The organism is Oceanobacillus kimchii X50, from assembly GCF_000340475.1.
Lineage (GTDB): Bacteria > Bacillota > Bacilli > Bacillales > Amphibacillaceae > Oceanobacillus > Oceanobacillus kimchii.
Genome location: NZ_CM001792.1, coordinates 1,830,714 through 1,946,056 on the forward strand (window position 1 = coordinate 1,830,714; position 115,343 = coordinate 1,946,056).

At 34.0% G+C, this 115,343-nt stretch carries 126 protein-coding genes, 6 tRNA genes and 1 riboswitch (2 of these 133 cut by a window edge); of the genes, 27 read left to right on the forward strand and 105 right to left on the reverse strand.

Going from position 1 to position 115,343, the window contains the following annotated elements:
- The 13 genes from C794_RS09650 to C794_RS09710 all read right to left on the reverse strand — a co-directional run.
- On the reverse strand, positions 1-364 hold the 5' portion of the coding sequence (locus C794_RS09650) for an ECF transporter S component (RefSeq protein ID WP_017796932.1). It extends 146 nt beyond the left edge of the window; only the first 364 of its 510 coding nucleotides appear in the window; its start codon is at positions 362-364; its stop codon lies beyond the left edge, outside the window.
- A 3-nt stretch (positions 365-367) separates the two neighbouring features.
- Positions 368-793 (reverse strand): DUF4430 domain-containing protein, encoded by a 426-nt coding sequence (locus C794_RS09655; RefSeq protein WP_017796933.1) that lies wholly within the window; start codon positions 791-793, stop codon positions 368-370.
- A gap of 155 nt (positions 794-948) precedes the next feature.
- On the reverse strand, positions 949-2,703 hold the full coding sequence (locus tag C794_RS09660; RefSeq protein ID WP_017796934.1) for an ATP-binding protein: 1,755 nt from the start codon (positions 2,701-2,703) through the stop codon (positions 949-951).
- Positions 2,703-3,419 carry a response regulator transcription factor gene (locus C794_RS09665; RefSeq protein WP_017796935.1) on the reverse strand — a complete coding sequence of 239 codons (717 nt, stop codon included), beginning with the start codon at positions 3,417-3,419 and terminating at the stop codon, positions 2,703-2,705. The genes C794_RS09660 and C794_RS09665 overlap by 1 nt, the downstream gene beginning before the upstream one ends.
- A 478-nt stretch (positions 3,420-3,897) precedes the next feature.
- Positions 3,898-5,088 carry a c-type cytochrome biogenesis protein CcsB gene (gene ccsB, locus C794_RS09670; protein ID WP_017796936.1) on the reverse strand — a complete coding sequence of 397 codons (1,191 nt, stop codon included), beginning with the start codon at positions 5,086-5,088 and terminating at the stop codon, positions 3,898-3,900.
- 42 nt (positions 5,089-5,130) lie between these two features.
- The gene (resB, locus tag C794_RS09675; protein WP_017796937.1) at positions 5,131-6,771 is read right to left on the reverse strand and encodes a cytochrome c biogenesis protein ResB; all 1,641 of its coding nucleotides are present in this window, start codon (positions 6,769-6,771) and stop codon (positions 5,131-5,133) included.
- A gap of 26 nt (positions 6,772-6,797) precedes the next feature.
- Positions 6,798-7,376, reverse strand: a complete 579-nt coding sequence (gene resA / locus C794_RS09680; protein ID WP_017796938.1) for a thiol-disulfide oxidoreductase ResA — start codon at positions 7,374-7,376, stop codon at positions 6,798-6,800.
- Between the two features lie 61 nt (positions 7,377-7,437).
- The gene (locus C794_RS09685; protein ID WP_017796939.1) at positions 7,438-8,172 is read right to left on the reverse strand and encodes a pseudouridine synthase; all 735 of its coding nucleotides are present in this window, start codon (positions 8,170-8,172) and stop codon (positions 7,438-7,440) included.
- A gap of 70 nt (positions 8,173-8,242) precedes the next feature.
- Entirely contained in the window at positions 8,243-8,773 is a 531-nt protein-coding gene (locus C794_RS09690) for a spore maturation protein (RefSeq protein WP_017796940.1), read from the reverse strand.
- A complete protein-coding gene (locus C794_RS09695; protein WP_017796941.1) occupies positions 8,773-9,363 on the reverse strand; it encodes a nucleoside recognition domain-containing protein in 591 nt (196 codons plus the stop codon). Before C794_RS09695 ends, C794_RS09690 begins: the two co-directional genes overlap by 1 nt.
- Positions 9,360-10,463, reverse strand: coding sequence for a D-alanyl-D-alanine carboxypeptidase family protein (locus C794_RS09700; protein WP_017796942.1), 1,104 nt, complete (start codon positions 10,461-10,463; stop codon positions 9,360-9,362). The genes C794_RS09695 and C794_RS09700 overlap by 4 nt, the downstream gene beginning before the upstream one ends.
- Before the next feature lie 329 nt (positions 10,464-10,792).
- Positions 10,793-11,371, reverse strand: coding sequence for an SMC-Scp complex subunit ScpB (gene scpB, locus C794_RS09705; RefSeq protein WP_017796943.1), 579 nt, complete (start codon positions 11,369-11,371; stop codon positions 10,793-10,795).
- Entirely contained in the window at positions 11,368-12,117 is a 750-nt protein-coding gene (locus tag C794_RS09710; RefSeq protein WP_017796944.1) for a segregation/condensation protein A, read from the reverse strand. The genes scpB and C794_RS09710 overlap by 4 nt, the downstream gene beginning before the upstream one ends.
- A gap of 138 nt (positions 12,118-12,255) precedes the next feature.
- On the opposite strand from C794_RS09710, the gene C794_RS19810 reads away from it, so the two are divergent.
- Entirely contained in the window at positions 12,256-12,345 is a 90-nt protein-coding gene (locus tag C794_RS19810; protein WP_011066227.1) for a YjcZ family sporulation protein, read from the forward strand.
- Positions 12,346-12,443: 98 nt separating this feature from the next.
- Here the strand turns inward: C794_RS19810 and C794_RS09720 are convergent, their stop codons facing one another.
- From C794_RS09720 to C794_RS09770, 11 genes are all read right to left on the reverse strand, one after another.
- Positions 12,444-12,821: a GNAT family N-acetyltransferase gene (locus C794_RS09720; protein WP_017796945.1), complete on the reverse strand. Its 378-nt coding sequence runs from the start codon at positions 12,819-12,821 to the stop codon at positions 12,444-12,446.
- Between the two features lie 95 nt (positions 12,822-12,916).
- Positions 12,917-13,402 carry a zinc metalloprotease gene (locus C794_RS09725; protein WP_017796946.1) on the reverse strand — a complete coding sequence of 162 codons (486 nt, stop codon included), beginning with the start codon at positions 13,400-13,402 and terminating at the stop codon, positions 12,917-12,919.
- Positions 13,403-13,414: 12 nt separating this feature from the next.
- The gene (locus tag C794_RS09730) at positions 13,415-13,846 is read right to left on the reverse strand and encodes a peptidylprolyl isomerase (protein WP_017796947.1); all 432 of its coding nucleotides are present in this window, start codon (positions 13,844-13,846) and stop codon (positions 13,415-13,417) included.
- A gap of 75 nt (positions 13,847-13,921) precedes the next feature.
- Positions 13,922-15,229, reverse strand: coding sequence for a diaminopimelate decarboxylase (lysA, locus tag C794_RS09735; protein WP_017796948.1), 1,308 nt, complete (start codon positions 15,227-15,229; stop codon positions 13,922-13,924).
- Between the two features lie 146 nt (positions 15,230-15,375).
- The gene (locus C794_RS09740; RefSeq protein WP_017796949.1) at positions 15,376-16,851 is read right to left on the reverse strand and encodes a spore germination protein; all 1,476 of its coding nucleotides are present in this window, start codon (positions 16,849-16,851) and stop codon (positions 15,376-15,378) included.
- Positions 16,852-16,875: 24 nt separating this feature from the next.
- The gene (locus C794_RS09745; RefSeq protein ID WP_017796950.1) at positions 16,876-17,304 is read right to left on the reverse strand and encodes a stage V sporulation protein AB; all 429 of its coding nucleotides are present in this window, start codon (positions 17,302-17,304) and stop codon (positions 16,876-16,878) included.
- Complete coding sequence (locus C794_RS09750) at positions 17,282-17,899, reverse strand: stage V sporulation protein AA (RefSeq protein ID WP_017796951.1); 618 nt, start codon at positions 17,897-17,899, stop codon at positions 17,282-17,284. Before C794_RS09750 ends, C794_RS09745 begins: the two co-directional genes overlap by 23 nt.
- A gap of 179 nt (positions 17,900-18,078) precedes the next feature.
- Positions 18,079-18,831 carry an RNA polymerase sporulation sigma factor SigF gene (sigF, locus tag C794_RS09755; protein WP_017796952.1) on the reverse strand — a complete coding sequence of 251 codons (753 nt, stop codon included), beginning with the start codon at positions 18,829-18,831 and terminating at the stop codon, positions 18,079-18,081.
- Between the two features lie 9 nt (positions 18,832-18,840).
- Positions 18,841-19,281: an anti-sigma F factor gene (spoIIAB, locus tag C794_RS09760; RefSeq protein WP_017796953.1), complete on the reverse strand. Its 441-nt coding sequence runs from the start codon at positions 19,279-19,281 to the stop codon at positions 18,841-18,843.
- Positions 19,278-19,631 (reverse strand): anti-sigma F factor antagonist, encoded by a 354-nt coding sequence (spoIIAA, locus tag C794_RS09765; RefSeq protein ID WP_017796954.1) that lies wholly within the window; start codon positions 19,629-19,631, stop codon positions 19,278-19,280. The genes spoIIAB and spoIIAA overlap by 4 nt, the downstream gene beginning before the upstream one ends.
- 105 nt (positions 19,632-19,736) lie before the next feature.
- Positions 19,737-20,903 carry a D-alanyl-D-alanine carboxypeptidase family protein gene (locus C794_RS09770; RefSeq protein ID WP_017796955.1) on the reverse strand — a complete coding sequence of 389 codons (1,167 nt, stop codon included), beginning with the start codon at positions 20,901-20,903 and terminating at the stop codon, positions 19,737-19,739.
- Between the two features lie 169 nt (positions 20,904-21,072).
- On the opposite strand from C794_RS09770, the gene C794_RS09775 reads away from it, so the two are divergent.
- On the forward strand, positions 21,073-21,795 hold the full coding sequence (locus C794_RS09775; protein WP_017796956.1) for a 3-ketoacyl-ACP reductase: 723 nt from the start codon (positions 21,073-21,075) through the stop codon (positions 21,793-21,795).
- Between the two features lie 155 nt (positions 21,796-21,950).
- Here the strand turns inward: C794_RS09775 and C794_RS09780 are convergent, their stop codons facing one another.
- The 8 genes from C794_RS09780 to C794_RS09815 all read right to left on the reverse strand — a co-directional run bounded on the left by C794_RS09780 (position 21,951) and on the right by C794_RS09815 (position 28,439).
- Positions 21,951-23,243 (reverse strand): pyrimidine-nucleoside phosphorylase, encoded by a 1,293-nt coding sequence (locus C794_RS09780; RefSeq protein WP_017796957.1) that lies wholly within the window; start codon positions 23,241-23,243, stop codon positions 21,951-21,953.
- Between the two features lie 32 nt (positions 23,244-23,275).
- On the reverse strand, positions 23,276-24,091 hold the full coding sequence (locus C794_RS09785) for a purine-nucleoside phosphorylase (RefSeq protein ID WP_017796958.1): 816 nt from the start codon (positions 24,089-24,091) through the stop codon (positions 23,276-23,278).
- A gap of 13 nt (positions 24,092-24,104) precedes the next feature.
- The gene (deoB, locus tag C794_RS09790; protein ID WP_017796959.1) at positions 24,105-25,283 is read right to left on the reverse strand and encodes a phosphopentomutase; all 1,179 of its coding nucleotides are present in this window, start codon (positions 25,281-25,283) and stop codon (positions 24,105-24,107) included.
- Positions 25,284-25,381: 98 nt separating this feature from the next.
- Positions 25,382-26,275, reverse strand: coding sequence for a site-specific tyrosine recombinase XerD (gene xerD, locus C794_RS09795; protein WP_017796960.1), 894 nt, complete (start codon positions 26,273-26,275; stop codon positions 25,382-25,384).
- 4 nt (positions 26,276-26,279) lie between these two features.
- Entirely contained in the window at positions 26,280-26,486 is a 207-nt protein-coding gene (locus tag C794_RS09800) for a DUF4227 family protein (RefSeq protein WP_017796961.1), read from the reverse strand.
- A gap of 113 nt (positions 26,487-26,599) precedes the next feature.
- Positions 26,600-27,055 (reverse strand): ferric iron uptake transcriptional regulator, encoded by a 456-nt coding sequence (gene fur / locus C794_RS09805; RefSeq protein ID WP_017796962.1) that lies wholly within the window; start codon positions 27,053-27,055, stop codon positions 26,600-26,602.
- A 105-nt stretch (positions 27,056-27,160) separates the two neighbouring features.
- Complete coding sequence (gene spoIIM / locus C794_RS09810) at positions 27,161-27,799, reverse strand: stage II sporulation protein M (protein ID WP_017796963.1); 639 nt, start codon at positions 27,797-27,799, stop codon at positions 27,161-27,163.
- Between the two features lie 94 nt (positions 27,800-27,893).
- Positions 27,894-28,439: an NUDIX hydrolase gene (locus C794_RS09815; RefSeq protein WP_017796964.1), complete on the reverse strand. Its 546-nt coding sequence runs from the start codon at positions 28,437-28,439 to the stop codon at positions 27,894-27,896.
- A 101-nt stretch (positions 28,440-28,540) separates the two neighbouring features.
- Between C794_RS09815 and C794_RS09820 the strand changes: the two genes are divergently transcribed.
- Positions 28,541-29,461 carry an aldo/keto reductase gene (locus tag C794_RS09820; RefSeq protein WP_017796965.1) on the forward strand — a complete coding sequence of 307 codons (921 nt, stop codon included), beginning with the start codon at positions 28,541-28,543 and terminating at the stop codon, positions 29,459-29,461.
- A 153-nt stretch (positions 29,462-29,614) separates the two neighbouring features.
- Here the strand turns inward: C794_RS09820 and C794_RS09825 are convergent, their stop codons facing one another.
- Together C794_RS09825 and C794_RS09830 are read right to left on the reverse strand one after the other, a co-directional pair.
- Positions 29,615-29,926, reverse strand: coding sequence for an iron-sulfur cluster biosynthesis family protein (locus C794_RS09825; RefSeq protein ID WP_017796966.1), 312 nt, complete (start codon positions 29,924-29,926; stop codon positions 29,615-29,617).
- A 14-nt stretch (positions 29,927-29,940) separates the two neighbouring features.
- Complete coding sequence (locus tag C794_RS09830) at positions 29,941-30,744, reverse strand: SDR family NAD(P)-dependent oxidoreductase (protein ID WP_017796967.1); 804 nt, start codon at positions 30,742-30,744, stop codon at positions 29,941-29,943.
- 125 nt (positions 30,745-30,869) lie between these two features.
- Between C794_RS09830 and C794_RS09835 the strand changes: the two genes are divergently transcribed.
- Genes C794_RS09835 through C794_RS09845 form a run of 3 tightly spaced genes read left to right on the forward strand, consistent with a single transcriptional unit; the run spans position 30,870 to position 33,948 of the window.
- Positions 30,870-31,598 (forward strand): glycerophosphodiester phosphodiesterase, encoded by a 729-nt coding sequence (locus C794_RS09835; RefSeq protein ID WP_017796968.1) that lies wholly within the window; start codon positions 30,870-30,872, stop codon positions 31,596-31,598.
- A gap of 19 nt (positions 31,599-31,617) precedes the next feature.
- Complete coding sequence (rnz, locus tag C794_RS09840) at positions 31,618-32,538, forward strand: ribonuclease Z (protein WP_017796969.1); 921 nt, start codon at positions 31,618-31,620, stop codon at positions 32,536-32,538.
- A 30-nt stretch (positions 32,539-32,568) separates the two neighbouring features.
- Complete coding sequence (locus tag C794_RS09845) at positions 32,569-33,948, forward strand: aldehyde dehydrogenase (protein ID WP_017796970.1); 1,380 nt, start codon at positions 32,569-32,571, stop codon at positions 33,946-33,948.
- Positions 33,949-34,034: 86 nt separating this feature from the next.
- Here C794_RS09845 and C794_RS09850 read toward each other — a convergent pair whose 3' ends face one another.
- From C794_RS09850 to C794_RS09865, 4 genes are all read right to left on the reverse strand, one after another.
- A complete protein-coding gene (locus C794_RS09850) occupies positions 34,035-35,294 on the reverse strand; it encodes a DNA polymerase IV (RefSeq protein WP_017796971.1) in 1,260 nt (419 codons plus the stop codon).
- Positions 35,295-35,363: 69 nt separating this feature from the next.
- A complete protein-coding gene (locus C794_RS09855; RefSeq protein ID WP_017796972.1) occupies positions 35,364-36,488 on the reverse strand; it encodes a M20/M25/M40 family metallo-hydrolase in 1,125 nt (374 codons plus the stop codon).
- A 45-nt stretch (positions 36,489-36,533) separates the two neighbouring features.
- Positions 36,534-38,009, reverse strand: a complete 1,476-nt coding sequence (locus C794_RS09860) for an acyl-CoA carboxylase subunit beta (protein ID WP_026133777.1) — start codon at positions 38,007-38,009, stop codon at positions 36,534-36,536.
- An 11-nt stretch (positions 38,010-38,020) separates the two neighbouring features.
- On the reverse strand, positions 38,021-38,413 hold the full coding sequence (locus tag C794_RS09865) for a VOC family protein (protein WP_017796974.1): 393 nt from the start codon (positions 38,411-38,413) through the stop codon (positions 38,021-38,023).
- Between the two features lie 187 nt (positions 38,414-38,600).
- On the opposite strand from C794_RS09865, the gene prli42 reads away from it, so the two are divergent.
- A complete protein-coding gene (gene prli42, locus C794_RS20700) occupies positions 38,601-38,735 on the forward strand; it encodes a stressosome-associated protein Prli42 (RefSeq protein ID WP_017796975.1) in 135 nt (44 codons plus the stop codon).
- A 21-nt stretch (positions 38,736-38,756) separates the two neighbouring features.
- Here prli42 and C794_RS09875 read toward each other — a convergent pair whose 3' ends face one another.
- The 9 genes from C794_RS09875 to C794_RS09915 form a co-directional block, all read right to left on the reverse strand.
- Positions 38,757-39,755, reverse strand: coding sequence for an aromatic acid exporter family protein (locus tag C794_RS09875; RefSeq protein ID WP_017796976.1), 999 nt, complete (start codon positions 39,753-39,755; stop codon positions 38,757-38,759).
- Positions 39,756-39,968: 213 nt separating this feature from the next.
- Positions 39,969-40,400: a BrxA/BrxB family bacilliredoxin gene (locus C794_RS09880; RefSeq protein WP_017796977.1), complete on the reverse strand. Its 432-nt coding sequence runs from the start codon at positions 40,398-40,400 to the stop codon at positions 39,969-39,971.
- Positions 40,401-40,479: 79 nt separating this feature from the next.
- Positions 40,480-41,745, reverse strand: a complete 1,266-nt coding sequence (locus C794_RS09885; RefSeq protein WP_017796978.1) for a dihydrolipoamide acetyltransferase family protein — start codon at positions 41,743-41,745, stop codon at positions 40,480-40,482.
- A gap of 14 nt (positions 41,746-41,759) precedes the next feature.
- Entirely contained in the window at positions 41,760-42,743 is a 984-nt protein-coding gene (locus C794_RS09890) for an alpha-ketoacid dehydrogenase subunit beta (RefSeq protein WP_017796979.1), read from the reverse strand.
- A gap of 15 nt (positions 42,744-42,758) precedes the next feature.
- Positions 42,759-43,745 carry a thiamine pyrophosphate-dependent dehydrogenase E1 component subunit alpha gene (locus C794_RS09895; RefSeq protein ID WP_017796980.1) on the reverse strand — a complete coding sequence of 329 codons (987 nt, stop codon included), beginning with the start codon at positions 43,743-43,745 and terminating at the stop codon, positions 42,759-42,761.
- 18 nt (positions 43,746-43,763) lie between these two features.
- Positions 43,764-45,185 (reverse strand): dihydrolipoyl dehydrogenase, encoded by a 1,422-nt coding sequence (lpdA, locus tag C794_RS09900; RefSeq protein ID WP_017796981.1) that lies wholly within the window; start codon positions 45,183-45,185, stop codon positions 43,764-43,766.
- A 15-nt stretch (positions 45,186-45,200) separates the two neighbouring features.
- Entirely contained in the window at positions 45,201-46,277 is a 1,077-nt protein-coding gene (gene buk / locus C794_RS09905; protein WP_017796982.1) for a butyrate kinase, read from the reverse strand.
- A 27-nt stretch (positions 46,278-46,304) separates the two neighbouring features.
- Positions 46,305-47,399 carry a Leu/Phe/Val dehydrogenase gene (locus tag C794_RS09910; RefSeq protein WP_017796983.1) on the reverse strand — a complete coding sequence of 365 codons (1,095 nt, stop codon included), beginning with the start codon at positions 47,397-47,399 and terminating at the stop codon, positions 46,305-46,307.
- Positions 47,400-47,575: 176 nt separating this feature from the next.
- Positions 47,576-49,627: a sigma-54 interaction domain-containing protein gene (locus tag C794_RS09915; RefSeq protein ID WP_017796984.1), complete on the reverse strand. Its 2,052-nt coding sequence runs from the start codon at positions 49,625-49,627 to the stop codon at positions 47,576-47,578.
- 138 nt (positions 49,628-49,765) lie between these two features.
- Here C794_RS09915 and C794_RS09920 point away from each other — a divergent pair, with 138 nt between their 5' ends.
- Both C794_RS09920 and C794_RS09925 read left to right on the forward strand, forming a co-directional pair.
- Entirely contained in the window at positions 49,766-50,014 is a 249-nt protein-coding gene (locus C794_RS09920; protein WP_017796985.1) for a DUF2627 family protein, read from the forward strand.
- A gap of 89 nt (positions 50,015-50,103) precedes the next feature.
- Positions 50,104-51,486: an aspartate kinase gene (locus C794_RS09925; RefSeq protein ID WP_017796986.1), complete on the forward strand. Its 1,383-nt coding sequence runs from the start codon at positions 50,104-50,106 to the stop codon at positions 51,484-51,486.
- 466 nt (positions 51,487-51,952) lie between these two features.
- Here the strand turns inward: C794_RS09925 and spo0A are convergent, their stop codons facing one another.
- The 26 genes from spo0A to C794_RS10055 form a co-directional block, all read right to left on the reverse strand.
- On the reverse strand, positions 51,953-52,735 hold the full coding sequence (spo0A, locus tag C794_RS09930; protein ID WP_017796987.1) for a sporulation transcription factor Spo0A: 783 nt from the start codon (positions 52,733-52,735) through the stop codon (positions 51,953-51,955).
- A gap of 252 nt (positions 52,736-52,987) precedes the next feature.
- Positions 52,988-54,193: a SpoIVB peptidase gene (gene spoIVB, locus C794_RS09935; RefSeq protein WP_017796988.1), complete on the reverse strand. Its 1,206-nt coding sequence runs from the start codon at positions 54,191-54,193 to the stop codon at positions 52,988-52,990.
- 254 nt (positions 54,194-54,447) lie between these two features.
- Positions 54,448-56,142: a DNA repair protein RecN gene (gene recN / locus C794_RS09940; RefSeq protein WP_017796989.1), complete on the reverse strand. Its 1,695-nt coding sequence runs from the start codon at positions 56,140-56,142 to the stop codon at positions 54,448-54,450.
- 27 nt (positions 56,143-56,169) lie between these two features.
- Positions 56,170-56,619, reverse strand: a complete 450-nt coding sequence (gene ahrC, locus C794_RS09945; protein ID WP_011066272.1) for a transcriptional regulator AhrC/ArgR — start codon at positions 56,617-56,619, stop codon at positions 56,170-56,172.
- 20 nt (positions 56,620-56,639) lie between these two features.
- A complete protein-coding gene (locus tag C794_RS09950; protein ID WP_017796990.1) occupies positions 56,640-57,449 on the reverse strand; it encodes a TlyA family RNA methyltransferase in 810 nt (269 codons plus the stop codon).
- A 1-nt stretch (position 57,450) separates the two neighbouring features.
- Positions 57,451-58,335: a polyprenyl synthetase family protein gene (locus tag C794_RS09955; RefSeq protein WP_017796991.1), complete on the reverse strand. Its 885-nt coding sequence runs from the start codon at positions 58,333-58,335 to the stop codon at positions 57,451-57,453.
- The gene (locus C794_RS09960; protein ID WP_017796992.1) at positions 58,332-58,568 is read right to left on the reverse strand and encodes an exodeoxyribonuclease VII small subunit; all 237 of its coding nucleotides are present in this window, start codon (positions 58,566-58,568) and stop codon (positions 58,332-58,334) included. The genes C794_RS09955 and C794_RS09960 overlap by 4 nt, the downstream gene beginning before the upstream one ends.
- On the reverse strand, positions 58,543-59,910 hold the full coding sequence (gene xseA, locus C794_RS09965) for an exodeoxyribonuclease VII large subunit (RefSeq protein ID WP_017796993.1): 1,368 nt from the start codon (positions 59,908-59,910) through the stop codon (positions 58,543-58,545). The genes C794_RS09960 and xseA overlap by 26 nt, the downstream gene beginning before the upstream one ends.
- Positions 59,900-60,757, reverse strand: a complete 858-nt coding sequence (gene folD, locus C794_RS09970) for a bifunctional methylenetetrahydrofolate dehydrogenase/methenyltetrahydrofolate cyclohydrolase FolD (protein WP_017796994.1) — start codon at positions 60,755-60,757, stop codon at positions 59,900-59,902. The genes xseA and folD overlap by 11 nt, the downstream gene beginning before the upstream one ends.
- Positions 60,758-60,772: 15 nt before the next feature.
- Positions 60,773-61,153: a transcription antitermination factor NusB gene (gene nusB, locus C794_RS09975; protein ID WP_017796995.1), complete on the reverse strand. Its 381-nt coding sequence runs from the start codon at positions 61,151-61,153 to the stop codon at positions 60,773-60,775.
- A 169-nt stretch (positions 61,154-61,322) separates the two neighbouring features.
- Positions 61,323-63,350 carry a glucose-specific PTS transporter subunit IIBC gene (ptsG, locus tag C794_RS09980; RefSeq protein WP_017796996.1) on the reverse strand — a complete coding sequence of 676 codons (2,028 nt, stop codon included), beginning with the start codon at positions 63,348-63,350 and terminating at the stop codon, positions 61,323-61,325.
- Positions 63,351-63,487: 137 nt separating this feature from the next.
- Complete coding sequence (glcT, locus tag C794_RS09985) at positions 63,488-64,330, reverse strand: glucose PTS transporter transcription antiterminator GlcT (protein ID WP_017796997.1); 843 nt, start codon at positions 64,328-64,330, stop codon at positions 63,488-63,490.
- A 130-nt stretch (positions 64,331-64,460) separates the two neighbouring features.
- Positions 64,461-64,850, reverse strand: coding sequence for an Asp23/Gls24 family envelope stress response protein (locus C794_RS09990; RefSeq protein WP_017796998.1), 390 nt, complete (start codon positions 64,848-64,850; stop codon positions 64,461-64,463).
- Between the two features lie 12 nt (positions 64,851-64,862).
- The gene (accC, locus tag C794_RS09995; RefSeq protein WP_017796999.1) at positions 64,863-66,230 is read right to left on the reverse strand and encodes an acetyl-CoA carboxylase biotin carboxylase subunit; all 1,368 of its coding nucleotides are present in this window, start codon (positions 66,228-66,230) and stop codon (positions 64,863-64,865) included.
- A gap of 13 nt (positions 66,231-66,243) precedes the next feature.
- Entirely contained in the window at positions 66,244-66,729 is a 486-nt protein-coding gene (gene accB, locus C794_RS10000; RefSeq protein WP_017797000.1) for an acetyl-CoA carboxylase biotin carboxyl carrier protein, read from the reverse strand.
- 274 nt (positions 66,730-67,003) lie between these two features.
- Complete coding sequence (locus C794_RS10005) at positions 67,004-67,558, reverse strand: SpoIIIAH-like family protein (protein ID WP_017797001.1); 555 nt, start codon at positions 67,556-67,558, stop codon at positions 67,004-67,006.
- Positions 67,559-67,570: 12 nt separating this feature from the next.
- The gene (spoIIIAG, locus tag C794_RS10010; RefSeq protein ID WP_017797002.1) at positions 67,571-68,206 is read right to left on the reverse strand and encodes a stage III sporulation protein AG; all 636 of its coding nucleotides are present in this window, start codon (positions 68,204-68,206) and stop codon (positions 67,571-67,573) included.
- Complete coding sequence (gene spoIIIAF, locus C794_RS10015) at positions 68,203-68,820, reverse strand: stage III sporulation protein AF (RefSeq protein WP_017797003.1); 618 nt, start codon at positions 68,818-68,820, stop codon at positions 68,203-68,205. Before spoIIIAF ends, spoIIIAG begins: the two co-directional genes overlap by 4 nt.
- A 13-nt stretch (positions 68,821-68,833) precedes the next feature.
- Positions 68,834-70,012, reverse strand: a complete 1,179-nt coding sequence (spoIIIAE, locus tag C794_RS10020; protein ID WP_017797004.1) for a stage III sporulation protein AE — start codon at positions 70,010-70,012, stop codon at positions 68,834-68,836.
- Positions 70,013-70,045: 33 nt separating this feature from the next.
- Entirely contained in the window at positions 70,046-70,438 is a 393-nt protein-coding gene (spoIIIAD, locus tag C794_RS10025; RefSeq protein ID WP_017797005.1) for a stage III sporulation protein AD, read from the reverse strand.
- Positions 70,439-70,449: 11 nt separating this feature from the next.
- Positions 70,450-70,650: a stage III sporulation protein AC gene (gene spoIIIAC / locus C794_RS10030; protein WP_017797006.1), complete on the reverse strand. Its 201-nt coding sequence runs from the start codon at positions 70,648-70,650 to the stop codon at positions 70,450-70,452.
- Positions 70,651-70,693: 43 nt separating this feature from the next.
- A complete protein-coding gene (gene spoIIIAB, locus C794_RS10035) occupies positions 70,694-71,206 on the reverse strand; it encodes a stage III sporulation protein SpoIIIAB (protein WP_017797007.1) in 513 nt (170 codons plus the stop codon).
- Positions 71,151-72,134 (reverse strand): stage III sporulation protein AA, encoded by a 984-nt coding sequence (gene spoIIIAA / locus C794_RS10040; protein ID WP_017797008.1) that lies wholly within the window; start codon positions 72,132-72,134, stop codon positions 71,151-71,153. The genes spoIIIAB and spoIIIAA overlap by 56 nt, the downstream gene beginning before the upstream one ends.
- Before the next feature lie 148 nt (positions 72,135-72,282).
- A complete protein-coding gene (gene efp, locus C794_RS10045) occupies positions 72,283-72,840 on the reverse strand; it encodes an elongation factor P (RefSeq protein WP_017797009.1) in 558 nt (185 codons plus the stop codon).
- A gap of 25 nt (positions 72,841-72,865) precedes the next feature.
- Positions 72,866-73,927 (reverse strand): M24 family metallopeptidase, encoded by a 1,062-nt coding sequence (locus C794_RS10050; RefSeq protein WP_017797010.1) that lies wholly within the window; start codon positions 73,925-73,927, stop codon positions 72,866-72,868.
- A 78-nt stretch (positions 73,928-74,005) separates the two neighbouring features.
- Positions 74,006-74,521: a YqhR family membrane protein gene (locus C794_RS10055; RefSeq protein WP_017797011.1), complete on the reverse strand. Its 516-nt coding sequence runs from the start codon at positions 74,519-74,521 to the stop codon at positions 74,006-74,008.
- Between the two features lie 314 nt (positions 74,522-74,835).
- On the opposite strand from C794_RS10055, the gene C794_RS10060 reads away from it, so the two are divergent.
- Positions 74,836-75,198 (forward strand): SA1362 family protein, encoded by a 363-nt coding sequence (locus C794_RS10060; RefSeq protein ID WP_017797012.1) that lies wholly within the window; start codon positions 74,836-74,838, stop codon positions 75,196-75,198.
- A gap of 22 nt (positions 75,199-75,220) precedes the next feature.
- On the opposite strand, the gene C794_RS10065 is transcribed toward C794_RS10060, so the two are convergent.
- Together C794_RS10065 and mntR are read right to left on the reverse strand one after the other, a co-directional pair.
- Positions 75,221-76,111: a patatin-like phospholipase family protein gene (locus tag C794_RS10065; protein WP_017797013.1), complete on the reverse strand. Its 891-nt coding sequence runs from the start codon at positions 76,109-76,111 to the stop codon at positions 75,221-75,223.
- 162 nt (positions 76,112-76,273) lie between these two features.
- On the reverse strand, positions 76,274-76,717 hold the full coding sequence (gene mntR / locus C794_RS10070; protein ID WP_017797014.1) for a transcriptional regulator MntR: 444 nt from the start codon (positions 76,715-76,717) through the stop codon (positions 76,274-76,276).
- 378 nt (positions 76,718-77,095) lie between these two features.
- Here mntR and C794_RS10075 point away from each other — a divergent pair, with 378 nt between their 5' ends.
- Positions 77,096-77,470, forward strand: coding sequence for a rhodanese-like domain-containing protein (locus C794_RS10075; RefSeq protein ID WP_017797015.1), 375 nt, complete (start codon positions 77,096-77,098; stop codon positions 77,468-77,470).
- 407 nt (positions 77,471-77,877) lie between these two features.
- On the opposite strand, the gene gcvPB is transcribed toward C794_RS10075, so the two are convergent.
- Genes gcvPB through gcvT form a run of 3 tightly spaced genes read right to left on the reverse strand, consistent with a single transcriptional unit; the run spans position 77,878 to position 81,809 of the window.
- Entirely contained in the window at positions 77,878-79,335 is a 1,458-nt protein-coding gene (gene gcvPB, locus C794_RS10080) for an aminomethyl-transferring glycine dehydrogenase subunit GcvPB (protein WP_017797016.1), read from the reverse strand.
- Positions 79,328-80,677, reverse strand: coding sequence for an aminomethyl-transferring glycine dehydrogenase subunit GcvPA (gene gcvPA, locus C794_RS10085; RefSeq protein ID WP_017797017.1), 1,350 nt, complete (start codon positions 80,675-80,677; stop codon positions 79,328-79,330). The genes gcvPB and gcvPA overlap by 8 nt, the downstream gene beginning before the upstream one ends.
- 16 nt (positions 80,678-80,693) lie before the next feature.
- On the reverse strand, positions 80,694-81,809 hold the full coding sequence (gcvT, locus tag C794_RS10090; RefSeq protein WP_026133778.1) for a glycine cleavage system aminomethyltransferase GcvT: 1,116 nt from the start codon (positions 81,807-81,809) through the stop codon (positions 80,694-80,696).
- Between the two features lie 171 nt (positions 81,810-81,980).
- Positions 81,981-82,072: riboswitch (glycine riboswitch) on the reverse strand.
- A gap of 138 nt (positions 82,073-82,210) precedes the next feature.
- Here gcvT and C794_RS10095 point away from each other — a divergent pair.
- Positions 82,211-83,881 carry a DEAD/DEAH box helicase gene (locus C794_RS10095; RefSeq protein WP_017797019.1) on the forward strand — a complete coding sequence of 557 codons (1,671 nt, stop codon included), beginning with the start codon at positions 82,211-82,213 and terminating at the stop codon, positions 83,879-83,881.
- Positions 83,868-84,650, forward strand: coding sequence for a YqhG family protein (locus C794_RS10100; protein ID WP_017797020.1), 783 nt, complete (start codon positions 83,868-83,870; stop codon positions 84,648-84,650). Before C794_RS10095 ends, C794_RS10100 begins: the two co-directional genes overlap by 14 nt.
- Before the next feature lie 12 nt (positions 84,651-84,662).
- Here C794_RS10100 and C794_RS10105 read toward each other — a convergent pair whose 3' ends face one another.
- Complete coding sequence (locus tag C794_RS10105) at positions 84,663-84,848, reverse strand: YqzE family protein (protein WP_017797021.1); 186 nt, start codon at positions 84,846-84,848, stop codon at positions 84,663-84,665.
- A gap of 140 nt (positions 84,849-84,988) precedes the next feature.
- On the opposite strand from C794_RS10105, the gene comGA reads away from it, so the two are divergent.
- The 8 genes from comGA to C794_RS10145 all read left to right on the forward strand — a co-directional run bounded on the left by comGA (position 84,989) and on the right by C794_RS10145 (position 89,176).
- Positions 84,989-85,996 (forward strand): competence type IV pilus ATPase ComGA, encoded by a 1,008-nt coding sequence (comGA, locus tag C794_RS10110; protein WP_017797022.1) that lies wholly within the window; start codon positions 84,989-84,991, stop codon positions 85,994-85,996.
- The gene (gene comGB / locus C794_RS10115; protein WP_017797023.1) at positions 85,959-86,999 is read left to right on the forward strand and encodes a competence type IV pilus assembly protein ComGB; all 1,041 of its coding nucleotides are present in this window, start codon (positions 85,959-85,961) and stop codon (positions 86,997-86,999) included. The genes comGA and comGB overlap by 38 nt, the downstream gene beginning before the upstream one ends.
- Positions 87,000-87,011: 12 nt before the next feature.
- Positions 87,012-87,314 carry a competence type IV pilus major pilin ComGC gene (comGC, locus tag C794_RS10120; protein ID WP_017797024.1) on the forward strand — a complete coding sequence of 101 codons (303 nt, stop codon included), beginning with the start codon at positions 87,012-87,014 and terminating at the stop codon, positions 87,312-87,314.
- On the forward strand, positions 87,304-87,732 hold the full coding sequence (gene comGD / locus C794_RS10125; protein ID WP_017797025.1) for a competence type IV pilus minor pilin ComGD: 429 nt from the start codon (positions 87,304-87,306) through the stop codon (positions 87,730-87,732). Before comGC ends, comGD begins: the two co-directional genes overlap by 11 nt.
- Positions 87,719-88,060 (forward strand): type IV pilus modification PilV family protein, encoded by a 342-nt coding sequence (locus C794_RS10130; RefSeq protein WP_017797026.1) that lies wholly within the window; start codon positions 87,719-87,721, stop codon positions 88,058-88,060. Before comGD ends, C794_RS10130 begins: the two co-directional genes overlap by 14 nt.
- Positions 88,041-88,463: a ComGF family competence protein gene (locus C794_RS10135; protein WP_017797027.1), complete on the forward strand. Its 423-nt coding sequence runs from the start codon at positions 88,041-88,043 to the stop codon at positions 88,461-88,463. Before C794_RS10130 ends, C794_RS10135 begins: the two co-directional genes overlap by 20 nt.
- On the forward strand, positions 88,438-88,809 hold the full coding sequence (locus C794_RS10140) for a competence type IV pilus minor pilin ComGG (protein ID WP_017797028.1): 372 nt from the start codon (positions 88,438-88,440) through the stop codon (positions 88,807-88,809). The genes C794_RS10135 and C794_RS10140 overlap by 26 nt, the downstream gene beginning before the upstream one ends.
- A gap of 124 nt (positions 88,810-88,933) precedes the next feature.
- The gene (locus C794_RS10145) at positions 88,934-89,176 is read left to right on the forward strand and encodes a DUF2626 domain-containing protein (RefSeq protein ID WP_011066312.1); all 243 of its coding nucleotides are present in this window, start codon (positions 88,934-88,936) and stop codon (positions 89,174-89,176) included.
- 45 nt (positions 89,177-89,221) lie between these two features.
- On the opposite strand, the gene C794_RS10150 is transcribed toward C794_RS10145, so the two are convergent.
- Positions 89,222-89,845: an MBL fold metallo-hydrolase gene (locus C794_RS10150; RefSeq protein WP_017797029.1), complete on the reverse strand. Its 624-nt coding sequence runs from the start codon at positions 89,843-89,845 to the stop codon at positions 89,222-89,224.
- Positions 89,846-89,990: 145 nt separating this feature from the next.
- Here C794_RS10150 and C794_RS10155 point away from each other — a divergent pair, with 145 nt between their 5' ends.
- Entirely contained in the window at positions 89,991-90,173 is a 183-nt protein-coding gene (locus tag C794_RS10155; protein ID WP_017797030.1) for a DUF2759 family protein, read from the forward strand.
- A gap of 253 nt (positions 90,174-90,426) precedes the next feature.
- Here C794_RS10155 and C794_RS10160 read toward each other — a convergent pair whose 3' ends face one another.
- The 4 genes from C794_RS10160 to C794_RS10175 all read right to left on the reverse strand — a co-directional run bounded on the left by C794_RS10160 (position 90,427) and on the right by C794_RS10175 (position 95,297).
- Positions 90,427-92,376, reverse strand: a complete 1,950-nt coding sequence (locus C794_RS10160; protein WP_017797031.1) for an LTA synthase family protein — start codon at positions 92,374-92,376, stop codon at positions 90,427-90,429.
- Positions 92,377-92,587: 211 nt separating this feature from the next.
- Complete coding sequence (locus C794_RS10165; RefSeq protein ID WP_017797032.1) at positions 92,588-93,565, reverse strand: ROK family glucokinase; 978 nt, start codon at positions 93,563-93,565, stop codon at positions 92,588-92,590.
- Positions 93,565-93,768 carry a YqgQ family protein gene (locus C794_RS10170; RefSeq protein ID WP_017797033.1) on the reverse strand — a complete coding sequence of 68 codons (204 nt, stop codon included), beginning with the start codon at positions 93,766-93,768 and terminating at the stop codon, positions 93,565-93,567. Before C794_RS10170 ends, C794_RS10165 begins: the two co-directional genes overlap by 1 nt.
- 71 nt (positions 93,769-93,839) lie before the next feature.
- Positions 93,840-95,297, reverse strand: coding sequence for a spore germination protein (locus C794_RS10175; protein ID WP_017797034.1), 1,458 nt, complete (start codon positions 95,295-95,297; stop codon positions 93,840-93,842).
- Positions 95,298-95,426: 129 nt separating this feature from the next.
- Here C794_RS10175 and C794_RS10180 point away from each other — a divergent pair, with 129 nt between their 5' ends.
- Complete coding sequence (locus C794_RS10180; RefSeq protein WP_017797035.1) at positions 95,427-96,290, forward strand: hypothetical protein; 864 nt, start codon at positions 95,427-95,429, stop codon at positions 96,288-96,290.
- Here the strand turns inward: C794_RS10180 and C794_RS10185 are convergent, their stop codons facing one another.
- The 3 genes from C794_RS10185 to rpmG all read right to left on the reverse strand — a co-directional run bounded on the left by C794_RS10185 (position 96,291) and on the right by rpmG (position 98,995).
- Positions 96,291-97,847, reverse strand: coding sequence for a rhomboid family protein (locus tag C794_RS10185; protein ID WP_017797036.1), 1,557 nt, complete (start codon positions 97,845-97,847; stop codon positions 96,291-96,293).
- Between the two features lie 360 nt (positions 97,848-98,207).
- Positions 98,208-98,783, reverse strand: coding sequence for a 5-formyltetrahydrofolate cyclo-ligase (locus C794_RS10195; RefSeq protein ID WP_017797038.1), 576 nt, complete (start codon positions 98,781-98,783; stop codon positions 98,208-98,210).
- Between the two features lie 62 nt (positions 98,784-98,845).
- Complete coding sequence (rpmG, locus tag C794_RS10200) at positions 98,846-98,995, reverse strand: 50S ribosomal protein L33 (protein WP_017797039.1); 150 nt, start codon at positions 98,993-98,995, stop codon at positions 98,846-98,848.
- Positions 98,996-99,225: 230 nt separating this feature from the next.
- Between rpmG and C794_RS10205 the strand changes: the two genes are divergently transcribed.
- Positions 99,226-99,456 carry a hypothetical protein gene (locus C794_RS10205; RefSeq protein ID WP_017797040.1) on the forward strand — a complete coding sequence of 77 codons (231 nt, stop codon included), beginning with the start codon at positions 99,226-99,228 and terminating at the stop codon, positions 99,454-99,456.
- A 12-nt stretch (positions 99,457-99,468) separates the two neighbouring features.
- Positions 99,469-100,026, forward strand: coding sequence for an MltG/YceG/YrrL family protein (locus C794_RS21025; protein WP_017797041.1), 558 nt, complete (start codon positions 99,469-99,471; stop codon positions 100,024-100,026).
- 23 nt (positions 100,027-100,049) lie between these two features.
- Here the strand turns inward: C794_RS21025 and phoU are convergent, their stop codons facing one another.
- The 13 genes from phoU to C794_RS10280 form a co-directional block, all read right to left on the reverse strand.
- On the reverse strand, positions 100,050-100,706 hold the full coding sequence (gene phoU / locus C794_RS10215) for a phosphate signaling complex protein PhoU (RefSeq protein WP_017797042.1): 657 nt from the start codon (positions 100,704-100,706) through the stop codon (positions 100,050-100,052).
- A gap of 129 nt (positions 100,707-100,835) precedes the next feature.
- Complete coding sequence (locus C794_RS10220) at positions 100,836-102,917, reverse strand: peptidoglycan D,D-transpeptidase FtsI family protein (protein WP_017797043.1); 2,082 nt, start codon at positions 102,915-102,917, stop codon at positions 100,836-100,838.
- A gap of 58 nt (positions 102,918-102,975) precedes the next feature.
- Positions 102,976-104,250 (reverse strand): MFS transporter, encoded by a 1,275-nt coding sequence (locus tag C794_RS10225; RefSeq protein ID WP_017797044.1) that lies wholly within the window; start codon positions 104,248-104,250, stop codon positions 102,976-102,978.
- Between the two features lie 107 nt (positions 104,251-104,357).
- On the reverse strand, positions 104,358-104,885 hold the full coding sequence (locus C794_RS10230) for a superoxide dismutase (protein ID WP_017797045.1): 528 nt from the start codon (positions 104,883-104,885) through the stop codon (positions 104,358-104,360).
- A gap of 167 nt (positions 104,886-105,052) precedes the next feature.
- Positions 105,053-105,125: transfer RNA gene (locus tag C794_RS10240), tRNA-Phe, on the reverse strand.
- A gap of 223 nt (positions 105,126-105,348) precedes the next feature.
- A tRNA-Ser gene (locus tag C794_RS10245) sits at positions 105,349-105,441 on the reverse strand.
- Positions 105,442-105,453: 12 nt separating this feature from the next.
- Positions 105,454-105,530 (reverse strand) — tRNA-Ile (locus C794_RS10250).
- Positions 105,531-105,549: 19 nt separating this feature from the next.
- Positions 105,550-105,625 (reverse strand) — tRNA-His (locus tag C794_RS10255).
- Between the two features lie 11 nt (positions 105,626-105,636).
- Positions 105,637-105,713: transfer RNA gene (locus tag C794_RS10260), tRNA-Met, on the reverse strand.
- Position 105,714: 1 nt separating this feature from the next.
- Positions 105,715-105,789, reverse strand: a tRNA-Asn gene (locus C794_RS10265).
- 588 nt (positions 105,790-106,377) lie between these two features.
- The gene (locus C794_RS10270; RefSeq protein ID WP_017797046.1) at positions 106,378-106,713 is read right to left on the reverse strand and encodes an SCP2 sterol-binding domain-containing protein; all 336 of its coding nucleotides are present in this window, start codon (positions 106,711-106,713) and stop codon (positions 106,378-106,380) included.
- 593 nt (positions 106,714-107,306) lie between these two features.
- Positions 107,307-108,932, reverse strand: coding sequence for a Na/Pi cotransporter family protein (locus tag C794_RS10275; protein WP_017797047.1), 1,626 nt, complete (start codon positions 108,930-108,932; stop codon positions 107,307-107,309).
- Positions 108,933-109,260: 328 nt separating this feature from the next.
- Positions 109,261-109,899 (reverse strand): NfeD family protein, encoded by a 639-nt coding sequence (locus C794_RS10280; protein WP_017797048.1) that lies wholly within the window; start codon positions 109,897-109,899, stop codon positions 109,261-109,263.
- An 80-nt stretch (positions 109,900-109,979) separates the two neighbouring features.
- On the opposite strand from C794_RS10280, the gene C794_RS10285 reads away from it, so the two are divergent.
- Entirely contained in the window at positions 109,980-110,303 is a 324-nt protein-coding gene (locus C794_RS10285) for a hypothetical protein (RefSeq protein ID WP_017797049.1), read from the forward strand.
- A 148-nt stretch (positions 110,304-110,451) separates the two neighbouring features.
- On the opposite strand, the gene C794_RS10290 is transcribed toward C794_RS10285, so the two are convergent.
- Positions 110,452-110,820, reverse strand: a complete 369-nt coding sequence (locus C794_RS10290; protein WP_017797050.1) for a hypothetical protein — start codon at positions 110,818-110,820, stop codon at positions 110,452-110,454.
- Positions 110,821-110,980: 160 nt separating this feature from the next.
- Here C794_RS10290 and C794_RS10295 point away from each other — a divergent pair, with 160 nt between their 5' ends.
- On the forward strand, positions 110,981-111,265 hold the full coding sequence (locus C794_RS10295; RefSeq protein WP_017797051.1) for a DUF2624 domain-containing protein: 285 nt from the start codon (positions 110,981-110,983) through the stop codon (positions 111,263-111,265).
- Between the two features lie 41 nt (positions 111,266-111,306).
- Here C794_RS10295 and C794_RS10300 read toward each other — a convergent pair whose 3' ends face one another.
- The 4 genes in view from C794_RS10300 to C794_RS10315 are tightly spaced (at most 27 nt apart) and all read right to left on the reverse strand, a layout consistent with a single transcriptional unit that may run on beyond the window.
- Positions 111,307-112,200, reverse strand: coding sequence for a deoxyribonuclease IV (locus tag C794_RS10300; RefSeq protein WP_017797052.1), 894 nt, complete (start codon positions 112,198-112,200; stop codon positions 111,307-111,309).
- A gap of 24 nt (positions 112,201-112,224) precedes the next feature.
- Positions 112,225-113,523 (reverse strand): DEAD/DEAH box helicase, encoded by a 1,299-nt coding sequence (locus C794_RS10305; protein WP_026133783.1) that lies wholly within the window; start codon positions 113,521-113,523, stop codon positions 112,225-112,227.
- A 27-nt stretch (positions 113,524-113,550) separates the two neighbouring features.
- Positions 113,551-114,669, reverse strand: a complete 1,119-nt coding sequence (locus tag C794_RS10310) for a Nif3-like dinuclear metal center hexameric protein (protein WP_017797054.1) — start codon at positions 114,667-114,669, stop codon at positions 113,551-113,553.
- On the reverse strand, positions 114,641-115,343 hold the 3' portion of the coding sequence (locus tag C794_RS10315; RefSeq protein WP_017797055.1) for a tRNA (adenine(22)-N(1))-methyltransferase. It continues 35 nt past the right edge of the window; the window shows 703 of its 738 coding nt (coding positions 36-738); its start codon lies off the right edge, out of view; its stop codon occupies positions 114,641-114,643. Before C794_RS10315 ends, C794_RS10310 begins: the two co-directional genes overlap by 29 nt.

Genomic DNA, 115,343 nt, shown 5'->3' on the forward strand with positions numbered 1-115,343 from the left:
CAGTTACTTGATAGGTTGTTAATGAGATAACAAATCCATATAAATAACCAGAAAAGATACCAAATGTTACAATAAACCACAGTGGGATTTTCGTTACATATTTACCAATTAAACCACTTATTAAACCTATCATACACCAGGAAATCATTTGCCATATTGTCCATATACCCATGCCTAATAACATATTGGACAAAAAAGTAGTTAGTAATCCAACGATGATAGAAGACAATGGACCTAATAGAACTCCACAAACAATTATAATAGCTGTAACTGGCTGTACATTGGGAAGAAATTGAAATGCGTACCTGCCACCAACTGCTAACGCGCTTAGAATTGCCAGAAGTGTTAGTTTATACGTATTCATAACCTATTCCCAAGACTGCAAATCAAAAACAACCTCATCTCCTGGTGATAATTCATAATCACCAGCACCTACGGTAGCCATTTCACCATTCACTGTATATATCCAAGCTGTCTTTTCTTCATCACTAGCTTCCACACGTTCAATGGATGTAATAAATCCACTGTCATCTGATTCTATATAAAAGTTTTCTTCTAATACGTCTAATAGAATATCTCCTTCTTCAATGGAGATTGATTCCTCATTTATATGTTCACTTCCATGATCAATTGATATTGTTATACGAACTTCATCTTCAGCCAATTCTTGAGAAGATTCATTTGTGCTAACTCTCGTATTACTATTGTTTTCCTCGGCAGTATCATTTGCACAACCTAAAAGTAATCCTATCGATAGTAACAATACCCCTACATATGAAAACCATTTTTTCAAAAATACCATCTCCTTTTCTACTTTGAAAGCGTAAAGCCGAAGTTTACAGAAAGAGACCGTCTGCATTGGAAATCAATCAGAGTAACATTCGGTATTTCATATTGCGTAAAACTTTTGTTCCAGTCTTTTCAATATATTACCATAATTTTTCAATGTTATTTCTGCTTTATTGGAATTTCAAAACTAAACGTTGTACCAACATCTAGTTTACTTTTTACATAGATTGATCCATGATGAGCGTCAATAATATTTTTAGCAATGGCTAAACCTAAACCAGTTCCTTGTTTTTCTTTTTTCACTCGTGATTTGTCCGCTTTGTAGAAGCGTTCAAATATAAACGGTAAGTCTTCTTCTGGAATCCCACTACCACTATCTTTCACTTCTACATATAATTTATCTTGATTACTAGTAGCAAAAACTTTTACAAATCCATTATTTGAGGTATGTCGAATTGCATTATCGATTAAATTAGTTAAAACTTGTTCTATACGATCCGGATCCATTTCCCCAATTTGATGTTCGATATTTGTTGTTAGTTCCAAATCGACCATTTCATCACGAGAAATCCCTTGAAACTTATGAACGATTCTTTCAATAAATGGTTGGATAGCTACAGAATCCAAACGTAACTGAATTTGACCTGCCTCCATCCTTGCTAAATCAAGCAATTCATTGACTAACCTTCCCATTCTTAGTGATTCTTCATAAATAATCTGTGCTAATTCATTTTTCTCTTCTTTTGAACTAGCGACATCATCTACGATTGCCTCACTATATCCCTGTAGCATCGAAATAGGAGTACGAAGTTCATGAGAAACATTTGCAATAAAATCTTTTCTCAACTTATCTAGTCTTCTTTCCTCCGTCATATCTCGGATTACTGCAACACATCCACGTACATGGGAGTCATCATATAATGGTGTAACGAGCATTACATAACTGCGACCTTGTACTGCAGACTCTTTCAGGACGGCATGTTCTTTTGTAATGACTTCTAGCAAGGCTTCCTTCACTTCTGTTGGTAAATGATTCAGTTTCTTCGTTTCTTCGGGATTTTGATAAAACCATTCATCCATATATTTCTTTGCTGGTGGATTAATAACCAAAACTTCGCCTTCACGGCTTAATGTAAATACACCATCTGCCATAGAACTGACAATACTGGAAAGTTGTTCTTTTTCCTGGCGTAACGCATTAATATGATAATTTAATTGTCGTCCCATGCGGTTAAATTCAATTGCTAGTTCACCAATTTCATCACGTGTAAGTACAGGAACTTTTGTATTAAATTCCCCTCTTGTTAAGTTATGTGCTGCTTCTTTCATCTTTATCAATGGCGAAGTGATACGCGTGGATAAAAAGACAGCAAAAAATGTAGTTAAAAGTATGGCAATCCCTGCACTCAATAAAATAAGTTTCGTCGTTTGATCTTTAGTCTGATTAATCATATCTAGTGATTTATAAACAAATACTGCTCCGCCATCATCAATTGGTGCCCCTACAAGAATTACTTCTGTATTATTAGTTGTATAAAATTGATTACTAATTTGTTGTTTTTCCTCAATGACAGTGAAAATTTCTTCTTGTCCTTCTAACCAGTCTACATTAAATTCTTGAAGATTCTCATCATTGCTATCTGATATCCAGTTATCTAGTTCAGAATACATAATAGCAACTCGACTAGAAGGGTCTTTCAACATCTCTGTCACTTCCTCAATAAAAGGCTGTTCATAATCGGTTTCTACTAGGGAAGATATTTTTGTTGCCATTTGTTTCATTTCATTTTCAGCTTCTTGTATATGGTAGTTATCAAAGAACTGCATAAGGAAAAAGGTGAGCACACATAGAACAAAAGATACTAATAATAAAATGGTTAAAGACAGTTTACCTACAACACTTTTCCAAAACATCAGCTATCCTCTACCTCAAATTTGTATCCTACACCCCAAACTGTCACGATCATTAGTGCCGCTTCTTTAGATACTGTATTTAATTTTTCTCTGAGTCTCTTTACGTGTGTATCTACAGTTCGTAAATCACCAAAAAACTCATATTGCCATACTTCTTTTAACAGCTGTTCTCTATTAAATACTTTATCTGGAGCGTTTGCTAAAAAGCACAATAGCTCATATTCTTTTGGAGTTAAGCTTACTTCTTGATTATCGGCTGCTACTCGATGTGCATCATGATCAATTGTCAGATGTGGAAATACAAGCATATTTTTAGATGATGTATCTACTTCTTGATAAGCTTTCGCTGATACTCTTCGAAGTAGTGCTTTTACTCGAAGCACAGCTTCTCTTGGACTGAATGGCTTTACAATATAATCATCAGCTCCAACCTCAAACCCTTGTACACGGTTCGATTCCTCACCTTTAGCAGTTAACATGATCACAGGTGTATCCTTTTCCTTACGTAATTCTTTACATACTTCAATACCGTCTTTTTCAGGCATCATAATATCTAATATAATCACATCATAATCATTAGCTAACGCTTTTTCTAAAGCAACATTTCCATCAGCTGCTTCATCTACTTCAAAATCTTCTTTTTCTAAGTACATTTTAATTAATCGACGTATTCTATCTTCATCGTCAACTACTAGTATTCTGTGTGTTATATCCATCATCGAACCTCCTCAGGTCAATTTTATATAAATTATAAACGAATCTATAATAAAAGTTAAGAATTCTAGTGTTCATAATATGTTCACATAATTATGTGATGAGAATTTTTTTATTTGAATTAATTTCATAATAAGATATTTTAAGTAACATCCACATGTTCGCTATTTTATTTTCATTGAAGACGGACGTTTTCCGCAGACACGACTTCAGCTCTTGAAGAGAAGAAAACGTATAAAGTGAATCTTCAGCTCGTGCTGTTTCTGCTGGAGTCGCCGTCTTCCATTCAATCAAAGTCAAGTAGTAGCTATAATATGAACATTAAATATAATTTTTACTAAAATGTTCGTTTTTAAATAAAATTAGCAATTATGAACCTAGCTCAATTAATAATACCTATAAAAAATCCGAACTATCAAACGCATACAACAATCTATGCGATGTATAGTTCGGATAGTATTTAAAAACTTATTTTGTCAATTAAGCATAAGAATGTAGACCTGCTAGTACTAAGTTGACAACAATTAAGTTAAACATGATAATTGCAAAGCCTACTACTGCTAGCCATGCAGATTTTTCACCATGCCAGCCTCTTGATAATCTTAAATGTAAGAAAGCAGCATAGAAGAACCACGTTATGAGTGCCCAAACTTCTTTTGGATCCCAACCCCAAAATCTGCCCCAGGCAATTTGTGCCCAGATTGCAGCAAAGATTAGTCCACCCAGTGTGAATACTGGAAATCCAATTGCCACAGAACGATACATGATCTCATCAAGCATATCTGGTTTTACACCTTTTAATACTGGTTGTAGTTTTTCTCCAATTCGTTTTCTTGTAAATAACAACGTTAATAAATAAATGGCTGATCCTGTAATGAATGACCAAACAACTGTATTAAATTTTCTGCCAGCATCAGCACCTTGCATCCATTGAGGAGCATCAATTATAGGTGACATTGCATTTTCCGTTAATAATTCAGCATTATTAGGTCCTGCAATTGCCGGAAGATGATATTCTGTCGTCGTTGTTGCGCCATTTTCCGTATATTCAAAAGTGGCTTGATAGGATGCCATATTAAATGCAGATGTGATAACAATAAAACCAATAAATAAAAATAGACAATATAAAACGATTTCTAGTGAAATATTACGTAACGAAACTTTTGATTGATCAATTTGACGGATTAAATACATTAGTCCAGCGACAAAACTGATAAACAGAATCCCTTGTCCAAGCGCTACAGTCGTTACATGAATACTTAACCAGTAACTTTGTAATGATGGAACTAAAGGTGATACTTCTGTCGAAAACATACTAGCATAAGCAATAATTATCATTGTAATTGGTAATGCAAATAATCCTAGAAATGCAGTTTTGTAATAAATATATATAATGATAAATGCTAGTATCATTGACATACCTAAGAATGTTGTAAACTCGAACAAGTTACTTACAGGTGCATGTCCTGTCACGGTCCAACGTGTAAAGAAATAAACAAGTTGTGAGACAAAACCCGCAATGGTAATATATAAGCCAATTGAGCCTGAAAGCGATTTTTGATGTCGTTCTTTCTTATTTTGACGAATGGCGCCACCAAAAAAGAATGTCGCAATCAAGTATAAAATAAACGCTATAAATAACGATCCATTACTAATACTTAATAAATCCATTGTTTATCCTCCTAATACTGGAGTAGTTGCTTTTTTAAGCAACTATTCCTCCAGTTCTTGTTGATCATTAACCATTTTAATTGAAGTACCTTCTAGTGATTTTTCAATATCCTTCTTAACCCCAAACCAATTTTTATTGGTATGTCCAGCTAAGAATACACCATTTTCCGTCGGATGAATCCATACACGTCGATGTTGCCAATACATGCCTTGAATGACTCCAATCATAAAGATAGCGGCACCTACGATAAAGAAAGGTAACGTCCGGTCAGCATTCAATGTTAAACCACTTGCATCTCTTAGTTCAAAATCTTCCATGCTAATCTTATAATCATTCTCTCCAGTAGCGTCGATATTTTTACCTATTCCTAAAAAGCTTACTTCGCCCGTTTCGGACTCTGGCGGGAATAAGGTTAATACAAACGCAGGATTCCTCGGATGATTTGTTTGTGAAACGGGATTTCCCTCTTCTGTCATCACATAATCAGGAAAATAATTTGTTACCTCTACTCTAAACCCATTATCTAATTCATAGGTAGATTGCGGTTCTGATAGGTCTATTGAAAATGTTGTTAAAGCTGATTCATTTTCATCGTCTGTCTCATGAATCTTAAATGTAAATGATTCAAATTCATTTACTTGATAACCTGATTGGTAAAGAGTGTAACCATCAAATTTTGCTGGTTCATTCATTCGTATCGATTGCCTAGATTGTTCCTCTAATTCTGGTTCTGCACCTGGAATATCTGTACTTTTTGCTTCGTAAATGATTACATCTGACTGGAAATTACTCGGTATTTCTCCCTCTTTTAAAATTGCTTCTTGAAACCTTTCGTCTTCAGGATCATGAGTTTCCATGACAAACTGTTCATTCTTTATGTAATATTGACCATCTGTTCCTGGGATTACCATCTGCTCCCCTTCTCTAATCCAAATGTACTCCTCTGAAAACATAAGGGGGGTTGTTCGCAATAGCGCTGCCAAAAGTATAATAATTAAACCAATATGATTTACGTAAGGACCCCAGCGGGAGAATCTACCCTTTTCAGCTAGAATATGGCCATTATCATAGGTAAGCTTGTATCTTGATTTTTTTAAGTTCGATGCTAATTGATCAATTTCTTCTTTGCTTACTTGATCAGTTTCACTATATAACCGTTGTCTTGATAAAAACTTAACATGCTTTTTAGCGCTTTGATTTCGTAACGCTCGAAATAATGGTACAAATCGATCTAAACTACAAATCACTAACGAAATACCAATTAATGCAATAAGTACCATATACCACCATGAGCTATATAAATTATGAAAACCAAGCTGGTAATATATTAAACCTAAGATACCATAACGATCTTCATAAAAGATAGCTGGATCACGAGATACTGCATTTTGCGGAATAAATTCTTCCTGTGGAAAAATAGTTCCAAAAATAGATGCGACTAAAGCGATAACAATCAACCAAACTCCTACTTTTACAGATGAAAAGAAACTCCAGATTTTATCTACAATTGACTTTTTATATGTTTGTGAACGACGAGCTGATCCATCATATCTCATATTTAACAGTTTGGAATCTTGGTTTCCATCAATATGTTGGTTCCCTTCAACGGGTTTTCCACAAGATTCACATAATACTGTTCCTTCGGGATTAACATGACCACACTCACATTTTATCTTATTCATACTATCCCTCCATCCCAAGGCCATTCTTAATTCTTTTGCGGAGTAATATCATTTAAATATCCTTCTAACCTATCTAGGGTTAGTGCCCCCTGGACAATCTCTTCTATTTCCCCATCAGGATTAATAAAATAGGTAGTAGGCATTGGACCAATTTTATAAAGATCCTTTACCTCTCCATTCTTATCATGAGGAACTGGAAATGTTAAGTCGTATTCATCAATAAATTGATCTACAACTAATTCTGTCCCATCTAGACTTACTGCAACAATCTCAACGCCTTTTTCTTTATATTCCGGATATAAATCTTGCATGTAAGGCATTTCTGCTTTACATGGTTCGCACCATGTTGCCCAAAAGTTCAGCATGACACCTTTTCCCTCTAAGTCGCTTAACTGGACCGTTGATTGATCTACTTCACCGCTAATCTGTTTCAGTTGAAAATCGGGAGCAGCATCACCAACACGGTATATTTTGTTATCATCTTTCATATTTGAAACAATAGCGAATACTACTGCTGCTACTAAAATTAGTAATATGGATGACCTAAAAATGAAGCGATTTCTTTTTTTCTTCTGTTTGTTTGTCTTATTTTGTTGAATATCCAATGTAACACTCCCTCCCAGGTCATTATATCATTTAAGACTATTTGTAAATTTGACCATTATCTTACAATTTTTGAGCATGGGCACGTAACTGATTAACTTCTTTAGGAGTTAAGGCTCGATATTCTCCTGCATTTAAGCCTTCTAATCCAATAAAGTCATAACGTTCACGTTTTAATTTTATGACTGGGTAGCCCAGTTCTTCTAACATACGACGGACTTGACGATTTTTCCCTTCATGTAATGTTATTTCTATAATGGACGTCTTCTTTTGATGGTCTGTAGATAGTAAATTTACTTGAACTGCTTTTAGTACATCTTTATCTGAACGTATTCCTTTTTGTAATAAAGCTAATTCCTTTTTATTTGGTATACCTTTCACCTTCGCAATATATACCTTGTCCATTTCATGACGAGGATGCATAAGTAGGTTAGCAAAATCTCCATCGTTCGTTAATAGTAAAACTCCAGAAGTATCATAATCCAATCTTCCTATTGGAAAGATCCGTTGTTCTACGGTATTAAAATAATCGATAACTACTTTCCTGCCTTTATCATCTTTCACACTTGAAATAACCCCTCTTGGCTTGTATAAAAGAAAATAAACAGGAGTTTCTTTTTCAAGTGGGACACCGTCTACAACAATTTCATCATTCGCTGTAACTTTAATTCCCATCTCTTGAACGGTTTCTCCATTCACTTTAACTTTTCCATCAAGAATCAGTTGTTCTGCTTTTCTACGTGAAGTAACCCCACTCTGTGCGATTACTTTTTGAAGTCTTTCACCATTGTTCGTCATTCTAATCACCATTCTTTTTGTATTTAACCATAATAATAGCGTTAATATTATATTAACGCTATCAAGTGTATTATCCAAACATTATTTTAACAAGAACTATTGTAGAAAGTATAGCAATTAGATCTGCAAGTAATCCAACCTTTAAAGCATATCGAATCTTTTTAATTCCTACAGCTCCAAAATAGACAGTAATAATGTATAATGTCGTATCAGTGCTTCCTTGCATAACAGAAGCAATTCTTCCTATAAAAGAATCGGGGCCATAAGTAGAAATCAGTTCCGTAGTCATTCCTAATGCTGCGGTTCCAGATATTGGCCTTATTAATGCAAGTGGCAAAACTTCAGATGGAATCCCAAAGATAGATAAGATTGGTGAGATTAATTGAACAAAAGCTTCCATTGCACCAGAACTCCTGAGAATAGAAATTGCAACAATCATACCAACTAAAAAAGGAAGCAAAGAAAATGCCGTTTTGACACCCTCTTTCCCTCCTTCCACAAATAAATCATAGGCAGGTATTTTTCGTACCGCTGCCATTAGTAGAATAACCAATATAAAACAAGGAATAATCCAAATACTAATAGATGTTATAATCTCCATTAATTTTTCCCCCAAGTACTTTTATAATGATAAAAGCGATCTATCATCAGACCTGCAGTTGTGGCAATGATAGTGGCCATTATGGTTGCAGAGACAATTTCTGTTGGAGATGCAGAATCATATTGCATTCGAATCCCAATTACTGTTGTAGGCACTATGGTAAGTCCTGTCGTATTCAATGTGAGAAAAGTAATCATCGATCGAGAAGCGGTATCATTATCTTTATTTAGTTTTTTCATCTCTTCCATTGCTTTAATACCAATCGGTGTTGCTGCATTTCCTAACCCAAACATATTTGCTGTCATATTTGAAAGGATATAGCCAATTGCAGGATGATCTTTCGGTATATCAGGGAATATTCGAACGACAATGGGACGAAATACTTTTGCTAATAAATCTAGTAATCCTGCCTCTTTAGCAATTCTCATCATACCTAACCAAAAAACTAATATACTAATAAGTCCAATGGATAATGTAACAGCATCACCAGCACTTTCAAAGATTGCTTGATTTACTTCCTCCATATTTCCGCTAAACATAGCATAGACGATGCCAATAACTGCCATAGAGATCCAAATCCAATTGATCATATAGCTTCTCTTCCAATTATCGATTCAAATACTGTTTTTAAGTTATCAAAGATAGAGTCTTTTTTTTGTTGTTCTCCCGGATAAATATACGATTCATACACTTCTTGATTGTTTATATAATAAACCGATTTCCCAATCGCTTGCTTCAATTCACTTTTCTCCTCTGATAAAAAATAATTTTTCACATCGACTTTTTCATTACCATCTTTTAGTAAGGGGAGGTTCACAGCATTTTTATAGTTACCATATACGGTACTTGTTTTAGGTTCAATATGATAAAGTGCTGTTCCTTCCTCTTGTACTGTTTTCATTTCAAATTGATCAAAGCCCCACTCAAACATGCTAATATGATCTTGCCAATCATCAGGAGCATCTAAAGTAACTGCAATTAAATCCATGCCATTTTTATGAGCTGAAGTGACTAATGTTCGTCCGGTAGCCTTTGTATAACCAGTTTTTCCGCCTGTACAATAATTATATAATCGAGTCAGTAGTTTATTTTTATTTTGCCAATGATAGGTTCTGTTTTCCGAAAGATACGAATCGGACCCACTAACTTCTCGAAACATCGGATCATCCATGGCATATTTCATTAGAATTGCCATATCATATGCACTTGAATAATGTGTGTCTGAATCTAAACCATGAGGATTATCAAAATGCGTGTTTTCCATTCCTAACCACTTGGCTTTTTCGTTCATCAAGTAAACAAATCCTTCTTCACTACCTCCTACATGTTCAGCTATTGCTACCGCTGCATCATTTCCGGATCGAAGCATTAATCCATAAACTAAATCTTTTAAAGGAATTTCTTCACCCTGTTCCAGATAGATAGAGGACCCTTCTGTATAAATCGCTTTTCTTGAAGTAGTTACTTGTTCATCTAACATTCCAGATTCTATAGCGATAATTGCTGTCATAATTTTTGTAATGCTGGCTATGGAAGCTTCTTCATTAGCATTTTTCTCAAATAACACTCTACCAGTAGATTGTTCTATTAATACTGCGTTATTTGCAGATACAGACGGCAATGCTTGTCCATACGAAGGAAAACTCATGATTAATATTAAAAATGTTAATGATCCAATGAATACACGCATTAGTTCTTGTCCTCCTAGATATCTTTTCTATAATTATCTTATGCAAGTCAAAAATGGTTATGAATACAAGCGATAATTATTTATTTATCTAAAAGAATCAACTTTATGATATCCGAATGTTGCTTTGTTTGTTTTCCATAGTCCAAGCACCGAGCATTATATTTAAATATCACTAATAAATAATTCGTTTGCTAAATAATACTTGGCAATTGTGTCAATATCATAATAAGATATTTTGCGTGAAAATCGTATGTTAGCTGAAAATTGCTTCATAAAGATTTTTAAAAATAAAAAAATCCCGTAAAGGGATTTGGGTGATTCAATATCATTTATACTTCATCTTGAAATCGTTCGAAAAATAAATCTGCTTCTCGTTCTTCTTTATCTGGGTCAATATTTTCAGGTAGAGGTGGTAATTCATCCAACGATGCCAAACCAAAAAAAGTAAGAAATTCTTTGCTTGTTTGAAACAGCACTGGCCTACCAACCGTGTCTTTTCTACCTGATTCTTCAATCAAACTTCGTGTAATTAGAGTTTGGAGAGGTCGTTCACTCCGAACTCCTCTAATCTCATCAATCTCCGCTCTTGTTATCGGCTGACGATAAGCTATTATAGCAAGTGTTTCCAAAGCTGCTTGTGACATTTTACTTGTACGAGGAGAATCAATTAAACGTTTAAAATAAGAGCTATGTTCTGGTTTTGTAGTTAAATGAAGAATATCATTTGATTGAATTATCATTAAACCACGGTCTTCTCGCTCATATTCAAATCTTAATTCCTCTAATAAGTGTTCCACCGTGTCTACTCCGATATCTAGTATTTTGCTTAATTGTTTTAACGTAACACCTTCATCTCCACTGGCAAATAGTAATCCTTCTGTAACTCCTTTTAATTCATTCATATTCACGTAAATTCCTCCATGCTAAATAGATACAGGTCTTCAAAATGTCGTTTTTGTACAGCGAATATTTGTTTGTCCTTCATTAATTCTAAAACTGCTACAAAAGTAACAACAATATAACTTTTCGTCGGCGAAGGAAATAACTTATCAAACACCAATCCATTTGTCGAGGATTGCACCTGTCGAAGCACATCTTTCATTCTTGTCTCAATGGGAATATCCATTCGCTGTACTGTCGTGTCATGTGGTTCAGTCCATTCTTTTCTTTTTAACATTTTATTTAATGCACCAATCATATCAAATATAGAAATATCGGTTTGATTTGTTGTAACCTTCTCTGGTACATCTTTGAATTCAAAGACAGCTGGTGGACGAGTGTATAATTGAATTTCCTCGTTTTCTTTTTCTTTTAGCCGTTCTGCTATTTCTTTATACTTTCGGTACTCGATCAATCGTTGCATTAATTCTTCTCTCGGATCTTCCATATACTCTTCATCAAGATTTTCTTCTAATTCTTGTTTAGGCAAAAGCATTTGACTTTTTATTGCTAATAATGTAGAAGCCATTACTAAATACTCACTAGCTATGTTTAATTCTAAGTGCTGCATAGTATGTATATACTCCATGTATTGTTGTGTAATTTGAGCGACAGGAATATCATATATATCGATTTCATATTGGTTAATTAAATGTAATAATAAATCCAACGGACCTTCAAATGTATCAAGTTTTACTTTATATCCTTCGTGCATAATATAATTTCCTTTCAAAAAAAAATTAGATATGTGAGTTGCGCCCATACACAGTATACATATCTTACATAAGCTGTAGCGTAGTATAAATGTTATCACAAAACATTTATGTAATGAACACAAAGGAGGCAGTTAAACATGAGTGGTGGATATGGTTATGCAGGAGGATTCGCGTTAATCGTTGTATTGTTTATCTTGTTAGTTATTGTCGGTGCTGCTTGGTTCTAAGAGGCAGAGCTTAAATAAAAGCGTTAAAGTTTTTCAAGCAGTTGCTGCAGCTGACGAAAAAACCCAGCCCATTAGTCAATGGGCTGGGTTTTTACCATTTATTCCTTGCTATCGACCTCTGAACTATCTATACACTTTTTAAAGAAATTTTGAATTTCCTCAGTCGGTGTAATTTCATACTTATTACCATAGATACGTTGAATTTCACGAATCATCTTTTGACCAATTCCACTGTTGCGATGAGATGGATTCACGGAAATATGTTGAATTACTAATGATGTTTCGTCTAAAATCTGAACACCAATTGCGCCTAATACATCATCTTCTTCTTTCCACAAATGTAGATGCCAATGATCAATTTGTTCATAATCTTTAATTGTTTGCTGTAATTTTTTTACGTCTTTCTTTACTTCAGGCATAAAAGACAATAAGCCCATTGCAATCTTTTCATGATTTTTTTTATAACGAATTAACATAATTACCCCTCATTAAATTGCTGTAATGGTAATTCTTATAGGTAGACAATAGTACAATACCAACTGACTATATATTATTTATGTCATGCTATAAATTATTTGTCAACTTTGTTCATTTTATAATTAGTATAAATATCTTTGATAGCATCCCATATTACTAAACCGTCAGAGGCTTTATTTTTCCTTTGAAAAGGAATCATATTAACAATTGCTAACCAAAGATTAAACCATATAGCTAAGCTAATCAACAGATAATCGCTATGTATTCCAAACAGAAATAATAGCATTAAAAATACGATGAAATTAAATAAAGGTCCTAAAAAAGCAATTAATGCTCGCTGGTATGGTAGCAAGTCGTGATTAAAATGATAATTACTTCCCCCACCTAACATGTAAAGGGAATTTATGTTGAATTGAAGATACCCTAAATTCTTTTTTATTATAGGTGCTCCCCGGCCAATATGTATAAAAATATGTGTTGCTTTATAAACAAACGACCCTGAAACATGACCAAATTCATGTATCAGGGTAATAATCGGAGCAATAATAAACAAAAATAAAACTATATCTATTAAGCTCATTATTATAACCGATTAAGAATTAATACGAATCTCTTGCATCGTATCACCATTACGCATTGCTTTTGCATGTTCAATCCCTGATGTTACTTTACCAAATACAGTATGGACTCCATCAAGATGAGGTTGAGGCTCATGAACAATGAAAAATTGACTGCTTCCAGTATCTTTACCAGCATGTGCCATTGATAAAGAACCTTCTTCATGTTTATGCGGATTACCTTCCGTTTCACACTTTATTGTGTATCCAGCTGAACCAGTACCATTTCCTACAGGACATCCTCCTTGGCTTACAAATCCTGGAATCACTCGATGAAAAGTAAGTCCATCATAAAACTGATCAGAAGCAAGTTTTTCAAAATTCGCAACGGTATTTGGTGCTTCTTCTGGATAAAGTTCAAATTCAATTTTATTTCCATTTTCCATTAAAATATATCCTGTTTTCATAGTAATTATCTCCTTATATCATAAGATTCTTTCTTATTTTATCACTTCTTGTCAAATATATAAATGAATAACTCCTTATTCGTAGGATAAATCATTACGAACTACATCTTGATACGTTTCTCTTCTAACGACCAATTGATCTCTTCCATTTTCTACAAATACTACAGCAGCATTGGGAAGTCGATTATAATGACTGGCCATAGAGTAACTATAAGCACCTGTTGAGAAGACGGCTAATACATCACCACTATTAATTTCTGGAACTGGTAAATCCCAGATAAGCATGTCACCAGATTCACAACATTTACCAGCAATAGAGACTTCTTTTACAATAGGTTTTTTGGGATGATTCGCAATAACAGCCTCATATCCAGCATTGTATAAAGCGGGCCTTATATTATCTGCCATTCCACCATCAATAGAATAGTATTCTCTTATACCTGGGATCTGTTTGTTTGATCCAATCGTATATAAGGTGATACCAGCATTTCCCACAATAGATCTACCTGGCTCAATCCAAATCTCTGGCATCTTCATCGAAAGCTTTTGGACATGCGCTTGTACAGCGTCTGCCATACTTTTAATATAATTATCTAATGGTAATGGTTGGTCATCTTTTGTATAACGAATTCCAAATCCTCCACCTAAGTTGAGAACATTAGGTTGATACTGATATTTATTATTCCATTTCTCCAGTTCTGAAAATAATAAATCCGTAGCCACTTGAAATCCACTGGTTTCAAATATTTGTGAGCCTATATGGCAGTGCAGTCCTTGAAACCGAATTCGCTGATGCTCGTATAATCGTTTAAATGCTTGTTCAGCTTGTCCGTTTTGTAAATCAAATCCAAACTTAGAATCTTCATTTCCAGTCATGATATATTGATGTGTTTTTGACTCTACACCAGGCGTTACACGGATTAATACATCCATTTGTTTTTGTTTTTCTGCCAAAACTTCTTCCAATAAATCAATATCATGAAAATTATCAATGACAATACATCCAATTTCATAATCTACTGCCATTCTAATCTCTTCCAAACTTTTATTATTCCCATGCATATGTATTCGTTCAGTTGGGAAGTCAGCTTGTAAAGCTGTATATAATTCTCCTTCTGATATAACATCAAGGCATAATCCTTCCTGTTTAGCCACTTGAAGCATAGCTATGGAAGAAAATGCTTTACTTGCATAAGCTACCTTTCCTTTGATACCAGTATCCGTGAATGCTTGGACAAATGATCGAGCATTATTTCTGATAAGCGCAACATCATATACATACAAAGGAGTACCGTATTTCTTTGCTAAATCAAGTGTATCCAAGCCACCTATTTCTAAATGTCCTTTTTCATTAACTGTGAAAGGGTGAGTATCTATTATCATAATTCAAATTTCCCCCGTAATTTCAAATAATAAAAACACTTTATCACAACACCGTCAAAAACAAAAGCGAGAATTATATCAATACACCCCTAAACCATCAATTAGTAAAAGCTTATTCAAACAATGTTTGAACAAGCTCTTCCTAGTTAAGGCTGACGGTAATTATTTTTAGGATGAACAATACTTGGTCTACTCTTCGTATAAGGAACAGGTACGCGGATAAGGATTTGAATCATTGCTTTTGGATTAAATGGAATAAACGGCCATAGATATGGTGTTTTCAATGACTTTATTTGAATTAGAAATAGAATGTATAAAGTTATTGAGATCATATATCCCGGTAAACCAAACAATCCAACTATAATCACGAGAGTCATACTAACAACCTTATTTGCTACACTAATTTCATAACTCGGAGTAACATAATTACCTATGGAAGCTGTTGACACATAAAGTATAACTTCTGGTGAAAATAATCCAACTTCAATTGCGATTTCTCCAATTAATACTGCTGCAATTAAACCCATAGATGTTGATAAAGGCGTTGGAGTGTGAATCGCTGCCATCCTTAAAAATTCTATACCAATCATTGCTAAGAGTACTTGTATAACAATTGGAACATTTCCTTCATCATTCGGACCAATAAAACTTAGACCTTCAGGTAAAAGTGATGGTTCGATAGCAAAAAGTACCCAAGTTGGAAGTAAAAATAACGCTGCTAATACTGCCATAAAGCGAACCACTCTTATAAACGTACCTATAGATGGTACTTGTCGATATTCTTCTGCATGTTGAAGATGATGAAAAAAAGTCGTCGGAAGTATTATTGCACTAGGTGATGTATCTACAAATATGAGAACATGACCTTCTAATAAATGACTTGCAGCCACATCTGGACGTTCTGTATATCGAACTAAAGGATATATATTCCATCTTCTTAAAATTAAAAACTCCTCTAATGTTTTTTCTGCCATGGAAATTCCGTCTAGCTTAATTTGACTGATATGATTTTTAATCAGTTCAATTAACCCATCATCAGCTACATCTTGTAAATAAGTAATACATACGTCAGTTTTCGACCTCTCTCCAACTTTCACCATTTCATTTCTTAGATTTTCATCTCTTAGTCTTCTTCGAGTAAGTGCCGTATTTTCAATTATATTTTCAGTAAATCCGTCTCTTGATCCACGGATGACTTTTTCTGTATCTGGTTCTTCTGGAGTTCTTCCTGGATAATTACGAACATCAACAATTTGAGCAGATCGTTCTCCGTCTATAAACACTGCAATAAGACCACTTAGTACTTGATCAACTACTTCATCCATTGTTTTTACTGATTCTACTTGTTGATGCACAAGTCTATTCTCAATTATTTCTGGAAGCATTTTTTTATTTGTTTCTACATCATTAATTTCCACTAACTTCTTTAGCATTTCCTGTACAACAGATGCATCACAAAGTCCAGTAACATAATATATATGAATACGTTGCTTTAAAATTATAAGTTCACGATAACCAATATCAAAGGAGGTTTTAATCCCAAGTTTAGTCTTCATATAATTGTAATTTTCTTCAATTTTTGGTGAAATCATACGCTTTTGTTGTGATTTTAATTTACTCATAAAAACAATAACCCGCCTTTTTGTTTATCTTACAAATACGATCCACTGAAATAAGGAACCAAACACTTTACCTAGTAATAATGCCATCATAAAAATGTATACAAACTTGTCCATGCCAATTCTCCGCGTCAGGATAGGAAAAACATTTAATACTTCCGTTAAGGCTGCTGCTAACATGCCATTAAATATCCCATGTAATAATCCCCAGAATAAAAGCGTTATAATCGTCTGATTAAGCGTTATAGACGCAAAGGAGAAATATGTGCCAATTAACAACCCGAAAATTACTGATCCTCCATATGCTTTTGTAAATGCTTCTGATTTACTTAACTGTACTAGACGGGGGATAATTCCTAGTACTGTTATAAAAGCTACAAAGCCTGCCCCAACTGCTAAACCACCACTAAAACCAATGAAAACTTGTAAAAATCTAAGAAAGATTTCTTGGATCATTTAAATCATTTTCCATATAGGTGATGTACTGATTAATATCTTGTTGATAATTAAAAATCTCTATTTCCAAGGGGCTTGGTTCTTCATTAAATCGTTTATTAAACCAATGATTGAAAAATAAAAGCGTTCCTACTCCTAATCCTAAGGAATATGGTATTTGAATCCAAAGAGGAAATTCGTTTTCTCTGCCAGTTAAGAGTAAATGAATCTTTTGCTGTACCTGTTGCATACTTACATCATAGTGAAAATTCATGATAGTCATAGCAGTACCAACAAAAAGTAATAACCATACAAAAGATACGATCCAGAGGTTGGTTTGCTTTTTCCTTTTTTGGATATGAATAATTGTCTGTTCAGATCCTATTAATTGAATTTCGATATCAGAGAATATGGAGATTAAATGATCGACAATCAAAAAGCTATCAATGATCAGAATGTTTTCATCCTTATCAGTGATACGATAAATTGGTGTCAATTCAAGTTTTTTTTTATAGGAAACGTTAGAAGAAATGTGAGCAATATCTTCTAAGTACAATTGCTTTTTATGGGCAATATTCACTTTTTTATGCATCCGTAAGTAGACAATATCAGCCATAAATTCAGCCTTCTTTCCTGTAATGTATATTGATTATAGTATTAGTCAAATCAAACGTTTTTATTAAAAATCATTTCATAAAGTGAAACTTCTTTCTTATATTATTATCCGTCTTTTGACCAAGTTGTTATTATGAGCATAAAAAATAGAGCCTTCCAAAGAGAAGACTCATTTACGTATTAACTTGAATCCATATTTTTTTTCATATCTTCTAAGATCTTTTTCTCTAGTCGTGATACTTGTACCTGCGAAATCCCTAATCTTTCTGCTACCTCTGTTTGTGTCTTATCTTTATAGTAACGAAGATAAATAATTAAACGCTCACGTTCCGTTAAACTTCGAATGGCCTCTTGTAATGATAGTTTCTCAAACCACTTAGAATCTTGCTCTGCAATCTGATCTAACAAAGTGATTGGATCGCCATCGTTTTCAAACACCGTTTCATAAATTGATTGTGGTGACTTCGCTGCTTCCTGTGCATGCACAATTTCTTCCGGTTGCAACTCAAGAGCCTCTGCTAGTTCATTTACGGTCGGAGAACGACCATACTGTTTCGTCATTTCATCTTTTTTTCTTCTTATTTTATTTCCTATTTCCTTTAAAGATCTACTTACTTTGATACTACCATCATCACGAATAAAACGCTGAATCTCTCCGATAATCATCGGTACTGCATAAGTGGAAAATTTAACATCATAACTTAAATCAAATTTGTCGATCGATTTAATTAAACCAATACTTCCAATTTGAAATAAATCATCCGGATCGTACCCCCGATTAATAAAACGTTGAACTACTGACCAGACAAGTCGTATATTTTTTTCTACTAAACGATCTCTCGCTGTTTGATCTCCTTGCTGGCTCATGCGTATAAGTTCTTTTACCTGCTCATCGGATAGCTGCTCCCGCTCCCGTGTTTTATTCACATTCATAATTAGACCTTAATTATATACAGTTTTTGATTTCGAAAGTTGTTTGGTCATATATACGGAAGTACCTTTTTCGGGAGCAGAAATAACTTCCACAGAATCCATGAAATTTTCAATAATTGTAAACCCCATTCCAGATCGTTCAAGTTCTGGTTTTGAAGTATACAAAGGTTCTCTTGCTTCATCAATATTTTCGATACCGACCCCTTCATCACGAATGGTTAATTCAATTTCATCATCATGAAGTACGCATTCAATGTAAACTCTATGTTGAGGTTCATTATGGTATCCATGGATGATTGAATTCGTTACTGCTTCTGAAACAACTGTCTTAATTTCTGTCAACTCATCCATTGTCGGATCTAACTGTGTTATAAATGAAGCTACTGCGACACGTGCAAATGCTTCATTTTCACTTACACTTGCAAACGAAAGAGACATTTCATTATTCATGATGCCACCCCCAATGCTTCCAGTGCATATTGCTCATTATCTGCTTTACGAACAATTTTAAAAAGGCCTGACATTTCAAATAACCTTTGAATTGGAGGAGAGACAGAACAGACCATCATTTCTCCTCCTAATTGTATTACCTCTTTATACCTTCCTAGTACTACTCCTAATCCAGAAGAATCCATAAAACTTACTTGTTCTAGATTTAAAATAACGTGTTTAATCGGATTATTATATATCATATCCTTCCATATATCTCGTAAAGCCTCCGTCTCATGATGATCCAATTCCCCAGAAAGTCTGACGATGAGGACATCCCCTACAACATCAAAGTCAGAATGAAGTGCCATGTTTCACGATTCCTCCCTTAAAAAAATTTCTTAGATAGCTAATTTCTTCAAGTAATGAGCTAATTCCTGCCTGTCGACAAAAGAAGTGGAAATGTTACTTTATTATTAATGTTTCACCAATTCTTGTAAAGATCTTTTCATCAGATCACTAAAAGATGCTTTTTCAATATTTTTACTAACAGTTAAAGGTACTTCAGATATTATTGTATCTCCATCTTTAATTATTAATTTACCTACCTCATCCCCTTTTTTAACAGGAAATGTCCAAGATTCTTGTAATTTTACCTCTGTAGAAATATCTTTCTCTTTATCCCCTTTCTTGTGCAAAGTACTTACAGAATGGTCTGTAACGATATCTATAGTAGATTGATCAGCTTTTAATAAATCCACTTCAGTTACCTTTTCCCCTTTTGAAAACAAAGGATTCGTTTCATAACTGTGGAAAGCATAATCAAGCAGTTCTGTTACCATACGATTCCTTTCCTTTGGTGATTCAGCCCCCATTACTACAGCGATAACGCGCATGTCATCTCGTTGAGCTGTGGCTGTTAAGCAATATTTCGCTTCACTAGTGTAACCAGTCTTTAACCCGTCTGCGCCTTTGTAAAAACGAACTAATTTATTTGTATTAACAAGCCAAAATTCATTGTCTTTTCCTTGGCGAAGGTAATCCTCATAGATAGATGTATATTCTGTAATTGACTCGTGCTTTAGAAGTTCGTTTGCCATAACTCCCATATCATAAGCACTACTATAATGATTCTCTTCAGGCAATCCAGTAGTATTTTGGAATAATGTATTTTTTAAATTTAATTCTTTTGCTTTTTCATTCATCTTATTTACGAACGCTTCTTCACTACCAGCTATTTTTTCTGCTAAAGCTACACTTGCATCATTACCAGAGGCTACTGCAACCCCTTTTAATAAATCATTTACTGTCATTTCTTCTCCAGCTTCCAAAAATATCTGAGACCCACCCATAGAAGCAGCTTTTTCACTAACAATAACAACATCTTCTTTTGCTATGTCCCCTTTTTCTAAGGATTCCATCACTAAAAGCAATGTCATTATTTTTGTCATACTTGCTGGGGCAAGTTGTTCGTGTGCGTTTTTATCATAGAGAATTGTTCCAGTGTCTTGTTCAATAAGTATCCCAGAAGTAGCATCTTCAATTAGATTAATCTCCTGACCAATTTCTTCTGCTGACACGGTATGACCAAAAAGTAATACACCTAATATCCCAATTATCATTACATTTCGTATCTTTCTCATAGCCTTACCTCCAACTTCAATATATACCGTTAGTTTTTCCTTCAATTAGAGTTTTCATACCTCTGATGAAATTATCCCTGCTTAAAAATCGATGAACATTTATTTTGAAAGCAAGCTATTTATCTCGTATAATTTGTGCATGAGTGAAAAAGATTGGAGTGGACTACATTTGGGACAATCTATTAAAGGAAAAATTGCATATATTACGGGAGCAAGTAGTGGAATAGGGAAAGCAACTGCAATAGAATTGGCCAAACAAGGAGTGCATATTGGGTTATTGGCTCGTTCTGAAAACAAATTAATAGATGTATCAGAAAGTATTAAAAAAATGGGAGTTCGGTCACAATATGAAACAGTGGATATTAGTGATGAAGAACAAGTAGATATTGCCATTACACAGCTGGAAAATAATCTTGGAAAAGCTGATATACTCATTAATAATGCAGGTATATCAACTTATGGAAATTTAGATGAAGTCACCTCTTCTGAATGGAAAAAAATATTCCATGTAAACGTTTTTGGAACATACCATGTGACCCATCGGGTGTTACCACATATGAAGGACAAAAATCAAGGAGATATTATTATGATTTCTTCCAGTAATGGTCTAAAAGGTACAGCTGGTTCTACGGCTTATAGTGGTTCAAAATTTGCAATACAAGGTATGGCAGAAGCATTAATGCAGGAAGTTCGCCCAAATAATATACGTGTATTTACGATGAATCCAAGTTTAGTAGCTACAGAATTGGTATTTGGAAATGAATTATCTGAAAAAAACGAAGACAAGTTTATGCAACCAGAAGATATAGCTGAATTTATCGTATCTCAATTAAAGTTGCATCCTCGTATTTTTATAAAACAATCTCTTCAATGGGCAACAAATCCGTTTTAAGTTATTCTTAATTAAGAATTAAAAATATGATACTCAGCTTAATTTGCTCTGATTACACATATATCAACTCACATAAAAGAACCTAAAACCCCGAATTAAGAGGATTTTAGGTTCTTTCTGTTTAACATGAAGTTTTAAATGATTAATTAAAATTACTATTTTATAATTTTAATAACACTATCTTTAGATTCGACAGCTTCTGTTGTATAGGTCATTGCTTTCTTGATTTTTTGAATAACTTCATCGTTATTTTGTTTATTTGTATGGATGGTTGCAATTTTGTCTCCTTTTTTAATTGCATCTCCTAACTTCACATGGAATGTTATTCCTACTTGATGGTCAATTTGATCTTCTTTTGTCTCTCTACCTGCACCAAGTAGCATAGCAGCTTCACCAATTGCTTGTGTGTTTACAGAAGCGTAATACCCTTCCTCATCACTTAATACGTCAATTGATTGCTTCACTTTTAATTCATTTACACTCGTTATATCTCCATCTTGCGCTTCAACAAATTCAACTAATTTTTTATAAGCTGTTCCATTTGCAATAACATCAGATACCAAACTTCTAGCTTCTTCAATCGTAGAAGCTTTTTTCGCAAGTAATACCATTTGTGAAGCAATTTCCACAGAAACATCATAAATATCTTTGCTATAATCACTATCACGTAGTAATTTTATCGCTTCAATAACTTCATTAGCATTACCAACTTCATCTCCTAAAGGCTGGTCCATTCTTGTAAGCACAGCAACAGTTTCACGATCTAATTTTTTGCCAATTTCAACCATAGCAGTAGCCAATTTTTCGGCTTCTTCTACTGTTTTCATAAAAGCTCCATTACCTACTTTTATATCTAATACAATTGAGTCTGCTCCTGAGGCAATTTTTTTACTCATAATAGAACTAGCAATTAAAGGAATCGAATCTACTGTACCCGTTACATCACGTAATGCATATAATTTTTTATCCGCTGGCACTAAGTTTCCTGATTGTCCAACTAGTGCGATACCATGCTCTTTTACCTGCTCTTTAAATGTATCTAATGGTAATTCAGTGTGAAATCCTTTAATAGATTCTAACTTGTCTACTGTTCCACCAGTGTGACCTAGCCCTCTTCCACTCATTTTTGCAAATGGGATACCTAATGAAGCAATAATTGGTGCAACAATTAAGCTAACTTTATCACCTACACCACCTGTAGAATGCTTATCGACCACAATAGTATTTAAGAAAGACATATCTATCTGATCTCCGGAGTTCACCATAATGTCAGTTAAATCAGATGTCTCTTGATTCGTTAAACCATTAAAATAAATTGCCATCAATAGAGAAGATACTTGATAATCTGGAATATTACCTTCTACATACCCAGTAATCACATGTTTTATCTCATCGTAACTTAACACTTCTCCATATTTTTTTTTATTAATAATTTCTACTGTATTCATAACTTCAACATCCTCTCCAAAATAGTACCAAATCACATTGATTGAATGATATTGCGAACAAATTGTAAAAAGCTCTCTCTAACTTTATCTGTAGTTTCAATCACTTCGTCATGTGTTAAAGGCTGATCTAATATACCTGCCGCCATATTTGAAATACAAGAAATACCAAGCACTTTTATTCCAGTGTGGTTAGCTACAGTCACTTCGGGAACAGTTGACATTCCCACTGCATCGCCACCTAGTGCACGTAACATTCTTACCTCTGCCGGTGTTTCATACACAGGTCCACTATTACCTACGTATACACCTTGTTGTACTGTTAAATCTAAGTCTTTAGCAACGTTTTTTGCAAGTTGCAATAAATCTTTATCATATGCAGTCGACATATCAGGAAAACGAGGGCCATGTCTTTCATCATTTGGACCAATTAACGGGTTATCTCCCATTTGGTTAATATGATCTGTAATTAACATTAAATCACCGGCAGAAAAAGATTCATTTACCCCACCAGCTGCGTTTGTAACAATTAATTTTTCAATATTTAATTCCTTCATGACTCGAACAGGAAATGTTACTTGTTGCATGGTATACCCTTCGTAATAATGAAAACGACCCTGCATCGCAATTACTTGGTTCCCTTCCATAGTGCCAATTACTAATTGTCCTTTATGACCAGACACAGTTGATGTTGGAAAGTGAGGGATATCTTTATATTCAATGGAGACTGCCTCTTCAATTTCATCTGCCAATACACCTAGGCCCGATCCTAAAATTAAACCAATTGATGGTTCTCTATTCATTTTATCTTTTATAAAACTTGCTGCTTCTTGAATATATTGATTTTCCATTTTATCTTCCCCTTTATTTAATATCGTTCAAAAAACTTTCCCCATGTTCAGGTAACTTAATCCCAAAGTTATCTGCAACAGTTGCTCCTATGTCGGCGAACGTTCTTCTAATAGGTAATTCTTTTGCCTGGTTAATTTGGTTATGATAAACGAGTAATGGCACGTATTCTCTTGTGTGGTCAGTACCATGATGAATTGGGTCATTTCCATGATCAGCTGTAATTATCAGAAGATCATCATCATGTAGCTGTTCAATAATCTCTGGTAGCTGTTGATCAAACTCTTCTAAAGCTTTTCCATACCCTATTGCATCTCTTCGATGCCCATATTTTGCGTCAAAATCAACAAGATTTAAGAAATTTAAGCCATTAAACGATTTATCCATTGACTTTCGTAATTGTACCATACCATCATTATTATCTTTGGTTCGGATCGTTTCTGTAACACCTTCACCATCATAAATGTCTGATATTTTACCTAATGCTAAGACATCATAATTATTATCCTTTAATTCATTCATTACTGTTCTGCCAAATGGCTTCAACGCATAATCATGACGATTCGGTGTACGTTCAAATGCACCAGGTACACCAACAAACGGCCGTGCAATTACTCTTCCAACCATGTATTTTTCATCTAAAGTTAGTTCTCTCGCAATTTCACAAATCTTATATTGCTCATCTATTGGAATAATCTCTTCATGTGCAGCAATTTGCAATACAGAATCCGCCGATGTATAAACAATTAGCGACCCAGTATCCATATGTTGCTTTCCAAGTTCATCAAGAATCTCTGTACCAGATGCCGGTTTATTTCCAATCACCTTACGACCAGTTTTTTGTTCTAACTCTTGGATTAACTCATCCGGAAACCCATCCGGAAATGTACGAAATGGGTTTTCTATATGCAATCCCATAATTTCCCAATGTCCAGTCATTGTATCTTTACCATTAGATGCTTCTTGCATTTTTGTATAATGAGCTTTTGGTTGAACTGCGGGCTCAATACCTTTAATCTTTCGGATATTACTTAATCCAAGACTTTCCAATGTAGGCATATTTAATCCCTTCATTTTCTCTGCAATATGTCCTAATGTATCTGCTCCTATATCATTAAAATCTTTTGCATCGGGAGCTTCTCCAATTCCTACTGAATCCATTACAATTAAAAATACTCGTTTAAAATTATTCATAGTTTGTTCATACCTCCTGTTATGTATATTCCCGAAACACGCTATAACTATGTTCCCTCTATTTGATGTTAGATGTCAGACAACATATCTGAAAAAAATTAGGCTCTTGGATGATAAGTTTGGTACATATCTTTTAAGCGAGCCTTTGTAACATGTGTATAAATTTGAGTTGTTGATATATCTGCATGTCCTAACATCTCTTGGACTAAACGTAAGTCTGCCCCGTTTTCTAATAAATGTGTAGCAAAAGAGTGGCGAAGTGTATGTGGTGTAATCTTTTTTAGTATCCCAGCCTCTAATGTAAGCCCTTTTAAGATTTTCCAAAAACCTTGCCTAGTTAATCTTCTTCCATGTTGATTGACAAACAAAGAATCCTCTTGTCTATTCTTTTTAATCAAGCTGTCTCTTGCCTCAGAAATATACTTTTCTAGATAATATTTTGCCGTATCTCCGAGCGGAACAATTCTTTCTTTAGAACCTTTCCCGAAGCATTGCACAAAACCCATCGTTAAATGTAAATCACTTACTTTTAAAGAAATCAACTCTGATACTCGCAGACCGGTAGCATATAGTAATTCTAACATTGCTTTATTTCGAATGGAAAGTTTGGAATTCATATCAATGTCTAATAATCGATCTACTTCATCTTGAGATAAGGTATCCGGGAGTTTACGATCTTTTTTAGGTGTTTCAATATGTAAACTCGGATCATTTGAAGTAATCTGTTCCCGAATTAAAAATTGATGAAAAGAACGAATTGAAGAAATATGTCTAGAAATGGTTGCTGTTGATTTCTCTTGATCTTTTAACATATAAAGAAACCCCATAATATCTGTTCTAGAAATCTTATCCCACGATGCAGTTTTATCATGGTCTTTCATATATTGCAAGTAATTCGTCAAATCTCTTTTATAAGAACTTAATGTATTTTCAGACAATCCACGTTCAATACGAAGAAAATGAAAGAAATCTTCAATAGCGTATTCTAACATAATATTACTCATCTCCTAAAAAATTTAAAGGAAGTAGGTCAAATAATCCGTTATTTTCTTGAAAGACTTTTACTGCTGGACCCTGTGGCGGATCAAATCGGTGTATATATAAATATTCTTTGTGCATAAGTTGTAGTGCGTAATAAAAGATACAAGCACTAATCATAAATAACAAAAATATTTTTATCATATCAATTATTAGTTTACGCATCACATATCTCCCAATTATTTATTCTATTGAAAGAATATGCTTGTCCTATCCATAAATATTACAATCAATTATGAAACAAAAAATATTGCCTTTTTCCAATGGAAAAAGGCATACTATGTTGCTTTAACAATAGCTTCTTGGCATTGTTTACATATACCGTGAAACGTTAGCCGATGGTCTTTCACTTCAAATCCCCAATCTGTTTGCACGATACGTTCTACATCTTCTAATAAATCATTCTCAATTTCTTCAACAGAACCACATTCAATACATACTAAATGATGATGAAAATGTTTTGCGCCTTCTTTACGTAAATCGTATCGAGAAACGCCATCACCAAAGTTAATTTTATCTACAATTTTTAGCTCCGAAAGCAACTCTAATGTACGATACACTGTAGCCAATCCAATTTCTGGTGACTTTTCTTTTACGAGTAAATATACATCTTCAGCACTGAGGTGATCTTCTTCTCGTTCAAGAAGCACACGTACAGTTGCTTCCCTTTGGGGAGTTAGTTTATAGCTATGCGAGTGTAGCTGTTTTTTTATATGTTCAATCCGATGTTCCATGGATAGTCGCCTCCCTCTTTACCCAACTATATTATAATCTTTCAAATAGAACGTGTCAAAGTGTATTATCACTTTTAAATTATAATAATTATAATATAATATTTACTATAAGTAAACTCTTTGGATCCACTCAACCATTATCGTGTTCGAAATATAAGCTTCTATGATAGCTGCGATTCCCGTACAAACAATTAAAATAACAAACGAAGTTGTTAATTTAAAAAATGGTTGTGATAAAGAGGTGTTATTTCGTTTAGCAACTAATTTACCTAATAATCCCAATGAGAATATCATGCATATACTTCCAGCGATAATATAAATAGGAATAATAAAAATGTTTTGTGGAGCTATTGAAATCGCGGACAAAATTAATCCGTCCATTCCTAACCAATTCACTATAAAACCTACAGAAAAACCTACAACCATTCCTTTAATAAAAATTAATATCCACACAATTGGAAGTCCGATTACACTTAATGCAAAAATAAACATTAAGCCTAAATATTTTATATGGTAAAAGAAGCTTTGCCATAGTATATCTCTATTGTTTAAAGTCGACCCTTCCTCTGTTGTTTGGATGAAAAACCGTTCCAAATAGAAAAATAAATCTTGTTTTTGAACTACGTCCATACTATTTACTATAACGGCACCAAAAACTATACCAGTTAAAAATAATATAGTCATAAATATATAAATGGTTGCATGCTGTTTAAAGTGATTAAAGACTACATAGCTCTTATGCATCAAAATCCTCCTAAAATAATTATCTATAATTTAATCTATGAGGATTTCAACATAAAAATAACTTATTTTATATTTTTAATAGATTACATATAAGTTACCCTTTTTTTAGAGAATGTAAGTATAATATAGCATAATTTGTTTTTGCATCATGTATCTCTTGATTCAATACCATTTGCTTTGCTTGATCCAAGGAAACTTCTCTTACTTCCACAAATTCATCATCATCTCCTGTAGGTGGTTGTTCTAAAGGAATTAAGTCATCTGTGATATAGATATAAATTAGTTCATTCGCAAAACCGGGTGATGTATAAAATGATGTGACAAAAGAAAGATTGGTAGTAGTAAATCCTGTTTCTTCTTCTAATTCACGTACAGCTGCTGTTAAGGGATTTTCGCGCTCTTCTAGTTTACCAGCAGGGATTTCACATAGTGCTTTTTCTAATGGTTTGCGGTACTGTTCTACTAAAATAATATTTCCATCTTTCGTAATTGGAATAATCCCTACTGCTCCTGGGTGATTGACGATTTCTCTCTTCGAAGTTTTCCCATTCGGTAATTCTACTTCATCTACTTTTAAATCTATTACATTTCCATTAAATATAGATTCTGATGAAATGGTCTTTTCTTCAAATTTATGCATGTGTTTTTCTTCCTTTCTTATCTACTATGTGTGTAAAGGTTGTTTTCTTTTCTTACTAATTCTACAATAATCATATAATCCATATGATAAGGAGGCAAATAATGCGTTATAATTTACTAGGTAAATCTAACATAAGTATATCTGAATTAACATTAGGATGCATGTCACTTGGCTCAGACTATCAACATGCAAATAAAATAATCGATGCAGCTGTAGAGAACGGAATAAATCACTTAGATACAGCTGATTTATACGATTTTGGTATAAATGAACAGATCGTAGGTAAATCGATCAAGCATCAACGTGATCAAGTAGTCATTACTTCAAAAGTAGGAAACCATTTTCAAGAAGGTTCAAAAGATTGGTTTTGGGATCCTTCGAAAGAATATATTCATCATGCTGTTCGTGACAGCTTAAAACGACTTCAAATAGATTATCTTGATGTATGTATGTTACACGGAGGAACCATTGATGATCCAATTGACGAGACAATTGAAGCTTTTGAAGAATTAAAAACAGCTGGCTTGATACGCACGTATGGTATTTCATCTATTCGACCTAACGTTATAAGAGAATATGCCAATCGCTCTTCTATTGATGTATTAATGACACAATATAGCCTTCTAGATCGTAGACCAGAAGAAGAAATACTACCTTTAGCACTGGAAAATAACATTAGTGTGGTGTGTAGAGGTCCACTTGCAAAAGGGATGATAAGTAATAAAATGAAGGATGTTATTGACAAAAAAGGAGAAAATGGTTATTTAAATTATAGTTATACGGAATTAAAAAACTTGAATGATAGACTACATGAAATTCGTTCCGATTATTCTATACAAGAGCTAGCTATGCATTATGTCGGTGATCACCCAGCTATTACTTCAACCGTATTCGGGGCTAGCTCATTAGACCAATTAGAAGAAAATATTCATGAATATAATAAAACGGACCGTATAGATGATACTATTTATCATCGATTACAAGAGATTACAAAAGCACAAACCTACGAGAAGCATCGATGAATATAAACAGTGTAAGATAATAACTATTCTTGAATGAATTTGATTGGGGCGCCCGCATAATACTAGTAAGACGGTTAAGCTTTTTATGAAAAAGGAAAATCCTTTGCTAAGTTGCTTTTTCAACTCGTCTTTGCAAAGGGGCGCCGCCTCAGCTTATTCATTCTTATTAATTGTTATTGAAGGGTTTAATATACCTTCATTGCTATATAATCGAAATAGGCTCCCGCGTACATCTAGTTTTAATTCATTATAAAAAAATACTTTCTGTTCGCGATTAACATAAGTTGGAAATGTATTTGTGTCAATAGCTTCTGCATTATCAGGTAAGCTAGTAACCCAACGCACTGTGGGGACACCATTTACACCGCATACACCTTCCGTATCGTAAAACAAATATAAATTATCCCCCTGTTCATATTGTTTCTGTAATAATTCTTTCGCCTCATTCGTAAATTCTAATTTCATATATCGCACCTCTATTATTTTTTATCGAATTGTTTCCTTAAAACTGCTTCCATAACTCCTGGTATTAATCGATAGAAGATACTTCCTAATTCCATCCACAATGGCATGTTAATCTCGCGTTTACTTGTAAATAAATGTGTAACGATTTTATCTGCTACTCGTTCTGGGTCTAACATATACCTCTCTACATTTTGCTTATAAGTACCATCTTTATCTGCTCGTTCAAAAAAGTTCGTTCTTACTGGACCTAAATTTACTGCCATGATACTAATCGATGACATTTTACATTCCAATCTTAATACGTTTGTAAACCCTAGCATAGCTTGTTTAGATGATGCATACGCAGCAGATTTAGGTGTAGAAATTTTTGCAGCTTGAGAAATGACATTTACAATTTGCGTATTAGCATTCGTTTTTCTAAAGTATGGTAATATACTTTGTGATAATTGAATCCCAGCAAATACGTTTAATTGAAACATTTCTAATAAGTCATCATAATTCATATCTTCTATTGAATCGAAAACTCCAACACCTGCATTATTAATTAATCCATCTACTTGTTTATTTTCATTAAAAATAATTGGTATTAAGTGATCAATTTTATTATTGTCAGTTAAGTCAATAGGGTAAATAGCACTCTTTTGATTATACAATTGATCAATTTCTTTTTGAATAGTTACGAGTTTATCACGAGAGCGTGCCACCAAAATAGGAAAACCTCCTTGGCTTGCTATCTTTTTAGCTAAGATCTCTCCTATACCGCTAGAGGCGCCAGTAATTACTATTTTTTTATCCAATAAACGTTGATTAATCTTCATTATAAAAACCTCTTTATAGAACGTCTTTTTATACAAATATTGTACCGCGGATTGCATCGTGTGTATATCCTTGTTAATTGACTTCTTTCCAAAAATCAAACACAATAATGTGAAGGGGTGAAACAATGACAAAGATTATAGCCCATCGAGGAGCAAGTAAATACGCACCTGAGAATACAAGAGCTTCTTTTGAGCTTGCTTATCAAATGAATGTGGATGGTATTGAGACAGATGTTCAATTATCAAAAGATGGAATACCTGTATTATTCCACGATGAAAAGATAAAACGCACTGCAAGAAAAAGAGGATATATTCAAGAATATACATATAACGAGTTAAAAACAATGGATGTAGGTAGTTGGTTTGGAAACGAATATAACGGGGAATTCATAATGTCATTAGAGGAATTTCTTTTATGGATAGCGGATAAACCATTATTATTACATCTGGAATTAAAAAATAATCAAATTGATTATCCACACTTAGAAATACTTACTTACAACCTTGTTGAAAGATATGGATTGCTGGATCGTACGTTTTTTTCTACTTTTTCAACTAGAAGTATTCAACGTTTAAATAAGATTAGCACAGATACGAATATCGGTTGGCTAACAAATAAGTCTAGGCACCAACTTCCATTATTTTCTCGATCTTTAGGTGCAAATGCCATCCATATAAAGTACCGTCTCTTACAACCAAAACTTGTTCAACAAGCAAAAACAGAGAATATGCCTCTAAGGGTATATACCGTAAACAAACTAAAACATATACACCTTTGTTTTCAATATAAATGTGATAGTATTTTTACAGATGTACCAGATGTTGCGAAAACCATCTATCAATCTTATTTATAAATAGAAAGTTGGTGAATACATGGAACTCGTCTTCCTTGGAACCGGTGCTGGACTCCCTTCAAAAACAAGAAATGTTTCTGCTGTTGCTTTAAATATGACTCAAGAAATTAATGAAGTTTGGTTATTTGATTGTGGGGAAGCAACACAACATCAGATATTACATACCAACTTAAAACCAAGAAAGATTACGAAGATATTTATTACACATCTTCACGGGGATCATATCTATGGTCTACCTGGATTATTAAGTAGCCGTGCCTTTCAATCAGGTGAAAATCAACCACTTAGTATTTATGGACCAGTTGGGATCAAAGAATTTGTGGAATCCACTTTACGTATTAGTCAGACAAATCTTACATATCCAATAACGATTAAAGAAATAACAGAAGACGGTCAATTATTTGAAACAAAAGAAATGGTTGTTGAAACAAAAAAATTACAACATGGTATTGCTAGTTATGGATATCGTATAAATGAAAAAGATAAACCAGGTGAACTTTTAGTAGAAAAATTAAAGGAATTTGGTATTTCTCCTGGCCCAATTTATCAACAAATAAAGGAGAATGAAATCACCAAATTAGATAATGGATCTATCATTTATCGTGATGATGTCCTTGGACCTCCAAAAAAAGGAAAGATAATATCAATTCTAGGAGATACACGCTATTCACTTGAAAATATTCCATTTATTAAGTTCAGTGATATACTTATACATGAGTCAACATTTACTCAAGAAAAAGAATTATTAGCATTTGAGTATAAACATTCAACAAATGTACAAGCAGCAAAACTAGCCAAAAAAGCAAATGTAAACAGATTATATTTAACTCATATATCCTCCCGCTACCAGGAAGAGGATGCAGATTCAATCATTGAAGCTGCAAGAGAAATTTTTCCAAGTACTTGGTTAGCAAATGATTTTAGTGTTTATGAAATATAGATTTTTATAGATAGAGGAGAGACAAACGTAATGGAATTATTAGAAAGGTATCAATCAATAGTCGAAAATCAACGAGCCTATTATAATCATGGCAATACGGTTGATTACTCTTTTCGAAAACAACAGTTAGAAAAAATGAAAGATATGCTAAAAGAATATGAAAGTCATATTTTTCGAGCGTTGAAACATGATCTGAATAAATCGAAACACGAAGTGATTACGTCAGAGTTGGGTATTCTGTACTCGGAAATCGACAACATGTTAAAGAACCTACGTCAGTGGATGCAACCAGATAAAGTCACAAATCCGATTACCCATAAAGGATCAAAAAGTTATATTATGAAAGAACCCTTAGGAGTTATCCTTGTCATAGCTCCTTGGAATTATCCATTACAATTATCTTTAGCCCCAGTTATTGGTGCTATAGCAGCTGGCAATACCGTAATCATTAAGCCATCTGAACATGCGCCTCATACTTCGGAATTAATCGCTGAAATGGTTCAAAATACATTTGATAGTTCATTCCTAACTGTTGTTCAAGGTGCCAAAAATGAAACAGAAGCATTATTAAAGCAGCGTTTTGATCATATATTTTTCACCGGCGGTGCTGCAATCGGTAAGATTGTAATGCGTGCAGCTAGTGAATTTCTTACTCCTGTGACACTTGAATTAGGAGGTAAAAGTCCTGCTATAGTTGACGAAGATGCGAACATACAAGTTGCAGCCAAACGTATTGTATGGGGAAAATACACAAATGCGGGTCAAACTTGTGTAGCTCCAGACTATATTCTTGTACATGAAAAAGCTAAATTTAAGCTATTGAAAGCGATGAAAAAACACATCAAATCCATGTATGGTAAAGATCCTCTTCAAAATGAAGCATACACGAGAATTATTCATGAAGGTCATTTTGATCGATTAACAAATTTTCTTTCAAATGGTACAATCGTACACGGTGGAGAATTTAATCGAGATTCATTATCCATTGAACCGACTATATTAGATAAAATCACATGGGATGAAGCCATTATGAAAGAAGAGATCTTTGGACCAATCCTACCTGTATTAACTTATACAAATATTGAAGATGCTTTATATCAAATTAAACTAAAAGAAAAGCCTCTAGCACTATATTACTTTGGAGAGAATGAAAAAATGCAACAACAAGTGATGGAATATGTCTCTTTTGGTGGTGGAGCTATTAACGATACCATCTATCACCTAGCTAACCCTCATCTTCCCTTTGGAGGAGTAGGTGCTAGTGGTATGGGTGCTTATCATGGAAAAGCAAGTTTTGATACTTTTTCACATCATAAGAGCATCATGAAACAGACAACCAAATTTGATATACCATTTCGTTATCCTGGTGGTAAGATTTCTTCAAATATCGTCAAAAAGTTTTTAACATAATTTATGGATAAGTGTTATATCCTTATTTAGATCCTGTATCCATTCATATTAAAAAGCCATATTTCCATTCTTTATTAGAATAGGATTTATGGCTTTTTATAATCATCTAGAAAGTCTTTTTGAAAACTAGTACGTGGTTGCTGATTATCTTGACTCTCACTTGTATTCTTTTGTGAAGTAATAATATTCGAACCATATTTTTTTGTTAATTTATCAACTGTTACCTGGAGCTTTTCTTTCTTTTCTATTGATTCATACGTGAATAAATCTAACTGTTCTCCTATATTTCTTTTTGTTTCCATATCTTGTAATGATACCCCCAATAAACGGACAGGTTCTTCATTCCAATGTTGTTCAAAAAGCTCTTTCGCCACAAATAATATCTCAGAATGATTATCAATATAGTTATATAACTTTTTGCTCCTTGTAATCGTTTTTCTATCATGATATCGTATTGTAATTTGGACCGTTTTACCAGCAGCTTCCTTACGTTTCACTCTTCGTTCTACATTGTCGACTAATTCATGAATTAATTGTTTAAGTTCTGTTACATCTGTGGAATCGTGAGGCAATGTTTGAGAGCTGCCAATACTTTTAAAATCATGGACGGCTTCAGGATCTACTAAGCGGTTGTCTATTCCATTGGCACGATTTTGCAATCGTTCTCCATTAACACCTAAAAGTTGTTTTAGTTCATATACATCTTTCTTAGCTAGGTCTCCTATTGTTTTAATTTCTATACTATTTAACTTCTCTGCTGTTTTTTCTCCTACCCCATACATTTCTTCTACTGACATTGGCCAAAGTAATTTCTCTACCTCTCTTTTTCGAAGCACTGTTATCCCGAGGGGCTTCTTCATATCAGATGCCATTTTAGCAAGAAATTTATTTGGTGCTATTCCAATACTACAAGGAATATCAAGTTCGCTTAAAATTCGTTGCTGTAATTGATTCGCTGTAACCAATGGATCTTTCGCATAAATCGTATCTGTAATATCCATATATCCTTCATCAATCGATACCGGCTGAACATATGGTGTAATCTCTGCTAACATTTTAAAAATTTCACGTGATGCTGCTCGATAACGCTCAAAATTTGGACGCATTAGAATCAATTCTGGACAAAGCTTTTTCGCTTGCCATATCGGCATGGTTGTTTTTACACCTTTTCCTCTTGCTTCATAACTACTTGTTACAATAATGCCCTTTCTTTCTTCAGGGTTTCCTGCAATTGCAAGCGGCTTTCCTTTTAACGATGGATTAAATGCCATTTCTACAGAAGCATAAAAACAATTCATATCAATATGAAAAATAATACGATGTTTTCTGGCTTTAGTTGGTTGCATAAATAACCTTCCTTTATGAGGAAAAGCACCCCTTCTCTACGAATAGGGTGCCAATACCTCCACTTCACATTATTGATTAGAAGCTTCCTTTACGATTTCTGTTATTAACTCGGTAACTTTTACTAAATCTTCTACTTTAATATGTTCATCTGTGGTATGAATTTGTTCATAACCAACAGCTAAATTAACAGTAGGAATACCAAATCCAGCGATAATATTCGCATCACTACCGCCACCACTTTTTTCTAATTTGCTTTCGCGACCTATTGCTTTTGCTGCTTTACGAGCCACTTCAACAACTTGTTCTCCCTCTTTATGATTAAATCCAGGATAAGCTACTACAGTGGTAACTTCAGCAGAGCCCCCATAAGTTTTGGCTGTTTCTTCAAAGGCTTTTTTCATTTTTTTAACTTGTGATTCCATTTTTTCCGGGACTAATGAACGAGCTTCTGCTAATATCTCTACATGATCAACTACGATATTTGTTTGCTTACCACCTTCGAATCGACCGATATTTGCTGTTGTTTCATTATCGATCCGCCCCAACGGCATATTAGATATAGCTTTTGCTGCTAAAGTAATTGCTGAAATACCTTTTTCTGGTTCTAGACCAGCATGTGCAGTTTTCCCTTTAATTATCGCGTGTACCTTTGCTTGAGTAGGAGCGGCTACTATTATATCTCCTACTTCCCCATTACTGTCTAGAGCATAACCATAAGAAGCATCAAGTTTTGTACTATCTAGTGCTTTTGCTCCAACTAATCCAGATTCTTCACCTACTGTGATAATAAATTGGATTTGCCCATGTGGAATATTATTCTCATTTACTACACGAATCATCTCTAACATAGATGCTAAACCAGCTTTATCATCTGCACCTAGAATCGTCGACCCATCTGTAGAAATCACGCCATCTTTAATTAGTGGTTTAATGCCTTTACCTGGAACTACTGTATCCATATGAGAAGTAAAATAAATAGAATCAGCTCCCTCTACATTTCCTTCCCATGTACAAATTAAATTACCTGCACCATGACCGGTTTGCTCCATGGTGTCGTCTTCTTCCACCTTCACTCCAAGGTCTGAAAATTTCTTCACCAATAATTTAGCGATTTCTGCTTCAAATCCTGTTTCAGAATCTACTTGTACTAATTCTAGAAATTCATCTACTAATCGTTGTTCATTTACTAGCATAATTGAATACCTCCCTATTATAGGCTACTACAAAATATTCTTTTTTTACAGTGGAATGTTTCCATGTTTTCGGTTAGGACCTGTTTCTTTTTTATGTTCTAACATAATAAGAGATTGTATTAATTTAATTCTTGTTTCTCTTGGGTCAATAATGTCATCCACCATTCCTTTCGCAGCAGCGTAATATGGACTTGTTGTTAATATTTGATTATCTTTTTCGTCTGTTTCAAAAACACTAGAAGCACTTTCTGGTCCCATAACCGCAATTTCTGCATTTGGCCATGCAAATAGCAGATCCGCCCCTAAAGCTTTACTATTCATTGCAACAAAGGCTCCTCCATAAGCTTTACGTAGTATCACAGTTATTTTAGGTACTGTTGCCTCAGCAAATGCATAAACTAACTTCGCTCCATGACGTATTATTCCTTCTTTCTCATAACGTATCCCTGGGTAAAATCCAGTTACATCCTCTAGAGTTATAATTGGAATATCAAAGCAGTCACAGAATCTGATGAATCGTGCTGCTTTATCACTGGCGTTGGAATCAATTCCTCCAGCCATATGTTTCGGTTGATTGGAAACAACCCCAATGGTTTTACCTAACATTGATGCAAAACCGACTACGATATTTTTCGCGAAAAATTTATGTACTTCTAAAAAGCTTCCGTCATCAACAATTTTCTCTATAATCGGTATAACATCATATGTTTTACCTGATTCACTAGGCACAAGATCAGATAAACTACCACAATAATCTTTATTAGTTAACTGTTTTGACATAGTCGTTGACTTAATAAATGTGAGAAGTTTTGTTGTAATTTGAAAAGCCTCTAGTTCATCTGTTGCTAGAAAATGACAATTACCATTTACCACAGAGTGCATATATGTTCCGCCTAATTCTTCTGCAGAAACAGTTTCTTTCGTAATCGCATCAATAACTTTTGGGCCAGTAATATACATTTGAGAAATGTCCTTCACCATAATTATAAAATCAGTTAGTGCAGGAGAATATACTGCCCCACCTGCATTAGGGCCTAAAATGATAGATATTTGTGGAATAACTCCAGAGTATTTAACATTACGATAAAATATTTGCCCATAACCATCCAACGCAGTTACCCCTTCTTGAATACGAGCACCAGCAGATTCATTCAAACCAATAATTGGTACTTTTGTTTTGGCTGCTAGATCCATCATGGATGCTATCTTTTTCCCTTGCAATTCACCTAATGAACCTCCTCGGACGGTGAAGTCATGGGCAAAAACATATATTGGTTTTTGGTTTATAGTCGCATAGCCTACGACAACGCCTTCTCCTGGTGGATCAGTACTATCTTCAGATTTCTTCATAAATGGATAGAGCTCTATAAATGAACCTTCATCTACTAATGTATCAATTCTTTCTCTAGCAGTTAATTTTCCTTTTCGGTGTTGCTCAGTATTCTTTTCACTCCCTCCCCCTCTAAAAACTATTTTTCTTCTTTGCTGAAGTTCTTCTAATTTTTTATAAATATCTATAATTGTCCCTCCTTTTACAAGTCACAAATTTCAACTAAAACACCATGCAGAGAACGAGGATGTAAAAACGTGACTCTTCGTTGATCAGCTCCAAGTCTTATAGTAGGTTTAATCATTTGTACAGAGCTTTTTGATACAGATAGAATATAAGTAAGATAATTTTCAACTTGTAATGCCAAATGATGAATACCTTCACCACGTTGACTTAAAAAATTCGATATCGAGGAGTGATCATCCATAGGTTCCATTAATTCAATACAAACATCACCATTCATTAATTTCGCTATACGAATTCCTTCTTGTGAAATAATTTGCTCACTTACAACCCGAAACCCTAATTCCTGTGTGAATTTATATATGGCTGGTTGTAATTGATAAACTGCAATTCCTATATGACCAATTTGCATAAACTCCCCCCTATTTGAATCAATAACTTTAATAAAACCTACTCATGTAATTCATGATATAAAATTTTTTTTGTATTTATTCTTTAATTTAAATAAAAACATAAATGTAGCTTGTTCTAATTAATAATTCACGATAGAATAAAGATTAGAGAAATTTGAATTTCGGTGAATTAAAGGAGGAGCCATTGTGACTTCTAAAGGGAATCAATCATTGAAGAAAAAACGTTCGAAGCGTGAGCGTAGAACAAAATTCATTATTTATATTATGATTTTTCTTATGTTAATCTCAACGATAACAGCTGGATTAGCATTTATTATTTAAAAATCGAGAGAATAGCAGTCATTAAGACAAGCTATTTTCTCGATTTTTTTCTTTATGAGATTTTCGTGGAGGAATATCCGTTTTCTTAAATTTATTTTTTATTATAAGGTACTCTTCTATTTCATGTAGTAACTGAAATAAATTTGCTCGAGTTTCAAATTCCTCTCGATTTGTTGGCAGTTCTTCTTCATGAAATTCTCTTCTAAGTTGTCTTAATTCCTCTAAAAACAATATGGCAGTATTTCCAGGATGCACTGAAGTAGATAATTTTTCAAAGAAGTCTGCAATACGATTGGATATATAATCTGTGTTCGGTAAATGGGTAACTAATGGTAACATCTTTTTTAATAATTCAAACTGTCTTTTTCTCATTTGAAAATAATCAAAATACGTGTGATCACTTCGTAATAAATGATTTTCTCTATCTCGTTGTACTAAAGTATTCGCTTTTGTTAGTATATCTTCCGTATCGGTAATTTCTTCACCTTTCCAACTAGAATCTTTATCACGAATATATAAGGAATACTCATAAAGTATACGACTAAAATTTTCTTCTAACTTATCTTGGTTTGTTTTCAACATCTTATCAAGACTCGGCATGTACAGGTTTAATAAAAGACCAGTTCCAATACCAATTGTGATTAAAAGTAACTGGTCAGCTAATAGTGGCCCAGTAATCGATGAAGTACTGTACAAATTTAGAGTAACTACTGAACTAGAAGCAATTCCCGGGGTTACTTTAAAAAATACAGTTACAGGAATAAATAATAGTAACATGATAAAAATGGAGATCGGAGAATAACCAATTAGTTCGAAAAAAATAAACGAAAAGACCATTGCAAGTACACACGCAAGAAAACGCTGCCATGCACTCATCAATGATCTTTTTCTAGATGGCTGTATACATAATATTGTTAATATTCCAGCTGACACAAAGTTGGTTAAACCAAAAAGTTGCGCAAGTGTTATGGAAACTGGCGTCCCAATTGCAGTTTTTATTGTGCGGTAACCAATTTTCAACTTTCATTACTCCCTCAAAATTTCTAAATACAGATGGAATTTACATCTAAATATGTTTGCAGCAAAAATGTGAGTTTCCCCCTGGCATGGTCTCTGGATAACGGTGAAAATTAAAACATATTTTCAACTACTATCTTCTGTGTCTGTTAACTTTGGAGTAACTCACATTTTAATTGCTGCATAAACTGCTAATAAATTCTTATGTTCTTAGACTTATATTTCTTCACAGTGTTGATCAAATAATGTTTGTAGCTTTCCAGTAACTTCCATAGCACTAAAGCCTTCGATGTCATGTCTTTCAATCATCGTTACAATTTTCCCATCTTTCAACAATGCAAAAGATGGTGAAGATGGCGGAAAACCTTCAAAGTACGTACGTGCTTTTTCCGTTGCTTCACGGTCTTGCCCAGCAAAAACAGTTACCAGATGATCTGGTCGTTTATCATAATGAATAGAATTCGTTGCGGCTGGACGAGCAACACCGCCTGCACATCCACAAGTGGAATTTACCATCACTAATGTCGTACCTTCACGATTTAACGCTTGGTCAACTTCTTCTTCTGTTTTTAATTCTTGATAACCAGCTTCCGTTATATCCTTTCGAGCAGCATCTACAACATCCTGCATAAATAAATTGAAATCCATGATAACCCATCCTTTTAATATGAAATGTATATAGGTCTAGCTTATCAGCATCATCCATAAATTTCAATTTATTAATTTCCTAATAAAGAGAAATCGTATTAGCATTCATATCTTCTAGAATTTCTTTCACTCTGGCAAGAAATCTACCACATACTAAACCATCTAATATACGGTGATCTAGTGATAAAGAAAGGTTAACCATGTCCCTGGCAGCAAACATGTCATCGATAATTACTGGTTTACGAATAATCGATTCTACTTGCAATATAGCTGCTTGTGGGTAATTAATTACCCCCATTGAAGAAACCGAGCCAAATGTTCCAGTATTATTTACTGTGAATGTTCCACCTTGCATATCCTCAGATGTTAATTTCCCAGTTCGTGCTTTATTCGCAAGTTCATAAATATCACGAGCTACTGCTTTTATTGTTTTTTCATCTGCATTTTTTATTACAGGAACGAATAATTCATTTTCCTTGGCTACAGCAATTGAAAGATGAATATCTTTTTTCTGAATTATTTTATCTCCAGCCCAAGCACTGTTTAACTCTGGAAATTCTCTTAAAGCTTGAGAAACGGCTTTTATAAAAAATGCAAATGGCGTCAAACTATAACCTTCATCAGATTTAAATTTGTCTTTAATAGAATTGCGATACTTCATCATATTCGTTACATCTACTTCTACTTGCATCCATGCATGAGGGATTTCTTGTTTTGAACGAACCATATTATCCGCAATTACTTTTCGAACACCTTTTACAGGTATCTCCTTATCCCCCGTTTCACTGACCACAGGACTCGTAGAAGATGGTGCTGATATGGTATCTATTTTTTGTGATGATTTACGAGAAATGTCTTTTTCTGTAGGTGAAGTTGTTTTACCTTCTTTAATTAATTTCTCTACATCTTTTCTTGTTATCCTCCCCATACGCCCAGTACCATTAATCATTGTTAAATCAATCTCGTTTTCCTGAGCTAATCGAAGTACTGCTGGAGAGTATCTTTTTTTCATAAATTCATCGTTTTCTTTGGAATTATTCTCATTTTCTATATTATCTTGCGCATGTCCTTTATTATTTGTGGTTCCATTTGCTGAAACTGATTCTTCTGTTTCGATGTAGCAAATCAACTGACCTACTTCTACCGTTTCTCCTTCTTCTGCATTTAATTCCTTAATCACACCTGTAAATGATGAAGGAACTTCCGCATTTACTTTATCTGTCATCACTTCAGCTATGGGATCATATTTATTAACTTTATCACCTACCGCTACGAGCCAAGTGTTTATCGTACCTTCTGTAACACTTTCTCCTAACTGAGGCATGTTAATTTTTTCTACTGACATCGGTATACCTCCAATTAGTATTCTGCGAGCTCTCGCATTGCTTTTTCTACTTTATCTGGATTAACCATAAAATACTTTTCCATCGTTGGTGCATACGGCATAGCAGGAATATCTGGACCAGCTAATCGTTGAATTGGAGCATCTAGATCAAATAAACATGATTCAGAAATAATTGCCGCAACTTCTCCGATAATACTTCCTTCTTTATTATCCTCAGTAATTAGAAGTACTTTACCAGTTTTACTTGCAGCTTGACGAATTGCTTCTTTATCCAATGGATAAACTGTTCTAAGATCTAAAATATGCGCTTCCATACCTTCTTCTGCTAATTTTTCAGCAGCTTGAAGTGCAAAGTGAACACAAAGTCCATACGTAATAACAGTAATATCTTCTCCTTCACGTTTAACGTCTGCTTTTCCAATAGGAAGTACGTAATCATCTTCAGGAACTTCTTCTTTTAGCAAGCGATAAGCACGTTTATGTTCAAAAAATAGTACCGGATCATTATCACGAATTGCTGCTTTTAAAAGTCCTTTAGCATCATATGGAGTCGATGGCATAACAATTTTTAGTCCTGGTTGATTAGCGAAAACAGCTTCTACAGACTGAGAATGATATAGTGCACCGTGTACTCCTCCACCATAAGGTGCTCTTACTGTTAAGGGTACACTCCAATCATTATTAGAACGGTATCGTATTTTAGCCGCTTCTGAAATAATCTGATTTACCGCTGGCATAATAAAGTCAGCGAATTGCATTTCTGCGATTGGTCTTTTACCATACATCGCAGCACCAATTGCTACACCAGCGATCGCTGATTCCGCTAAAGGGGTGTCTAAAACTCGATCTTCACCAAATTCCTCAAATAACCCATCTGTTGCTTTAAAAACGCCACCTTTTTTACCAACATCTTCTCCTAAGACAAAAACATCTTTATCTCTATGCATTTCTTCTTTTATTGCGGTCGTAATTGCCTGAATATAAGACATTACTGGCATAACTCATCCTCCTCCCTACTCTTCCTCATAAACATATCTTAAAGCATCTTCTGGTTTTGCATAGGAAGCATTTTCTGCATAATCCGTTGCTTCATTAACAATTTCATCAATACGAGCCATGATTTCTTGCTCTTTTTCATCTCTAAGTACTCCAGCCTCTTTTAAAGTAGTAGCAAATGTAATGATGGAATCTCTCTTCTTTGCTTCTTCTACCTCATTTTTTTCACGGTATGCTCGATCGTCATCATCACTTGAATGCGCTGTTAATCGGTACGTAATCGCTTCAACTAAAGTCGGACCTTCTCCATTTACCGCTCTATCTCTTGCTTCTGCAATTGCATGATATACAGCCACGGGGTCATTTCCATCCACTGTGATGCCAGGCATTCCATAAGAACTTGCCCTTTCAGATATAGTTTCACTTGCTACTTGACGGTCATAAGGTACAGAAATAGCATACTTGTTATTTTCCACCATTGTGATGACGGGAAGTTTGTGAACTCCTGCAAAGTTAAGGCCTTCATGAAAATCTCCCTGATTTGAAGATCCTTCTCCTAATGTAACAAAAGATACAAGTGATTCTTTATCCATCTTTGCCGCTAATGCTACTCCAACAGCATGTGGTAACTGTGTTGTAACGGGTGATGAGCCAGTAAGAATTCGGTTTTTCTTTTGTCCAAAGTGGCCAGGCATTTGTCTGCCACCTGAATTCGGATCTTCGGATTTTGCAAAAGCTGATAACATAACACCCCTTGCACTCATACCAAAAGATAATACTACTCCTAAATCACGGTAATACGGAGCAATATAATCCGAGGTACGATTTAACGCTAAGGCAGCACCCACTTGTGCAGCTTCTTGACCTTGACACGAGATAACAAAAGGAATTTTTCCAGCACGGTTTAACAGCCACATTCTCTCGTCTAATTTTCTTGCCAATAACATCATTTCATACATCTCTAGAGCAATATCATTACTTACTCCTAGTTGAGACTCAGACATCGCATGTCCCTCCTTAAATTAACCATGAATTTGATTTCCTTCTACTGCAAGTGCAGCTTCACCAATTACTTCTGACAACGTTGGATGTGGGTGTATGCTCTCACCAATTTCCCAAGGAGTAGCATCTAAAAATTTAGCAAGACCTGCTTCAGCAATCATATCTGTAACATGTGGTCCTATCATATGAACTCCCAATAAATCATTTGTCTTTCTATCTGAAATGATTTTTACAAACCCTTCGCTTTCTCCGTGAACTAATGCCTTACCAACTGCTTTAAATGGAAATTTGCCCACTTTTACTTCATAGTCATTCTCTTTTGCCTGCGCTTCTGTTAAACCAATACTTGCTGCTTCAGGACTCGAATAAACACATGAAGGAATTGATGTGATATCCATTTTATCAACAGTATGCCCTGCCATATGTTCTACAGCTTTTAATCCTTCATGAGATGCAACATGCGCTAACTGAAGACCACCAATTACATCACCAATCGCATAGATATGTGACTCCTTCGTTTGGTAAAACTCATTTGTCATTATCAAATTCTTCTCCGTTACAATGTCCGTATTCTCAAGGCCAATATTCTCTATATTTCCTTTTCTTCCTACAGACATAAGGACTTTATCTGCTTGGTAAGCTTGGGTTTCTCCATTAACATCTACCTGTAATGAAACTCCCTTATCTTTCTTTACAGAATCCGCCTTTACATTCGCATTTGTAATAATTTTTATCCCTTTTTTGGTTAATAATTTGCTCATTTCCTTAGAAATTTCGGTATCTTCTGTAGAGAGTATTCTATCTTGATATTCCAGAATAGTAACATCTACTCCAAAATCGTTTAACATGGATGCCCACTCAATACCAATAACTCCACCACCAATGATTAACATAGAATGAGGAAGTGTCTCTAAAGTTAATGCATCATCCGAACTTAATATTTGGTTGTGGTCAAATTCAAGACCTGATAAGTGATTAGGTCTTGATCCCGTTGCAATCAGAACATTTTTCGGTAAAAGCATATCGTTTTCTTTACCATCACTATATTCAACTGAAATCGTTCCAGGCATTGGTGAAAATATACTTGGACCTAGTATTCTTCCAAAGCCTTGATAAACATCAATTTTACCCTTTTTCATTAAACTTTGGACGCCTTGATGTAATTGATCAATAATCTTCTGTTTGCGTTGTTGAACTTTTGTAAAATCCAGACTTGGCTTTTCTACTTGGACCCCAAATTCATCTGCATGAAGTGTTTGTTGGTATACTTCAGCACTTCGAAGTAATGCTTTTGAGGGAATACATCCACGATGTAGACAAGTTCCCCCTAATTCAGCTTTTTCAACAATTGCAACTTTCATTTTTAATTGTGAAGCTCGAATGGCAGCAACATAACCACCAGTTCCTCCACCAATAATTACTAAATCGTACTCCGTTGCCATTAATGTCCCTCCTTTTTACGGGTAGGTCTTCACGGGGACTTCTCCTCGAATTACTTGAAGAACTCCTTCATTCATAGCCTCCAATTCATTATTACCTGGAAAAACCATAATATCTGCAATCCAATTAATTCTTGTAATGACTTCTTTCATTACAAAATCATCTTCTTCTACATTCCCCGTGAAAACTATGCCATCTATTTCTCCATTTAAAACTGTACTCATTGAACCTATTTCTTTTGCAATTTGATATGCTAATGCTTGCATAACTTCTATTGTCCAAGGATCTTCTTTTAATAAATTTAATTCTATAACCTTAGGATCCTCGGTGTGAAGATATGCTTTTAAGCCAGCTTGTTTTATTAATTTCTGTTCCCAATCCTCGATCTGATCAGATTTTCCTATCCCATATTGTAAAATCCTTCCAATAGGAATACCTCCACAACGATCAATAGTAAAAGGTCCTTCCCCTTCTAATCCATTAGTAACATCAATTATTTTCCCGTTTCTATGTGCGCCAATCGTAATGCCTCGTGCAATATGAATTACAATGAGATTCAGCTCATTATACGTTTTTCCTAGACGTTTGGAAGCTAACCTTCCTGCTTGTCTATGGTTCAAAGCATGAAATATACTTTTCCTTTCAATTTCAGGAATTCCCGATATACGGGCTATTGGCTGCATTTCATCGACAACAGGGGGATCAACGATATATGCTGGAATGTTTAATCCTTTAGCAATACTATCCGCTATAACTGCACCTAAATTAGAGACATGCTCTCCAAAAGCAGCTGTTTTTAAATCATAAAGCATTTTTTCATTTATAGCATATGTTCCACCCGTTATAGGTTGGAGTAAACCACCTCTTCCACAAACGGCACTAAATTTTGATATGTTTATACCATCAAGATCTAATTGATGCAAAAGAGTATGTTTTCGATGAGAAACTTGGTCCATTATTCTAGTAAATTTATTTAGCTCTTCTTCACTGTGATGAATTGTTTGCTCATACAGAAGCCTTTCGTTTTCAAACACGCCGATAGTTGTTGCGTATAATTCTGGCTGAATCACCAATATTCTTCTATTTGTTTGCACGAGACAACCTCCAACGACTTGTCTTTCTTAATTAAATTTCAATATATGTTTTTCGTTTAGTAGAAACTGACTTCTAGAGTTACGTACTGATTGAATGCGTTCTTCTGCCATTCGATCTGCTGCAACATGTGTAGGTATGTTATCTCTTTTTGAAATCTCAAACACCTTTTTTACATTGTCATAAACCATTTCTACTTTTTTCATTGCTCTTTCCCTGTTATAACCTACCAATTCATCAGCAACATTAATAACTCCACCCGCATTAATAACATAATCTGGTGCATAAACAATTCCTCGTTCATGTAACATATCACCATGTTTTGTTGTCATTAATTGGTTGTTAGCAGATCCTGCTACGGCTTTTGCTTTTAACTTGTCTAATGTCTCATCGTTAATTGTAGCTCCTAGTGCACACGGAGCATAAATATCGCACTCTACTCCATAAATCTCATCTGGGTCTACAGCCCTTGCACCAAAATCATCTACTGCTCGTTTTACAGACTCTTTATTAATATCCGTTACAATTAAGTCTGCACCTTCTTTATGTAAAAAATCACATAGGTGATATGCTACATTTCCAACACCTTGAACTGCCACAGATTTACCTTCAAGTGACTCAGTTCCGAAAGCCTCTTTGGCAGTCGCTTTCATGCCATGATATAAACCTAGCGCTGTAATTGGAGATGGATTGCCGGATGCACCTGAATAAGAAGAAGTACCCGTTACAAAATCTGTTTCTAAATGAATGAGGTCCATATCTATTTCTGTAGTCCCAACATCTTCCGCAGTAATATAACGACCATTTAAACCTTGGATGTATCTACCAAATGCACGAAACATTTCGGGGTTTTTATCTTTCTTTGGATCACCAATAATTACTGTTTTTCCACCACCGAGATTTAATCCAGCAGCAGCATTTTTATATGTCATTCCTTTTGCCAGTCGCAGGGCGTCTACAATTGCATCTTCTTCTGTTTTGTATGTCCACATTCTCGTTCCACCTAACGCTGGACCTAGTGTTGTATCATGTATAGCAATTATCGCTTTTAAACCTGAGTTTTTATCTTGGCAAAAAAGTAATTGTTCATAGTCATATTTTTGTAAGCTTGTAAAGATTTCCATTATTAATCCTCCTAAAAGTGAATTCACAGTGCGATTAAATCGGTACACTTAGTCTACATCACTCCTTTCAATAGTAACTAGCAAATTGTATGCCAACTAAAATATCAAGTATATATGGATGTAAAACAATATAAATACGCAAGAAATTTCACTCCTGCAATTTTTTGCAGGAAAAATTATTCAAGATTGTACTTATCCAACTTATAATATAAGTTACGCACTGAAATTTGTAATTCTTTTGCTGTTTTCGTTTTATTTTTATTGCATCGTTGAAACACCATATTAATATACTGTTTTTCATAAATATCCAATGCATCTTGTAACTTCACTATATCCCCTTCTGCTGTTACATTTACAAATGCATCTTCCTGTTTATTAGAAATGGTATTAGGTAAATGCTCCACATCAAGTACTTTTTCTGTATTATCCATAAATATCATCGCTCTACTGACTACATTTTCTAATTCTCGCACATTGCCAGGCCAATGATACTTCATTAATTGTTCAGTAGCTTTCATTGATATTCTCTCGACATCTCTTCCGTATTCATTATTCATTTTATAAATGATATGTTGTATAAGCTCAGGTAAATCTGATATTCGTTCTTTTATTGCAGGTACGGTTATTGGCAGCTTATTTATTCGATAATATAAATCTTCTCGAAACGATCGATTCATAATCGCTTTTTCTAGATTTACATTCGTTGCTGCTATAACTCGTACATCTATAGAAATAGGAGTAGATCCACCTACACGAACTACCTCTTTCTCTTGAAGTACACGAAGTAATTTGGCTTGCATGGTTAATGACAATTCACCTATTTCATCTAGGAAAATACTTCCGCCATTCGCCTCCTCAAAGAATCCTTTTTTTCCACCAGTTTTTGCACCTGTAAAAGCTCCTTCCTCATACCCAAATAACTCACTTTCTAATAGGGATTCGGATAGTGCAGCACAATTTACTCGAATAAATTTATTATGCTTACGATCACTTTCATTATGAATCGCATGAGCAAACAATTCTTTTCCAGTGCCTGATTCTCCACGAAGTAATACAATAGCCGGTGTTTTCGCACCTACTTTTGCTTGTTCCAGTGCTAGCTTCATTTCCGAAGAGGTTCCAATTATATCGTCAAATGTATATCTAGCTTCTAAATTACGGATAATTTGCCGAGCACGCTTTAATTCTTTTGTTAATAATTGTATTTCTGATACATCATGTAAAACCCCAACACTACCCTTAATTTTCCCCTGTACGATTATAGGTGCAACATTAACGATAACTTCTTTGTTATGAGGACCGACTTTCATATGTACACCTCTAACTGCTCGCCGAGTTTCTAATACTTTCAAGTGCATACTTTCTCCTTCAGCGATATCTACAGTAGCCGGTTTTCCAATAACATCCTCTTCCGCTAATCCGGTAATTCGAGTATAAGCAGGATTAATGATTAAACCATTTCCCTTTTCATCTACTACACTAATTGCCTCATCCGAGGATTTTATAATTGCTTCAAGCATCGTTTTGATCTCATTTAAATCTGTATTTTCTTCAGCAAGCTTAACAACTTCTGTAATATCTTTAAATACTGCAAAAGCACCTACTAAGTCACCAGTTTTACTAATAATTGGGATTCGAGTAGATATTACTTTCTTTCCATTATCTAATATTGTTTTTTGATTTAATTCTCTTCTTTGAGATTTCAATACATTTGGTAACCTGCTCGAAGGTAACAGATCAAAAATATGCTTTCCTTTATAATCAGACTCATTTTTATTTAGAATCCGCTCTGCTCGTTTGTTTAATAGTTCTACCTTTTCATTTTTATCAATGACAATCATTCCATCATGAATATGATTTAAGATAAGCTCCAATCTATTGGCTTGTGATTTTACTTTCTCAACAAGGTATTCTTTCTCATAAAGTAATTCAGATATTATATTAGCCACTGCCCCCGGAACTACTACGGTCTTTCTCGGTCGTACATCAATTATTTCATCTAATACCTCTTCAACACCCGTAGCTTCTAATACAATATCAATTTCTTCAAAAATCCAATCCTTCCAATTAGCACTTACTGGAATACCTGCATTTTTTGCCAGTTGTATAGCTGGAGCATTTAAGTCTGAATCTACAACTGCTTTTATGCTCATTCGACTCGTTGCCTGCAGTAAATTGAATAATGCAGTACCACCTTTACCTCCACCAACAATTAATACTTGTTTCATCATCTCTCCACCTTGCATTATTTTGCATATCTACATCTTATGATATTCTGCATTTATTAGCAAACTGTTATTTTTTCTATTTTCTCTAGAATTTGATATACTTACGGTGAATATGTATTTACATAAAGGAGTTAACCGATGCAACGTCTACTAGCTATTATTGTTATATTTATTCCTGGTATTATCGCAGCAATTGGCATAAAACTAATGCGTGATACGTTGTTTGATGATTTCTATGCAATTTTTTTCTATGGTAGTATTCAATTTATAGTCGGACTTATCCTATTTATATTAGGAGTAGCATTCTTAGGTGGATTCATTATTTATCGAGATAGGAAAAAGCAAAAACGACAACAGCAGTATATTGACACAAAAGAAGACGGATAATTTCCGTCTTTTTTCATTAAAATTACTTTAATCTTCCATAAAATATGTTATATTAATAAAATAAATTCGATACAGGGGGATCATTACAAATGAAAGTAGCAAAGTTTGGAGGAAGCTCAGTAGCAAATGCAGAACAAATTCAGAAAGTAGCAAATATTATCAAGGCGGATCCCTCCAGAAAAGTTGTTGTTGTATCCGCACCAGGTAAAAGATTTAAAGAGGATGTCAAAATTACTGATCTATTAATACAGTTTGCTTCAAGCTATCAACGAAACCAAGTCGAGCAAAGTGAGAAGACGTTAACAATTATATTAGAGCGTTTCAAAGAAATAGTAGAAGATTTAAACTTACACTCCAGTATACTTGATGACATTAAACAAACAATTAAGGAAGATTTAGACAAGAAATTAACTCCAGATCAACTAATGGATGCAATTAAAGCGATTGGTGAAGATAGCTCTGCAAAAATAGTAAGTGCGTACCTTCAACATATAGGTATCGAAGCTACATATATGAACCCGAAGGATGCAGGTATATTTGTTAGCAATGAACCTGGCCATGCACAATTACTCCCTGAAAGTTTTCCGATTATTAAAAAACTACGTGATATTAAAAAAGTAGTTGTCGTTCCAGGATTCTTTGGATATGCAGAAAATGGAGAGCTCGTTACATTTTCTCGAGGTGGTTCGGACATTACTGGCTCTATCTTAGCTGCAGGAACAAAAGCATCTCTATATGAAAATTTTACTGATGTTGATTCTGTATATGCGGTTAATCCAACAATAGTAAATAATCCTAAGGAAATTAATGTGTTAACATATAAAGAAATGCGTGAATTATCATATGCTGGCTTTTCCGTTTTCCATGATGAAGCACTAATTCCTGCTTTTCGTGAACAAATTCCCGTTTGTATCAAAAACACCAATAATCCTAATGCCCCTGGAACAATGATCGTATCAGAGCGTGATGCGAGAGACAATTGTGTGGTAGGAATTGCGAGTGATGTTGGATTTTGCAGTCTTTATGTGAGTAAATTCCTTATGAACAGAGAGGTCGGGTTTGGTCGTAAACTACTCAATATTTTTGAAGATGAAGGCATTTCATTTGAACACGCTCCATCAGGAATAGATGATATGTCTGTTATATTTAGAGACCACAAATTTACTCCAGAAAAAGAACGTGTAGTGATTGACCGTATTAAAAATGAACTACATGTTGATACAGTTAGTATTCATCGAGACTTAGCTGTTATTATGGTAGTGGGTGAAGGTCTTGTAAATACGATTGGAGTCGCTGCCAGAGCTACTTCATCATTCTCTAAAGCAGGAGTAAATATTGAAATGATTAATCAAGGTTCCTCAGAAGTATCAATGATGTTTGGAATTCATGCCGAAGATATTGACAAAGCTATTCAATCACTATATCATGAGTTTTTTGAAGTGAGCCAAAAGATAGAAAACATCACTGTTTAATGCAGTGGTGTTTTTTTATTTGTTGCACCATTTTTAATAGGGTAAGTAAGCAATAAAGTGATACAGCATCTACGGGAATAATTCACCTTTTAGGTACCGTATTCTCGTCAATGCTTTTCTCCATTCCAAAATGATTAAAAGGAGGTTGTAGAGTGAGTAATTGAAAGTACAAATGACACACGCTCTTTATCAATGCCTTTAGTAATGATAATCGGCTGTGTAATCGTTACAATAATTGAACTTATTTTTGATATAAACTTTCATACCCCCTCACTTCCGATCTTTAATTGGTTATTTATTAGGAGTTATTGGTTATGTAGTAAGCTTATGCAAAGCACAGAAAAAATTAACAAAACAAAACGTCCCTCTCCATCAGATGTCAATCTAATTAAGAAGAACGTCTTATCTTTTCTTTTTCGTACATAGTTTATCGCCCTATTGTGCGTATGTACAACATACAAACGACTTAGCTAACTTTATGTTCTAATCGTAACCGATCAGCCACCATTGCAATAAATTCGGAATTGGTTGGTTTAGCTTTTGAAATATTAATGGTGTAACCAAATAGTGCAGAGATGGAATCAATATTTCCTCGACTCCATGCTACTTCAATAGCATGACGAATCGCTCTTTCTACCCGTGAGGCAGTAGTATTAAATTTCTTTGCTATATCCGGATAGAGTACTTTTGTGATAGAACCAAGCAATTCAATGTCATTATATACCATTGTAATCGCTTCTCTTAGATACATATAACCTTTAATATGTGCAGGAACTCCAATTTCATGAATAATATTCGTGATATTTGCTTCAAGATCCTGTTTCTTTTTTTCTACTTTCGTTGTTTTAGATATTGTCGGGCTGGACGTTATTTTCGTTCCTTGAACTTGTCGAATTTGATCTGCTAAATTTGATAAATCGAATGGTTTCAGAATAAAATAAGACGCTCCTAAATCGACTGCTTTTTTCATCACTTCTTCTTGCCCAAATGCTGTTAACATAATTACATTCGGCTTCGAAGCTAAATCCATCGATTTAATGCTATTTAATACCGCTAATCCGTCAATATGCGGCATGATGATATCTAATATTAATACGTCTGGATTTTTTTCCTCCAACATACTAATACAATCTCTTCCATTAAAAGCAGTTCCAATAACTTCAATATCATGTTGATCGGTAAAATAATCCTCCATCATCTCAATAAGTTCTTTGTTATCATCGACTAAACATACAGAAATTTTCTCCACCAGTTATTTCCTCCCTTTATCTTTTGATCCACAATTTACATATTCTACAAAAGTATAAAATATCCTCTTTTTAATTAAAAAACTTTAAATTATTTTAAATTTATTCAATTATACTTCGTTTTTCTCATGTTTTCGATATGATTCGATATTAAAAAAAGAATGTTGTCGAAAAATCTTTAATTGTCAGTAGTTGTACTTCATTTAAAAGCAAAAATAAAATACTTGTAATGGATTAACCACTACAAGCATTTTTTAAGCAACTTTTTGTTTTTCATCTCGGTGCGGTATAATATCTGCATCTTGCAACATCCATTCAATATGAACACCGTAACCTGATGTTGGATCATTTACAAAAACATGAGTTACTGCCCCAATTACTTTTCCATTTTGAATGATTGGACTTCCACTCATTCCTTGAACAATTCCACCTGTTTCTTTTAATAATTTTGGATCTGTAATTTGAATAACCATTCCTTTTGTAGATGGATTATTTTGCGGCACACTACTTACAATTTCAATATCAAATTCCTCAATTTCTTCTCCATTTATGACTGTTAAAATTTTTGCTGGTCCTTCCTCTACTTCATGTGATAATGCAACCGGAAAAGGTTTGTTGTATTTCTCATGGTCAATTTCTTTCTCTAGCACACCAAATATCCCATAATCTGTATTTCTTTTTATAGAACCAATTCGATGGTCCGCTTCTTCAAATCTTGCCTGTTTTTCTCCAGGAATTCCATTATCTCCTTTTTCAATCGAAGTTACTGAAGAATGAACAATGGACCCATCTTCTATTTCGATTGGTTTTTTTGTATCCATATCAGAGATCACATGACCTAATGCACCATACTTTCCACTTACCGGATCATAAAATGTCATCGTACCTATACCAGCTGCTGAATCTCTAATATAAAGCCCTATTTTGTATTGTTTTTCTTTTTCATCTAATACAGGCTCAAGTTTCGTGTCAATTGTATCTTTGCCTCTTTTTACGGTAACATCCATCATTTTTTTACTTTTCCCTGCTTCTTCTACATAAGATTTAATGTCATTCATTTCTTTAATTTGTTCACCATTTATTTTAACGATAACATCACCTACATTAATCTTTGCTTTTTCCCCTGGTGAAATATCCCCTTTATTTCCATTTACCAAATGATGACCAACTACGAGAACTCCTTTTGTTTCTAGTTGAACTCCAATTGACTGTCCCCCAGGAATTACTTTAACATCCTGCAAATTTCGAATTGGTTCTTCCTCATTATTCTTTTTTGGTGCTGGAACAGCATAAGGGAAGATTTTTTGAATTTCTTTCGTTGCACTAGTCGACTGGACTAGTTCTGAATCTATATGATCAGCTATGGTCATTTCTGGAAAAATAAACATAGAAGAAAGTATAAAGGAAGTTACTAAAAATAGTACAAATCGCTTTATGAAGTTTTTTGGTCTATTTTGCACGTCATCACTCTCCTCTTTCAACCATCGATTTGTTCTTTTTATGTACTTATAATTTCTGCAATCGACAAATCTTTAAACTGGAACAACCTATGTGAAATGTGTATCTTTTCCTGTAAAAGAGGTTGTATAGCTTACATAGCTTGATGTATCAGCTATATGCATATAAGAAGTTTAGTTATATTTGTTAATCGAGGTAAAATAAAAAAACCGGTAAGTTTATTTTCCGGTTTTTGGCTGATTTTATCCTATTTATTTTAATTTTTCACTTTAAAGTTTGAAGCAAGCTCAAGCATTTCTTTTGCATGATTTTTTGCAGTATCAGTAAGTTTGGTACCTGTTATCATGCGACTCAATTCATCGATTTGTTCACTTTCATTTAACTCCTGAACACTCGTATACGTTCGATTCGCTTTTTCATTTTTACGAATAAACTTATGTGTATCTGCCATTGCCGCTACTTGGGGAAGATGAGTAATACATAAAACTTGAGAATCTATAGATACTTGATGCATTTTTTCAGCAATAGCTTGCGCAACCCGTCCACTTACTCCCGTATCCACTTCGTCGAAAATAACACTGGTAATGCCTTGATGTTTCGAAAATATCTTTTTAAGTGCAAGCATAAATCTTGATAATTCTCCACCTGATGCTACTTTAGACAGGTCTTTTAACGGTTCACCAACATTCGTCGAAATCAAAAAACGGACTTTATCATACCCTTTTTTTGTTAACTTAAGTGGTGCGGCATCTTCAAAATCAATCGCAAATGATGCATTCTCTAAGTATAAATCTTTCAGCTCTTGATGTATCTCATTTACCAAGTTTTCTGCTGCCAATTTGCGTAAATGATGAAGCTGTTCGGCTTCTAACATTGCATCTTTTTCCAGTTCTTCTATTTCCGCAACTAATGCCTTAACATGTGTATCACGATTTGTAATCTGTTCTACTTCTTCATCAATTTTTGCTAAATAAGCTAACATTTCTTCTACTGTCGTTCCGTATTTGCGTTTTAACTTATTTAATTCATCTTTTCTTTGCTCTAATTCATTTAATCGTTCGGGATTATATTGAAGCTCATCTAAATGATTTCGTAATGAATATGCTAACTCCTCTAAAGCATAGAAATGGTTTGCAATTTCTTCATTTTTTTCAGTAATAAAAGGATCGACATCTTGATTACTGTCCAATGCTAATTGGGCTTGTTTAACAAAATCAAGACCACGTTGTTCGCCATATAAGGCATAATAAGCATCATTTAATGCTTTATGAAGTTTCTCATAATTTGCAAGCTGATGAATTTCTTCTTCTATTTCATTATCTTCTTCAGGCTGTAAATGTGCTTGCTCCAATTCCTGCTGTTGGAATAGTAACAAATCAAGTCTCTGTGCCATCTCTTGTTCATTATCATTTAGCTTGCGATACTTACGCTTTACTGTTTCAAGCGCATCATATATTTTCCTGTATTCTGTCTTTGTCTCTTCAATTGCCTTATAATCGTACATATCTAGAAAGTCAATATGATGGTCAACATCCATTAATGACTGAGTCTCGTGTTGGCTATGAATATCGATTAATGTTTTCCCAAATTCACGTAATATTGCTAATGTAACTAACTTGCCATTAACACGACAAATACTTTTACCAGAAGAAGTAATGATACGTTGTAATACTACTTGTTCATCTTGTATTTCTATCCCAAATTCATTACCTGTACGATATATAGGATGATGGTTGTTCGAAATAAAAAACAATCCTTCAATTGTTGCTTTTTTCGTACCATGTCTAACATAGTCTACCGATCCTCTCCCACCTGCTAACAATTGAATCGCATCAATTATAATGGATTTACCTGCTCCAGTTTCACCTGTTAATACAGTTAATCCATCATTAAAAGTAATAGATATGTCATCGATAATAGCAAAATCTTGAATTGATAATTCGGTTAACACTTTTCTATCCACCCCATTGTTTCTAACTTATAACATTTCAATAAAGCGATTTTTAATCATTTCTGCTTGTTCAGGAGTTCTGCAAATGATTAAACATGTATCATCCCCACAAATTGTCCCCATAATCTCTTCCCAGTCTAGATTATCAATTAATACACCAACAGCATGCGCATTTCCAGGTAATGTGTGAAGAATAATAAAATGACTAGCATGTTCAATTTTTACAAAAGTATCAACAATAAGTCGTTTTAACTTTTGTAATGGATTGAAACGTTGGTCTGCCGGTAGACTATATTTATATTGCCCCGTTGTTGTAGGAACTTTTACTAATTGTAGTTCTTTAATATCGCGTGAAACGGTTGCTTGAGTAACATTAAAATCTAACGCTTTTAAGGAGTCGACTAATTCATCTTGTGTCTCAATTATATTCTCTGTGATTAGTTCTCTAATTTTAATATGCCGCTGTAATTTACTCATGATTACACCTCCTCAGTTCCTTAACTCAAATACATATGTGCTTCTTCTATAACATGTTCGTAGGATATAGACGCATCCATATTGTATTCTTTTTCCCATCCTAAATGTAGCAGAAACTCAATATTTCCTTCTGTACCCGTAATAGGTGAGTAAGTTAAATTCAACAAAGAAAAACCGCTCTGCCTTGCGTATACTATCACTTTATCTAAGACTTCATGATGTATCGCTGGATCACGAACAATTCCTTTTTCTCCTACTTGTTCACGTTTTGCCTCGAATTGTGGTTTTATTAGTGCAATTATATCACTATTTGGTTGTAGAATCTTATTAAGGACTGGGAATATATGCTTTAAGGAGATAAATGAAACATCTATAGATACAAAATTAGGAAGACCTTCATTTAATAACTCAGGTGTAACGTCTTTAAAGTTTGTCCGTTCCATTACAATAACACGGTTATCATTTCGAAGCTTCCAATCTAATTGATTGTACCCAACATCAATTGCATAGCTTTTAACTGCGCCATGTTGTAATGCACAATCCGTAAACCCTCCCGTGGATGAGCCAACATCCATAAACAATTTACCAGATACATTTACATCAAATTCCTGCAATGCCTTGTCTAACTTTTTTCCGCCCCTACCAACATAGGGATTATCTTTATGTTTTACACGTAACGGGGTTTCACTAGAAATAATAGTTCCCGGTTTATCTATTCTATCGTTTTCTGTATAAACAACTCCAGCCATAATAGACCTTCTCGCTTTCTCAATATCCTCTACTAACTCTCGTTCTACAAGTAACTCATCAGCTCTTTTTTTCTTTTTCATTTTAATGATCTCGCTCGCTGAAATACTTTGTTAATTCGGTAAGTAAAGAATTATCTGCCCCAGCTAAATGTAGACTTTTAAAAGCTTTTTTTACATATTGATTTTTCTGCTCGATAGCGCCATCTAATCCTAATAGTTTCGGGTACGTGCTCTTTTCATTTAGTTCATCGCTACCGACAGGTTTTCCAATTTTCGATATATCTCCAGTAATATCCAAGATGTCATCCTGTACTTGGAATATTAGCCCTAAATAATAGGCATAATCAGTTAAATGTTTTAACTGATTGTCTGTTGCTCCACCAAGATATGCACCAGCAAAAATGGCAAATCGAATTAACTCGCCGGTCTTCAATGCATGAATTTCTTCCATTTCATCTAATGAAACAGCTTGTTTTTCTGCTTCCATATCCAGTATTTGACCAGCAACCATCCCAGCAGGTCCACTTGCTTCAGATAAAATACGTATTAATTGAACTTTCTCATCTGAAGAGAGTAGTGCGTCCGAACTAATCAATTGAAAACTATATGTTAGTAATGCATCTCCAGCCAGTATTGCTGTAGCTTCATTAAATTGTTTGTGATTCGTTAATTTACCTCGGCGATAATCATCATCATCCATCGCTGGTAAATCATCATGAATGAGCGAGTACGTATGAATCATTTCTAATGCTACTGCTGAAGACATAACTTTATCCAGTGTTTCTCCATAAACCTCATAACTAGCAAACATTAATATCGGTCTTAGTCGCTTTCCACCAGCTTTTAACGAATATAACATGGAGTCTTTTAGATTGGTTGGAATATCTAATTGTGAAAAATAAGCATTATATGTTTGTTCTAGTTTGTCACGATATTCATCCAAATATCTTTGTAAGTTTTCATTCACGACGACGGATCCTCCTGTATATCAAAAGGCTCTAATTCTCCCTGTTCATTCATTATTTGTACCATTTTATCTTGTACATGGTTCAACTTTTCACTACAAAGTTTAGAAAGATTCATACCTTCTTGATAATATTCGATAGCTTTTTCGAGTGGAACGTCTCCTTCTTCTAATTTAGAAACGATTCCTTCTAATTTTTCTATGGCTTGTTCAAACGTTAAATCCTTCGTTGCCATTCTCTGTCGCCTCCTTAATTTCGGATACTTTTCCAACCACTTCACCATCTGCAACCTTTAATTGTATCGTATCATTTATATTCACATTTTTAACTGATTTTATTAACTCCCCGTTTTCATCATATGGTAATGCGTATCCTCTTTTCATAATTTCTAACGGGTTAACCAAACTTAATTTATCTATTTGCGAATATAATCGTTGAGAGTGTTGTTCAAGATAATTATTCATCGTCTTATTTTGAAGGGAGTGTAATTGACGTAATTTATCAAGAGCTAATTTAAGTTCCCTTTGTGGATGTTGACTGGATAGTCTTTTTTTTAAGTGATCATGTGTTAATTTGTCATCAGAAACTTTTGTTTTCATTATTCGTTGAAGATTATCCATGGTTGAATCTAATTGTTGTTCCTTTTGCTTTACTAATTGATGCGGATATTTAAACGCATAGGTTTGGCTTAATTGACGAAGTCTTGTTTTGTTCTGATTAATATATTGCTTTAACTGCTGTGCTAACTGCCTTTTTTGTATCTCTATTTTATCCATAAGTTCGATCTGGGAAGGTACTGCTAATTCTCCGGCTGCAGTTGGTGTAGGAGCACGTAAATCAGCTACAAAATCGCTTATCGTTGTATCTGTTTCATGTCCAACAGCGGATATAATTGGCGTTTTCGATTCAAAAATTGCTTTTGCAACTTCCTCTTCATTAAAACTCCACAATTCTTCAATCGATCCTCCGCCTCTCCCAACAATAATAACATCGTACGATAGATCGTCTGCTTGGTGTATGGCTCGAACGATAGATGCTGGAGCTTGATTTCCTTGAACAAGTACTGGAAAAACCGTTATTTTTACAGAAGGATAACGGCGTTTCATTGTTATGAGAATATCCTTGATTGCTGCACCAGTTGGAGAAGTGATCACGGCAATACTTTTTGGATAACGAGGAATTGATTTTTTATATTCCTCTGCAAAATATCCTTGTTTATGTAATCTTGCTTTTAATTGTTCAAATGCTTGATACAATGAACCGATTCCGTCAGGCTCCATTTCATGAATATACAACTGATATTGACCATAAGCTTCAAATACACTTATTTCACCACGAATAAGGACGTTCATTCCATTTTCAGGATGAAAGAGTAACTTACGATTACTGGAAGCAAACATAACCGCCTGAACACGAGCAGAATCATCTTTTATCGTCAAATACATGTGGCCTCGACTATGGTGCTTAAAATTTGAAATTTCCCCTCGTAACCAAATATCACGCAAATGTGGATCAGAGTCCATTTTCCTTTTTACATATTTAGTCAAGGCTGTTACCGTCAAATATTTATCTTTCAACGTGATTCAATCCTTTTGCAGCTTTAATTGTGTTTTTTAATAGCATGGTTATCGTCATTGGACCAACACCACGTGGTACAGGAGTTATGAAAGATGCTTTCTCTTTTGCACTTTCAAAATCTACGTCTCCAGTAAGTTTTCCATCATCCTTACGATTAATGCCTACATCAATTACAACCGCATCTTTTTTAATATAATCAGCATTAATTGCATGAGCTCGTCCCATCGCAACAATTAGTATATCTGCCTGTTTTGTAATTTCTTGCAAGTTCTTTGTACGTGAGTGCGTATACGTAACTGTTGCATTTTCCTGTAGTAAAAGCAATCCAATTGGTTTTCCAACAATATTACTTCTGCCTATAATAACAGCATGCTTTCCTTCAAGAGAGATATCTTTTGATTGCAACATCGTTAAAATACCGTACGGAGTACATGGTATAAATGTATCTTCACCCGTCATCATTTTTCCAACATTAATAGGATGAAATCCATCTACATCTTTCGCAGGAGAAATTGCATGTATAATCTTCTGTTCGTCCATTTGATCTGGTAATGGTAACTGAACTAAAATGCCATGAACACTATCGTCGTTATTTTGTTCATCAATGATACTTAACAGTTCCTCTTCAGTAGTATCATCAGGCAGTTCAATTAAATTAGAAGAAATCCCTGTCACCGCACAGGCTTTTTCTTTTCCTCTTACATAGGATTTGGAAGCAGGGTTATCTCCAACCAATATTACTGTTAAATGTGGAGTCAGACCTTTTTCTTTTAATTCATCTACTTCTATTTTCATTTTTTGCTTTAATTCTTCAGATAATTCTTTGCCATTTAACAACGTAGTCATTGGTTTTTCTCTCCCTTATGCAATAATTTTTGATAATACACCATTCACAAATTTCCCCGATTGTTCATCCCCAAATGTATGTGCCAGTTCGATTGCTTCGTTAATAGAAACATTTTGCGGAATATCATCGATGTACATTATTTCTAAAATAGCCATTCGAAGTATCGTTCTTTCCACAGAAGCTATCCGATCTATTGTCCATTTTTCTAAATGTGCTGAGATCTTCCCATCAATTACGATTTTATGCTGTATAACTCCCTCAACTAACGATCTCAAGAACACATCGTTTCTTTCCTTTTCTTTTAGAGTTTCCATTACGTCTTCTAATTCCGTCTCATTAATGTCTAGCTGAAATAAGACCTGAAAAGCTTTTTCTCTTGCTTTGTGTCGATTCATTCTATTTTGACTCCTTCTAATTCCTTCATATACTGTTAAAATAATAACACGTTTCTCTTTTGCTTGGCTAGGATTCAACCATATCATATATACGATTTTAGCATATCCGATCATTTTTTAGTGAACAAAAAGAAAGCCGTAAGTAAAAGATATTTTACTTAGACGACTCTTATTGTACCCTTTTGAAGGTTAGAATATCGGATTGACCTTTTTCAACATTTTTCTCTTGTATTTTTACGTATACTGAATCATGTATGTTTGTAAATACAACTGGAGTTACTGTTGAAAATCCTTGTTTTTCTAAATAGTCTAGATTTACTTTTAATAATGGCTGTCCAGCTTCAACAAATTGGTTCTCATTAACTAACATATTGAATCCATTTCCTTTTAAATTTACTGTATCCAATCCGACATGAATTAATATTTCTTTTCCTGAATTTGATTGTACACCAATTGCATGATTGGTCGGAAAAATATTAATGATTTTTCCACCTACAGGAGAAACAATCGTTCCTTCTTTAGGAATAATTGCAAAACCCTCGCCCATCATTTTACCAGAGAACACTGGATCAGAAACATCCGTTATTGGTATCAATTGACCAGTTAATGGTGATACAAATGTTTCATCATTCATTGAACCAACATTCTCCTCGTATGTACCTCTAGTATTTACTTCTGGTTGAGGTGTCTTACCTAAAACTATATCTTGTATTTGTCCTTTGATCGTTTCGGAGCGAGGTCCAAAAATTGCTTGTATATTATTTCCCACTTCTAAGACACCTGATGCTCCTAATTGTTTTAATTTGTTTTTATTAACTTGCTCAATAGAATCAACAGATACGCGTAATCTGGTAATACAAGCATCCAAATGCGTAATATTATGTAGTCCACCTATTGCTTCTAATACTTCATATGCTAACTCATTATTCTCAGAACTTGTACTATAGATATTTTCATCAGAATCTTCTCTCCCTGGAGTTAATAGGTTAAACTTCTTAATAAAGAAACGGAATAGAAAATAGTATATTACCGCAAAGATTAACCCAAGTATAATTGCTATCCACCAAGGTTCCTGTCCAGGTAAAATACCGAAAAGAACAAAGTCAATTGCTCCCCCTGAGAAAGTATACCCTATATTTACATGAAAGAAAGTCATTAGAACAAAGGATAAACCATCTAAAATTGCATGGAGCAGAAACAATAATGGTGATACAAACATAAATGAAAATTCAAGAGGTTCTGTAATTCCTGTTAAGAAAGAAGTAAGTGCACCTGAAATAAGTAACCCAGCAACTAATTTCTTTTTAGCTGGTTTAGCAGCATGATACATCGCTAAAGCTGCAGCCGGTAAACCAAACATCATAATTGGAAATTCTCCAGCCATAAAGTTTCCAGCTGTGAATTCCACTCCATCTTTTAATTGTGCAAAGAAAATTGTCATATCCCCCCGCACAATATTACCTGCTTCAGTCGTATAAGATCCAAATTCATACCAAAAAGGCGCATGAAAAATGTGATGAAGTCCAAACGGAATTAATAATCGCTTAATTAATCCAAATAAAAACACTGCTACATACGTTCCCTCTTCGATTAGCCAATAAGAGGCACCATTCATAGCTTCTTGTACCGGGGGCCAAATAAACATTAACAATATGCCTATAACAAATGAAGCTCCAGCAGTAGCTATTGGAACAAATCGTTTCCCAGCAAAAAATCCTAAGAAAGATGGCATCCGAATATCGTGAAATCGATTGTAACAAAATGCAGCAATCAGACCGACAATAATTCCACCAAATACTCCTGTTTGTAAAGTTGGGATACCTAAAACAGTAGCAAAACTTGGATCAGATTCAATCATTTTAGAAGTTACACCAATCCAAGATCCCATCACTTGATTTAAAACCAGATAACCAACTAATGCAGCTAATCCAGCCGCACCATCACTTGCTAACCCTATAGAAACACCAATGGCAAATAGTAATGGTAAGTTATCAAAGATAATACCACCTGCATCTTCCATTACGGTGGCAACTAGCTGAATCCAATCCATTTGAAGAAAAGGAAGGTACTCTAACATCGTATCCTGTTGTAATGCATTCCCAATACCTAGTAATAAGCCAGCAACTGGCAACAATGCAACTGGTAACATAAGAGCTTTTCCTATTTTTTGTAATACACCAAATACTTTCTTAAACATTTTTATCGCCCCTCTAGCAAGTACGGTAAAACATAAAAAAGCATGAGCATCAATTGCAAACAATTGTTAAGTTGGTTAACTTAACGATTGTGCATGTATTTACTCATGCCTCATTGTATCAGTAGCACTTCATCTATCTATTCATATTTTTGATAAAGACGTTGTAAATGCATCGTTAAATAAACAGCTTCTGCCTCATATACTGGTTTTTTAATTGTTTGTTGCATAATTTTCATTAATTTCCAGCTCAAATTATAACATATTGGATATTCCGTTTTCAGTAACTCTGCAATTTTTTTTGGTTCTTGTACAACTTCTCCTTTTACCAATCGATCAATGGTATATCGGATATGACGAACCAATCGGATATATTCAATACCTGCTCGGTCAATCTCAATATTTAATTTACTCTCAATTAGATCAATTAATTGTGTAATTAATTGAGAGTATCGATTAACGTCTGATATTTTTTTATTGTAAATAGCACTATGTACATGTAACGCAATAAAACCAATTTCTCCATCCGGTAAACTAATCTCTAATTGTTGGTTTAAAAAATCAACAATATCTGCGGCAATTTCAAATTCGAAAGGATAAAGGATTTTCGTTTCAGATAAGAATGGATTTATAATTGCCATCCCTTTCTCTAAACGATTAATTGCAAATAAAAGGTGGTCCGTTAAAGCAACATGGACTTGTTCATTTAATATTTCACTAGACCTTTTTTGAATCATATCAATGGAATCAATTATTTTTTGAAGTAAATAATCATCTATCTGAGGTACTATTTTTTTGTATTGATCTTGTTGTTCTTGATCTCGTAAAACAAATAATTTCTCAACAAATTCTTCTTTGATAGTATCATTCTTTTTATAATGAAAACCTATACCACTACCAATTAATACCACTTCATTTTGATAATTATCTAAAGCTATTAATACATTATTATTCAATGGCTTCTTAACTATAAAATCAGACATATTACCTTTCTCCCATAACAATCTTTGAATAAGTATAATTGTAACATAAAAGAAAGAAATTTATAAAAATTATTAAGCTTATTTATAAAAAACACAGGTCATATTTGGATGACCTGTGTTTATAGACTATTTACTCGGAATCTTCTACTTCATCTTCCATGTGTATACCGACAACATGAACATTTATTTCTTGTAAGTCAATGGCTGTCATAGAAAAGATGGTTTGACGAATATTCGTTTGTAAATCCTGCGCTACTTTTGGAATAGGTTGACCAAATTTCAAAATAACATAAATGTCAATGGAAACTCCGTCTTCTTTTAATTCTACTTTTACACCTTTACTGTGTGATTTTTTTCCGAAACGTTCAGCAACGCCTGAAGCAAAGTTACCTCTCATTGCATATACTCCTGGTATTTCCGTAGCTGCTATTCCAGCAATTACTTCTAATACTTCAGGTGCAATCTCTACCTTCCCTAATTCATTTTGATCACTTACTTCTAATAATGGTTGTTCACTCATTGCATTCACTCCTTATTCGGAATCATCTGTTTCTTGCAAAATCGGATATTCAGTAAGGAAATTGGTATTAAAATCACCTTCTTGAAATATTGGGTGATTCATAATTTGATAGTGAAAAGGAATTGTTGTAAAGACTCCTTCAACAACAAATTCATCTAATGCTCGTTTCATCTTACTAATTGCTTCTTCTCTAGTTGAAGCGTATGTTATTAACTTTGCAATCATCGAATCATAATATGGTGGAATTCGATATCCACTATACGCACCAGAATCAATCCTCACTCCTAATCCACCAGGTGGTAAATACATTTCGATCTCACCGGCAGATGGCATAAAGTTTTGGTATGGATTTTCTGCATTAATGCGACATTCAATAGCCCAGCCTTCCATCGTTATATCTGACTGATCAACAGATAGCTTTTCACCATTTGCGACATTAATTTGTTCTTTAATTAAATCAATACCCGTTACCATTTCAGTTACAGGGTGCTCTACCTGTATTCTAGTGTTCATTTCCATAAAATAAAACTCATTTGTTTTCCTATCAAAAATATACTCAATGGTACCAGCACCAACATATTCTACTGCTTTAGCTGCTTTTACAGATGCTTCTCCCATTTTAGCACGAATGGATTCATTTAGTGCAGGAGAAGGTGATTCTTCAATTAATTTCTGTAGCCTTCGTTGAATTGAGCAATCTCTTTCACCAAGATGAACAACATTACCATGAGTGTCAGCAAGTATTTGAATTTCAACATGACGAAAATCTTCAATGAATTTCTCCAAGTAAACTCCTGGATTTCCAAAAGCTGTTTCTGCTTCTTTTTGCGTTATCTCCATTCCTTTGACAAGGTCTTCTTCGTTATGAGCAACACGAATTCCTTTTCCGCCACCACCAGCAGTAGCTTTGATAATAACAGGATAGCCAATATCATTAGCCACTTCGATTGCATCTTCTATTGTATCGACAATACCTTCTGAACCTGGAACAACGGGTACATTGGCATTTTTCATTGTTTCTTTTGCAACATCTTTGATTCCCATTTGTTGAATTGCTTTTGGAGTAGGGCCAACAAAAGTGATATTACAGGCTCTGCATATCTCTGCAAAATCAGCATTTTCAGCTAAAAAACCATATCCTGGATGAATAGCATCAACTCCTGTTAATGTGGCTACACTCATGATATTCGTTATATTTAAATAGCTGTCTTTACTTAATTTTGGACCAATACAATATGCTTCGTCGGCTAATTGTACATGTAGAGATTCGCTATCGGCTTCTGAGTATATGGCAACCGTTTCGATATTCATTTCTTTACAAGCACGAATAATACGAACCGCGATTTCCCCTCTATTAGCTATTAATAGCTTCTTAATCAATTATTCCATCCCCTTACTTCTTTACTCTGAATAATGGTTGTCCATACTCAACGAGTTCTCCATTCTCAACCAATATTTCCACGATTTCTCCTGATACTTCTGCTTCGATTTCATTAAACAGTTTCATTGCTTCGACAATACAAACAACACTGCTAGGATCCACTTTTGTTCCCTTGTTCACAAAAGCATCTTTCTCCGGTGATGAAGCGGAATAAAATGTACCAACCATCGGTGAAGTAATTTCATAATCATAATCTACTTGAGCACTTGATGATTCTTTTGTTGCCTCTTTCGTTTCTTGAGCTCTCATTTGCGGTTCTCTCTCCACAGTTGGTTGACTAGTAACTTCTGTTATAGTAGGACTTGGCTGTGATACTTTTTGTTGATTACTAAACTTTTTCATCGATATATTTGTCCCATTTGTTTCATATGAAAATTCTGTTATAGATGATTCATCGACCATTCTAATTATTTCCCTTAACTCTTCTACATTTAACATAACCGGCACTCCTCGCTTGTATTTTATCTACATCTTTTGTTCAAGCTTTTACGATTAGGTACTAATATTACCTCTTAGTATATTACGATACAATCAGGGTAAACATCAAGTAAATCTATATTTTCTAACAATTTAACTTAATTATATCAGTAATAAAAATGCTTTGCCATGAAGGAATCCACGTGTCCTTTATGCGGATAAATAATTATATATAACCATAAAAAAACGACGGAAGAAAACATCCGTCGATTAGCTAGAGCTAAAAATCTTACAATTATTCTCCTGTGGTAGGTTGGAAATTAACTTCAGTCGTAATATCCCTACCAAATTCATCTCGAACCATTTGCATAATATTTACAGCTTCTTCGTCTGATAGTTCTTCCACTTTTACATGTACATGAACTTTATCACCATCTGTGCGAACAAGAACATCTTCATAACCAGTTGCACCTAGTATTTGTTCTTGTAAAATATTCTCTTTTGAGGATAATTCTTCTAATTGATCAATTTCTTTTAATGCTTCATCTTTCTCTTCCGCACTAGAAGATCCCGAAGCTACTACATCTGTTAAACGACTCTTTTGCTTACTTCGCTCATCTTGAACTTCCATTCGAATAGTTGTAAATACTTCATCACTTCCAACATTATTAGTACTTTCTATTTCAGCATTTTCCTCTCCATCTGTAGGAGCAGTTGTTTCCTCTGAACCACCTTGTCCATCATCAATAAAAGCTAAATCGTCACCATTTGGAGAGAAGATGTAGAAAACACTAAGAACAACCATTAGACTAAGCATTGTTAATAACCATACAGTTTGTTTTTTTAACATATAAATTCCTCCTTAATTTTTTGGCATTACTGAAATTTTATGCGTAGGGACATCAAGTACACGTGAAACTGCTTCTATTACTTGATTTTTTAAAGATGGTGTTTCAGCCCCTTTTGCAACAACGAATACTCCTCTAACCTCTGGTTGTTTTGTTTGTACAAGTAGTGGTATTTCTTGATCACCACTACGAAACAAAACTACTTGACTCTCTTCAGTTTGATCTTCAACTACTCTAGAGCCACCATTTTGATCTGTCTCATCTGTAGTTTGTTGACCTCTCGTTTGATTCTTTTCATAAATTTGTTCACTTGTCGCATCAAGGTTTACCATTACTTCAGCATCATTCACACCTTGTATTTTGTTGAGCATCGTGGCCAATTGACCAGACAACTCTTGTTCCAATTCTGAAATATCAGTCCCCGCCATTTCTTCTTCTCCTCCGGTTGGTTCTGATTGGTCGCTTGGTGGTTCTTGACTGATTTCTGGTTCTTCACTCGATGAGAACATATTACTTATAAAAAGCAGTAACAATCCTGTTAAACCTAATATTATTAAATAACCAATTTTCTTAGATGGCTTCTTGTCCTTATTTTCCTTATCATTTTGTTCATTGTTCGGCCTGAAAAAAGAATCTATTTTATTTTTCAAGATGTCCCTCCCTCCCAATAAACGGTTACTTTTTTATCAGTAATTTCCCATAATTCCATAAGAAGCATCTCCATTTCCGAAAAATCCATCTTCGGAGGTGTTTTCTCCGAATTTGAATCAATTACCACATCTTCAACTGTATCCACCGCTCCCTCCCCTTGTTCAGCTTCTTTAATAAATACAATGACTTCTGTAAGATCCTCAAAGGTAACTTCACTCTTCTCTGTAAATCGGAATTCGATGTCTTCTACCATCATGTTATATTCCTCCTTTAAGGGGTCCTCGGCAACATTTTCCAATTGGACAGCCATTTGTTCTAAAATATATGCATCTTGACTCGCTTCTATTTCATTTTTTTGAAATTCTATCTGATTTTCTAAAGAATCAGTTGAATTATATTGTTGTTCCATTTCACTGATAGAACTTGATATGACAGTATCTATATCTGTATTGAACAAGTGAAAAACTGGTTGTAAAATAATTAAAATTAATACCAATCCGGTTACTAAACGAACATATTTTTTAAGATCATTTGCAGGAATAAGTAAATCAATGATAGATGCTATTATAATAAATATGATAATTTGAGTTACCCAATCGATTAGTATATTCATTGATTCTATCTCCCTATCGTAAAAGTATGGTAAGGTTACTGGCCGCCACAATAATTACAATTGCCAAGAGAAACATAAGTGATACGGCTAATAAACAAGCGAGAATGTAAAGGATGTACGTACTGATTGTATTTAATGCTTGTACAATTGGCCCACCGCCGATCGGTTGTAATACAGCAGCAGCAATCTTATAAATTAACGCTATAGCAGCAACTTTTATTGCAGGAAATGCAACAATAAATAATATAACTACTAGACCAGCAATCCCTAACGCATTTTTTAAAATTAATGATGCACTCAAAATGGTATCTGCTGCGTCAGTAAATGTGCGACCAACAACAGGAATAAAATTACCGGTAACGAATTTTGCAGTTTTCATTGCAACCCCATCTTGAATGGCTGATGCGGTTCCTTGGACAGAAATAACGCCTAAAAAAATAGTCAGAAATACCCCGAGTGTACCTAAAGCTACAGATTTAAAAAGATTGGCTAAATGAGTAACTTTGTAATTTTCATTTAAACCACTAATAATAACTAGCATCGCCGCCAAGAATAATAGTGGCAAAACAAATACTGAAATAAAGACACCACTAAAATTAATCAGAAAAATAATTATGGGATGAAAGAAGGATATCGAAACAACATTTCCAAAACTAGCCATCATTCCTAAAACAAGTGGTAGTAGTGCAATCATAAAACCTTTCATGGTATCAATCGCTTCTTTTGTATAGGAGGTTGCTAAATAAAAACTATTCAACACTAGAAAAATTAATACTAAGAATATAACGAAATAGGCCACTCGACTAACTGTTGTCTTTTCAAATGCGGATTGCATCGATTGTAAAATAACAGCAAATAAAGTAAGCATAAGCAAACTACCTAATAATTTTCCATTTAGAATCAACTCGTGAAAAAGGTAATGCAGGAATTGTGTAAGGATATCCTTGATAGAAAAAGAGTTTATATCTTTTATAAATTCGTAAAAACTTGTTTTTTCTAAATCTGGTATAGCTTGTCCATATTCATCGACAATTTCCTCCCAATAGGTTTGAACCCCCTCTATTGATATTTCATCTAGTAATGCATCCTTTAATTCTATAGTCGGGATTGGTTCAGCAGAAATAGGAGCTTGTCCAATAAACATAAACAATATAGTGAAGAGAATCACACGAATTCCTGTTGAATACTTCATTCACTTCAATTGCTCCCTTCAGGCTTGATATTTTTAGACATTTGGTAAAAAGCCAACAATTGCTTCAATAACTGTAGTTATGATAGGAACTGCTAATAACAATATAAATATCTTCCCTGCTAGTTCAATATACTTTGATACCGAATCTAGCCCTGCGTCCTTTGTAAGATGTGATCCTATTTCTGCAATATATGAAATGCCAATAATTTTTAAAATCGTATTCAGATAGAGCGTTTGGATATTCGCCTGATTTCCTAAGGAACGAATTGTTTCGAAAATAATTTGAATTTGTTGAATTACGGAAAAAAATATAATGATCCCTGTAATTAAAATTAAGAAAAATGCAAGTGATTTATTAACTTCTTTTAGTAAAATGTAAAGAATTGCTGCCACAACACCTAATAATACAATTTGGAGTATATCCATTAGAAAGCCCCTTAGAATAAAAATACCGATTTAATTTGTTGGAATAAATCTGATAGTCCATTTACGACAATAACAAGGACAATGATAAAACCGATTAATGTCGCAAACTGAGCAATTTCTTCTTTACCCATTTGTTTCAAGATTGTATGAATGAGTGCTACTATTATTCCAATCCCTGCAATTTGGAATAGTATCGATGCGTCTAAAAACATGCATTTGCCCCTTTCTTCCCACCCATCGAGATATGATGATAACTTAAATAAATAGCAATACTAAAAACAGGCCACATAGAATCCCTAGTGTTTTAGATAACTTTCCATAATGTTGATAAGCATCTTGTGCTTCACTCAACTGGGTTTCTAAATAAACTTTTGTTAGATGGATATGCTTTTGTTGTTGTTCAATATCGTGTTGTCCTAACGATTTTCCAAATTGAAGTAAGATTTCTTCATCACTAGATTGCAATGCAGAATTTTTTAGTAATAGACTTACTTGTTTTTCCCAAATTTGATCAAAATCAAATGGTATTTTATCCATTTGTTTAGCCATACCTTGAAAAAACAAACGAATCGGCTCAGGACTTTTTTTGGAAATAATTAAAAAAGCAGCTTGTAATGAAACTTGACTATATACCATTTCTGCTTCTAATACTTGTAAAGCATTAATCACTTGTCGTATATGTTTTGGTCGTTGCTTCAGTCCATTACTCCATTCAAATCCGATGGTGGTTGCTGTCCCGATTAAAAGCAGTGCTCCAATCCACTTCATGTATAGGACTCCTCTTTGACAATTTAATTTCATCACCAGCAGAATTATAAACTTTTTGTATCTTACCAATGTTTGTCCCTTTTCCCAGTAAAATATATCGTTCAAATACCTGCTGTTCGATTAACTTTTGCATAGATGGTCGACTATTTAAATCATCCCATTGGTTGGCGTGAGCGGTACAAATAATGGTTACACCAGTATGAATAGCTTCTAATAATGCATCTACATCATGATCGGTCCCGATTTCATCGACAACAATAATATCTGGTGACATCGAACGGACCAGCATCATCATTCCTTCTGCCTTTGGACAGGCATCCATAACATCAGTCCGAGTTCCTACATCATGTTGAGGAATACCTTGTAATGACGCAGCAATTTCAGACCTTTCATCCACTATTCCAACCTTTTTTGACCTATTCATCGGTTGATCTATCGTTGCAATCATCCTGGTTAAATCACGAATCATTGTTGTTTTTCCGGATTGTGGGGGACCAATAACCATGGTATTAAAATAGTAGTTATTTTGGTTAATATATCGAAACACCTCTATTGCAGCATTCCGTTTTTCCTTTGCAATACGGATATTAAAACAGGATATATGCTGTAATGCCTTGACACCTTTTCCTGAAGTATTTACCCTACCAGCAATTCCAATTCTATGACCACCTTCTATGGTTATATATCCTGATCGTAGTTCATCTTCCATGCGATATAGAGAGTATTCACTTATTTGATTTAATAAATAATTGCCATCACTTTTTTGAGGTATTGTATCTTTAAGCCACTTTGTGTCTTTATCAAATATCAATTCGATAGGTCTTCCTATTCGAATTCTAATTTCTTGAAGTTCTTCTTCATTATGGATAATTTTTTCTTTTATACAGCGCTGTAAATGTATAGGGAAGAGTCGTAAGATCTTGTCCATAATATTTCCTCATCTCTACATAATCTTTATACTAAATGTATGTGATAGAAGATATAATATGACCAATTGGAAGTAACCTTGTTTTATATGGACTAAAAAAAGCCTTAAAAAGTCATTAAGACTTTTTAAGGCTTTAGAAGATATATACTTAAGCTCTAGATACGTATTTACCGTCGGATGTGTTGATAACTAATACATCACCCTCGTTTACAAAGAATGGAACTTGAACAATCAATCCTGTTTCAAGTGTTGCGGGTTTGGATCCACCACTCGCAGTATCTCCTTTAATACCAGGTTCTGTTTCCGTTACTGTTAGTTCAACATTATTTGGTAGATCTACACCTAGAATCTCATTCTCATAGCTAATGATAGAAACTTCCATATTCTCTTTGATAAATTTTAACTGTTCTTGGATTTGTTTACCTGGGATTTCTATTTGGTCATACGTATTCGTATCCATAAATGCATGTGCATCTCCAGAAGCATAAAGGTACTGCATTTTACGATTTTCTATATGTGCTTTGGCAACTTTTTCACCTGCACGGAACGTTTTTTCTTGAATATTACCGCTTCGTAAATTGCGTAGTTTAGATCTTACAAAAGCAGCACCTTTTCCTGGCTTCACATGTTGAAATTCGATGACTTGCCAGATATCATTGTCTACTTCAACTGTAAGTCCTGTCTTAAAATCATTTACTGAAATCATTCTTGTTCCTCCCTATGTATGGGTATTAAAGCTGAATCAATTCTTTTGGAGCAAAAGTTAACCGCTCGTTTCCTGTATCGGTTATCACGATATCATCCTCGATACGACAACCTCCAAGTCCTTGTACGTATATCCCTGGTTCTACGGTGACTACCATTCCAGGTTTTAAAATTATATCAGATCGGTAAGATAATCCAGGGCTCTCATGAACCTCTAATCCAAGTCCATGTCCTGTAGAATGTCCAAATTGCTCTCCGTAACCCTTCTCTGAAATATAATCTCTTGTGAGACTGTCAGCTTCTTTACCAGTAATTCCTGGTCTTGTACCTTTCACTCCACGAAGGTTCGCCTCTAATACTATATCATATATTTGCTTTAGTTCGACAGATATTTCTCCTACTGCTACCGTTCGAGTAATATCGGAACAATAACCATTATACAAGGCACCAAAATCTAAAGTAACAAGTTCACCAGATGCGATTTTTTTATCGGAAGCAACACCATGCGGCAAGGCAGATCGATGTCCAGATGCTACAATGGTGTCAAAACTAGAAGAAGTTGCCCCTTGACGACGCATAAAGAATTCCAATTCGTTTGAAATCTCAATTTCAGGCACCCCAGGTTTGATATAGTTTTGAATATGAGAAAATGCATCATCGGCAATTTTAGCAGCTTTTTTCATCACTTCTAATTCATCCGGTGTTTTGAACATGCGCAATTCTTCAATCCAGCCACTTACAGGAACAAGTTCAGCAGAAAAAGATTCTTGGTAAGATAAATACTCTGAGTATGTTGTATAATCCTTTTCAAACCCTAATCTTTTTACATTATTTTCACTAACTAATTTACTAACTTCCTTTGCTATTCCACCTTTATGTTCTACGATATCAAAACCTGAGGCTTGAGAAGAAGCTTGTTCTGTATATCTAAAATCTGTGATAAATACTGCTTTATTCGCAGTAATCAAAGCAGTACCCGCACTCCCAGTAAAACCTGTAATATACCGTCTGTTATACGGACTATTAATGATTATAGCTTCAACATTATGTTCTTCCATACGACTTCTTAATTGTTCTACTTTAGTCAATTCTCCCATCCTCCTATGTAGTCAGAAAACTATCTATTTTTGTATTTTAGTTTAACACAAAATCAATAGTTTGAATAATTATTGGGAGCTTTCTGACTGAGGATGCTTTGCCTTTTGCCAGTCTTCATAATTATAAGATATTGAGTAACCTACAAACGTACCGTATAAAATAAACACACATATTGTTGTAACCCATGTATTTAACGATAATTCAGTTAGGTGTGGAACATTTGGAAAAAGTGGTTGAAGTACAAAGAATACGATTGCCCATACAGCTATTCCAAATATAATACTTACCCATAATGAATAGACTTTCTTTAACAATATATAGTAAAGAAATGCAATAGCTACAGATACTATACCTGCTATAATAATTGTGAAAAAGTTCCCTAACCAGCTATCTGTCCAACTAGCATTAACCCAAGAAGTTAATAATAACGATTTAGGTGATACCTCCATGAAATTAAAGTAATAAAATATACTAGCTATTAAACTCCATAGAATACCGCCGATAAATCCAGTTAATAACGATCTTGCAAGTAATGTGAGCCGATCCTCATTTTGATTGGAATGATTTTGTTTCCCAGAACTCATGTAGTTACACCTCCATCGATTAGTATTGCCAATCGATGGTGAACTATCACATTTTATACTAAAAATCTTTACTATAAAGACAATCAATCATTGCATAAATAATAATGTATAGGGAAGAATATAGTATCAATAATGATTCATCTGATCATACAAATCGTGTTCAAATATCGGAAATTGGTATATCATTAAAAGAAGATATCTGTTTACTAACCTTACTTAAAACGAGTAGAAAAATTCTAAGTAAGGAATGTAATTAATTGCAACCAACTTATGTATAAGTCTCTGTATGTATAAATTGATTAGGAGGGGTGTAAATGAGAAATAAATCTATGACTATATTGGTGTATATTATAATTGGATTAGCCGCCGTTGGGCTTTTTTCACAATTATTCGGGAATACAATTTCATTCCTTTCTAGAATATTAGTTACCATTGTAATCGGAGCAGCAATTTTTGGTTTACTTTACTACTTTTTTGTTAGGCGTAATTCCCCAACAAATACGGAAGATCGAAAAAAGTATAAACAAGCAGTGAAGCAATCGAAGACTAAATATAATTCTACCTCTTCTCCTATACCAAAAAAAGCAACACATAAAAAGAAACGAACAAAAAAAGCAAGTCACTTACGTGTAATTGAAGGAAGTAAATCGAAAAAAAAGAACCGCGCTTCATATTGAGCGGTTCTTTTTTTGTTGAGTGTTATCCATGCCATTTTTTCAAGAATTTTTCTGTACTATTTCTTCCGGAAATAATTAATTTTTGTCTCGCTTCTTCTGTTAATGAGAAATTCATGGCTGCTGTTCCTTCAACAGGTACAAAAATGATATTCTTCTTGTCGCTAGTAGAAATATATCTAGAATCATGCGCCTGTTTCATAGTCGAAAAGAGAGCTTGAAACATACCAATTGCATTATCAATCTTTCTTGGACCAATCTCTTGTGTTATTTCGGTTAATTTCACACCTAATAACGGCCGAAGTGGTTTATTTGTAGGTTGATCAAAAATCCACATTGGAAAGTTACTGAGTAATCCTCCATCAACAACAATACTTTTTTGTTTATACCTTCCAGGTACTCTCTTGGGCATAAAGAAATACGGGAAACCCGCACTCATTCGTACAGCTTTCGAAACAGGGAAATATTCAGGCTTTATACCATAAACTCTTTCTAAATCATCAGGAATCACTACTAATTTCCCTAAGGATAAATCACTCACAACAACTTTTAAATAACCTTCTTTAATATCAGAAAAGGTTTTAATGTGTTTCCGTTCTAAAACCTCCATCAACCAAGCTTCAAGTTTATCTCCTTTATTAATTCCAAGCTGGAAATATAGAAAAAACCATTTTGTCAGCGGTAAGAACTTTGTAAGCAAAGGTGGATCTGCTAAAGAAGAAAGATCTAATTCATTTACAAGCTCTTTAATTTCTTCCATTGAGTATCTTGCTGCAATCATTGAAGCAATAATTGCTCCAGCAGATGTTCCTGCAACTCGTTCGAATTCAATATGATGTTCCTTAAAGGTTTCTAAGACACCTACATACGCAAAAGCCTTTACTCCTCCTCCAGAAAAAACACCATCTATATTCATAACATCTCTCCATACAGTTGTTACTTCATATATAAGCACAGATGTTAAGAGTTATTCCAATAAACAAGTATAAAGTATGATAATATCGAACAGATTTTTCTGTAAATTTAAAAACCGAACTATTATAAGGAACATCCTCTCTAAAAGTTCGGCTCTCATTTATTAATTTTCTGTTACCTCGTTTACTTGCTGGTCACTTTCTTTAATTACCTTTTTTAAATCTTTTACGCGTGAATCATCTTTTTTAAAATAATTTACAAGGTCCCCAATACGGTCAATAGAGTTCCAACTTAGATGGTGTTCAATTCCTTCAACATCTTCATATATATTTTCATCATTTACTCCAATTATTTCTAAAAACTCTTCTAATAATTCGTGACGAAATACTAGACGTTCTCCAATTTTCTTACCTTTAGTAGTTAATACAAAACCACGGTACTTTTCGTAATCAAGATACTGATCCTTATCTAGTTTTTGTACCATTTTTGTGACAGAAGACGGATGAACATCCAAGGCCTCAGCAATTGCTGAAACACGAGCGTATCCTTTTGATTCAATTAAGTTATATATTATTTCAATGTAATCTTCCATACTAGGTGTAGGCATAAAACGCGCTCCTTAAATAGGTGAAAATATTTTTTATCACAGGCAACATTTTTTCTTTTCTATACTATGAGCATACATGATTGTTGGGTCAGACTCAAGTTTTTATTCAAGAAACACAAAATGCGACCGGCCGTTAGAAACATAGCGAGTGTATCCTATTTTTTAGGACTATTGAGTTAATCACGGAGAGGTGACAAACCGATGGTGTAGTGCGATTTCCTGAAGTCTTCTAGTTTCTCGACGCTTGCATAGGACGTGGTCGTTTCTGTCTACTAAAAGATATGAAGTCCAAATTCTTTCCTTTTAAATAAAAACTTTGAAAAATAGACGCTCTACCCATATAATGATAATGTAGACTAGAATTACGGGGGACCTAGAATGGAAATTTTAATTATAGCATTAGTCGTTTTATTAGCGGTGAGTCTATTCCGATATTATAGACAGAAGAATTATTTAAAAGTATTAACCGAAGATCAATTTCGTGAAGGATATCGAAAAGCACAATTAATTGATGTTAGAGAGCCTCAAGAATTTGATAGAGGTCATATTTTAGGAGCAAGAAATATCCCAATGACTCAAATGAAACAACGTCTTGTAGAAATGCGTAAAGATAAACCAATTTATTTATATTGCCAAGGAAGTTCACGTTCAGCAAGAGCAGCTCAATTACTTCATAAAAAAGGCTACAAAGAAATCTATCAGCTTAAGGGTGGATTTAAAAAGTGGACGGGTAAAATCAAGACAAAAAAATAGCAGAAAGATTAAAACCGAACCATCATTTGATGTTGTTCGGTTTTTACTTTTCATTAATAGAAGTAATTTAACTCATTGAATCAATTCATAATTAATATATTTGGTGTAAAATCCTAATGTTGCGCTGTTTGATTTCCATTGCAGACGACGCTTTCCGCAGGTACGACTTCAAAGCGTAAGAAATATACAGAGACTCCTGTGGGAAGACGACCTAGGTGAGACTCCGGATTGCTTAGCTACCGGAGGCTCGTCAGCCGCCGCTGTATTAGCGAAGTATATTTCTGCAGCGGGTTTTCAAAAGCTAATCATTCGGATCTATCTTTTGAGTGAATATTTTTGTTCCAATCCCTTTTGATAGGTTTATTCTTAATGTAACAAGAGTTTTACTCGCACTAATAAAGAACTGCTTATGGATTGTATCTGAGTACAGGTTTTCTAGCAGCAGTTGTTTCATCCATACGCTTTACAATTGTCTCATGGGGTGCTTCCTGAACAATTTCAGGGTTTTCCTCAACTTCCTTAGCTATTGTGCGCATCGTATCTATAAATCCATCTAATGTTTCTTTCGATTCTGTTTCAGTTGGTTCTACCATCAATCCTTCTTCTACATTCAATGGGAAGTAGATTGTAGGTGGATGATAACCAAAGTCTAATAATCGTTTTGCCATGTCTAATGTTCTAACCCCGAGTTTCTTTTGCTTACTACCTGATAAGACAAATTCATGTTTGCAATGTTGTGGGTAAGGAAGTTCAAATGTACCTTCCAACTGTCTCATCATGTAATTGGCATTTAATACAGCATATTCACTGACCTTTTTAAGCCCTTCTGATCCCATAGTCCGAATATACGTATAAGCACGTAGGTTTATTCCAAAATTCCCATAGAACGGTTTAACCCTTCCAATAGATTGTGGTCGATTTTCATCAAAATCATAACTATCTTTGTTTTTAACAATCAATGGTTTCGGTAAAAATGAAGCTAATTCTTCACTAACTCCAACTGGACCTGACCCAGGTCCTCCACCACCATGTGGACCAGTAAACGTTTTATGAAGATTCAAATGTACTGCATCAAACCCCATATCTCCTGGACGAACATAACCCATGATTGCATTCAGATTAGCCCCATCGTAATATAGCTTACCACCAGCATCGTGGACTATTTCAGCCATTGTCAAGATATCTTTTTCAAACAATCCAAGTGTATTAGGGTTTGTTAACATTAGAGCTGCTGTATCGTCCCCTACTACCTGTCTTAAATCATCTAAATCTACTAATCCTTCTTGATTCGATTTAACTGTAACAGCTTCAAAACCAGCAACAGCTGCAGAAGCTGGATTTGTTCCATGAGCAGAATCCGGAACAATAACCTTAGTTCGTCCATAGTCTCCATTAGACTCATGAAATGCACGGATCATCATTAACGCAGTCCATTCACCTTGTGCTCCAGCCGCAGACTGTAAGGATACTTCATGCATACCAGTTATCTCTTTTAACGATTCTTGAAGATCAAACATCATTGCCATTGCACCTTGAACAGTGCTGACATCTTGATACGGATGGATATGACTAAATCCATCTAATCTAGCGATATCTTCATTTATCTTCGGATTATATTTCATAGTACATGAACCAAGTGGATAGAACCCGGAATCAACTCCATAATTACGATTTGATAAACCAGTGTAATGACGTATTATATCAAGTTCACTCACTTCAGGAAGTTCTGGAGGAGTCTGTCGTACATATTCCGAACCTAATTCCTCTTCTAAATCAAATGATTCAACATCTAACTCTGGTAAACTATAACTGGTTCTACCTTCTTTACTTCTCTCAAATATTAGTGGAAAATCTTTCTTAGACATGAACATCCCCCAATTCTTTCACAAATTGATCGATTTCTTCCTTTGTTCGTACCTCTGTTACCGCTATTAACATATATCCTTCTAATGACTTATCATCTTTAGCAAGATCATATCCAGCAATAATACCTTTATCTAATAAATGTTTATTTATTTTTGAGACAGAACCTGGAACTTTTATAACAAACTCATTAAAGAAAGCTCCATCGAAAGCAACCTCTATTCCAGCTTCAAGAATTTTTTTCTTTGCATATCTTGCTTTTTGCATATTTACGCTGGCCAATTTACGTAATCCATGCTTACCAATCGAACTCATTGCGACAGAACTAGCTAATGCATTTAGAGCTTGATTTGAACATATATTGGATGTTGCTTTATCCCGTCGTATATGTTGTTCCCGAGCTTGTAAAGTTAACACATATCCTCTTGTGCCTTCTTCATCAACTGTCTCTCCTACGAGACGACCTGGAACTTTACGCATTAGTTTTTTTGTAGTTGCAAAATACCCACAATGAGGACCACCAAATTGCGCTGGGATGCCGAAAACTTGTGTATCACCTGTTACAATATCAGCTCCAAATTCTCCCGGAGGGGTTAAATATCCAAGAGCTAAGGGATTACTTGAGACAATTAACATTGTTTTCTGGTGGTTTTCAAGTAATTGTTCAATTTTTTTCATTGGTTCTAATTGGCCAAAAAAGTTAGGGTATTGAACAACTACACCAGCAATCGTATCATCTAGTGCTTGATCTAGTTGGGTTAAATCAGTGATTCCATTTACAGTATCAATTTCTATAACTTCAATTGATTGGCCTTTTGTGTAAGAATCAATAACTGCACGATATTCCGGATGAACCGCTTTTGATACCAGTACTTTTTTTCTTTTTGTGTGAGCAGCACTAAGATTGACTGCCTCTGCCAAGGCTGTGCCTCCATCATACATAGAAGAGTTTGCAACCGGTAATCCTGTTAATTCGGATATCATTGTTTGAAATTCAAAGATTGCCTGTAATTCCCCTTGAGATATTTCTGGCTGATATGGTGTATACGCAGTATAAAACTCTGAACGAGAAATTACATGATCTACTACAGAAGGAATGTAATGATCATACACACCTGCTCCTAAAAATGATGTGTATTCTTTTGTATGAATACTGCGACTAGCAAGCTCTGTTAATTCTTTTGTTAGTTCATACTCACTTATAGGGGCTTTTAGATTCATTTCACCCTTAAAACGAACATGTTCTGGAATGTCAGAAAAAAGTTCTTCCGTGGATTGAATTCCAATTGCGTCAAGCATTTCCCGCTTATCTAGATTAGTCATCGGTAAGTAACGAAATTCCATTGGTTGGTTCTCCCCCTTATCTTCCCCGTTTATAAAATGGTGTTGGAACAATTTTAGCCTTCAATATACGTTTTCGAACTTTTACGTCAACCTCTGTACTTATCTCTGTATAATCGGTATTAATTAAAGCTAATCCGACATTTTTATTCAGTGTCGGTGATTGGGTTCCAGAAGTTATAAAACCAATCTCTTTATCGTCTTTAAGTACCACATATTCATGTCTTGGAATCCCTTTATCAATCATTTCAATTCCTACTAATTTACGATTAATACCATTATCTACTTGATTTTTTAATACTTCTTTTCCTATAAAATCCGATTCTTTATTGACTTTTACTGCAAATCCTAAACCAGCCTCTATTGGAGAAATATCTTTTGATAATTCCTGCCCATATAATGCTAAATTAGCTTCAAATCGTAATGTATCACGAGCACCTAATCCAATTGGTTCTAATCCCTCAGCTTCTCCTTTTTCAAGAAGCAATTTCCATAACGCAGCTCCAGATGAAGCATCAATATAAATTTCGAAACCATCTTCACCTGTATACCCAGTGCGTGAAATAAGTGCCTTTGCCTCTATTCCACGTAAAGCTACATTATTCTTAAATCTAAAAAATTTAATTTCTTGTAAATTTTCTTCTGTACATTTTTGTAGTATATCTTCAGCTTTTGGCCCTTGTACTGCGAGCTGAACATACTGATTAGATACATTTTCAACGACAACCTCATCGTTCGTATACGAATTTTGCTGTATTATCCAATTTGCATCCTTTTCCGTGTTTGCAGCATTTACTACTAACAAATATTCTTCATCATCTAACATATAAACAATTAGATCGTCAACAGTACCACCATTTTCATAACACATAATAGTATATTGTGCTTTACCTGGTTCCAATTTGGAAATGTCATTTGTTAATACGTATTGCAAAAACGATTTGCTTTTTGGTCCTTTCACCGAAATTTCTCCCATATGAGATACATCAAAAAGACCTGCTTTTGTTCTGGTTACTTCATGTTCATGTTTAATACCTGAGAACTGTACAGGTAAATCCCATCCTCCAAAATCAATCGTTTTTGCACCATGCGATGCATATTCTGGAAAAATTGGTGTACGTTTTTGTTCACTCATTCCATCCACTCCTATTTTAGTTTGATGAAAAGTAAAGCGCATAAAAATAGAGACTCCTCCATAGTGAAGAAATCTCTGTCCTTAAACCAGAAAGTTGCATATTCATTCTTCAAAAAAGAACGAATATTTGCTTCGTGGGTGGTTTACTTGCGTAAACACTCTCCAGAGGTGCGTCATACAAGAGTCTTTTCTGCCTGAGAGATTCGCTCTTCACTTGCTCCTTCGGCGTTACTTTAAATAGTAAGCTCTCCCCTTGTAATCTTCCGCTGATGAAATATGTATATTTTGGATATACTAAGTACCAAAATAAAGGAAAATCTATTTTCAATTGGATTATAACACAGATACTATAGATTTTATAGAAAAAACCAAATTTTATTAACAAGAAAAGGGGATAACATATGGATTCTATCCAAGTCAACAAAGACGAACAATTTATCATAGACCTGGATGAGGCAATCCAGCGAGAAGAAAATCTAACAAGCTGGAAACTTTTCTCTATGGCATATGAAGCAGAAAAGCAAACGATGAGCCCTTCGTTTAAAGGGCTTCGTTCTATAAATCATTTATCGCATCTTCAAATCTTAGATCACCAACGAGAGGCAGCCGAACAAGTTATCGAAGAAATGGACGGAAGAGCTATACTTGCTGATGAAGTAGGATTAGGAAAAACAATTGAAGCTGGTTTAATATTAAAAGAATACATGGTAAGGGGATTAGTTTCAAAAGTATTAATTCTTGTACCTGCTTCATTAGTAAACCAATGGGAAAAAGAACTAAATGATAAGTTTTTTATCCCAGCTATTGCACATCGGAAAAACTACAGCTGGGTAGATAACCATGTAGTCATTTCATCTATCGATACTGCAAAACGCTCTCCAAACAGTGAGGAAATTCTAGATATTGATTATGATTTAATCATCATAGATGAAGCACACAAGTTAAAAAACGAGAAAACGAAAAACTATCAATTCGTAAGAGAATTAAAGAAGAAATACTGTCTATTACTTACTGCTACACCAGTTCAAAATAAATTACTCGAGTTATTTAACTTAATCAGTATATTAAAGCCAGGACATTTAGGAAACTACCAAACGTTTACTGAAAAATACGGGAAAGACAGAAAGAGAATGGAACAAGATCCATACTTGAAACAACTTGTTCAAAAAGTGATGATACGAAATACACGGAAAGAGACAGCTTTACAACCTTCCAAAAGAAAAATAGAAACGGTGTGGATGGACTTTCCAAAAGAATTCCAACAATTATACGATCAATTAGTTCAACTTTCATTTGGAATGTCATCATTTTCAAAGATTACCTATTTACGTGAATTTTGTTCTTCTCGTGAAGCATGCTATATGTCATTAGTAAAATTCGTAAAAGATATTGAAGATGTAGAACACCCTTTAAAAAAAATAATTTCTGATTTAGAATCCCTAGAACAACATATAAAAGCTGAACAAATGGTCAAATTAATTCAATCTTTAGGGGATGAGAAGGTTATCGTATTTACGGAATACAGAGCTACGCAATATTATTTGCAGTGGTTTTTACAACAACACGGGATTACTTCCGTTCCATTCCGTGGGGGATTTAAACGTGGAAAGAAAGACTGGATGAAACAGTTGTTCCGAGATCACGCTCAAGTATTGATAGCTACGGAAGCTGGCGGAGAAGGTATTAATCTTCAGTTTTGTCATAATATGATCAACTATGATCTACCATGGAATCCGATGCGACTGGAGCAACGGATAGGAAGGATTCATCGATTTGGTCAAGAAAAAGACGTACAAATATATAATTTAGTGATTAAAAATACGATCGAAGAACATATGCTTTCCCTATTATATGAAAAAATTGATTTATTCCAGAATGTAATTGGAAATTTAGATGCTATATTAGCTGAATTAAATGTGAAAAGTTTAGAATCTGAAATGGAATCTATATATAATGAATCAAGTTCTAGTGGAGAAGTAAGGATTAAATTAGACAATTTAACTTCCATAATAGAACAAGCGAATCCATCAGATAACAAAATGGAGGAGGAGCAAAAGTATGGCAATTCATGATTTAAATTCCTTTCTAAGTGAATATTTTCAAACAAAAAACTGCTTGATTGAGGAAAATATAGATGGGAAAATGGTCATTCAGCTAACAGAAGAAATGGATCGAGAACTAATGAACCGACCATTTTACTGGCATTATATAAAAAAGATAGGACGTCAAGGTGAGCCGATGAAACTGTCTATGATAACTAATCCTGATAAGAAAGATGAACAAGGTGAATGGATCCATTTCGGCAGCCCTCGCTTACATCAAATATTAAATAAATTAAAACAAGGTGAGCGTCTGACAAAATTATTCGAGGTAATACATACAGCGGAAAAAACTCCTTTATATCCGTGGTTAATTACCAATATTAAAGTTAGTTATAGTGGTAGATACAAAAAAGATGAAATATTATCAATGGGGTTGCAGTTAGTAAACGGTCGAATGGTTGTCGATGCCATGGATAAACTACAGAAAATTCCATTGGAAAAATCGATTTCCGATTATTGTTTTACGATGTCTCCCATAATTAAATTACAGAGTGGTTTTAAACGTATTCAAGATACAATAACCACTTATATTGAAAATCAAGAACATAATTGGGCTAAAGATTCATTTGAAGTTTGGGATGAAGAAAAAAAGACGCTGACACACTTTTATGAAGATAACTTAGAACATAAACGTTACATGCAGGAATTGGAAGATTTAAAAAAAAGATATCAACCAACAATTCAAATTAAAGTTATTAACGGTGGTATATTTTATTTAAAAGATAACTCCCTACACTAAAAAAGAAATGGATCATTTTCCATTTCTTTTTTTATACCATAATTTAAATGTAAATGGTAAAACTCCAAACCAACGACTCTGATATAAACTTTGCTTTTTTTGATGAGTATTTCTTCTTTTTTGTTTTTCTTCTTTTGGCAGGTCGATATAAGTAATTACTTGTTCCGTCATATACCGTAAATAGTCATTCCCATTCATAAACACACCGCCTTTATTTACTAGTTATTTTGACCAGTTCATAAACAATTATTCAAAATATTTTTAAATACAAGCAGGATTATATCGTATTATGTAGAAAGTATATTATAGTCAGAAATTCTTAGAAAGGAGGTAGATGAATGAATGAAGTAAAAAAACTTTCTGACTCCCTCATTCAATCTGCGGTCTCATTACAATCTTCGGACATACATTTTTATCCTTATACTACACAGACGGAAATTTATTTTCGTATTCATGGAAGACGTACACTACATCGAAAGATTTCTTCAAATCAATATCGATTATTAATTACTTATTATAAGTTTATTTCTGGTATGGATATTGGTGAGTCCAGAATACCTCAACACGGTACAATTATCTGGACAGAAACGTCGGACACATATTCTTTACGTATTTCTACCCTCCCCCACTATTTATTAGAGAGCATAGCAATACGAATCCACCCACAACAATCTCATCAGTTAGAGCAGCAATTGTTTCTTTTTCCAAATCAAATCCGTCACATAAAAAAAGAATGGTTATCAAATCAAGCAGGTATCATTTTACTAACAGGGCCGACTGGAAGTGGTAAATCAACGACTTTATACGCTCTATTAGAGTCCATACTTGCAGAAAACCCATGTCAAACAATCACACTAGAGGACCCAATTGAAAAAAAGATGGATAATGTATTACAAATTCAAATTAATGAAAAAGCAGGCATCTCCTACCACGCTGGATTAAAAGCAGCACTTCGGCATGATCCGGATATTATTATGGTTGGAGAGATCCGTGATCGCAAGACCGCTCATTTTGCCTTTGAGGCTGCTTTAACAGGGCATCTCGTTTTCAGTACGTTACATGCAAAGAATGCTGTTGGTACTATATTTCGTCTTAAAGAAATGGGATTGAAGGATATTGATCTTGAACAAAGTCTTTTAGCGATTGGAGCAATTCAACTATTACCGATACAATATAGAGGGGAACAAAGAAGAGCTGCAATTATGGAATTGTTAGAAGGAGAACAATTGTCAGAAGTAATATACAATCAACGGACTCACCTTGAATACCGTTTTACATTTGAATACCTACGAAAGAAGGCTTTTGCATATGGCTTTATATCTAAGAAAGATTATCCAGTCACATAAGCTATCTTCAAGCAAGCAACTTCGTTTTTTACAAATTCTAAGTAGAATGTTATCGAAAGGATTAACAATTTCTGAATCCCTAGAAACACTTTCTTTCTATGATGAATATAAACATGTTACTGATATGATTAAGAATGACCTGAAGAATGGATTACATCTAGATGAAGCACTTGAAAACGTTCATTTTCACCATTCTATCGTTACACATCTTTATGTTGTAAGAGATAATGGTAATTTAGAAAGTCGGATAAAGCAAAGTATACATCTATACCAAAATCGAATAAACTATCAGAAACGTTTTCAACAAGTAGTCCGATATCCACTTATTCTGATTATAACTTTTAGTATTATATTATATTTCGTATATAATCAAGTACTTCCATCCTTTCAATTTCTTTTTGTAAGCAACCTCTCCCCTCCTCTTCAACTCATATTTTTCACGTTACAATGGGCTGGTTATTTTATTCTTATTGTGTTATTTCTCATCCTAATAGCCTTTGTATTTTGGTCTGTATTTAAAAAAAAGATATCTACTGACCTGAAGATAAAGATCATTTCTAAAATCCCTCTTCTTGCTAGTTACTATCGAAAACAAACATCTTTTTATTTTGCTACGCAATTAAGTTCCCTTCTTCAAGCAGGTATGTCATTTCATACATTACTTTCCTATATGGCTTATCAAGATAAATTACCAATTATTACGTATTATTCAAAACAGATGCACTTACAATTAGCAAGAGGAAAATCATTAGAGAGTCTACTTACATCTTTTTACTTTATAGAAAAACAATTAAGAGCAATTATGTCTACTAGAGTTGACGCAAAGACCCTTGCTAAGGACTTACACGTATATGCTGAATTATCTATGGAAGAAATGTATTACCAATTAAATAAGATAATTACGTATATTCAACCTATATTTTTTATTATAGTAGGAGCTTTTATTATTTTCATTTATATTAGTGTCCTCTCTCCAATGTTTGAAATAATGAATTCAATTTAAGGAGTAGATCATATGTTTAAAAAAGAAGCTGGTTTTACACTCATTGAAATGTTAATTGTGCTCATGGTCATTTCCGTATTGATAATCCTCATCATTCCTAATATAGGAGAAAAAAGTGGGGAAGTTCATTCTAAGGGTTGTGAAGCTTTGATCAGTGTTGTTCAAGCTCAAGTAGATACATTTTTGTTAGAGACTGGACAACACCCTAATTCCTTGGATGAATTAGTAGAAAATGATTTTATTACCGAAGATCAATTAACTTGTCCAAATAATAATTCACTAACTTATTCGAACGGCAAAGTAAATGCCTCTTAGCAAAAATGGCTTTACGCTCATCGAAGTATTATTTTCTTTAGCCATTTTAATGGTTATTATAACCTTCTTCGCACCTTCACAAATGACTCAATTAAATCAATTAAAAGAGAAGCAGTTTTTCGAGTTACTTAAATATGATGTCCTATATATTCAATCACGAGCAAGAATGTATGAAAATGAACGTGTTTTAATTCGTTTTTATGCTGATGAATACAGAATAATTGAAGGACTGAATACCAATGAAGTTCGTCCATATCCAGCAGGATTATCTATTGATACATTTGGTAAAAGAGAAATTTATTTCAATTCGAATGGCACAGTTATTCAGCCGCGAACAATAAGTGTCTATGGAATCAATAAAACATATCAATTAATTTTCCCTCTGGGGAAAGGGCGTTTTTATATTGCAGAAATCTAATGGCTTTAGTTTTACTGAAGTAATAATAGCTACTTTACTCTTTTTTACAATTATCATATCGCTTCTTCCTCTTTTTTCTCTTCTAATGAAAGAACAACTCGTGCTTCAAGAAAGACGTACAATAGCTTATAAGTTACATGATAAGCTACAATCAAACTTCTGGAATGATCTTCAAAACGAAAAATCTACATTCTTATTGGAAAACTCTCAAACAGAAGTAACGTTTGATTTTGAAACAGAACAAAGAATACTCACAGGATGTGCACAGTGGGTAAATATAAAACATCGACAAGAGGAGTATTGTTTGCATGGTAAATCTCCAAGATAATCGAGGTTTCTCGCTAATTAGTCACTTATTGATGATGACAATAATCTTAATTACACTTCCTTTTATAAGTTATATGTTACATTTCATAGAAACTCCATCTGCAAAGGAAGAGTTGTCTGTTCATCAATTTTTTCAATTTATACGTGATGATGTTATTCGCTCTCTTCATGCAGTGGCAACAAATGACAAACTGGTATTGACTGTTCCAAGTGATTTAAATGAACAAACCGTTACCTACGAACAGTTTGGGAATTTAATCCGACGCCAAGTAGATGGAAAAGGATTTGAAATTTATTTAAGAAACATAGCTGAATTATACTTCCAACCGTTAGAATTTGGATTTCAAATTATATTAACAACGAGTTCTGGAGATCAATATGAAAAAACAATTAGTTTTTATTAATAATGAACAAGGATTTCTATTTATTTATGTTATTTGGATTATTAGCTTCCTATTCTTAAGTTTAACGCTATTGACTATTTATAATCATCATGATAAAAAGATAACCGATTTTCATTTAAAACTACTCCAGTCAGAAACATTGTTTCAAATGAGCAAGGTAGACGTTGAAAATGATTTAGAGGAATTTATGGATACACAAAAACCTAAATATTATTCTTATCCTGATGGACAAGTTAAAGTACAGATAAAATCAAGAAAGCAACATATTTTTTCTTTATCCTTCACTATTTTTTTGGAGGAAGACCCCTTTTATTCCTATGAACATTTTTATGCAATTGATGAATAAAAAATCATCAATTAGGTTAATCTAATTACAACTTCAAATATAATTGTTCATAGAAACGTTTACAATCTTATCCAGCTCGTATATAATAACTATGAAAAGGTTACCTACAAAGGAGGGGGAAGACATGGATCGTATGTTTCGTGTTCTTGCCTTTTGGACAGGTATTTTTACAGTAATGTTTTATGTCGGTGACATGATGAATACTGCACTTCTATTCCTGGCTCAAACGGCGTTTTTCCTTACATTAGGCTATTTAAAACTATCCGAACGAATGTACATGTATTTATTTGGTGCATATTGTACTGTATTTCTAATTGGATATACTTGGTATTCCGAATTTATACTTGTACCTGGGTTTGGACATTAAAACAAAGAAAAAACCACATGAATCATGTGGTTTTTTCTTATGTTCTCAAGCTTGAAAAAAAGGATTTCCGTCTTTTTCAGCTTGTATAGTTGTAATTGGACCGTGACCAGATAAAACTTGGTATTTTTCGGGTAATTGATATAGTTTTTCTCGAATCGAATGTTCTAACACGTCTATATCTCCTCCTGGTAAATCAGTTCTACCTATTCCTTTTTGAAACAGGACATCACCACTGATTACTAACTGTTGTTCAGGAAATATATAACTTACACTACCTGGAGAATGTCCTGGTGTATGATATACTTGCATTGAAAACTCTCCTATAGTTAATCCACCCTCTACCACACTAAATTCTGCAGGTGCTGCTACAATAGATTGACCGATTAATTTATAAGAACCATTCAAATTTGGATCACTTAACCATTCATGTTCTGCCTGATGCAAATAAACTGGTGCATTCGTTTTCTGACGAATCTGTTCTAAAGCTCCAATGTGATCAAAATGTGCATGAGTTAATAAAATAGCATTAATATCTATGTTATGTTCTTTAATTATAGACAGGATTATTTCTGCATCTCCACCTGGATCAACAACTATCCCATTACTTCCTTCTTTAAGAATATAACAATTCGCTTGTACCATCCCCACTGGTCTAGCAATAATTTCCATAAAATTCTCTCCTTATTTTTTATAATAACTCGACAAAAAAGATGGAATACTATAAAATAATAATTGATAATCGTTAGTTACATAATAATACATATATTCCTTTCGACTCAACAAAAAGGGGTCGGAATGAGGAGGTTAATAAAAGATGGAAGCGTATTATCACATTATCCTTGGAGTATTACTTTTAGGAGTCACTTTATTAGCTGTTATTTCCGTTATTCGTCAGCTAAAGTATAAAAACATGTTTGCACTATTATTTTCAGCTATTACTGCTGTAGCTTTTGGATTCTTTTCAATCGCTACGATTATCAAAGAGATTATTGGATAATAACCATGGAAAAAACAACATTTTGCTTCTGGCATTATTGTTGTTTTTTAATGTCTATATTAGTATGAAAACAAAAGCACAAGACCCTCCTTTAGTTTAGCAACGTACCGATGATAACTTTCACTTAGGGGGTATAAGTACGACTAGGCTCTTTACGGTTGTGCTGGTTTAATTCACACACAAATTTTATAATTTCGTGCAATACAAAAACCTAACAACAATCGCATTGTTGTTAGGTTTTTGTTAGTTTTAATTATTCTTCTTCTTTTGCTTGATCTTTACCAAAATCTACGAATCGGAATAAGTCTCCATATACAATGGAATCGGAATAAGCTAATTCTTGGTCAACTTTTTCTTGAATAGAATCACATGCACTCGCCACTTGTTCCTTTTGTTGTTCTGCTTCTTGTTCAGAAGATGTTTCTTCATCAATAACATCATCTACAGGTTCACCAGTTTCTCTGTCATAACAAACACCCATAGTTTTGATATAGTCTTCACTAACGAAATCACCATTACGAAGCGCTATATAATCTTTTCGATCTTCACTAAACATGTCGTTACCGAAAGAGATATCTTTTTCTTGTTCGATACCCAACATATTAAGCATAGTTGGTTTAAGGTCAATTTGACCTGTTACTTCATCCATAACTTTTCCTTCACCATGACCAGGAATATGAACAAATAAAGGAACACGTTGTAACTGTACTTGATCATAAGGAGTAATTTCCTCTTTATCTAGATACTGTGCCATCGCACGGTTATGATTTGCACTAATTCCAATATGATCACCCATAATCACTATTACAGAATCTTCATATAATCCACTATCTTTTAGATCTTGGAAGAACTGTTCAATAGCTTCATCCATATACCTTACTGCTGGGAAGTAATTATTAAGTGTATTTGAGTTTGAATCAAATTTATCAATAGACGTATCTTCCTCATTCATTTCAAATGGGAAATGGTTTGTTAAAGTTATAAACTTACTGTAAAAAGGTTGTTCCATTGACTCTAAATACTTAATCGATTGTTCAAAGAATGGTTTATCTTTTAATCCCCAACCAATTGAATTCTCATTTGAAACCTCATAAGCTTCTTCACCATAAAAGTTGTCAATTTCTAAACTATCGTACATTCCTTCACGATTCCAGAAGCTTTTATTATTGGCATGTAATACAGAAGAAGTATACCCTTCTTCTTTTATAAGTTCTGGAAATGCATTATATTCATTTCCGCCATGCGTAAAGAATACAGCACCACGAGATAATGGATATAAAGAGTTTTCAACTAAGAACTCCGAATCTGAGGTGTTTCCTTGGCCGGTCTGTTCATAGAAGTTTTCAAAGTAGTACGTATCCTCATCTTCAGCTAAACCGTTTAAGAAAGGAGTTATTTCTTCTCCATTTACCTCATTATTAATTACAAACTCTTGAAGTGACTCTGCATTAATAAAAATTACATTTTTATCTTCAGCAATGCCAAACATTTCTTCACTTCGTTTATGATCAATATTCGTCTCAATAAACTCCTCAATTTCAGGAATTTCATTTCCATCTGCAAATACGCGCTGTGACTCGGTTTTTGAGTGAACAACAATATCGTATACATGATAATTAAATAAACCAATATTTTTAACTAAATACTCTCTATCAAACGCACGAGTAAATAATTGTGGACGTTCCATCTCTGCTAAGAAAAAGTTTCCTGCAAGTAGAACTAAAGAAAATGCTACTGCTCCTACTTTTCCACTCTTTGGATATTGAACAGATAAAGTACCTTCATATTTCTTACTTAAAATCCAAATAATAATAACATCAGCAAAGAATAATACATCATATGGTTTGATTAGCGTTAAAATACTTGACCCTAAATCTCCCATATTGCTTCCCATAAATAATTGTGGAATCGTAATAAAATCTGTAAACTGACGATAGAATACGAGATTCGCCCAAACAATCAAGGAAGCAAATAATGCCATATAGCGAATATATTTCATTTGCCTTGAAGTCTTATTAAACCACACCGCAATCGTAAATATTAAGAATGCAGACACAAATGGATTAATAAATAAAATTAACTCTTGCATAGAATTGTCAATTCCAATGTTGAACATAAATCTATATACAATATACGTTTTTAGACCAAATAGTATCGCTGCTAATATATACAACGGCACTTTGGGTTTTTTGAAGAATTTCATAGTTCTCCTCCTAGTTTCTTAACTCATTCATCTAAATTTCATAGTACAATTCCTCATTATGAATCATATTCCACATTTTTAGCAATTGTAAACTACAATTAATAAAATACTTATTAATATAGACGAATATCATGCCATTAAAGTTTCACTTTTATAAGATTTTTTTACACTGTACTCATAAGTTACTATTTTAGTAGAAAATAAAAAAAAATCAAGTGAAAAATGTGCTATTTTTTGAAGAATATGCTAAATATGCTGCTCCAATAATACCTGCGTCATTTCCTAATTGAGCAGTTTTAATTGAACATGCTTCTGCCACTCTTGGTAACGCATGTTTTTCAAAAGCTTGCTGTATAGCATCAATTAACTGATCTCCAGCTTTGGAAACTCCCCCGCCAATTAATACTTTAGAAGGGTTTATAATTACACCCATGTTAGCTAAGACTTTGCCTAAAACATCAGCAGTATGATCAACAATCGATTTTGCTGCTATATCACCTTCAGATGCTAGTTCAAAAATTTCTTTAGATGTAATTTCTCTATTTTTATTATAAGCTTCTGCTAATTTTGAATGAGGTATTTCAATGATTTTTTCTAATGCTTGTCTTACAATACCTGTAGCAGAAGTAATTGTTTCTAGACAACCATGATTGCCGCAATTGCAAGGTGCCCCATTCTCTTCCACAATCATATGGCCTAATTCTCCTGCCATTCCATTTGCTCCATTTAAAATTCGACCATTGGCAATGATTCCTCCGCCTACTCCAGTACCTAATGTAATAGCAATTAAATTGTCTGCTTGATTTCCTGCACCAACCCAATTTTCACCAAGCACTGCAATGTTCGCGTCATTTTCAACATAAACTGGAACTTTTGCATATTGTTGAAACGCTTCAGCTAAAGCAACATTTTTCCAACCGATATTAACCGCTTCATGAACATATCCTTTTTCTGCATCAATAAAACCTGGTGCTCCCACACCTAGTCCAATTATCGATGATAGAGAATAGGATAAATGCTCCATTTTTGACTCAATAGACGACCAGATTTCTGGGACAATATGCCTTCCACCATCCGCTAGATTCGTAGATACTTCCCATTTGTGTACTATCTTCCCATTTTCAGATATAAAACCTATCTTAACCGTAGTTCCCCCAATATCAATACCCACTAATAAATGCTTGTCCACTACCCATTCCCCTTTAAATGATTATTTTTTTCTTTTTTAATGCAAAGTTTTGCCGTTAGAAATTCTTGTTGAGTAATAAATCCATATTGATACAAATCATCTAATTCAAGTTCTATTAATTCCAAATCTCCCAGTCGATCGCCAGTATAAATAAACGCACCAAAACGTTTTAATAAATTACGAACATCAATCATTGTTTTCAAATTAATCACCATTCACTATTATATCAAATGCTTTAATTAATGGGAACTAAACAAATGAAAACCCGAATCAGTTAACGATCCGGGTCTTTAGGGTTTAATATTTCAGGTCGGCGATGCTTTATCGGTACTGGCACACGAATGATAACATCCCGTAATGCATTTGGTGAAAATGGCATAAATGGCCAAAAATAAGGTATTTTAAACGTCTTCATTTTTGTAATGTACAATAGCCAACAAGTTATACCCACTACATAACCAATCACACCAAAACTGGCGGTCGCTAATAATAAAATAATACGTACAATTCGATTAGCCATACTTAGCTCATAACTAGGAGTTGCATAAGAACCAATTGCAGCAGTAGCAATGTAAAGAACCACTTCGTTGGTAAACCACCCTACCTGGACAGAGACTTCACCTATCATAATTGCTGCAACCAATCCGAGTGCCGTTCCTAATGCAGATGGAGTATGAATGGAAGCCATCCTTAACATATCTAACCCTATCTCCGCAATGAGAAATTGGAGAAGTAGAGGTATTACTCCAGGATCATCTGGACCAATAAACTCTAAAGCAGCGGGTAATAACTCTGGATGTGAAGACATTAAATAATATAGAGGCAATAATATCATTGAAAATAAAATTGCAAAAAAACGAACCATTCTTAAATATGCACCAACAGTAGGTTTCTGACGATATTCTTCCGCATGATGTAAATGATTCCAAAACGTTGTTGCAGTTATCATAACACTAGGTGAGCCATCAATAATTAACAAGATATGGCCATCATATAAGTGTGCAGCAGCAGTGTCTGGTCTTTCTGTATATCGTACAGATGGATAAGGATTCCAATAACGATCACTTAAAAACTCTTCAATTGTTTTTTCTGCCATCGGTAGTCCATCTGTGTCAATTTTTTCTAATATCGATTTGATTTTTTCTATATGTTTATTATCTGCAATATCTTCTATATAACTTATGACTACATCAGTTTTTGACCGTCGCCCTACCTGTAAATATTCCATTCGAAGTGAACGATCGCGTACTCGTCTTCTTGTTAATGCGGTATTAAATACTAATGTTTCTACAAATCCATCTCTTGGTCCACGAACTACTCTTTCTAGATCTGGTTCTTCAGGGGAGCGTGCAGGGTAAGTTCTCGAATCAATAATAATTGCCTTATCTATACCATCTACAAATAAAGCTGTTGCTCCGGCTAATACAAAATCAGCGGCTTGATAAATATTATCTATAGGTTCAATTTCTATATAGGGGATATATCTCTTAAGTAGTTTGGTTAACGTATCTTTATCCAGTTCATGTTCTTTTAGCGCAGCCAATGTTTGCATGATATATAACGATATATCATCTTTGGCAAATCCATCAACCATGAACATAGCCATATCTTTCCCTGCATAATTTAAATCTAAATAAATTAAATCAAAACTTTTCTCAACCCCTAAATAACTTTTTAGGAATGTAACGTTGTTTGTTAATTTATGATCAATTGGTCTTTTATCCTGTTTCATTCGTTACCACCTGTGACTATAAGATATGACTAGTTTATAACGAACTATAATTTCTATACTAGAATCCTTCATATATTCTTTTTTAAAAACATATATAAACATATAGACAAGCGATAAAGGATGAGTAAGATGTGGAAAAAATATATCCTTCCAATCATAGGCGGTTTAATATTTGTGACTACAATTTATATTATCAATATAGACAAACAAGCAATTAGCTTTTTTCCATTAGATGATACACACACTTTTAATTATGCAGATACAAAAGTTTTACTTATAGGAGAAGAAGATACAAATCGATACGAAATGCAATGGAATATAAATTCACAAAGTGATGCGGAATTAGCTATGCGACAAGATGTATCCTTATTATTCGTAAATGGCAGACTAAAAGGAGTACGCAGTAAATGGCAACAAGATACTGATAAGATTGATATTCAAGAAAATTTTATTGGACATGACTCAAATCATTATGAAAGTATTTCATTTCATCAGGGAGAGATCCATATTGATAACAATACAATAAGAAGTATTCAACATATGTCTCAAGATGAACTGTATGTTATTGACTCCCCTTCTGAACCAATTGCTTCATTTAAAGAACCAGCTAACGAATACGAAAAGGAATGGGAAGAAGTCTTAAATCGGACTACAAATCAACAATTAATTTATCATTGGCAACAACTCATGCAATATTTTAACGTAAATTCCTCTAACTATTATGCTATACCATTAACAAATTTATTTATATATGAAGATACTCCATTACCAAATATGACTAAGCAAGAATCAGATCAAGTGATTGGACAATTGTGGGAAGGACTATATAAAAACTACATTATCCCTGCTCTTGACCCACCAAATGATAAACTTAGCAGCTTTGTACCATTAATTTTAATCGACAAAGAAGCAAAACACTTACTTGTTCTATATGAACTAAACGGAAAAAAAGAGCAGCTAATTCAGCGGTTGCCAAAAGCTACTCTTAAATGATTAATAATTGGATAAGTCCTGCTGAAGATCTAATAATTCTTGATTATCAGGAAATCGTTCTAGACCTTCGCCGATTACTTCTCTCGCCTTATCAAATTCAAAATTATTTGCATATATGATAGTTAAATTATTGTACGCTTCAGGAATAGTTTCTTCATATCCTAAACTTTCTTCTAAATCAGCTTGTGCTAATTCAATTTCACCTTGCTGTATATATGCATACGAACGATGGAAAAGAAAATAAGCCATCAACTTATTATCTTTATTCGATTTTAATTCATTTAATGCATCGGTAGATATTTCAATTGCTTCTTCAAATTGATTATCAGTTAGTTTTTCTTCTACTTCAATTAATTTAAATTCTAGAGAAGAAGCGTTATTATCAATACCATACATTAATAATCCGGCACATAAAACAATAAATGCGATAATTGCTCCTAATTGATATTTACCATTCTTTTTACTTGGTACATGTAGACAAGCAGCTATTAGAAAGCCGCCAAGTAAACCACCGAGATGAGCACCCATATCTATTTCTGGGATAGAAAACCCAATGACGAGGTTTAATACTAGTATAAATATAATATTCATACCCATTGTATCTTTAAATACGTCTTTATAAATTAAACCAAAGAATAGCAAGGCACCAAACAATCCAAATATTGCTCCAGATGCCCCGGCAGAGATACTAATAGATGTAGCAAAGCTAGCTATCGAACCAGCTATTCCGCCAAGAAAATAAATAACTAAAAATCGCGTTCTACCAAATATCCTTTCAATAGCTGTTCCCAAATAAAACAATGCAACCATGTTCATTAAGATATGGACAAAACCTATATGTAGGAACATGGAAGTAAATAGTCGCCACCATTCACCTTCCATAATTAGTGGATTATATTTTGCTCCCATATCAATAAGCGTATCAATGTTCTCACTTCCGCCATTATTTATTTGTTGTAAGAAAAAATATATATTAAGTGCTATTAAAATATATGTAAATAATGGCTTTCCATTTGAAAATACTTTTCTTCTTTTTTCAATTCGGTTATTAAAATCTTGAAGTATAGTTTGTTTAAAATAAGCAACTTTTCTTTCTTTTTCTTCATTATCCAATTCGTCTATTTCTTCTAAAGATAAATCTAGACCTGTTTTTTCTCGTAAACGTTCAATTTCATCAGAACGCTCTGTTTCATGTAAAAAATACACATTCATCGTAAAAGGCTTTTTTGCATTTGAAGTAATCGGTTTTTTTAATGTTTGCCAATCATCACCAATTGGTTCTTCACTCGATGTATAAACCGTAATTGCTTCAATATGTTTTCCTTTGAAGCTTTTTCTCATTTGATGAATCCGTTGATATGTACTTGTTACATCTTGTTTGAGTTGATTTTGCCAATCAAACCGTTTAGGCAATAACCGAATGATGAATGAAGTGTTATTTTGAAATCTCTCGAACCAAAGCTCGTCTGTCTCCTCATTTTTATTAATTAATTCAAATCCTTGCTGAATTAGTTGATAAGCTAATTGGTATTCCAAATATAAATCGTTTAGGTACATACACCAACCTCCCCATGATTATCATACCAAAAGGGAATATCTTTTGCACAGGATTATCATGGTGGATCATTCTAAAAAACGAAGAAGATGAGTGTGAAATCCTATATACTCATCTTCTTCGTTTTTAATAATTATAGCGACTAGTTGATGGTTCACCAAAAATTTTTGATTGAACACCTGGAAAATTCATAGCTAACCTAACTGCTATCTTACGTATAATACTTATGGCAAATAGCGCATTAAATAATTTATACCTCCACTTTAATACGATTAAAATCAAAGATATAAATAATGCAACCGAAATGAGAGGACGCATTAATAAATCATTCCTTCCTAACTCTATTATGTAAATAGTTTTTTCTAGAATGATTTACTTATACATAGAAAAATTAACTTTTCTGTTAACAAATAATCTACCGGTAGATCATGTGATTCCTTAGGTAAGGACGAGACAATCTGTAACTCACTACAAATTGACAATGTGGGAGCTTTTATACTCGGTAACATTCGATCATAATAACCTCCACCAAACCCAATACGATAACCATTTTTATCAAATACAATACCTGGAACAATACATAAATCAAGTATTTCATTTTTTACAGGACTTGTAAGTTCAATAACAGGTTCCTCTATACCAGCGTAGACAACTTCTAGTTGTTCAAAAGTGGTGATTTGATGATATGTCATTGTTTTATCAAACGGATTACATTTAGGAATGGCAATAATTTTATTTTCTTTCCATCCTTGCCGAATGATTTGTTTTGTGTCCCACTCAAATCCCTTAGAAACTGTAATTCCAATTGTTAACGCATTTTTCCAAAGACTTGATTGAAATAATAATTGCTGTTGACTTAACTGGATAGCGTTTCTTTCATCTTCAGGTAATTTTTTTAATTGTTGGATCATATTTTTTCTTAATATTTGCTTTCTCATATTTACACACCCTCTAATAATAGAAAAACTCCTATCCAAACGATAAGAGTTTTTTACTAACATTATTTTGTTTCACGATGTAACGTGTGTTTTTTTAGACGTGGTGAGTATTTCATAAGCTCAATACGTTCAGGATTTGTACGCTTGTTTTTTGTAGAGATATAGTTACGATCTCCCGTTTCCGTACAAGCTAAAGTTATATTTACGCGCATATTTTATCCCTCCAAACTTTTCAACTTGCCTCTTCATACATAATCGTACAGACTTTAATTATATTATCAAACTTTCCAGTAATTATCAAGATTGTTTACTGCAATAATGGATGAAAATCAGCTGTTAACTTATTTCCATAATTATAGTAATGATAAAAATTAGTAGAATAATGATGATTCCATTGTCTTTTTATGGTATAACTATTAATGAATATGAAGGAGGGAATAAAATGTTTTATGCGATAATCGCTATTATCGTGGTTGCAATTGTTCTATTCATTCTATCTTATTTTATGAATGATAGAATTGAAGAAGTAGAATCACAGTTAGAACAAATGTCGATTACAACGATGCAAGATACATATCAATTAAAAAAGAAAATCAAAGTACTTGAGGAAGAACTATTACCTAGTGATTTAACTGATCATAAAAGAGAAAATAGTAATCTTATCAATAATTAAAGGAGTAAATCAATGAAACATCATATTCGAGCTTTTTCACTCGGTTTGTTTACAAGTGCCTTAATTATTCTGATTGTATTCTATCTAGTACAAGATTCGCAAACACCTATTGAAGATGTTAAAGCAGAAGAACTCATTCCTGTATTAGAAGATCAAGGTTACGCGGTTCTTTCCCAAGAAGAATACATATCTTATAGTGTAAATGGAAACGATTCAGAAAAAAATACTGATACCAACAGTGAATCAACAGATGAAGACGCTGAACAGAATAAAGAAGAAACCGAAAATAATAATAAAGAGGAAGAAGAAACAACTGAAGAAGATTCATCCAATGAAGAAGAATCTGAAGAAGATTCTCCAAAAGAATATAAGCTTACTATTGAAACTGGAATGGCTTCTTCTCAAATTAGCGATATACTAGAAAATGAAGATATTATTGAAAGTGCTTCTGACTTTAATGACTACTTAGAAGATAATGATTATGCAATTAACGTGAAGCCAGGCACATTTGAATTAACAAGCGATATGTCTCATTTTGAAATAGCGGAAGTAATTACAAGCTATAATTAAAAATAGCACAGCGAAATGCTGTGCTATTTATTTAAATTCACACTTTCTCCTTTGACCATATATAATATGCTTTCACCAATATTTGTGATATGGTCTGCGAATCGCTCCAAGTATCTTGCGCAAAAGGACATTTGCATTACATATTCTATTTGATCAGGTCGAGTAGCTGTTTCGTATAACAGGTCACTAACTACACGCTTATAGACACGATCTACTTCATCATCCAACTCCGCTAACTTTCCAGCAAGCGAAATATCCTCTTGGTCAAATGCCAATACTGCTGTGTGAAGCATCTTTTTGACTTGATGGTGCATATGCGAAAGATCAGGAGGTACACTTGAAGGGTTATCAAGTAGCCTTATGCTTGATTTAGCGATATTCTTCGCATTATCCCCCATTCGCTCAATATCTATCATAACCCTTAATGCAGATACAATTCTTCTTAAGTCTGTTGCTACAGGTTGTTGTTTTGCAATAAGTAAAATCGCTTTATCATTAATACTTTGTTCTAACTTGTCAATTTCATTATCTTTAGCTATAACATTCTCTGCCATTTCTTGCTGTTGTTGAATTAAAGATTCCATTGATTTATCCAATGCCTCACCAACTAAATCCGCCATATGAAGGATATCCGCATATAGTTCTTGAAGCTCATCTTGGAACTGATTTCGTGTTGACATATAAGTTCCTCCCATAATAAATAGTTTATATATGTACCCAATTATAAAGGTTGAATATTAATCGTTTGTAAACTCTATGTAATCATTTATAAAAAAACAGCAAATCCATGTTGGATTCACTGTTTTTTATCAATCAACTGCTTCTTCTTCATCTTGTTCTTCCTTCACTTCGAAGTAAGCATCAAGGATACGTCTGCCAATTTTATTATTTATTCCATTTCCTTCCCCAGTATGTGGAACTATTACAGCAAACGCAACTTCTGGTTCATCAAATGGTGCATAGCCAACCAGTGAAAGACTATTGGTATCAGCTAGCTTTTTCCCATCTTCATAAATGGATGTTTCAGCTGTACCCGTCTTCCCAGCAGCAGTATAATCCGCGCTATTAAAATAATTTCTTGCTGTTCCTGTACTATAAACCCTTCTAAAACCTTCTTGTACGCGTTCAATTTCAGATTGACTCATATCTATTCTGTTCATTACTTGCGTATTTTTTGTATAATACACTGGACCTAATTCATCAAATGAAGCAATTGGATCATGAACTTGCTTTAGGAAATGTGGTTGTACACGATAACCATCATTAGCAATCGTTGAAACGTATTGTGCTAATTGTAAAGTCGTATACGTATCATATTGTCCAATTGTAAAATCCAGAACATTACCAGGATTGGGTGCGCTATTTGAACGAACTCCAGTAGATTCATACGGAAAATCAATACCCGTAGAGGCACCTAAACCAAATTGATTAAAATAATTTTGTAAATCATTTAGTGCATTGTTGTATTCACTCCAACTTGCATTAAGGCTAGAGTTATCTGGATATGGATGTCGGTTTTCTCCCATCATTCGTAAAGCGATATAGAACATGTAGACGTTTGAAGACTTTTCCAAAGCTTGATAATCGTTTACATGACCTAAATTTGAAACTGATTTTTTTACTGGTGTACTAGCGATTCGAATTGGGTTATCAAAAAACACTTGTCCTGGTGAAATCACACCCGATTCATATCCTGCTAATACACTGGCACCTTTCACTGACGAACCTGGTTCATATGCACTTGCTAACGCCATAAATGCGGCATCATTGTATTCTCCCTTTTCTTTATCATAATTCACGCCAGACATTGCCAGTAACTCGCCTGTTTTTGGATTCATTACTACTGCAAAAGCGTTCGTTAGGTACTGATTAGGCCCAGGATATTTTTCTTTAGCATCCTTAAATTCTTCTAATACTATTTCGTCTACTTTTTCTTGAAATTCCATGTCAATCGTTAAAACGAGGTCTTTTCCTCGTTGCCCTTCAACTACGGTTTCCGTTCCTACTATCGTACCATCTTTTCTCGTCTCATATTGAATCTGTTCTTTTCTACCTCTCAAGAAATCTTCATATTGCTGTTCTAAACCACTTTTTCCTACTCTATCGTTCCGGCTATATCCTTTACTTAAATAAGCTTGCACATCTTCAGCTGGAATTCCTTGCTGCTGACTTGTTATACTTCCCAACAGACTCGTTAAGGTATCCTCGTAAGGATATACTCGATCCCAATCTGTGGTCGCATTTATCCCTGGTAATTTATCCAAATTCTCTGCAACAGTTGCATATTCTTCCGCAGTAACATCTTCATTTTTTATAACTTGTGGAGTCAATGAGTAAGCTTTATCCAATTCTTTTTTTATAGCGATAATTTCCATATCATCATCAGAGAAATCACTAATTTCTTCTTCGGTAATCAAATCCAATGTATGGTTATATACATCTGCATTGTCCATTTCGGAAGTATCTAGGTCCTCTAACCTCTCGTCTACATCTTTTTGATTAAGTAAATAATAATATTCCCGCTTATCTCTATCCGTAATACGTTTTAACCGGTCTTCCTGACTCATATCAATATACTCTGCTAACTTTTGAGCTAATTCTAAGCGATCTTTCGCTTGTACGCCTTTTGGTGGCGTATAAGTAATAGAATACATCGCTTTATTATCTACAATTACATTTCCATTTGTGTCTAATATTTTTCCTCTCGGAACAGGTACACTCGTCGTGTCAATATTTGTTCGCTCAATTTCTTCTTGGTGAGCCTCCCCATTCAAAATTTGTACAACCCCTAGTTGCAAAATTAATACAGAGAACAACAAAAAGATTGCAAAAAATAATATATTTATCCGAAAGGGAAGTTGGGCTCGTTTCTTTTTATTATCCTTACTCAATATCTCTTCTCCCCCAATAATTTAGTACAATATTTTCCTCTGTTTGATTTTACCATAATTAACGTTTTTTTTCGTCTGTAATTTGCTCTTTTATTAAAATTTCTTTTGGTTTTTTGGTTCCTATATGGATATTTTTAATGAGGAAATAAATAACAAGGTGACCAGCTCCAAAAACAATCAGCAAAGTTGGGATAATTTGTTCTTCTTCAAAAAATATAATCGCTAGTATAAAAACAGTTATCGATAATGCTCTGCCTAAATTTAAGAAGATTTCTCGTATAACTATATATTCCACACGCATTTCAGCAGCTTTGTATGCTTTTCCAATTACATCAAAAGTCATCGAAACAAATGGTACATTCAAGATTGGATAGGCAACCCCTATAACTACAGCATATACCATCAATAATGTATAATTCACTTCAAAAATGATGATAAATATGGAAGCAAATAATAACAATCCACCTACTAATATCGATTTTTTCCTTAAATGTGGTTTAATATATTTTGCTGCAATTAGATAAAAGACAATCGATAAACCGGATAAAAACATATTAAACGTCCCAAGGGCGAGTTCACTATTTGTAACGAGAAACACCCAAATTGTGATATAAAACCCAAAAATACCTTCTCTTAATCCTTGAAAAAAATGAGAATGTAAAACCCTTTTCCAATTTTTGTTTCTTTTCCTTTCTTTTGCTATATGCTTTATAGCAAATAATCCCTTTGACCCTTTTCTTACGATGAAAAAACTCGCGATCACTGCACAAGCGAACAACAGAAAAGAAATTCCAAAGATTACATTATATCCGACATCATCTACCATATTCGCAATGATAAAGCCAGCTAATAATGGGCCAACCATACCTGCAAATGAACTTAAAATGCCGAACACGCCATTGAACATATCTCTTGTATCCGGCTCCGTAATTTCAAAAGTCATAACATGAAATGCTAACCAAAAAAATCCGTAACCAATACCGATTAAGCACCCTAGTATAAAGTTATAATAAGCTGCCAACTCCCCAATAAACAAGACACAAACAAAAAATAGGCAAAGAAATAGTATACCAACGCGTAAAATAAGTATGCGATCAATGGCTTTGGATAACTTCCCTGCCCATACAAACGCAAGTGCCTGGAAAATATAACTAGCTAAATTATAATTAGCTATTGTTATTAATTCTCCAGATTGTTTCCAGATATAAACGTTAACAAATGTATTAGATAAGAAAATACCTCCTGAATATAATCCACCAATCAATAAAAGAATAACTAAGTCACGATTTTCAATTTTATGTTTTTGATAATAATTGTTTATTTGTTGGAACATCATAAACGACTCCTTCTTTTCAAACTTTATTTTTTGCGAAGGAGGCGTATCTATACAAAAAAAAACACGTGAAATTCATTTCACGTGTTTTAATTTATAGTTGTATATTACTTAGCTTCTTCGTAGTTTTTCGCTACTTGATCCCAATTAACTACATTCCAGAATGCTGAAATGTATTCTGGGCGTTTATTTTGATACTTAAGGTAATAAGCATGTTCCCAAACATCAAGTCCTAAAATTGGAGTTTTACCATCCATTAATGGTGAATCTTGATTTGGTGTGCTTGTAATTTCTAGTTCTCCGTTGTTAACAATTAGCCATGCCCAGCCAGAACCGAAACGTCCTGCTGCAGCTGTTGCAAATTCTTCTTTGAATTTGTCTAATGAGCCAAATTTAGCATTAATTTTATCAGCTAATTCACCTGTTGGCTCACCGCCACCATTTGGTGATAGTAACTTCCAAAATAGACTGTGGTTAGCATGTCCGCCACCGTTGTTGCGTACTGCAGTTTTTGCACTTTCAGGGACTGCATCGAGATTGCTTATTAATTCTTCTACAGACTTACTTTGAAGATCTGCCTGTCCTTCCAATGCATCATATGCATATGGTAATTCAGGTAATTCAAATTTTGCCATGTTTATCTTCCTCCTCAAAATAAATGATGTAAAGGTTTATGTCCCTTTATAGTAAAAAGATTATCAAAGCTTTTAAGCAGTTGCAAACGATATGCTTTATATTTCCAATGTTTTGTATTCGATTTCATCTTCAAATACAAAAACAAGCTTTTGCTTGTTTTTAAAAGTGGCTCGGGACGGAATCGAACCGCCGACACAAGGATTTTCAGTCCTCTGCTCTACCGACTGAGCTACCAAGCCATATTAAATTAATTTTAACTAATTTAAACTAATTCTGATATTAATTTATATACCGTTCTTATATCAAATTTTCATCAGTAAGTCACACTTCCACACTACAATTGTTTTTACTAAGTGATAACACCTGCATCTTCAAGTTTATAGAGAGAAGTCTACATCACTGGAAGTTACACTTGTAACTCTACCAACTAAGCTACACGCTATGATCGATATAAAATATGTATGGAGGAGGTAGAGGGATTCGAACCCCCGCGCGGTTTGACCCGCCTCTCGGTTTTCAAGACCGATCCCTTCAGCCGGACTTGGGTATACCTCCGAATTGGTTAAATGGTGGACCCTGCAGGACTCGAACCTGCGACCGATCGGTTATGAGCCGATAGCTCTAACCAACTGAGCTAAGGGTCCTTCTACTTAATTTTAATCATGGGGCGACCGGTGGGGATTGAACCCACGAATGCCGGAGCCACAATCCGGTGCGTTAACCACTTCGCCACGACCGCCATGATTTATATGGTAGCGGCGGAGGGGATCGAACCCCCGACCTCACGGGTATGAACCGTACGCTCTCGCCAGCTGAGCTACACCGCCATGGCTCCACAGGTAGGATTCGAACCTACGACCGATCGGTTAACAGCCGATTGCTCTACCACTGAGCTACTGTGGAATAATCATTAAAAGTCTTGTTTATGTAATAACAGCAACGAAATATAATTTATCATGTTTAACAAAATCTGTCAAACATTTTTTTGCGTCTTTGCAAAAGTTTTTATTTCGTTTTTCGACTGCAAAATTTATAATAGCACGTTTTTTTTCATATTTCAACATAAATTTTAATAGATTATGCATTTTTTTATTTTTTTCAGTTAAACCCGGTCAAATTTCTTTTATTTTGAATATTTCCTACTTCAATATATTAGTTTATTATACTATATGGGTAGAAATAGCGTAAGTTAAAGGCCAGGTTCTACTTCCCTAATACTTCCTATACATTAATAAACCACTCTTAGTAATTATAGAATTGATACACAGATTAAAGAGTTCAGTAAATTAAGTTTGAAGAATTGAAACTTGATGGAGGTTAATCTTTGCTACAACAACTGAACTACATGGAGAATATGGCGAAACAAATCAAAATCAACTAGGAAGAATAAACTTTCCCTAGTTGAGCTTGAGCTTGACTGTGGTAAAGGAAGCTATTCAAATTCATAGACACTATTTAAAATTTTCAATCAAAACTTTTCTGTTTCATTAATTAATTTGCATTATATTTTTGAAGTATTTCCTGTAATTTAAGTGCTATAGCGATATTACCTTTCACCTTTAATTTTCCCGTCATATAAGCCATAGTCGTATTCAATTTGTTGTTTGCAAGTTTAATGAAATCTTTTGTATCTATTTGAATCAGACAATCTACGTTATTTATTTTTTCTTGAGTAACATAAGGATTTTTTCCTTTTAGAAAGAGAATATACTCTTCCTTTGTATCTTTTAAAGACACTTTTACAACACTTTCAATTTCATTCACAATCTCCGGATTAATCTTTAATTGATTTTCTAATTCTTCTACTAATTTCTCTATCTCCCCCATTTAATAACCCTCCTTTACTTCTATATTACTAATACCAGATTGATCTGAAAAGACAAATTTATCTAACATCATTATTTATTGGTTACGGCAAAAAAATTAAAATTAGTTGATTGCTAACATGAGTCAATTTCATAATTGGCAAGTTTAATTAAATAACGAATAACTAATGAAATGTTTCAATAATAGGAAAAATTGATTCTCATCCGTACCTACTAAAATGGAACTGTCTGCAATTGGAATCTACCAATGTAACATTCGGCTTTAATACCAAATAACTTAAGATGATGGACTTAAGTGTTAAGAATAAATTATATAGAAACACTTCTTATTGAATCAAATTCAAGCGCATTCACTAATTTTTTAAGACATTATTTTGGTACATTTAACTGATGATTCACTATATAAAAATGGTCAAATAATCGCGTTTTCTGCATATGAATAGTATGTAAAAAATAAAAATTGTCTTTAGTTTTTAACCTGTAATAATAGCCTACAAAAAAAGTAATACCTAAAAATTAATAGTAAATTTATTATTTATAAAGAAAATCGCAGAGAAGTTTTCACCTCTCTACGATTTTTTATAATTAATTTTCCTATTCACCTAATACATTCTCTGCAATATTCACAGCATGGTCGCCAATTCTTTCAAGGTTACTAATAATATCAACAAAGACAATCCCTGCTGATCCGTTACATAGACCTTCATTCATACGAATGATGTGACTTTTACGGAATTTGCGCTCCATTTTATCAATTTGATCTTCTTTTTGAATAACTTCTAGTGCTGCTTCTCTATCTTTAAGTTCTAATGATTCAATTGCCTGTTTTACTGTCATAGCAGTCAAATCAAACATATTATTTAAGTCTTCCATAGCTTGGTCTGTTAAAATTACTTTGTTTGACATTTTGTAATCAATCAATTCCAATATATTCTCAAAATGATCACCTATACGTTCAATGTCTCGTACAGTGTTCATAAGAGCAGTGTGCTCAGCACTTTCAACTTCTGATAAAGATGTTGACGCAATTTCAACTAAATAATCCGTGATTTTTCTATCTAGATTATTTAAGGCACCTTCAACTTGCAACGCCATCTCAGAATTCTTTTCATTTTGTGTTGTCACATATAAATGTGTTTCTTCAAGACCTTTATGCGCATAGCTACCCATTCTTACAACTTCAGCTTTTGCTTGATCCAATGCTAAAGATGAAGATTGTTGGATGAATATTGGATCTAAGTGCATTGGTTTATATTCAATGATTGTGTCATCACCAGGTATAAGTTTAGTTACAAACCAGGCAAGAGCTGCTATAAATGGAAATTGTACAATTGTATTAGCAATATTAAAACTTCCATGCCCGAAAGCAATTGTCATTTCTGGATTTAGATTGAGCCAATCCTGTAAAAATGCAACATAATTTGTAAATGGTATTAACAGTAATAAGAAGACAGTTGCTCCTATTAAATTAAAAGTTACGTGAGTTAATGCCGCTCTTTTTGCAGCTACAGATGCACCAATACTAGCAATAATTGCAGTTATTGTTGTTCCTATGTTATCCCCAAATAATACTGGTAGAGCAGCGCCTAATTCAATTGCACCTTCAGAATATAATCCTTGTAATATCCCTATTGTTGCAGATGAACTTTGAACAATTAATGTAAATACCGTTCCAATTACTACTCCTAAGATTGGAGTTTCGCTCATTGATACAGTAAGTTCATGAAACGCTTCTAAAGAGCGAAGTGGCGACATTCCACTACTCATTAATTCTAAACCAAAGAAGAGGGAACCAAAACCAAATACAGCTTGTCCTGCTGCATTGACGATTGGTTTCTTAAAGAAGAATAATAAGAAAGCACCAAGAGCCATTATAAGCAATGCATATTCACCTAAATCAATACCAATTATAAATGCAGTTACTGTAGTACCGATATTGGCACCCATAATTACCCCAATAGCCTGTCTTAAAGTCATATAACCTGCATTTACCAGCCCAACAGTTAATACTGTTGTTCCGGAGCTACTTTGTATAAGTACAGTAACAATTATACCAGCGAGTACTCCTAGAAACGGATTGCTTGTAAAGCGATCCAGAATATCTCGAAGACGATCGCCTGCTGATTTTTGTAAACCATCACCCATGTATTTAATACCTAGCAGGAATATTCCTAAACCTCCGATAAATTCAATTAATAGTGTTTGTACATCGATATCCACGTATTACTTCATCCCTTCTAAGGCTTATGTTTTTTCTTGTAGAATTTTGTGCCTTATCCATTATTGATGATATTATACTCTTTGTAAAGGTACTTTTGAAAAATTTACATACTCTTAACATTTCTTTACAAATTATTAATGACAGCTTTAGTTACCTTATTTTTGTACAATTATTTCTTTATATGTGCCCTTTCATTTATAATTAATTTCCAATTACAAAAAGCTACAAAATCTGATTTTTATAATTCATTTACTTGTAGCACAAAAATCCCGAAATCAAACCTCTTTTATCAAAAAGAAAGATTTAATTTCGGGATTTAAAACTTATCTACTCACTATAATCTATTTTTTCAATTCGAATTTTGGTTCCATCAACTTCTACCACTTTCACTTTTGAACCTTTTTCTAACCATTGTCCGCCAGTTACTGCACTATAATGTTTCTTATTTATCTCAACTGTACCTGAAGGTCTAAAGTCTGTTAGTGCTTCTCCTTCTGTTTCTAATAAATCTTCATACTCTTTTGATAATGAACTGTATCCTGCTTCTTTCGTTAACTGATCCATAAGAGCTAATTTTGTCCACATTTTCCTACGTTTAAAAACTTTTAAAAATACCAATGATAATCCTGTACCGAAAAGTAGCGCAATAACTGCATATAACCCACTTGCTAAATCTGGTTGTGGTAGCGCTACAGCAGCAATCATTGTACCAAGACCCAGTGTTGCAAGAGTTCCATCATTAACAATTTTCCCGTCAATAATTATTAGTAATAAACCAATAAAATAAACAATAACGATAAGTAAGACTGAGTCTGTATCTAAATAAGCTGTAAAATAAACAGAAATAAATCCAATTCCTAATAAACCAAATATTCCACGCATATTTACTAATACTTCACCTAATAAGAATAATGTTCCTAAAAATAACGCAAGAAAACCAATCCATTGTACATCAAATAAATCCATACTCTACTCGCCCCTTCCTCTCTCTATCTATAATTACGATCTAAGTACAAAAAGGTTTCATAAAAGGAGACAAGACAACTATGCATCCCTTTAAAAAATTATTATTATCCATATTAATTATATTGGTTCTCATAAGTATATTTCAAGATTTAACTAATATTAATAATAACGATTTTACAAAAGAACCAAGTGTTCGAAGTCAACATGCCCAATTTAATATCATACCAGTAAAAGTACTACCTGGAGATACCGTTTTAAGCATAATCGAAAGCCTGCATCAAGGAAGAACCTCAGAGATTAAAATCGACAAACTGCTGAAAGAATTTCGGAATTTAAATCCAACTACAGAACCAACTGAAATAAAAATAGATCATGTTTATTATTTTCCTTTAGAGAAAGAGTAAAAAATGTATTAAAAGAACTAGAACGACTTCACGAAATCGCCTAGTTTCTGAGCGTTTGGGCTGGACGTGGCTGTCAAGCTAATTAGTTGTATATAGTATACAAATTTTGTCATTTTCTAAGTAAAAAAATAAGGCTGATTGAACAGCCTTAAAAAAGAAACGGGATAACGAATAAAGACATCACCATTGAAATTACTCCTAATCCAATTGCGATATTTCCAAGTACATCTATATCTCTACTTCTAGCTACAAAACCGAAGATGATACTTGCAGACCCTAATATTATTGGCCAAACAAAGAATGAAATCAAGGCTAGCGCGATCCCTGCCCAACCATAAAATGTCCCTGGATTTGCGTCTTCTTCTGGAACTTCGCTATCCCTTAGATCATCAGCAGTAAATTCTTGTGCATATTCTTCATTTCTCTTACTATCTAAGTCATGTCCAATAAAAGAAGGATGTTCATCATCCCCATAATGCGGTGCATCCTCTGTATGATTTTTTCTTTCATCTTCCATCATAAAATCCTCCCTCCAACATATATTTTGATACGACCTTATTTTATGGAGACAGTTACTATTCGAAACTGTTAAAATGTGGTTATCTATCCAATCTTAAATGTTGTCATTTTTTATTTTTTTGCATATCTATATATGAGTGTGAAAAGGAGAGAAGAATATGTCATTTTTTATTAAAGAAATGGTTAAAAGTAAAGTACGCAATTTGACGGTTGGTGAGTTACTACATTACAGCAAACAGTATAATTTTCACATAACTGAACACCAAGCAAGACAAATCATTAACTATTTGAGAACCAATTCCCCTGATCCATTTAAAGCAAGTGACCGTGATCGTATGTTTCATGAATTATCTTCGATTACAGATCCACAGACAGCGCAACAAGCTCAAGCTTTAATGGATGAAGTTATTCAATCTTACGGATTAGGACATCTCTTTAATTAAAAAGAAGCTGATCATAAAGATTTATAATCAACTTCACTAATTTACGCTTCCAATATTTTATCTTTTAATTGATTATCAAAATTACCTTCTTTTAACATTTCTATTTCATGTTTATAAGGAGGTTTTTTATTTTTCTTATCCATACCTACAAATGGTGTTTCCAAAATCTTAGGTAGATCTGATAATTGTGGGTGATGAACTACTTTGTGTAAAGCATCAAAGCCGATATAACCAAAGCCAATATTTTCATGACGGTCTTTATGGGCACCTTGCTCATTTTTACTATCATTCACATGGATAACTTTTAATCTATCTATACCAATGATCTTATCAAAATGCTCTAATACTCCATCAAAATCTTCTACTACATTGTAACCCGCATCGTGAATATGACATGTATCCATACAAATAGATAGACGGTCATTGTGAGTTACTCCATCAATAATTTGAGCTAATTCTTCAAACGTACGTCCTATTTCAGAACCTTTTCCAGCCATCGTTTCTAATGCTATTTGGACAGTACTATTTGGATCTAGAACTTCATTTAAACCTTCAATTATTTTCGGAATTCCTTTTTCAGCACCTTCTCCAACGTGTGCTCCTGGATGAAGTACAATTTGTTTAGCACCTAATGCCTCTGTACGATCAATTTCATTTTTTAAAAAATTAACTCCCAACTCAAAAGTCGCAGGCTTGATAGAATTACCAATATTTATTATATATGGTGCATGTACAACAATATCTTGAATTCCATTAGCTTCCATATGTTCTTTCCCTGCTTCAATATTCAACTCTTCTATAGGTTTTCTTCTTGTATTTTGAGGGGCTCCTGTATATATCATAAAGGTATTTGCTCCATATAGAGCAGCATCTTCACTTGAGCCTAGTAACATTTTTTTGCCATTCATTGAAACGTGTGAACCAATCTTTACCATTTTGATTCCTCCTCTTTCCTTACCCTACTTTTTCTTTCTTTTAGTTAATTGTCGTTTAATCTCTTGTTGTTGGCGTTTTTGCTTCTTCTTATAACCAGGTTTTACTTTTTTCTGTTTAGATACTCGTTTCCAAGCCTCTTTATCGATGGAAGTATCTACTTGTTGACGACGTTGTCGTTCATTCCACGAAGGATCTGTTTTCCATTCTCCATTTTTTACTTCTACAAATTCAAATATTAAGCCTTTTTGCTCTAATCGTTGAATTAATAACAAATCATTGTCATCATATATACTTATGGCTGTTCCTTCTAAACCAGCTCTAGCAGTTCTACCAACTCGATGAATATAAAAAGCTTCTTCTTTTGGAATTTGAGCGTTTATAACATGGCTAACACCTTTAATATCAATTCCTCTCGCAGCTAAATCAGTAGCCACAACGTATTGATATCTAAGATTTTGAATTTCCTTTAAAACTCGTTTTCTTTCTCTAGGGGTTAAACCTCCATGAATAACTCCTACTTCTAATCCATATTCTAATAATTCATCTGCAAGTTCATTTGCTTGTTTTTTACCATTTGTAAATATAAGTGTAAGGTACGGATTTATGGACTGAGAAATTTCCCAAATAATTTCAGCTTCATTTCGATGTTTTTTTCGAATTAATCTATGCTCCATTTTTTCTGGTGAAAAGTGTTCATTAATTTTTATAATTAATGGATTATTTATATACTTTTTGAAAAAATGCTGTAGCCGTTGTGGAATAGTTGCAGAAAAAACAAGCAACTGAATATCTTGTTTCGATCGAACTAATAATTGATCGACTTCTTCAATAAATCCAAGATCTAACATTAAGTCTGCCTCATCAACAACAAAAGATTTTGCTGAATATATAGACACAGCTCCACTTTTAACAAGATCTAAAATTCTACCTGGTGTTCCTACAATAATATGAGGGGGTGTCTTTAATTTATCTGTCATTTTTTGTTTATCTGTACCACCAACTAGTAACTTTGCATTCCATTCATTCGTCTTATCAGCTAGGGTAATTATATTTCTTACTTCATCATATAATTGCGTTGCTAGCTCTCTAGTAGGTGCGGTTATCACAAACTGAACTTCATTTCTATCACTTTCTAATTTGTGAAAAAGAGGTAATAAAAATGCATGCGTTTTACCAGATCCTGTGCGAGATTGTCCTACTACACTATCACCTTTTATTATAGCAGGAATAACTTTTTCCTGAATTTCTGTAGGTTTTTTAAATTTTAATCGCTCAATAACATCATTTACAATGGGGTTTAATTGTAAATCTTCAAATTTCATACCCACGTAATGACCTCCTATCTTCATCTATACAAACTGAAATGGATCAGTATTTATTTCAGATATCTCTATAAAATCTTTGTCCAAATTCATTGTTTGTGCTAACGTTTGTTTTGTATAATATTTCATAATTTTTTCAATATAATGTCCAGCATCTATAACAGTTAATCCCATTTCAGCTGCTTCCTGAGCCATATGAAAAGTCATATCTCCAGTGATATACACATCTGCTTTTTGACGCATAGCATGGGAAACATATCTTTCGCCACTTCCTCCTAAAATAGCTACTCGTTTAATTATTTTATCTTTATTTCCTGAAATACGGATTCCTTCGAGCTGAAATTGAGTTTTTACCGTTTGAATAAAAGAATCTAATGTGCTTGGCTCTGTTAAGTTGCCTATACGACCAATTCCAAAATCTGTAGTTTCATTTTCTAAAGCATAAATATCATAAGCGGGTTCTTCATAAGGATGCGCATGGAGAATTGACATTATAACATCTGAAAGTTTACTTTCAGGAACAATTGTTTCAACTTTATATTCGTCAACATGTGTTATTTTATTTTCTTCCCCAATGTATGGATTAGTACCATTCAATGGCTTAAATGTCCCTTGCCCCGGACTTTGGAATGTACAATGACTATAATTTCCAATATGACCTGCTCCAGAATCAGCGAATGTTTGTCGAATCTTTTCCAAGTGGCTTGTTGGAACATAAATAACTACTTTATAATTCTTCTCATTATATACTGAAACTAATGGCGTTGGATGAATAAGTTTTAACTCTTTAGCTAACATATCATTAACTCCGCCATCTGCTGCATCTAAATTCGTATGAGATGCGTATACAGTAATATCATTCTTTATTAGTTTTTGAACTGTTCTTCCCTTAGGTGTATCCATATTAATTTGTTTTAATGGCTGAAATAAGAGTGGATGATGCGCAATAATTAAATTTATGCCCTTTTCTATTGCTTCATCTACGACTTTTTCAGTAACATCTAATGTAATAAGAACCCTACTCGTAATAGCGTTATAAGTTCCTATTTGTAGACCTACATTATCCCAATCATAGGCTAAATGTTTCGGTGCCCAAACATCCATTGCTTGAAAAAAATCAGCGTGTTTCCATGTTGTTTTTTTCATTGTTTAAGACCTCCCGCATCCATTCCAATTCTTTTGTAAATAGATTAATTTTATCGTGATCGATCTGTTTTGCTTGCTTCATCTGTTTAACTATACGTTCTAATTTCTCTCTCTCTATCTGCCATTTTTTCATAAATGCATCATTTCTGTCTTGTAATAAGTATGGACCAAAGTATAATTGCTTTTCTTTTTCCAGATCATTATAAGGAGATTTAATTGATTTGTCCTTCCCTGCAACTAAAATCTCATAAATATGACCTTGTTCTTCTATAATTTCTTCCATTATCAACAGATATTTGTGATCATCTAACCACTGGCGTAATTCTTTAGCATCTACATTAGGCTGTAACACCATTCTATCCACTTCTAAAGCAATTTCTTTATGCTGATTTAGTATAGATGTAATTAACGACCCACCCATACCTGCAATTACAATTTGTTTGATTTCCCCTGGTCTAATAACTTCTAGACCATCTCCTAAACGAACATCGATTTGATTTTGCAGTCCATATTCGTTAATTGTATCTTTCGCACTTTCTAAAGGGCCAATATTGACTTCCCCGGCAATTGCTTTAGCATTTGGGTTGTTCTGGCAAACATATGCAGCTAAATATGCATGATCTGATCCAATATCAGCAAAGTTCGCATTTTCAGGAAGATAAGATGCTACTTTT

Coding starts and splice junctions, on each gene's coding strand:
- spoIIIAF (WP_017797003.1), bottom strand. CDS start 68,820: ATGAATATACTAATCGATTGGGTAACTCAAATTATCATATTTATTATA.
- C794_RS09740 (WP_017796949.1), bottom strand. CDS start 16,851: ATGAGTAAATTAAAATCACAACAAAAGCGTATGATTTCACCAAAAATT.
- C794_RS09925 (WP_017796986.1), top strand. CDS start 50,104: ATGAAAGTAGCAAAGTTTGGAGGAAGCTCAGTAGCAAATGCAGAACAA.
- comGD (WP_017797025.1), top strand. CDS start 87,304: ATGCCTCTTAGCAAAAATGGCTTTACGCTCATCGAAGTATTATTTTCT.
- C794_RS09815 (WP_017796964.1), bottom strand. CDS start 28,439: ATGCATAAATTTGAAGAAAAGACCATTTCATCAGAATCTATATTTAAT.
- C794_RS09835 (WP_017796968.1), top strand. CDS start 30,870: ATGACAAAGATTATAGCCCATCGAGGAGCAAGTAAATACGCACCTGAG.
- C794_RS10225 (WP_017797044.1), bottom strand. CDS start 104,250: ATGTTCCAACAAATAAACAATTATTATCAAAAACATAAAATTGAAAAT.
- glcT (WP_017796997.1), bottom strand. CDS start 64,330: ATGTCTGATTTTATAGTTAAGAAGCCATTGAATAATAATGTATTAATA.
- lysA (WP_017796948.1), bottom strand. CDS start 15,229: ATGATAATAGATACTCACCCTTTCACAGTTAATGAAAAAGGACATTTA.
- C794_RS21025 (WP_017797041.1), top strand. CDS start 99,469: ATGAAACATCATATTCGAGCTTTTTCACTCGGTTTGTTTACAAGTGCC.
- C794_RS10145 (WP_011066312.1), top strand. CDS start 88,934: ATGGATCGTATGTTTCGTGTTCTTGCCTTTTGGACAGGTATTTTTACA.
- C794_RS10005 (WP_017797001.1), bottom strand. CDS start 67,558: ATGTTAAAAAAACAAACTGTATGGTTATTAACAATGCTTAGTCTAATG.
- C794_RS10100 (WP_017797020.1), top strand. CDS start 83,868: ATGGCAATTCATGATTTAAATTCCTTTCTAAGTGAATATTTTCAAACA.
- C794_RS09725 (WP_017796946.1), bottom strand. CDS start 13,402: ATGAGCTTAATAGATATAGTTTTATTTTTGTTTATTATTGCTCCGATT.
- gcvT (WP_026133778.1), bottom strand. CDS start 81,809: ATGAGTGAACAAAAACGTACACCAATTTTTCCAGAATATGCATCGCAT.
- efp (WP_017797009.1), bottom strand. CDS start 72,840: ATGATTTCAGTAAATGATTTTAAGACAGGACTTACAGTTGAAGTAGAC.
- C794_RS10230 (WP_017797045.1), bottom strand. CDS start 104,885: ATGGCAAAATTTGAATTACCTGAATTACCATATGCATATGATGCATTG.
- C794_RS09910 (WP_017796983.1), bottom strand. CDS start 47,399: ATGGAAATCTTTACAAGCTTACAAAAATATGACTATGAACAATTACTT.
- C794_RS09785 (WP_017796958.1), bottom strand. CDS start 24,091: ATGGAAAATCAATATATTCAAGAAGCAGCAAGTTTTATAAAAGATAAA.
- ptsG (WP_017796996.1), bottom strand. CDS start 63,350: ATGTTTAAGAAAGTATTTGGTGTATTACAAAAAATAGGAAAAGCTCTT.
- spoIIIAD (WP_017797005.1), bottom strand. CDS start 70,438: ATGGATATACTCCAAATTGTATTATTAGGTGTTGTGGCAGCAATTCTT.
- spoIIAB (WP_017796953.1), bottom strand. CDS start 19,281: ATGAATAATGAAATGTCTCTTTCGTTTGCAAGTGTAAGTGAAAATGAA.
- fur (WP_017796962.1), bottom strand. CDS start 27,055: ATGGAACATCGGATTGAACATATAAAAAAACAGCTACACTCGCATAGC.
- C794_RS10150 (WP_017797029.1), bottom strand. CDS start 89,845: ATGGAAATTATTGCTAGACCAGTGGGGATGGTACAAGCGAATTGTTAT.
- ccsB (WP_017796936.1), bottom strand. CDS start 5,088: ATGGATTTATTAAGTATTAGTAATGGATCGTTATTTATAGCGTTTATT.
- C794_RS10060 (WP_017797012.1), top strand. CDS start 74,836: ATGAGAAATAAATCTATGACTATATTGGTGTATATTATAATTGGATTA.
- gcvPA (WP_017797017.1), bottom strand. CDS start 80,677: ATGGAATTTCGTTACTTACCGATGACTAATCTAGATAAGCGGGAAATG.
- C794_RS10285 (WP_017797049.1), top strand. CDS start 109,980: ATGCATCCCTTTAAAAAATTATTATTATCCATATTAATTATATTGGTT.
- C794_RS09700 (WP_017796942.1), bottom strand. CDS start 10,463: ATGCGTGTATTCATTGGATCATTAACATTTTTAATATTAATCATGAGT.
- deoB (WP_017796959.1), bottom strand. CDS start 25,283: ATGAATAATTTTAAACGAGTATTTTTAATTGTAATGGATTCAGTAGGA.
- C794_RS10300 (WP_017797052.1), bottom strand. CDS start 112,200: ATGGTAAAGATTGGTTCACACGTTTCAATGAATGGCAAAAAAATGTTA.
- C794_RS09990 (WP_017796998.1), bottom strand. CDS start 64,850: ATGAGTGAACAACCATTATTAGAAGTAAGTGATCAAAATGAATTAGGG.
- sigF (WP_017796952.1), bottom strand. CDS start 18,831: ATGAATGTGAATAAAACACGGGAGCGGGAGCAGCTATCCGATGAGCAG.
- C794_RS09855 (WP_017796972.1), bottom strand. CDS start 36,488: ATGCTAGTAAATGAACAACGATTAGTAGATGAATTTCTAGAATTAGTA.
- rnz (WP_017796969.1), top strand. CDS start 31,618: ATGGAACTCGTCTTCCTTGGAACCGGTGCTGGACTCCCTTCAAAAACA.
- xerD (WP_017796960.1), bottom strand. CDS start 26,275: ATGTTAGAATACGCTATTGAAGATTTCTTTCATTTTCTTCGTATTGAA.
- C794_RS09720 (WP_017796945.1), bottom strand. CDS start 12,821: ATGTTAATTCGTTATAAAAAAAATCATGAAAAGATTGCAATGGGCTTA.
- spoIIM (WP_017796963.1), bottom strand. CDS start 27,799: ATGCATAAGAGCTATGTAGTCTTTAATCACTTTAAACAGCATGCAACC.
- C794_RS09710 (WP_017796944.1), bottom strand. CDS start 12,117: ATGCACGAAGGATATAAAGTAAAACTTGATACATTTGAAGGTCCGTTG.
- C794_RS10155 (WP_017797030.1), top strand. CDS start 89,991: ATGGAAGCGTATTATCACATTATCCTTGGAGTATTACTTTTAGGAGTC.
- C794_RS09920 (WP_017796985.1), top strand. CDS start 49,766: ATGCAACGTCTACTAGCTATTATTGTTATATTTATTCCTGGTATTATC.
- spoIIIAA (WP_017797008.1), bottom strand. CDS start 72,134: ATGGACAAGATCTTACGACTCTTCCCTATACATTTACAGCGCTGTATA.
- C794_RS09950 (WP_017796990.1), bottom strand. CDS start 57,449: ATGAAAAAGAAAAAAAGAGCTGATGAGTTACTTGTAGAACGAGAGTTA.
- lpdA (WP_017796981.1), bottom strand. CDS start 45,185: ATGGCAACGGAGTACGATTTAGTAATTATTGGTGGAGGAACTGGTGGT.
- C794_RS09885 (WP_017796978.1), bottom strand. CDS start 41,745: ATGTCAGTAGAAAAAATTAACATGCCTCAGTTAGGAGAAAGTGTTACA.
- ahrC (WP_011066272.1), bottom strand. CDS start 56,619: ATGAGTAAATTACAGCGGCATATTAAAATTAGAGAACTAATCACAGAG.
- C794_RS09895 (WP_017796980.1), bottom strand. CDS start 43,745: ATGTCTGAGTCTCAACTAGGAGTAAGTAATGATATTGCTCTAGAGATG.
- C794_RS10140 (WP_017797028.1), top strand. CDS start 88,438: ATGAAAAAACAATTAGTTTTTATTAATAATGAACAAGGATTTCTATTT.
- C794_RS10135 (WP_017797027.1), top strand. CDS start 88,041: ATGGTAAATCTCCAAGATAATCGAGGTTTCTCGCTAATTAGTCACTTA.
- C794_RS09685 (WP_017796939.1), bottom strand. CDS start 8,172: ATGACGAACAATGGTGAAAGACTTCAAAAAGTAATCGCACAGAGTGGG.
- C794_RS10175 (WP_017797034.1), bottom strand. CDS start 95,297: ATGAAACAGGATAAAAGACCAATTGATCATAAATTAACAAACAACGTT.
- C794_RS09660 (WP_017796934.1), bottom strand. CDS start 2,703: ATGTTTTGGAAAAGTGTTGTAGGTAAACTGTCTTTAACCATTTTATTA.
- mntR (WP_017797014.1), bottom strand. CDS start 76,717: ATGCCTACACCTAGTATGGAAGATTACATTGAAATAATATATAACTTA.
- C794_RS09800 (WP_017796961.1), bottom strand. CDS start 26,486: ATGCGTAAACTAATAATTGATATGATAAAAATATTTTTGTTATTTATG.
- folD (WP_017796994.1), bottom strand. CDS start 60,757: ATGACTACGTTGTTAAATGGCAAAGAATTATCTGAAGAATTAAAGCAA.
- C794_RS10280 (WP_017797048.1), bottom strand. CDS start 109,899: ATGGATTTATTTGATGTACAATGGATTGGTTTTCTTGCGTTATTTTTA.
- rpmG (WP_017797039.1), bottom strand. CDS start 98,995: ATGCGCGTAAATATAACTTTAGCTTGTACGGAAACGGGAGATCGTAAC.
- C794_RS09830 (WP_017796967.1), bottom strand. CDS start 30,744: ATGAAGATTAATCAACGTTTATTGGATAAAAAAATAGTAATTACTGGC.
- C794_RS10270 (WP_017797046.1), bottom strand. CDS start 106,713: ATGGGGGAGATAGAGAAATTAGTAGAAGAATTAGAAAATCAATTAAAG.
- spoIIIAC (WP_017797006.1), bottom strand. CDS start 70,650: ATGTTTTTAGACGCATCGATACTATTCCAAATTGCAGGGATTGGAATA.
- C794_RS09850 (WP_017796971.1), bottom strand. CDS start 35,294: ATGCAACCAACTAAAGCCAGAAAACATCGTATTATTTTTCATATTGAT.
- C794_RS10185 (WP_017797036.1), bottom strand. CDS start 97,847: ATGTACCTAAACGATTTATATTTGGAATACCAATTAGCTTATCAACTA.
- C794_RS09730 (WP_017796947.1), bottom strand. CDS start 13,846: ATGAAAACAGGATATATTTTAATGGAAAATGGAAATAAAATTGAATTT.
- C794_RS09750 (WP_017796951.1), bottom strand. CDS start 17,899: ATGGCTGATATTGTCTACTTACGGATGCATAAAAAAGTGAATATTGCC.
- comGA (WP_017797022.1), top strand. CDS start 84,989: ATGAATGAAGTAAAAAAACTTTCTGACTCCCTCATTCAATCTGCGGTC.
- C794_RS10195 (WP_017797038.1), bottom strand. CDS start 98,783: ATGAGAAAGCAAATATTAAGAAAAAATATGATCCAACAATTAAAAAAA.
- C794_RS10105 (WP_017797021.1), bottom strand. CDS start 84,848: ATGAATGGGAATGACTATTTACGGTATATGACGGAACAAGTAATTACT.
- C794_RS09695 (WP_017796941.1), bottom strand. CDS start 9,363: ATGATCAATTGGATTTGGATCTCTATGGCAGTTATTGGCATCGTCTAT.
- phoU (WP_017797042.1), bottom strand. CDS start 100,706: ATGTCAACACGAAATCAGTTCCAAGATGAGCTTCAAGAACTATATGCG.
- C794_RS10180 (WP_017797035.1), top strand. CDS start 95,427: ATGTGGAAAAAATATATCCTTCCAATCATAGGCGGTTTAATATTTGTG.
- C794_RS10290 (WP_017797050.1), bottom strand. CDS start 110,820: ATGGAAGATGAAAGAAAAAATCATACAGAGGATGCACCGCATTATGGG.
- resB (WP_017796937.1), bottom strand. CDS start 6,771: ATGAATAAGATAAAATGTGAGTGTGGTCATGTTAATCCCGAAGGAACA.
- C794_RS09665 (WP_017796935.1), bottom strand. CDS start 3,419: ATGGATATAACACACAGAATACTAGTAGTTGACGATGAAGATAGAATA.
- C794_RS19810 (WP_011066227.1), top strand. CDS start 12,256: ATGAGTGGTGGATATGGTTATGCAGGAGGATTCGCGTTAATCGTTGTA.
- C794_RS09880 (WP_017796977.1), bottom strand. CDS start 40,400: ATGGATTTCAATTTATTTATGCAGGATGTTGTAGATGCTGCTCGAAAG.
- accB (WP_017797000.1), bottom strand. CDS start 66,729: ATGTTAAATGTAGAAGAGTTAAGGGAAATAATTAGAATGGTCGATGAA.
- C794_RS10075 (WP_017797015.1), top strand. CDS start 77,096: ATGGAAATTTTAATTATAGCATTAGTCGTTTTATTAGCGGTGAGTCTA.
- C794_RS10310 (WP_017797054.1), bottom strand. CDS start 114,669: ATGAAAAAAACAACATGGAAACACGCTGATTTTTTTCAAGCAATGGAT.
- C794_RS10065 (WP_017797013.1), bottom strand. CDS start 76,111: ATGAATATAGATGGTGTTTTTTCTGGAGGAGGAGTAAAGGCTTTTGCG.
- spoIIAA (WP_017796954.1), bottom strand. CDS start 19,631: ATGGCACTTCATTCTGACTTTGATGTTGTAGGGGATGTCCTCATCGTC.
- spoIIIAE (WP_017797004.1), bottom strand. CDS start 70,012: ATGAAGTATTCAACAGGAATTCGTGTGATTCTCTTCACTATATTGTTT.
- C794_RS10160 (WP_017797031.1), bottom strand. CDS start 92,376: ATGAAATTCTTCAAAAAACCCAAAGTGCCGTTGTATATATTAGCAGCG.
- C794_RS09915 (WP_017796984.1), bottom strand. CDS start 49,627: ATGAAACAAGTATTAATTGTTGGTGGAGGTAAAGGTGGTACTGCATTA.
- C794_RS10305 (WP_026133783.1), bottom strand. CDS start 113,523: ATGAAATTTGAAGATTTACAATTAAACCCCATTGTAAATGATGTTATT.
- C794_RS09890 (WP_017796979.1), bottom strand. CDS start 42,743: ATGCCAGTAATGTCTTATATTCAGGCAATTACGACCGCAATAAAAGAA.
- C794_RS10205 (WP_017797040.1), top strand. CDS start 99,226: ATGTTTTATGCGATAATCGCTATTATCGTGGTTGCAATTGTTCTATTC.
- C794_RS09745 (WP_017796950.1), bottom strand. CDS start 17,304: ATGATCCAAGAAATCTTTCTTAGATTTTTACAAGTTTTCATTGGTTTT.
- C794_RS09820 (WP_017796965.1), top strand. CDS start 28,541: ATGCGTTATAATTTACTAGGTAAATCTAACATAAGTATATCTGAATTA.
- gcvPB (WP_017797016.1), bottom strand. CDS start 79,335: ATGTCTAAGAAAGATTTTCCACTAATATTTGAGAGAAGTAAAGAAGGT.
- C794_RS10055 (WP_017797011.1), bottom strand. CDS start 74,521: ATGAGTTCTGGGAAACAAAATCATTCCAATCAAAATGAGGATCGGCTC.
- comGC (WP_017797024.1), top strand. CDS start 87,012: ATGTTTAAAAAAGAAGCTGGTTTTACACTCATTGAAATGTTAATTGTG.
- C794_RS09780 (WP_017796957.1), bottom strand. CDS start 23,243: ATGAATACAGTAGAAATTATTAATAAAAAAAAATATGGAGAAGTGTTA.
- C794_RS10095 (WP_017797019.1), top strand. CDS start 82,211: ATGGATTCTATCCAAGTCAACAAAGACGAACAATTTATCATAGACCTG.
- nusB (WP_017796995.1), bottom strand. CDS start 61,153: ATGAATCGACACAAAGCAAGAGAAAAAGCTTTTCAGGTCTTATTTCAG.
- C794_RS10295 (WP_017797051.1), top strand. CDS start 110,981: ATGTCATTTTTTATTAAAGAAATGGTTAAAAGTAAAGTACGCAATTTG.
- spoIIIAB (WP_017797007.1), bottom strand. CDS start 71,206: ATGAAGTGGATTGGAGCACTGCTTTTAATCGGGACAGCAACCACCATC.
- comGB (WP_017797023.1), top strand. CDS start 85,959: ATGGCTTTATATCTAAGAAAGATTATCCAGTCACATAAGCTATCTTCA.
- C794_RS09690 (WP_017796940.1), bottom strand. CDS start 8,773: ATGGAGATTATAACATCTATTAGTATTTGGATTATTCCTTGTTTTATA.
- C794_RS09960 (WP_017796992.1), bottom strand. CDS start 58,568: ATGGCAACGAAGGATTTAACGTTTGAACAAGCCATAGAAAAATTAGAA.
- C794_RS09845 (WP_017796970.1), top strand. CDS start 32,569: ATGGAATTATTAGAAAGGTATCAATCAATAGTCGAAAATCAACGAGCC.
- C794_RS09825 (WP_017796966.1), bottom strand. CDS start 29,926: ATGAAATTAGAATTTACGAATGAGGCGAAAGAATTATTACAGAAACAA.
- C794_RS09865 (WP_017796974.1), bottom strand. CDS start 38,413: ATGCAAATTGGTCATATAGGAATTGCAGTTTATCAATTACAACCAGCC.
- C794_RS09770 (WP_017796955.1), bottom strand. CDS start 20,903: ATGAGAAAGATACGAAATGTAATGATAATTGGGATATTAGGTGTATTA.